We start from the raw sequence: 111,164 nt of genomic DNA, 5'->3' as shown, positions 1-111,164 counted from the left end.
GGAGTTTCTGCGCATGTGGAAACAATCGAACGGCAATGTCCTGTGCGTCATCGATCCCGCGGCGCTGGGCGCCGATCCGATGCTGTTCGGGCTCGCGATCGTCGATGCCGTGCGCCATGGCGCAAAGGCCTATGCCCAAGCGGTCAATGTCGACGAAGACCATGCTTTCGAGCGGATCATGGAGGGCGTAAACGCCGAACTGGCCAACCCGACCGACCTTCCCCGCCCGCTCGGTCCACAAGGAACGCATTGATGAAAGCGCAACTGATCTCGATCACCGCGCTGCTGCTTACCGGCTGCACAACCACCTCCGCTCCGGTAGCGAGCGCGCCGACGGCGCCCGCTGCAATATCAGCCGAGGCCACGAAGCCGCCAGTCGCGTTGCAGTATCTCTATGGCTCGGCCGAAGCTGCGATGGCTGTGCGCGCAACCAATGCGCGGATCGCAGATTATGCTGCAGCACGGATCAAACAGCGCCCGATCGACAGCGTGGTCCTTGCCCCGGGTGCAACGATGAACGCGCCGCGCTTTGTCCCATGCGGGACCAAACCCTTTGCGGCAGTGTTCGACGCCGACGAAACGCTGGTCTGGAACGTGGGGTCGATGCGCTATTTTGCCGAACAGGGCATCGCCTTCGACCCCAAAATATGGGACCAATGGGAACAGACCGGCGCGGGCAAGGCGGTCGCGATGCCCGGCACAGTGGAGATGCTGGCCGAGCTGCGCGCGGCGGGCATCACCGTCATCGCCAACACCAACCGCACCGCCGCCAATGCCAAGGGCAGCGAAGATACTCTGCGCGCCGCCGGACTTGGCGAATTCAAGCACGGCGACACTTTGTTCCTGATGGGCGACGACGCCGACGGATCGAGCAAGGACGCGCGCCGCGCCACGATCGCATCGCGTTATTGCGTGATCCTGATGGCGGGCGACCAGCTTGGCGATTTCAGCCAGCAGTTCAACGTCAAAGACCTGCCCGCCGCACAGCGTACCGCGCTTGCCGCCAGCCCCGCCGCCACGGCGCTGTGGGACAAAGGCTGGTTCCTGTTCCCCAACGCGGCCTATGGGCCGTGGGAGAAGCTGGGCTGGGACGACACCTTCCCCTCCGACACCAAATGGGAGCCGAAATAAGATGCCATGGACCCGCGACGATATGGCGGCGCGCGCCGCGCAGGAACTGCAGGACGGCTATTACGTCAACCTTGGCATCGGCATTCCGACCTTGGTCGCGAACCATATTCCCGCCGGAATGACGGTGACGCTCCAGTCCGAAAACGGCATGCTCGGCATCGGCCCCTTCCCCTTTGAAGGTGACGAAGACGCCGACCTGATCAACGCCGGCAAGCAGACGATCAGCGAGCTGCCGCAATCGGCCTATTTCAGCTCATCGGACAGCTTTGCGATGATCCGCGGCGGACATATCGACCTCACCGTCCTCGGCGCGATGGAGATTGCCGAAAATGGCGACATCGCGAACTGGATGATCCCCGGCAAGATGATCAAGGGCATGGGCGGCGCGATGGATCTGGTCGCCGGGGTCAAAAAGATCATCGTCGTGATGGAGCATAACGCCAAGGACGGCAGCCCGAAGTTCATTCCGGCCTGCACCCTGCCGCTGACCGGCAAGAATGTCGTCGACATGATCATCACCGACCTCGCGGTATTCCGGCGCGACGATCATGACAGCCCGTTCAAGCTGATCGAGCTGGCGCCGGGGGTAACGGCGGAAGAGGTTGCTGCGAAAACGACGGCAAGCTACTTATCCTGAATGGACGACAAGCCACCGCCGCGTTCCCTGCTCCGTCTGGACAATTTTTCACGCGCCTTGGCGGGCTTGAAAGAGGCGGTTGATCTGCGCCAAAAACGTCCGCTGACCGAACTGGAAAAGGCTGGCATGGTCCAGCGTTTCGAGATTGCGTGGGAATTGGGCTGGAAACTGCTGGCCGATCGGCTGGCGGAAGAACTGGCACCGCCAGAAGCGCTGACCCCGGCATCGACCATTCGCGCCGCGCACGCCGCCGGCATGATCGCTGCGGCTGACGAATGGCTGGCGATGGGCAAGCTACGCAACCAGTTGTCGCATACCTACAGTGAGCCAATCCGCGATCAGGGCTTAAAACTGATCGCCGACCAATTTCTTGCGATACTGACTGCGCTGGAACGGGACGTTGATGCGCGCCGAGCATGACGCCATCGGTCTGTCGGTCGATGATATGCGCATCGTCGCCGGGATTCTCTCGCATTACGCCGATCAGATCGACGAGGTAAGCCTCTATGGCTCGCGCGCAGCGCGCACGTCGCGGCCCGGCTCCGACCTCGACCTGCTGCTAAGCGGGACGATCGATTTCCACGCCATGCTGAATCTCGGCGTCGCGTTTGAGGAAAGCGATCTGTCCGTCGCGGTGGACCTGAAGCATGAGCGCGACCTGACCGACCCGCAGGTTCGCGACGAGATTTTGAAGCGAAGCCAGCTGCTTTTTACCCGCGACGACCTGTCGAACGTCGAACAATGAACGGACAGCGGACCTAGGTGGGCGGGCTTGCCTGACGTCGCCGCCAACCCGGGCACGCCGTGGCTGCTGATCGGCGGTGCCTTGTCGATCGTGGCGGCGTTGCTGCATCTTGCCTGCATCGTCGGCGGTCCGGACTGGTACCGCTTTTTCGGCGCGGGCGAAAAGATGGCGCGCGCCGCCGGGCGCGGTGACTGGTATCCTGCGCTTATCACCGTCGGCATCGCCGCCACCTTGGCGATCTGGGCCGCCTATGCCTTTTCGGGCGCCGGCTGTTTGCCGCGCCTGCCGTTGCTGCGCGCCGCGCTGACCCTGATCACCGCCATCTACTTGCTTCGCGCGCTGGCGTTTGTGCCGGTCAACCTTGCGACGCGGCACTATTCCGACGGCTTCGCGATCTGGTCGTCGCTGATCGTGCTGGTTTTCGGCGCTGTCTACGCGACCGGGACATGGAAAGCCTGGCGCTATCTTGCACCCTGACGCGCGCGGGGGTGACGGCGGCGTCCTGCCCCGCTAAGACGGCGGACAGATATTGAGGTCGCAGTCCAGTACGGGTCGATGAAGCGCATTGTAATTTTCCTGATCGCGGTCGTGACACTGGGTTTTTCGGGCTGGTTCGGCATTCACGCCTTTGGCGGCAAACAGCCGCTCGCCAGCGTGCCGATCCCGATCAAGACCGCCGAACATCTGCCCGACAGCCCCGACCGGTGGCAGGGGCGGATCGACTATCTTTCGCTGGACCGGAACCTGGCGGCGCTGGCCGCCCGCCCTGAAATGGCAGGGCTGGCGGTGGCGGTGGTCGAGGATGGCAAACTGCGCTTCGTCCGCACCTATGGCGTCGCCGACCGGGCAACCGGGACGCCGGTCACGCCGCAAACCTTGTTCCGTTGGGCCTCGGTGTCGAAAACCACCGCGGGGGCCATGGCGGCGGCGATGGCGCACGACGGCACAATCGATCTCGACCGTCCGATCGCCCAGTCGCAAACGACGCTGCGCCTGCCGCGCGGGGCCGAGGCGCAGCTCAGCTTCGGCGACCTGCTCGCCCAGCGCACCGGCATCACCAAAAACGCCTATGACGAAAAGCTGGAAGAGGGACAGAATCCCGAACTCCTGCGCGCCAATCTCGCTGCGGCGCCGTTGCAGTGCGAACCCGGCACCTGCCACACCTATCAGAATATCGCCTTCGACGCCGCGAGCGAGATATTGGCGGCGGCTGGTGGCAAATCTTTTGCCGACGCGGTGGAGGATCGCTTTTTTCTACCGCTCGGGATGGTCAGCGCCGGTTTCGGCATGGACCGGCTGACCGGCGCAAAGGATTGGGCGCGGCCGCACCGCGACGAGCGCGTCTTGCCGGTCAAACCCGCCTATTGGCGCGTCCCCGCTGCTGCGGGTGTCGAAAGCGATATCGTCGATTTCGCCAAATGGATGCAGGCAATGATGGGCGCACGTCCCGATGTGCTTCCCGCTCCGGTACTCCGCGAAGCGCACCGGCCGCGCGTCGGCACGCCGCGGCTGTATGGCGGCGCGCTGCGACAAGCGACGGGCGATGCCGCCTACGGCCTAGGCTGGCGCAGCTTCACCTATGCCGGTCACCGGCTGGAGGGCCATTCGGGCGCGGTTTCGGGCTATCGCGCGACGATGATCTTCGAACCGTCGACGCGGACGGGCGTCGTCGCCATGTGGAACAGCGACTGGGGCTTTCCCTTTCGCATCCCGTTCGCCGCCATCGACAGCTATCACGGGCGCAGCGACACAAACTGGCTCGACCTGAGTGAACTGCCACCGGTCACGCGCAGTACGGTCGCCGCCGCGCCTGCCGCTGCCAAAGCGGGATCATGATGGCGCGGCGCACCTATCAAGAAGATCAATCATGCGGATATTGTTGACCGGATCGTCGGGCTGGTTGGGGCGCCATCTCGCACCATTGCTTGGCCGACACGGTCATGACGTTGCCGGGCTCGACGTCGTGCCCGGCCAACATACGCAGGTTATCGGCACCGTCGCCGACCGCGCACTGGTCGACCGCATGATGGCCGAGCATGGCATCGAGGCGGTCATCCACGGCGGCGCGCTGCACAAGCCCGACATCGTCCGTTATCCGCGGCAAGCCTTTGTCGATGTCAATGTCAGCGGCACGCTGAACCTGATCGAGGCGGCGGTTGCCGTCGGGAACGACCGCTTCCTGTTCACCTCGACCACCTCGCTGATGGTGCGCGCCGATGTCCGAGCCGGCGCTGGCGATACGGGCGCCTGGTGGATGGACGAGGATTTCGGTCCGCTGGAGCCGCGCAACATCTATGGCATCACCAAGCTCGCGGCCGAGCAGGCGTGCCGCCTCGTCCACCGCGAGCATGGCATCAACGTGGCGATCCTGCGCACCGGACGTTTCTTTCCCGAGGATGACGACACCCATGCGGTGCCGAGCGGCCCGAACCTGAAGGCGAACGAGATGCTACACCGCCGCCTGACCGTCGAGGATGCAGCGGCCGCCCATCTCGCCGCGCTGGAGGCGGCGCCGACGATCGGCTGTGACACCTTCATCCTCTCCGCCCCGCCGCCGTTCGCGCGCGACGACGCCGAGGAGCTTGCCCGCGACGCCCGCGCGGTCATCGCGCGCGCGCACCCAGAGGCCGCCGAGCTCTATGCCGCAGCAGGCTGGGTGCTCCCCGACCGCATCGACCGCGTTTACGACCCGTCGCGCGCCGAGCGCCGCTTCGGCTGGCGCGCCCGCAGCGACTTCGCCAGCGTGCTGGCGGCGCTGCGCCAGGGCAGCGCGCTACCTTTCGCGCACGACCCTGCCTACACCTCCCCCATCGTCGCTCAGGAGCGCGAAACATGTACGAGCTGATCACCGCCAACCGCAATTATTCGAGCTGGTCGCTGCGTCCGTGGGTGCTGATGACCGCGCTCGGCATCGCGTTCAGGGATCGTATCAAACCTTTCACCAAGCCGGCGAACTACGACGATTTCCGCAGCTTCTCGCCGACCGGCCAGGTTCCCGCGCTGCTCCACGACGGGCGCACGATCTATGACTCGCTCGGCATCACCCTCTATCTCGCCGACCGGCACGAGGGCGTGTGGCCGACCGACCCCGATGCGCGTGCCTGGGCGCAGTGCGCCGTTTGCGAGATGCACAGCGGCTTCGCGGCGCTCCGCAACGATTGTACGATGAACGTCGGGGTGCGCGTCACGCCCAAGCCGATGTCGGACGCGCTCCAGGCCAACGTCGCGCGCATCCGCGAACTGTTCGAAGAGGGGCTGGCGCGCTTTGCCGGGCCGTGGCTTGCGGGGCGTGATTTTACCGCGGTCGACGCCTTCTTCGCGCCGGTCGCCTTCCGTATCCGCACCTATGGTCTCGACGTCGGCGCGGGGCAGGCGTGGGTCGACCACATCCTGGCGCATCCCGCTATGCTCGAGTGGGGACGCCAGGCGCTGGCCGAAAGTTGGCGCGAAGTGGGACATGAGGAGGAGTTGGCAGCCGCGGGGGTGATCACTGCAGATTACCGGACGGGGTGAATCGCCTTCGCGGCGGCGACGATCAGTCGACCAAAGCCTCGCGCACCACTGCAATCCCCGCTTCGCGCTGTGCCTTGAGTTCGGCCTTCAGCCTCGCCGGATCGCGCGCAAAGACGAATCCGAAGCTGACCCCACCCTCTTTGCCGATCGTTGCATGGTGCAGCTTGTGCGCCTGCACCAGCCGCTTGGCGTAGCCATGCCGCGGCACCCAGCGGAAATAGCGTTGATGCACCAGTCCGTCGTGCACGACGGTGTAGATGATGCCGTAAAACAGCACGCCCAGCCCGATCCACGTCCCCGGCTCCCACGCGCTCGCGCCCATGATCATCGGGCTGCCGACTGCGAACATCGAAATGCTGAGCGCCGCGCCGAACAGGCCGAACAGGTCGTTTTTCTCGAACAGCTTGTCGTGTGGCTCATGATGGTCGCGGTGCCACGCCCAGCCAAAGCCGTGCATGATATATTTGTGGCTCGCCCAAGCGACGAACTCCATCGCGACGACCGTGGCGACGACAAGCGCGAGGATGGCGGGAAGCGTCATGCGTCGAATATAGGCGCGTACCGCCGGTCGCGCCACTCCCTTCGCCGGGATGGCCGTACAGAGATGAGACCGGCGTCGCGCGACCGAAAATTGCGTTTCTTATCGCCACCGGCTTGCAAAGTTGTGCCGCTGATCTAAGGCAACGCCATGACTCGCCCCCGCACCCTGTACGAAAAAATCTGGGACGCGCATGTCGTCGAACGGCGCCCCGACGGCACCTGCCTGATCTTCATCGACCGCCACCTTGTCCACGAAGTCACCAGTCCGCAGGCGTTCGCGGGGCTGCGCGCGACCGGGCGGACGGTGCGCCGTCCTGACCTGACGCTGGCGGTGCCCGACCATAATGTGCCGACGACACCGCGGCGCGACGCGGCCGGAAACCGTTTGCCGGTTGCCGACCCCGACAGCGCTGCCCAGCTCGCGGCGCTGGAGAAAAACGCCCCCGACTTCGGCATCCGGTACATCGACGCAGTCGCCCCCGAACAGGGCATTGTCCATGTCGTCGGACCCGAGCAGGGGTTTTCGCTCCCCGGCGCGACGATCGTCTGCGGCGACAGCCACACCGCCTGCCACGGCGGCATCGGCGCGCTGGCGTTCGGCATTGGCACCAGCGAGGTCGAGCATGTGCTGGCGACGCAGACCCTGCTGCTCCAGCCTGCCAGGACGATGGAAGTGCGCGTCGAGGGCGCAATCGGCGTCGGCGTCACCGCGAAGGACATCATTCTGCACATCACCGGGGTGATCGGCGCCGCGGGCGGCACGGGCCATGTCGTCGAATATACCGGCAGCGCGATCCGCGCCCTGTCGGTCGAGGGTCGGCTGACGGTCAGCAACATGGCGATCGAGGGCGGCGCCCGCGCCGGGCTGATCGCGCCCGACGAAGTGACGTTCGCATATCTGAAGGGCCGCCCCTATGCGCCGAAGGGCGCCGACTGGGACGCCGCGGTCGCATACTGGACCAGCCTAGCAACCGATCCGGGCGCGACCTATGACAAGACCGTCGTCATCGACGCTGCCGACATCGCACCCAGTGTCACGTGGGGTACCAGCCCCGAAGATGTCGTGCCGATCACCGGCACAGTGCCCGATCCAGCGAGCTTTGCCGATCCGTCGAAGCAGGCCGCCGCCGCCAAGTCGCTCGCTTACATGGGGCTCGAACCCGGCACGCGGATGCAGGATGTGGCGGTCGAGAATATCTTCATCGGCAGCTGCACGAACAGCCGGATCGAGGATATGCGTGCCGCCGCGGCGGTGCTCAAAGGCCGCAAAAAGGCACCGGGCGTCAAATGGGCAATCGTCGTGCCCGGATCAGGGCTGGTGAAAGCGCAGGCCGAGGCCGAGGGACTCGACCGTATCTTTATCGACGCGGGACTCGAATGGCGCGAGCCCGGCTGTTCGGCCTGCCTCGCGATGAACCCCGACAAGGTGCCCGCGGGCGAGCGCTGCGCCAGCACCAGCAACCGCAATTTTGTCGGCCGCCAGGGGCCGGGCAGCCGCACCCATCTGCTCAGCCCCGCGATGGCCGCTGCAGCGGCGGTGACCGGGCGGCTCACCGATGTGCGGGAACTGATCGATTGAACGGAGAGAGAAGGAGCGGAATGGCATGATCTGGAAAGCTATCGCATCGGCCGCAGCGGCGTTGGCCCTTGCTACCCCCGCCCTCGCCCAGGACAAGCCCGCCGCGGCGGCCAAGGTCAGCCTGACCCGGCTCGACTGCGGCACGGTGCGCGTCAACCGGCTCAATGCCTTTTCGGATACGGAGGCTTATCCGGGGCAGAGCCGCGACCTGACCGTCGGTTGTTACCTGATCCGCCACGGCGACCAGTTGATGCTGTGGGATCTGGGCCTGCCCACCGCGCTGAAAGGCGCGGCGTTCACGACGACGGGGGACATGTCGGCCACCGTGCGCCGCAGCCTGGTCGAACAGCTGGCCGATCTGGGTATCAAGCCCGACGACATTGATGTGGTCGGGGTCAGCCATTTCCATTTCGACCACATCGCCCAGCTGCCCGATTTTCCGGCTGCTAAGCTCTACATCGGCAAAAGCGATTGGGATGTGCTCACCCAGAACCCGCCGCCCGCATTCGTCGATCCGACGCCTTTCGCGCATTGGATCAGCGGCGGCGGCCAGGTCGAGCCGGTAGCGCGCGACAAGGATATTTTCGGCGACGGCCGCGTCGTCATGCTCGACATGCCCGGCCACACCCCCGGACATCACACATTGCTTGTGCGGCTGGCGGGCATGGGGCCGGTGCTGCTGAGCGGCGATCAGGCGCATTTTCAGGAAAATTACGACAGCGAAGGCGTGCCGACCTTCAACACCAACCGTGCCGACACGCTGGCGTCGTTTGGCCGGTTCAAGGGGCTCGCCAAAAACTTGGGGGCTACGGTGATTCTCCAGCACGAACCGCGCGATATCGGCAAACTGCCCCCGTTCCCGAAGGCTGCCGAATAATATGGCACCGATCGACAAGGTGGAGGGGCGCGCGATCCCGCTGGGGCTGAAAAATGTCGATACCGACGTCATCATCCCTGCACATTGGCTGAAAACCACCAGCCGCGAAGGGATGGGCCGCGGCGCGTTCGAAAGCCTGCGCGCCGACACCGACAATCTGTTCGATCGCCCCGAATACAGCGGGGCGCCGATCCTGATCGCGGGCGACAATTTCGGTTGCGGGTCGAGCCGCGAACATGCCGCCTGGGCGCTTGGCGACCTTGGTATCCGCGTCGTCATTGCCCCCAGCTATTCGGACATTTTTTCGGGCAATGCGGTCAAGAACGGCATCTTGCCGGTGGTGCTTCCCCAATCGGCCATCGACCGGCTGTTGGAGGTCGCGGCGACCGAACCGATCCATGTCGATCTCGATACCCAGACGGTGACGACGCCGTTTCAGGACCGCTTCACCTTCGAGATCGACCCGTTCCGCAAGATGTGCCTGCTCGAAGGACTCGACGAGATTTCGCTGACCGAAAAGAGCGGCGCCGCCATCACCGCCTATGAACAACAACTCGACGCCGCGCGCCCGTGGATGCGTCCCGCGGTATAATGACCGGATAAAGGAGAAGATGATGAAGGCCCTCTTGTCGACCGCCACCGGCGGCCCCGAAACGCTGACCCTGGGCGAATTGCCGCGGCCGACCGCGGGCGTCGGCCAGATCGTCATCGATGTGAGGGCCTGTGCGGTCAATTTCCCCGACACGCTGATCATCGAGGATAAATATCAGTTCAAACCCGCGCGCCCCTTTGCTCCCGGCGGCGAAGTCGCGGGTCTCGTCGCTGAAGTCGGCGAAGGCGTGACCGGGTTCAAGGTCGGCGACCGCGTCATTGCGGGCTGCGGCAATGGCGGCATGGCCGAAGCCGTCGCGGTCGGCGTCCATAACGTCTACCACCTGCCCGAAGGCCATGACTTTGCCGAAGGTGCCTCGTTGCTGATGACCTATGGGACCAGCATCCACGCGCTGGTTGATCGCGGGCACATCCAGGAAGGCGACACTTTGCTCGTCCTCGGCGCGTCGGGTGGCGTCGGCATCGCCGCGGTCGAACTGGGCAAGGCTTTCGGCGCGCGCGTCGTGGCAGGCGTGTCGAGCGAGGAAAAGGCCGGTATTGCGCGGCAGGCGGGAGCCGATGAGGTCGTGATCTATGGCCGTCAACCGTTCGACAAGGACCAGTCGAAGGAACTCGCGAACAAGTTCAAGGAAGCCGTCGGTCCCGGCGGCGCCAATGTCATCTATGACGCCGTCGGCGGCGATTATGCCGAGCCCGCGCTGCGCTCGATCGCATGGGAAGGCCGCTATCTCGTCGTCGGCTTCCCCGCGGGCATTCCGCGCCTGCCGCTCAACCTGACCCTGCTCAAAAGCTGCGACGTTGCGGGGGTGTTCTGGGGCGCCTTTGTCGCGCGCGAGCCCGAACGCAACCGCGCGCATGTCGCGCGCCTGTTCCAGCTGTGGGAACAGGGCAAGATCAAGCCGCGCGTCACCGGCACCTACGCGCTTTCCGACGGCGGCCAGGCGATCGCCAAGCTCGGCGACCGCAGCGCGGTCGGCAAGCTGGTGGTGACGATCTGACACGGCTCGTCGCAACCCCGGACGGCGGTTAACGCTTTGGCAGGGGCTCTGCCCTATGACCGATGGCAGGACTATCTAGTCAGGGTACAACCATGGCGACTCGCCGCGCAAAGGCTGACGAAAGTAACGCGAGTATCGCGAATATTTCGCGCACCCGCCGCGCGCAGCTGGTGGCCGAGTTCGAAGGCGAACTGGGCATCGATTACAAGGCCCGCGCCAAGGCCGCCGAAGCCGAACGCCTCTGGCAGATCCGCAAAACCTTCATCGTATGGACCGTCGCGCTGATTTTTTTCGCCGTCGCGTGTCAGAAACTATGGGTCATGGGCCAAGACGTCGACCAACCCTTCTCGGACATCAATCCGATCGAAAGCTGGTTCTAAGTAACGCGCGCTGCGCCCCGATCAATAAACCCGCGCCTTCGGCTTGATATATTCGACGTCGTCTGACAGCGTATATTCGTGGACCGGGCGATAATCGAGGCGGACGCCGCCGCCTTTGCCGCCCCAGCCGTCGAACCAAGCCACGGTGTGCTTCATCCAGTTCGCGTCGTCGCGGTTCGGGAAGTCCTCGTGCGCGTGGGCGCCGCGGCTTTCCTTGCGGTTGTGCGCCGAGTGCATCGTGACCGTCGCCTGGCTGATCAGATTGTCGAGCTCGAGCGTTTCGACAAGGTCGGTGTTCCAGATCAGGCTGCGGTCGGTGACCCCAACATCGTTCATCCGCTGATAGGTCTTGGTCAGCTTTTCCTTGCCCTCGGCCATCAGTTCGTCGGTGCGGAACACCGCGGCGTGCGCCGACATGGCGCGCTGCATTTCGGTGCGGATTTCCGCGGTCGGCGACCCGCCCTTGGCATGGCGGAAATGGTCGAGGCGGCCGAGCGCCAGATCGGCGCTGTCCTTCGGCAGCGGCTGCTGCGCCGCACCCGGCTTGATGATGTCGCGCAGCCGATGCCCGGTCGCGCGGCCAAAGACGACGAGGTCGATCAGGCTGTTCGAGCCGAGACGGTTGGCGCCATGCACCGACACGCAGGCGGCTTCGCCGACCGCGAACAGGCCGGGGACGACGGTGTCAGGACCATCCTTGCCCAGCGTGACGACTTCGCCATGATAGTTACACGGAATGCCGCCCATATTGTAATGGACGGTCGGCACGACCGGCAGCGGCTGGCGGGTCAGATCGACGCCCGCAAACACCTTGCCGCTCTCGGTGATCCCGGGCAGCCGCTCGGCGAGCACCGCCGGGTCGATATGGTCGAGATGCAGGAAGATATGGTCCTTGTGCGGGCCGACGCCGCGGCCTTCGCGGATTTCGAGCGCCATCGAGCGCGACACGACGTCGCGCGACGCCAGATCCTTCGCCGACGGGGCATAGCGTTCCATGAACCGCTCGCCTTCGGAGTTGGTCAGATAGCCGCCCTCGCCGCGCGCACCCTCAGTAATCAGCACCCCGGCGCCGTAGATGCCGGTCGGGTGGAACTGGACAAACTCCATGTCCTGCAATGGCAGACCGGCGCGCAGCACCATGCCGCCGCCATCGCCGGTACAGGTGTGCGCCGAGGTTGCGGTGAAATAGCTGCGGCCATAGCCGCCGGTCGCGAGCACGACGGCCTGCGAACGGAAACGGTGAATGCTGCCGTCGTCCATGCACAAGGCGATAACGCCGCGGCAAACCTTGCCGTCGGGGCCGTCTTCCATGATCAGGTCGAGCGCGAAATATTCGACGAAGAAATCGGCGTCATATTTCAGCGACTGCTGGTACAGCGCGTGAAGCATCGCATGGCCGGTGCGGTCGGCAGCGGCGGCGGTGCGCTGCACCGGCGGGCCTTCGCCCATATTCTGCATATGGCCGCCGAACGGACGCTGGTAGATGGTGCCGTCGGCGTTGCGCGAAAACGGCACCCCGGCATGTTCCAACTCATACACCGCCGCGGGCGCTTCGCGGACCATATATTCGATCGCGTCCTGGTCGCCGAGCCAGTCGGAGCCCTTGACGGTGTCGTACATATGCCACGTCCAGTGGTCGGGCGAGTTGTTGCCGAGCGACGCGGCGATGCCGCCCTGCGCCGCCACCGTGTGGCTGCGCGTCGGGAACACCTTGGTGATGCACGCGGTCTTCAGCCCCGCTTCGGCGCTGCCCATCGTCGCGCGCAGGCCGGAGCCGCCGGCCCCGACGACGACGGTGTCATAGATATGGTCGATGATCTTGTAAGCGTCGGTCATGTCACATGCCCCCCGGGCCGGCCGTCACGGGCGCGAGCGCGATCCGGGCGATCGCAAAGATCCCGTATGCGGCGCCGCCGACGACATAGAAATTGAGCAGGACGAGCGCGAGCAGCCGCATCGGCCCGTGTACATAATCCTCGATCAGCACCTGCAGGCCGAGCCGCAGGTGCCAGAACACACTGACCAGCAGCAGCACCAGCGCGACCGCGACAAGCGGGTTCGCGGCCCAGCGCAGCACCGCGCCATGGTCACCCAGCGGCAGGCGGATCAGCGAAACGAACAGGAAACCGACGAGCAGGATGTTGCCGAGCGCGGTCAGCCGTTGTTGGAGCCAGTGGTGCGACCCGTGTTTCGCCGAGCCGAGGCCGCGAACCTTGCCGAGCTGTGTGCCGTCACCCATCAGAGTGCTCCCGCCATGATACAAAGCCAGGTCGCGGCGGTCGCGAGGACCCCAGCGGCGATCACCAGCGCCGACCACATCTTGTTGGTCTTGAGTTCATACCCTGCACCGGTGTCGAGGATCAGGTGGCGCAGCCCAGAAAACAGATGCTGGAAAAATGCCCAGGTCACCCCGACCAGCACGACCTTGCCCAATATGTTGGTGATCTGGCGAAACAGGGTGATTTCGGGGCTGGGATCGTGCCAGACGCACGCGACGAACGCGGCATAAGCGTCCGGCCCCGCCGCGATCGCGCCGAGCCACCACAGGAACATGAGAGCGCCGACGATCGCAAGGCCGTCACCGCTGGCGCGGTGCAGGATCGACACCGCCATCGCGGGTCCCCATTTATACACCTGCAAATGCGGCGCGCGCGGACGCGCATTGGGTTCATTGCCAGCCATATCAGCCCCGTTTCTGACTCTGTTCGGTCGATGCGCGCCGGTTTAGCGCCACGCGCGCGATATGCAATTGCTTAGGAGCATGGGGCTGCGATTGCGACGAGATGCCGTAGCGCGGAAACCACTTAAGACGCTGACCCTAGAGCGCGATGACATGATATTGACCCACCGTGACGGAGCCGATTTTGGCCGAGTGCGAGGCGCGAGGAGCGGCGCGATGCGGGACATCGTGCCCGACGAGCAACGTGGCAATCGGCCGAAATAGGCCCGCCCCGCAGGGGTTGCCCCCGGAAGCCCGCCGGACAGCGGCGCGTCTCTGGACCGGGCAACCAGCCCGTCTTACGAGACGCTTCTTGCCGGCGAACTTCCGGGGGCAATCACGGTGGGGCAATATCATGTCATCGCGCTCTAGATAGCCGAGAAACGCTCGATATCCTTGATCCGGCCCGACACGACCAATTCGTCACCGGGAAAGATCAGCGTGTCGGGAACGGCGTGAATAAACGCCTCGCCCGTCCGCTTCACCCCGACCACGGTGACATCATATTTCTTGCGGCACGCGCTCGTTACCAGGGGAAGCCCCACAATCGGTTCGGGTGCGCTGAGTCGGGCGATGGCGAAGGCATCATCGAAAGCGATAAAATCGAGCAGCCGTTCATTGAGCAGGTGCGCCACCCGCTCGCCCATGCGCTGCTCGGGAAACACCACATGGGTGGCGCCGATACGTTCGAGGATGCGGGCGTGCTTGTCATTATTGGCCTTGGCCCAGATATTGGACAGGCCAAGCTCGGCGAGCGCCAGCACGGTCAACACGCTGGCTTCGATATCGCTGCCGATGGCGACAACCGCCGCCTCGAAATCGACGACGCCGAGCTGCCGCAAGACGGCACCGTCGGTGCAGTCGGCCTCGACCACCTTCGTCAGGTCGCCCGCATATTCCTGCACCATTTGCGGATTGTTATCGATCCCCAATACTTCGCCACCATTGTTGCTCAGCGTGCGCGCCACGGCGCCGCCAAAACGGCCGAGGCCCACGACGAGGACGGGTTTTCGCTTGTCAGCCGACAATGAGGTTCTCCTTGGGATAACGATAAGGGCGCGGTCGCCTTCCGACGGCCAGCGCGGTGGCGACAGTAATCGTTCCCACCCGGCCGACGAACATCAGCAGCACGATAACGACTTGCGCGCCGGGCGGCAGATCGGCGGTAATCCCCGTCGACAAGCCGACCGTCGCAAAGGCGGAGATGCACTCGAAAAGAATGTCCTGCAACGACAGGGCGGTCACCGACGCGATATAGGTGGCTGCCGCGAAAACAAGGCTCGCGGCAAGGACTGTGACCGTCAGCGCCTGCCGTTCGACATCGCTGCCAAAGCGGCGGTTGAACAGCCCGGCGTCGCGGCGGCCCAGCACTTCGGACAGGACGATGGCGAACAGCACGATGAACGTCGTCACCTTGATCCCGCCCGCCGTTCCGGCGCTGCCGCCGCCGATGAACATCAACAGATAGTTGACCATCAGCGTCTGATCGTGAAATCCGCCGACATCCAGGCTATTGAAACCGGCGGTCCGCGGCATCACCGAATGAAACGCCGCATTGAGCAGCTTGCTGCCTACGCCCATTGGTCCGAGAGTCGCTGCATTGCTCCACTCCATCGCAAGGATGGCGGTGAAACCAATAGCGAGCAGAGCGGCGGTGCCGGCGACTGTGACCTTGGAATGGAGCGACCAGCGCCGCCAGCCGAAACGGTGCTCGCGCAGATCCTGCATCACCGGAAAGCCGAGTGCGGTCAGGATCACCGCCAGCATAATCGGAACCAGGATGACCGGATCGGACTGATACCCCATCACACTGTCGGAAAAGGTCGAAAAACCGGCGTTGTTAAAGGCGCTGACCGCGTGGAACAGCCCGTGCCAGGCGGCGGCAGCCCAGTTCATGTCATAATGGACCGCCATGCGGATCGCCAGGACGATGGCGATTGCCGCCTCGACCATGATCGTGATCGCGAAAACCAGCTTCAGAACCGAGAGCGCGTCGCGCGTTTCGAGCCGACCCCGCTCGACCTGCGTGGCTATGCGATCCTGCAAGCCGAAACCGCGCCCCGCGATCAGGCCGAACAAAGTGGCCGCCGTCATGATGCCGAGGCCGCCGATCTGGAACATCAGCAAAATGGCTATCTGACCGAAAGGCGACCAGTAACTTCCGGTATCGACCACCACCAGACCGGTCACGGCAACCGCGGACGTGGCCGTAAAAAGCGCCGTCAGGAATGGCGCGCCAGTGCCATCTGCCGTGGCAACGGGCAGGCTCAACAGCACGGTTCCAATGGCAATCGCAATCAGAAACAGCGTCGGGACCAGCCGGATCGGGTTCCGCAACAGCGTCATGCGATGGGTATGCCTTCTTGCGTCGGCAGGGGTGAGCCCATGGCCGCGGCGCCGACCCGACTACCGCGACCGATGGCGGTCGCAGCGCAGATAACGCACCGCCTTCCGGCCCGGTATTGCCGAACCCACGATCAGATCACTTGAGCTTGTCGCGGTTCGCGTAAAGCAGCGCCGCGATCACCGCCGCCGATCCGATGCCGATGCCCGCTGCGGCGGCCGTTTTCCAGCCGCGCTTGCCTTTCGCCGCCTCCTTGTCCGCGGCCTCGGCCGCGTCGGCGGCTTCCTGCTGCTGGCGCTGCTCGCGTGCGGCGCGCAGCACCTCATTCTCCTCGGGTTCGTTGGCGTGCGGCGGCGGGGGAGCTTGGTCGGTCATTCTTGCACCATGTCCTTGTTGTCAGGCGAGCGCCTGTTCCACAGGCGCATAGTCCGTCCCGATCGCTTCCGCGACGGCTTCGAACGTCACCTTGCCATTCCATACGTTCAAACCCTGCGCAAGATGCACGTCGCGCTTCAACGCTTCTTTCCAACCGAGGTCGGCAATGCGCAGCGCGTGCGGCAGGGTGACGTTATTGAGCGCATAGGTGCTGGTGCGCGCGACCGCGCCCGGCATGTTGGCGACGGCATAATGGACGATGTCGTCGACGATATAGGTCGGGTCGGCGTGGGTCGTCGCATGGCTGGTTTCGAAACAGCCGCCCTGGTCGATCGCGACGTCGACGAGCACCGAGCCGGGACGCATCGTGCCGAGCATGTCGCGGTTGACCAGCTTGGGTGCTTCGGCGCCGGGGATCAGCACCGCGCCGATCACAAGGTCGGCCTCGGCGACGCATTCGGCGAGGTTCGCGCGGTTCGAGAAGCGCGTTTTGGCGCGCGCCTCGAAAAAGGTGCCGACGCGTTCGAGCACTTCGGGATCGCGGTCGAGAATGGTGACGTCGGCGCCGAGGCCCGCCGCCATCTGCGCCGCGTTGAAGCCGACAACGCCGCCGCCGATCACGCACACCTTGCCCGGCGCCACGCCGGGGACGCCGCCCAAGAGCACGCCGCGGCCGCCATGCGCCTTTTCGAGCGCGGTCGCGCCCGCCTGGATCGACATGCGCCCCGCAACCTGGCTCATCGGTTTGAGCAGCGGCAGGCCGCCGTGCGGGCTCGTCACGGTTTCATAAGCAATGCACACCGCACCCGATTTCATCAGGTCGCGGGTCTGGTCGGGATCGGGCGCGAGGTGGAGATAGGTATAAAGAATCTGTCCTTCGCGCAGCATCGCGCGCTCGCCGGGCTGGGGTTCCTTGACCTTGACCACCATGTCGCAGGTCGCGAAAATCTCTTCGGCCGTCTGAACGATCTCGGCGCCCGCCTCGACATAGAAACGGTCGTGTGCGCCAATGCCTTCGCCCGCGCCCGTCTGCACCAGCACACGGTGGCCGTGGACGACGAGTTCGCGCGCGCTTTCGGGGGTCAGTCCGACGCGATATTCGTGGTTTTTGATTTCCTTGGGGGTGCCGATGATCATTGTCGCTCTCCGGTTGATCGCCGCCACTCGAAACGTCAGGGCGGTGTCGATTATCGTTGCGCGCTATAGCAGAAATACGGAGCGAGATGCTTGCATATCGTCCGCCGATCATCGATAATCACGCACAAATTTTGCGTTATACGGACATTTCACGCGCGATGATTGATCGAATCGACCGTAAGCTCCTCGACATGCTGCAACGCGGCGGTCCGCGCCCTGCCGCCGAACTTGGCGACGTCGTGGGCCTGTCGGCCTCCGCCTGCCACCGCCGCATCCGCGCCCTGGAGGCCGCCGGGATCATCACCGGCTATACCGCACGCCTTGCCCCCGACCGTATCGGCCTCGGGCTCGACGTGTTCGTCGATATCAGCCTGACCTCGCAGAGCGAGGAGGCGCTGACCGCGTTCGAAAGCGCGGTCAAAAGTTTCGACGAGATACTTGAATGCCAGCTGCTTTCGGGCGCTTCCGACTACCGCCTGCGCGTCGCGGCACGCAATGTTGCCGATTTCGACCGGCTGCACCGCCATTGCCTGTCTCGGCTGCCCGGGGTCGCGGCGATGCACAGCGCCTTTGCGCTGCGCACGATCAAGGCGTTCGAGGGCTATCCGGTACCGGTCGGCGACACGGCTTGAGCCAAAAAACCGCGCCGCTGGTTAACGCGCAATTTACCAAAATCGCGGCATAGCCCGGTCATATGTTTTGCCGACGACAGGCGGGCGTCAGACTCGCGCGGCGCGATCGATCAGGGAAGCAGGATCATGGTGAAGGATAATCCGATTCATAAGCAGCAAATCGACCCGATCTCGATGGCCGAACGCTTCCCCTATTACGACCTCGACGGTCAGCTTGCCGCCCAGGCGAGCGAAGTTTACGCGATCATCGCCGGGCGCGAGGAGGCAATCGCGCGCGCCTATTGGGATGCGTTCAACGCGCTGCCCAGCGTCGAGCGACCGGTCGAAGGCGAGCTGCTCGAATCCTATGTGCGCGGCAGCGCGCGCCACACCGAAACCAAATATGCCGACGCCGCGGGACAAGAGGTCGCAACGATCGCCTGCCAGAACGCGCATATGGCGCGGCGCGTCAAACTGCCGCTCGCGCTGGTCATGTCGTGCATCGCCGAAAGCCAGCGGCTGACCATCGAATATGTCGTCGCGGCGTGCATCGACGATGCGGCGCGCCTGACGCGGCTCACCAGCGCGATCAACCGGCTCGCGCTGCTCGAGTTCGATATTATGCAGCGTTACGCCGAAAAACTCGACCGCGCGGTGATTTCGAGCGAACGGCAGACGCTGGCCCATGATTTCGACCGCTCGATCGCCTCGCTGGTGCAGGACACCGACGGGGTGCGCGAACAGCTCGCCAAACAAGCCGCCTCGGCCGATCAGGCGGCCAAGGGCATGATCGCCAAAACGAGCGAAGTCGCCGCCGCGTCCGAGCAATCGGCGATGGCAATGCGCGAAGCCGCCTCGACCGCCGCCGGGCTGATCCGCGCGATCGAGGATGCGCGCAGCGAGGTCGAGGCATCGGCCAGCGTCGCCACCCGCGCCTCCGAACAGGCGGGCGAAGCGGTCGCGATGTCGGAGACGCTGTCGCACCACGCCGAATCGATCGAGTCCATTTTGGGCCTGATCCGCGAGATCGCGGGCCAGACCAACCTGCTCGCGCTGAACGCCACGATCGAAGCCGCGCGCGCCGGAGAATCGGGCCGCGGCTTTGCCGTCGTCGCGCAGGAAGTCAAAAGCCTCGCCAACGAAACCGCGCGCGCAACCGACGATATTGCGGGCAAGATCACCGCGATCCAGCAGGCGACGCGCGGATCGGTTTCGGCCAACCAGTCGATCCAGGCGACGATCGTCGAAGTCCAGCAATCGGCGCAGCGCATCCGCGATGCGATGGACGCACAGGCGCAGACGGTCACCTCGATCACCGCCGCAGTCGACGAAACCGCGCTCGCCGCCGATTCCATGTCGTCGACCATCGCCAGCATCCGCAACGATTCAGGCATGGTCGCGAGCGAGATCAGCGTGCTCAGCCAGGAATTTGCGATGATGGGCGGGCGGCTCCAGCAGCTGGAACAGGCCGCGAGCGAGTTCAGCCGCCGGGTGGCATAAACGGACCTTTGCCCCGTTCGTGTCGAGCGAAGTCGAGACACCCATCAGCAGCGCACGACTTCGGCGTGTCTCGACTTCGCTCGACACGAACGGAACGAGGAATGTCCTGACGCAATTGGGCGCGGTTTGGCGGTTGGACTGACGCCGTTGCCTCGCTAAAGCCGCCCCATGCAAACCCACATCCTGATCACCGGCGCCAGCCGCGGCATCGGCGCCGCGATCGCCGAAGCGCTAACCTGCGACGCCGTCAAAACGGTCGCGCTGGCCAGCGCCGACGGTGATCTGGCGAACCCGGCCACCCCCGCGCGCTTGTGGCAAAGCAGCCTCGACCAGCTCGACGGCCGCATCGACGTTCTGGTCAACAATGCCGGGGTTTTCGAAGCGAACCCGATCGGCAATGCTGACGCCGACTGGCTGGCGAACTGGAACCGCACGCTCCAGATCAATCTGACCGCCAGCACCGACCTCTGCCGGCGCGCTGTGCTGCACTGGCAAGAACGCCGGACCAACGGCCGCATCGTCAACATCGCCAGCCGCGCCGCGCATAGGGGGGACAGCCCCGCGCACTGGCATTATGCCGCATCAAAGGCGGGCATGGTCGCGATGACCAAAACCATCGCGCGCGCCTATGCCAAGGACGGCATTCTCGCCTTTGCGATCTGCCCCGGTTTCACCATGACCGGCATGGCCGACGAGTATCTGGCGAGCCGCGGCGGCGACAAATTGCTCGCCGACATTCCCTTGGGCCGTGTCGCCGAACCGCACGAGGTCGCCGAGATGGCGCGCTGGTGCGCGCTCGACGCGCCCGCCTCGATGACCGGCGCGGTGCTCGACGTGAACGGCGCGAGCTATGTGCGCTGACCGATGAGCTGGATCGTCTCGCTCCCCTGCGCCCGCGCCGAAGCCGAAGCGCTGTCGGGGGAGATTCCCGCACTCGACGCGCTGCCCGAGGCGCCCGTCGTGGTCACGCGCGAGATCGACGAGGATGCGGGGCAATGGCAACTCGACGCCTATATGGACGACAAGCCCGGTGCGGCGCTCGTCAAATTGCTGCAATCGCTGGTACCGAGCGCAAAGGGCACAAAACCCGTCGTCGCCGAGCTGCCCGAAGAGGATTGGGTCACGCTGTCGCAGCAGGGGCTGGAACCCGTGCAGGCGGGGCGCTTTTTCGTCCATACGAGCAGCCATGCCGACCGCATTCCGTCCGGCACCACCCCCTTTCTGATCGATGCCAGCCAGGCGTTCGGCACCGGCGGCCACGATACGACCGCGGGGTGCCTTGCCATGCTCGACCGTCTCGCGCGGCAGGGCGCCAGCCCGCGCAACATCGCCGACATCGGCACCGGCACCGGGCTGCTGGCCTTTGCCGCCATGGCGCTCTGGCCAAGCGCGCGCACGATTGCGTCGGACATCGACCCCGCCAGTATTTTCGTGACGCGCGACAATGCCGCGATCAACCGCGTGCCGCTGGGCCGCGGCGGCGGACGCCTCGCTCTCGCGGTGGCGCCGGGGACCGATCATCCGGCGATCCGCCACCGCGCGCCTTATGATCTGGTCATCGCCAATATCCTTGCCGGGCCGCTGATCACGCTTGCGCCCGATATCGGCGCTGCAACCGCGCCCCGCGGTCATGCGATCCTCGCCGGGCTGATCGCGCGCCAGATGGAGCCGGTGCTCGCCGCCTATCGCGCGCAAGGTTTCCGCCTCGCCGCGCGCGGTGGCAGCGCCGACTGGCCGTGCCTGCTCCTCGTCAAGCGCCGCCGCTATGGCTGGCGCCGCAAGGAGCGCGCCTTCCACCGCGCCGACCCGGCGGATGCGAGTTTCGGGAGCTGGTAGCAGACCGCGATATTTCCGTTCGTGTCGAGCGAAGTCGAGACCGCTGAAGTGGCGCGCTCCTCATGCGTGTCTCGACTTCGCTCGACACGAACGGGTTCAGGCGGTTTGCTTGCCCAGCGCATATTCCTGCGTGCCGCGCGTGATCACCTCGTCACCCGGAAGGATATCGGCAATCGCGATCGGCGGCAGCGCATCATTCGCGGCGTAAAGCGGCGCAAAATCGGTGTTCACCGTCGTATCGAGCAGCTGATCGAGGCTGTCGATGACAAAATAATTCTGCTGAAAATCATCGATCCGATAATCGGTCCGCATCACGCGCGCGAGATCAAAACCGATGCGGTTCGGGCTATCGCTGTCGAGCGCAAACACGCTTTCTGCATAGGACGACACAATCCCCGCGCCATAAATGCGCAGGCCGCCCGCCTCGCGGATCAGGCCGAATTCGACCGTATACCAGTAAAGCCGTGCGAGCTGTTTCAGCGCGTCGAATTGCAGGCTGCGGAGCCCGCCTTGGCCATAGGCGACCATATAGTCGGCGAACACCGGGTCGGCGAGCATCGGGACATGGCCGAACACGTCGTGAAACACGTCGGGTTCCTGCAGATAATCGAGCTGCTCGGGCGTGCGGATGAAATTGCCCGCAGGAAAGCGCCGGTTGGCAAGATGGTCGAAAAACACCTCGTCGGGAACCAGCCCCGGCACCGCCACGACCTGCCACCCCGTCGCCGCCATCAATCGCGCGTTGAGCTCGCGATAATCGGGGATCCCCGGCTTTTCGAGCCGCAGCACGTCGATGCCGCGCAGGAACGCCTCCGAGGCGCGGCCGGGCAGCATCGCCGACTGGCGCGCGAACAGTCTGTCCCACATCGCATGTTCGTCGGCGGTGAAGGCGTCCCAATTTTGCGAAATGGTCCAGTCCGCCGCGGCCCCCGGCGGCGGCGTTTCATGGACATGGGTAAAGCCGTCTTTCATACCATCCCGTCTAGCATGAACTGGTTTCAGATGAAACCTTCACGCGCGCGCCATTCCCAGCCATCGCGCCGCGCGCGGCAGGCGCGGGATGATGAGCCGATCGACGAGCCATAGCAAGATCAGGGAGGCACCGAGCAACGGCAGCAGCGCGGCGAGCAACAGCACAATCGCCGCCACCCCCTTCAGCTTCGCCGGATCGCGCGGCAGCGGCGGCGCGCCCAGGGCGTCCTCAGGCTTGCGCCGTCGCCACATCAGGAACCCCGACACCGCGAGGGTCATCAGCATCAAAGCCGTAAGCACCCCGATCAGCTGGCTGACGATCCCGAACAGCGCCCCCTCATGCCAGGCGATGCCGATCCCGACGATGCGGTCGATGATATGTTTGTCGGCAAAACCGCTGCGCGACACCTCGATCCCGGTGACGACGTCGTAGCTTACCTTGCGCACCAGCGGCCGGTTCTGCGTCTGCGTGGTCAGCGTCCAGCTGTCGCCATTGGGCGGCCCGAACATATTCGGCGCCCCCGGCGGCTGGATGATCACCGGCGCGGGCAGATTTTCATTTTGCGCGCGCAGCACAATGCGGTCGAGCGGAACACGCGGTTCGTCGCCGACCGCGACCGGCGCGGGCATCGCTTTCGCCATCGCACTATGATCATGCGCCGCATGATGGCTGGCATGGCCGCCGCTTTTCCAGTCCTGCGCGCCCTGCACCCACCCCATTTCGGCGCGCACGGCGCGAAAGCCCTGCGCCCAGACATCGGTCCACGGCAGCGCGGTCAGCAGCAACACCAGCGCCAGCCCCGACACCCAGAAACCGGTCACCGCGTGCAGGTCGCGCAGCACGGTTCGCCCGCCCAGCCCCAGCCGCGGCCACACGACTCCCGCCACCCCGCGCCCGCGCGGCCACCACAGATAGAGCCCGGTCAGGATCATCACGATCGCCCAGCTCGCCGCCAGTTCGACGATGATCCCGCCCGCACGCCCGATCAGCAAGCTGCCGTGGATCTTTGCCAGCCACGCCGAAATCCGGTCGTCGGGATTGGCCGACCCGATCACCTCGCCCTTGGGTGCCACCGCCACATCGCGCATCCCCCCGCTCGGCAAACCGACGTGAACGATCGCCGCATCGCCGGGCGTCTGCGGCACGCGATAATAATGAAAATTCGCACCGGGAAAGGCGGCCAGCGCCGCCGCCACCTGCGCGTCGGCATCGACCCGCTCGGCGACCGGCAGACCGCGCCATTCGCGCTCCTGCCACCGGTCGAGCTGCGGCTTGAACAGATAGGCCGCGCCCGTCACCGACAGCATCAGGATGAAGGGGATGACGAACAGCCCGGCATAGAAATGCCAGCGCCAGATCGTGCGATAGAGCGGAATCCGGTTGATGTCGGTCATCCCCTGTCCTTTCGCTTAGAAGCGCGCGCGAATACCGGCGGACACCGCGCGGCGCTCGACCGGGTAATAGATTGCCGATGTCGGGGTCACGGTGATCGCCGCGCTGATGTCGCCGATCGCCTTCTTGCCCGTGATGTTACGGACATCGACAAAAGCATCGACCCCCTCGGCAATCCGCGCCCCGCCCGTCACGCCGAGCAAAGCATAGCCCGGCGTCTGCACCAGATTGCGGTAATCGGCGAACGGCCCATCGGGTACCCACTCGACATTCGGCGCGATATGCAGCGCGTCGCTCCCGATCCGCGCCTCCGCCCGATAGACATGCTTGGGTACCACCGGCAGGCGGTTGTCGCCGTAGCTGGCGTCGCCGCGAAAGCGGAAATCGCTGTACGTATAAACCTGTCGCAGCCGCAGCCAGTCAGCAGGATTCAACTCCAGCGCCGCCTCGACCCCCTGATGCCGCGTCCGGCCCGCGTTAAAGGTCGATGCGGGGATATTCGGACCGACATTGAACTGGAGCAGCTCGCCCTTGATGTCGCTACGATACAGGGTCAGATCCCAGCTCACCGGTCCCGTCTTGCCGCGCGTCCCGATTTCGGCCGTCCATGCCCGCTGCGGATCGAGCGGGACAAAGCTGACGATCTGGGCAAGCTCGCTGAAGCCCGGGAATTCGACCGAACGATTGTAATTGGCATAGATCTGGACGCCGTCGGCCGGTTCGAACAACAGCCCGACCTTGGGAGAGAAAGCGTCGAAGTCGGCGCGGCCGATCGTGCCATTCTGCATCGGGGCGGTAGCATTGAAATTCATCACCTGCCGCCGCATCCCGTCGGCATAAATACCGCCCGCGATCAAGGACAATGCCTCAACTGGCTTGACCCGCACCTCGCCATAGAGCGTGGCGGTTCGTGCATCCTGATCGGCGTTGACCTGCACCGCCCCGCGCCGCCCGGCGACATTGGTAAAGCGCTTTGCGCGAATATCGCCCACGCGCAGTTCGCCTCCCAGCGTGATCTCGACGGCTTCGGCGCCATAATCGAAGCGGAAATATCCCCCGCGATCGAGCGACTCGCTATCGACCACCTGGAAAATCGGATGGTAAAGCGATTTGGCGTTCACAAAGGCACCGACATCCAGCCGCGCCGCGCCCCAGTCGAAACGCGTCCGATTCTGGATACGGATCGAATCGATGTCGCGGCCGTAATCACCCGCAACCACCCCCGGCCCTGCCTTGCGCGGTGTCGTCAGCACCTCGGCAAAGGTCAGCGCGCCGGGAATTTCCTGTTTGATGTGATTGACGCTGACATACAGCCGGTTCGAAACGACGTCAGTAAACTGCATCCCGACATTGCCATGGAAACGCAGGCTGCGGCGCTTCACATGATCGCGGTCGCCATCCGACGTATCGGCGCTGATCGCGCCCCACGCATCGACGCGGTCGCCTGCAACCCCCGCCGACACCAGCCCGCGATAGCTGTCGAAACTGCCGACATCACCGCGCAGATAAAAGCCCTCCGCCGTGCGCCCGGTCGGCGTCACGCCATTGACCGCGCCGCCCAACGTGCCCGACCCGAACCGCAGCGCATTGGCGCCGCGATAGACTTCGAGATGGTCGAAGAAGATGGGCTCGAGTTCCTGGAAGTCGCCATTGTCATCGGCCAGGTTGATCGGCACCCCGTCCTGCAGCAGCGTCAGACCGCGCATATGGAAACCGCGCGACAGCCCCGATCCGCGGATCGAGATGCGGACCTCCTGCCCGTAACGCGGCTGGAGATAGACGCCGGGCGAAAATGCCAGCGTGTCGCGCAGGGAAACAATCGACTTGTCGGCATAATCCTGATGGCTGACGACATCGGCGCCGCCTGCTGTCTTGGCGACGCGCGCTTCGGCGTCGTTGGTCAGTTCGGGGGCGGTGACGATGATCGTCGGATCGGCTTCGGCCTCGGCGGCCTGCGCCGCGGCAGGGACAAGCGAGAAGGCGAGCGCCAGCAAAGGCGCCGCCCGATAGGCGTTGGTTTTCATAAATCGATCTTTCGCGTGAAATCAGCAAAGCGCCGCGCCGCGCATCTGCGCGGGCGACCGTTTAATCTGGTTCAGGCGAAAGCAGGCGGTCCGGTACTCGGCGGCAGGGGCGACGCAATGCCGGGCGCGAAGCCCAGCGACCGCACCGCAACAGGCGTCGGCGCCGCAACCATCGGCGCCGCGATCAACAGGGGTTCACCCGGCACGATCGGCGCATTCGCCAGCGCGCCCCATGGGCAATGCTGCTGCGTCTCGCCCGCGTCGTGACTCCCCGCCTTTTCCAGCGGGATGGTGACCGTCTTGCCGGGATCGGTCGGGTCCGAACAGATACGCACGGTGATCGACCCGCCGGCATCGCTCTCGATCATCCACCCCGGCGCGACCAGCACCCGCGCGCCGAGCGCGAGCAGCAGCGGTAGCAGCAGCAAGATGCCGGGACGGCGAAAGGCGGCGAGCAGGCTCACGCCGCGGCCTTTATGGCGCACGTGTCAAGCTGGCAAGCGGACAAAGTGTCCACCTTTGTCGTCATTGCGAGCGCAGCGAAGCAATCTCCAGCTATCGGCAATGCTCTGCCGATAGCTGGAGATTGCCGCGTCGCCTTCGGCTCCTCGCAATGACGTTGTTTACTCCGCTGGCGTCTCGTCGATCTTCTTCCCCGTCCGCTTCCACGGATACAGGAACTGCCCCCAGTAATTTTTCGGCACATCCTCGGGAATGCCATAATTCTCGGGCCAGCGATCCTTCGGCAGGTGAAATGTCCCAAAAATCTTGTCGAGCCACGGAAAGTGGATCGCAAAATTGACGTCGAACGCCTCGCGTTCCAGCCCATGGTGCCAATGATGAAACCGCGGCGTCGCGATCCAGTGACCCAGCCGGTTGAAATTGCCCCCGACATTGGCGTGGAGCAGCGACGACCACACATAGACGAAGCCGATATAGGCCTGCATCACCGACGGGCTGAATCCCAAAGTGAACAGCGGCAGCGAGGTGATCGAACGCAGCAGGATGATCTCGACGAAGTGCATCCGCGACCCCGCCAACCAGTCCATCGACTTCGCGCTGTGATGGATCGCATGGAACCCCCACAGGAACGGCACCTTGTGGAACAGCCGGTGGTACCAATATTGCGCGAGGTCCGACGCGACGAGGACGATCGCGAACTGCACGAGCCAGGGCAGCGACGCGACCCCGGCGCGGAACGCCTGCCAATTGCTGGTATTTTCGTTGATGATCGTCGACGGCGCGAGCGCGAGGAAGCCCAGCACCTGCACAAACATCGTGCTGACCAGATAATAAAACAGATCCTCGCGCCATTCGGTGCGGAACAGGCGCTGCGCGCGGCGATGCGGGAACAGCCGCTCGAGCGGCGCGAACATGAAGCCGGTGATCAGCAGGTTGACGACGAAAAAGTCGAGCCCGAAAAATATACCCCAGCTGCGCGTTTCCTCGGGCTGGACATTCGCCCCGCCGATCAGCGTCGCGGCCAGCGCAATCATCAGCGCGGTCGCGCCCAGCACCTTGCGCGGACGCAGCAAGAGGCTGAGCAACGCAAGCCCATAGCTCGCGAGCAGCACGAGATGCACCACCCCGCGAAACCCGCCCCAATCCTTGATGATCGCGAGTTCGGGCGTCGCGAACCAATCAGGAAAGCGCAGCGCAATCACCATCCCGAACCCAACGATCGCAAACAGCAGCGCGAAAAACCCCGACAGCCACCCGCTGCCGAACCGCCGCACCTCGGTATGCGATTCCAGATCGCGCATCAGGTTGGTCAGATAATCGCGTTTTGCCATTTGTTCCCCCAACCCCTCAGCCCCACCGATCCTCCCCGCCTCGCGAGGAGGGGGACCATGCGAAGCATGGTGGAGAGGGCTATCGTCCTGAAAGCGAGGCTTGATGACGCAAACCCCCTCCGTCAAGCCTGCGGCTTGCCACCTCCCCACAAGTGGGGAGGATCGTCAGCCTGCCGCCGCCACAATCGCCGCCCATTCGGCCTCGTCGATCACCCTTATCCCCAGCGCCGCCGCCTGCTTCAGCTTCGACCCGGCGCCCGGCCCCGCAACCACCAGGTCGGTCTTCGCACTCACCGACCCCGCCGCCTTGGCGCCCAGCGCTTCGGCCTGCGCCTTTGCCTCGTCGCGGCTCATCGTCTCCAGCTTGCCGGTGAACACCACCGTCATCCCCGACACTTCGCTCGCGCGCGTTTCGACGACGAAGGGCGGCGGCGATACTTCGGACAGCAAATCGTCCCACAACTCGCGATTGTGCGGTTCGTGGAAAAAATCGCCCAGTGCCTCGGCCACCGCCGGGCCGATGCCGTCGGCGCGGACGTCGAGGATCGCCTTGATCGCCTCCATCTTGCGCGCCGCATATTTGCGGTCGGACTCGCCCTCGGCGCGCGGGTTCGCCGCGACATAAGCGTTGATCTCGGCGGCCTTGGCGGGCAGCAACGCGATGTCGCCGATACCCTTGAGCAGATCGCGCGCGGTCACCGCGCCGATATGGCGGATACCCAACCCGAACAGCAATCGCGCCGCGTCGGGCGAGCGCTTCGCCTCGATCGCGGCGAACAGATTGTCGACCGACTTTTCCTTCCACCCCTCGCGTGCCAGCAGCGCTTCGCGGTGCCGGTGCAGCCGGAAAATATCCGCCGGACCCTTGTCGAGCCAGCCCAGCTCCAGAAACTCCGCTATGCTCTTTTCGCCCAGCCCCTCGATATCGAGCGCGCCGCGGCTGACGAAATGGCGCAGCCGCTCGAATTTCTGCGCCGCGCAGATCAGCCCGCCGGTGCAGCGGACATCGACCTCGCCTTCCTCGGCGACCGCCTCGCTGCCGCACACCGGGCAATGATCGGGAAAGACATAGGGGTCGCGAGGCTCGTCGCGGGTCAGATTCTCGACCACCTGCGGAATCACATCGCCCGCGCGCTGCACGACCACCCGGTCGCCGGGCCGTACGCCCAGCCGCCCGATCTCGTCGCGGTTGTGCAGCGTGACGTTCGACACCACGACGCCGCCCACGGTGACGGGGGTCAGGCGCCCGACCGGGGTCAGCTTGCCGGTACGCCCGACCTGGATGTCGATCGCCTCCAGCGTCGTCTGCGCGCGTTCGGCAGGGAATTTATGCGCGATCGCCCAGCGCGGCGCCTTCGCCACGAACCCTAGCCGTGCCTGCCAGTCGAGCCGGTCAACCTTGTAGACGACGCCGTCGATGTCATAGGGCAGTTCGGCGCGCTCGGCTTCGATCATCCGGTAATGCGCGAGCACGTCGGCGACGCTGTCCAGCCGCTTGAGCAGCGGCGACACCGGTACGCCCCACGCCGCGATGCGCCGCATCATGGCGAACTGGGTCTTCTCGGGCAGGTCGCTCACCTCACCCCAGCCGTGCGCGAGGAAACGCAGCGGGCGCGACGCGGTGACGCTGGCGTCCTTCTGGCGCAGCGATCCCGCCGCGGCGTTGCGCGGATTGGCGAACTGGCGCGCCTTGTCGGGATCGTCGGCCTCCGCCAGCAGCCGCGCGTTGAGCGCGGCAAAGTCAGCCTTGGCCATAAAGACCTCGCCGCGGATCTCGAACACGTCGGGGGCGTCCCCGGCCAGTTTCTGCGGAATGTCGGCAATGGTGCGGACATTGGCGGTCACGTCCTCGCCGGCACTGCCGTCGCCGCGCGTCGCCGCCTGCACCAGTTGCCCCTGTTCGTAACGCAGCGAACAGGACAGCCCGTCGATCTTGTCCTCCGCCGTCAGCGCAACCTCGGCATCCTCGGGCAGGTTCAAAAACCGCCGCACCCGCGCAACGAACTCGGCGACATCATCATCGGCGAACGCATTGTCGAGGCTCATCATGCGCTGCGCATGGGTCACCTTCGCCAGCGGCGACGCCTCAACCGCGGCGCCGACCAGGCTGTTCGGACTGTCGGCGCGGATCAGGTGCGGGAATGCTTCCTCGATCGCATTGTTGCGGCGGACAAGCGCGTCATAATCGGCGTCCGAAATCTCCGGGCTGTCGTCGGCGTGGTAAAGTATGTTGTGGTACGCAATCGCCTTCGCCAGCCGCATCAGCTCGTTTGCGGCTTCGGCGTCGGTCAGCGCTTCGACGTCGTTCATGCACGCGCCCTTGCCGCCGGCTTGAATTCGGCGCGGGTGCCAAATCCGGCGATCAGCGGGCGGCCCTTCGCGATGGCCGCCTGGACCCCGGGCAGCGCCAGCGATGCCGCGTGGGCTGCCTTGTCGGCCCATAGTTCGACGATCCACAACGCATCGGCATTGGCGGCATCCTCGCCGACCAGATAAAGGAAATTTCCCGGCATATTGCCGGTCCCCTCGACCAATGCCGCCGCCAGAGCAGCGCGCTCGCCCGGCCTGGCGACGATCTGTCCGATCAGCCCATATTGCGGCTCGACTTCTTCCATCCCGACCTCCAACGCCCGCACCGCGCCGGCGGGCAAAAGCAACCCGGCCATTGCCAGCATGGCCTTCAAATGCGTCCGCCGTCCGATCGCCGCTTTTGCCATCGCGCGTTCAACCCCGTTCCATCGCCAGCGCCTCGGTCGGCGGAATCTGCATCCCCTCGAACGCCTGCGCCGCATAAGGACCGGTAGGATCGACCCAGTGCAGGAACAGATGCGCCGACCAGCGATTGGGGTTGGGCATCATCCGCCCGTGCAACCGGTGGACTCCCTGGTACAGCACCGCATCGCCCGCGCGCATCGGCACCGATCCATAGGCTTCGTCACCGAAATCGGGGTCGGCGCGTTCGCGCGGGGTTTCGATGTGCTGCGACCCGACTTCGAGCGGCCAGGGCTTGTCATCGCTCGCCGCCAGCAGAAGCGACAGGCTATGTTCGCAGGCATAGCGGTCCGAATGCACCCGGCAGATGTCGCCCGCGCGGTACATGCGGAAATAGCAATAGGTGGGGCGCACCTCGTGGCCCACCAGCGCGCTCACCGCCGGGGTCATGCCCCACAGGAACGTCGCCATCGGGGGATATTGCTGGCCATAGACCTCGACCGCCTCGGTCTTGAGCAGCGCCGACCCGCGCTTCAGCGCGTCGAACGACACACCGCCGCGAATCAGGTCCGATTTCAGCGTTGCCAGAAACGCGTGGGTGACGTCGGTCGGAACAAAGCCCGGCAACGCCAGATAGCCCTGGTCGCGATAGGTATCGGCCCCGTTGGTCATATCGTCTCCAGCAGCCTTTCCGCCTGCGCCCGCGCTTCGTCGGTCACCTCGGCGCCCGACAGCATCCGCGCGATCTCCTCGCGGCGGCCCGCTTCGTCAAGCGCGTGGACGCTCGTGCGGGTCACCACGCCTTCGCTCGATTTGGCGATGACAAAATGCGCTGCGCCCTTCGCGGCGACCTGCGGGCTGTGCGTTACCGCGAGCAGTTGCTTGCCGCGCCCGGCCAGCCGCGCGAGCCGCTCGCCGATCGCGCTCGCTACAGCGCCGCCGACGCCGCGGTCGATTTCGTCAAAGATGATTGTGTCGGCGCCGCCCTCTTCGGCCAGCGCGACCTTGAGCGCGAGGATGAAGCGCGACAATTCGCCGCCCGACGCGATCTTCGCCAGCGGCGCGAACGGCGCCCCGGGGTTGGTCGAAATCAGGAATTCGACGCGGTCGATGCCCTCCGGCCCCCAGCGCTCGGCAGGGATGCGCTCAACCAGCGTCTGGAAGCGCGCTGCGTCGAGCTTCAACGGCACCAGCTCGCCCGCGACCGCCGCATCGAGCCGTGCCGCCGCCTTGCTACGCAGGTCGGACAAGAAGCTCGCGGCGTGGGTATAGGCGGCGGCGGTGTCGGCAACCGCCGCCTCCAGCTTCGCCAGCCCTGCGCTGCCGCCCTCGATCGCGTCGAGACGCGCCGCCAGCGTTCCGGTGAGTTCAGTGAGTTCGTCGGGCTGGACGCCATGTTTGCGTGCCATCGCGCGCAGCTCGAACAACCGCGTTTCGGTCGCCTCCAGCCGCTCCGGGTCATATTCCATCGCGCGCGCCGCTTCGCGCAGCCGCGTTTCGGCCTCGTCGGCCTCGATGATTGCGCGGTCGAGCCCCGCGAGCGCCTCGGCGAGCAGCGGATGGTCGCCCGCCAGCCGGTCGAGCCGCCGCGCCGCGCCGCGCAGCAGCGCCGGGCCGCCGTCGCTGCCCTCGAAAGCCTCCAGAATCGCGCCGAGGTCGCCGGCGATCTTTTCGCCCTTCTGCATCGCCGCGCGCGCCTCGGACAGTTCGGCGTCCTCGCCCGGCTGCGGGTCGAGCGCCTGCAATTCGGCGACGCAATGTTCCAGCCATTCGCGGTCGCGCGCCGCGTCGTCGAGCGCGCTCTGCGCCGCCGCCAGCTTCGCCTCGGCAGCGCGCCATGCCGCGTGCGCCGCAGCCACCGCGCCGGTGTCGGCGCGCGCAAAGGCGTCGAGCAGCGCGCGATGCCCCGCCGGCGCGAGCAGGCCGCGATCGTCATGCTGGCCGTGGATTTCGACCAGATGCCCGCCGACCTCGCGCAGCAGCGCCGCCGAACACGGCTGGTCGTTCAGGAACGCGCGGCTGCCCCCGTCGGCTTTCAGCGTGCGGCGGACGAGCAGCGGCTCACCCGGTTCGATCGCGATCTCGTTATCCGCCAGCAACGTGGCAAGCGGGGTATCGACGGTCGGTGCAGCAAAACTGGCGGTCACCTGCGCCTTGTCGGTTCCCTGCCGCACCAGCGCGCTGTCGGCACGCGCGCCGAGCGCCAGCCCCAGCGCGTCGAGCAGGATGGATTTGCCCGCCCCCGTCTCGCCCGTCAGAACCCCCAGCCCGGCCGCGAAATCGAGCTCGAGCCGTTCGATCAGAACGATATTGGCAATGGACAGGGCGGTCAGCACAAGGCGCCCCTTACATTAGAACAAAGCGCGAATCCACGCCCGCGCGAAATCAGGCGCCGGGCGCGTGCCGCTGCATCAGCTTGTACGCGCGGTCATACCATTCGTTACCCGGATAGTTTGCCCCCAGCACCGCCGCGGACTTCTTCGCTTCCTCGGGGATGCCAAGCGCCAGATAGGATTCGGTCAGGCGGTACAGCGCCTCGGGCGCGTGGCTGGTGGTCTGGAACTTGTCGACGACTTCGCGGAAGCGGATCGACGCCGCGAGCCAGTTCGAGCTGCGCTGATAGAAACGGCCGATCTCCATTTCCTTGCCCGCGAGATGGTCCTGCACCAGGTCGATCTTCAACCGCGCGTCGGCGGCATAGCGGCTGTCGGGATAGCGGCGGATCACCTCGCCCAGCGCGTTCGCCGCCTGCTGGGTGATCTTCTGGTCGCGCGTCACGTCGCTGATCTGCTCATAATAGCTGAGGCCGATCAGATAATAGGCATAGGGCGCGTCCTTGTTGCCCGGATGGATTGCCAGGAATCGCTGCGCCGACTCGATCGCCGGGGTGTATTCGCGATCCATATAATAGCTGAACGAACTCATCAGCTGCGCGCGACGCGCCCAGGGCGAATAGGGGTGCTGGCGCTCGACCTCGTCGAACAGCGCCGCGGCGACGCGATACTGGCCGCGGTCGAGCCGCTCCTGCGCCGCACGGTACAGCGTGTTGACGTCGCGCGCGACATAGCGCGTGTCCTTTTTCACCGCCGCGCCGCCGCCACAGGCCGCAAGCAGGGGCGAAATCGCAAGAGTGGCGGCGAGCAGGCGCGTCGTGGCGCGCAGGGAGGAACGCTGAGTCATGCGCGCGGTATAGCCACAGCGCCGATGAACGCAAAATAAATGATACGCGGGCGGTCGCGCTTTTACTCGCCCTTCACCACGCATCCCTGCGGGGCGTCGGCCGGGGCGGCGACACGGCGTGCGGACTTGATCGTCACCGGCGGCTCCAGCATCTGCCCGACCATCACGCCCTGCCCGGCGGTCGGCGAAACCGGCGCGTTAAAGATCGCCTCCGCCACCCCCGCCCCCGCGACCAGTTCGCCAAACACCGCAAAGCCCGCCCCGTCGCCGCCGGGGGCATCGCTGTCGAACCCCTTGATGTCGGATAGCAGCAGGAAAAAGTCGCTCGTCGCGTCGCCGGGATTGAGGCGCGCCATCGACAGTGCGCCCTTGCAGTTGGTCAGTCCGGTCGTCTTTGTCGGCTCGTGCGCGACCGGCGGAAAATTGCGCCGCGCGTCGCCGCGGTTGCCCGCCTGGATCAACTGATTGGCCGGTCCCCAGCTTTTCGTCGAACGATAGAATTTGAACCCGTCCATCCGCTTTGCATCGACATAGCGCAGGAAATTGGCCGCGGTCGCGGCCGCGCGTTCATGCTCCAGCCGCACCACGATCGTGCCGAGGTCGGTGACCAGTTCGACATAGGGCCGCGTATCCGTCGCCTGCGCATCGACCGGCACCGGCAAGGGCGGGGGCGGGGGCGGCGGCGCAAAGGTCGGACGCGGGCGCGAAGACGGCGGCGGCGCGGGGGGCGTCGCGGCTGTCTGCGCGGCAAGGGCGAGCGGGAGCAGGATGCTGGTCAACATGCGACCGCTTATGGCGCCGACCACCCCGCCTTGAAAGACCGAATCGGGGGTCGCAAATTATTCAACCATCTGGTTGACAGTCTCAACATCTGCGCTATATTTAACCATATGGTTGAACATGATTCGCTCGCACTCGACACAATCTTTCACGCGCTCGGCGACGCGACGCGGCGTGCCATGCTGGCCGAGCTGGCGACCGGCGAGCGCAGCGTCGGCGATCTCGCCGCACCCTTCGCGATGTCGCTCGCGGCGGCATCGAAACATATCAAGGTGCTCGAAGCAGCAGGCCTGATCCGCCGCGACGTCCGCGGCCGCACCCATGTCTGTAGCCTCGATCCGGCGCCACTGATGTCCGCCGACCAGTGGCTCGGCATCTATCGCCGCTTCTGGACCGACCGCCTCGACACCCTCGAAGCGCTGCTGCGCACGAAGAGCGCCGGGACGCCTCCCGTCAAACCACCCATCCCCGGGAACAAAGGAGAAAAACGATGACGATGATGAAGACTGCCGACGACTATGCTGTGATCGCCGAGGATGCGACGCTGACGCTCGAACGCCTGGTCCCCGGACCGATCGACCGCGTCTGGTCCTATCTGGTCGACGGCGACCTCCGCCGCCAATGGCTTGCCGCGGGCGCGATGGAGGAAAAGGTCGGCGCCGCGGTCGAACTGGTGTGGCGCAACGACGAGCTGACCGACCCGCCCGGCGCCCGCCCCGACGGCATGAGCGAAGAGCATCGCATGACGTGCGAAGTGCTCGAATGCGACGCGCCGCACCGGCTGGCGATCAGCTGGGGCAGCACCGGCGGCGTCACCTTCACCCTGCGGGAACAGGGGACCGACGTGCTGCTGACGATCACACACCACCGCGTGACCGACCCCGCCGTCCTGCTCAACGTCAGCGCCGGCTGGCACGCCCATGTCGATGTGCTGGAGGCAAAGCTGCGCGGCACGACCGCCACCCCGCACTGGGACAATTTCGTGCGTCTGCGCGAGGAATATGCGGCGCGGTTGGCGGGCTGACCATATCATCGGGATGGACGGAAGGGGCCGCGCGAGTGGCCCCTTCCGGACGTCTGGAAACAACCTGTTGCTGCCGTCGATATCTTCCCCGCTTGCGAGGAGGGGACCGCCGCCGCAGGCGGTGGTGGAGGGGGGGGTAATCGGCCTGACGCGCCGCTGAAGGACGCCACCCCCCTCCGTCAGCGCTTCGCGCTGCCACCTCCCCGCAAGCGGGGAGGATTTAACGTCAGCTAACCACCCCAAAGGCGTCATTCACCCTCCTCCTTGCGAACCCCAGCGCACCCGATTACCCCTCCCCCATGACCGCGGACAAAATCTTCATCAGCGCCAACGACCTTCTCGCCGATTCGCTGCGGCTGGGGATGCAGGTGATCGACAGCGGGTTCAAACCGACGCATCTCGTCGGCATCTGGCGCGGCGGCGCGCCGGTCGGCATCGCGGTGCAGGAACTGCTCGACTATCACGGCCAGCATTGCGACCATATCGCGATCCGCACCTCATCCTACCACGGCATCGACCGCCAGGATCCCGAGGTGAAGGTGTTTGCATTGGGCTATTTGATCGACACCCTCGATCCCGAAGACCGGCTGCTGATCATCGACGATGTGTTCGACAGCGGGCGCAGCATCCGCGCCTTCATCGCCGAGCTGAAAGCGCGCTGCCGCCACAATATGCCGCGCGACATCCGTATCGCGACCGTCTGGTTCAAGCCCGGCCGCAACGTCACCGACTTGCGCCCCGACTTCTTCGTTCACGAAACCGACCAGTGGCTGATTTTCCCGCACGAAATCGACGGGCTGACGATCGACGAGATCCGCCAGCACAAGCCCGAGGCGGCGATCATCCTGCGCGAGGAAGGCAGCAACGATGCATGAAGGCTTTGCCTCGCCCGACGACCGCGCCGCATTCATCGCCGCGCTGCCCAAGGCCGAACTGCACCTCCATATCGAAGGCTCGCTCGAACCCGAACTGATGTTCGAACTCGCGCAGCGCAATAACGTCGCCATCCCCTTCGCCAGTGTCGATGAGGTTCGCGCGGCCTACGCCTTCTCGAACCTTCAGGATTTCCTCGACATCTATTATCAGGGGATGGGCGTGCTCATCACCGAGCAGGATTTCTTCCACCTCACCGCGGCCTATCTCGCCCGCGCCCATGCCGACGCGGTGCGCCACGTCGAAATCTTCTTCGATCCGCAGGGGCATACCGCGCGCGGCGTCGCGTTCGGTACCGTCGTCACCGGCATCACCCGCGCGCTCGACGATGCACAGGCGCGCTATGGCATGACGTCAAAACTGATCATGTGTTTCCTGCGCCACCTCAGCGAAGCCGACGCCGAGGCGACACTCGACGAGGCGTTGCCCTTTCTGGACCGGATCGACGGCGTCGGCCTCGACAGCTCCGAAGTCGGCCACCCCCCGGCAAAGTTCGAACGCGTCTTCGCCCGCGCCCGCAGTCTCGGCCTGAAAATCGTCGCGCACGCTGGCGAAGAAGGCCCGCCCGCCTATGTGTATGAAGCGCTCGACCTGCTGAACGTCGACCGCATCGACCATGGCAACCGCAGCCTCGAAGACCCCGCCCTCGTCGCGCGCCTCGCCGCCGAGGGGATCACACTCACCGTCTGCCCGCTCTCGAACCTCAAGCTCTGCGTCGTCAACGACATCGCCGCGCATCCGCTGAAGACGATGCTGGACGCCGGATTGCGCGCGACGGTAAACAGCGACGATCCCAGCTATTTCGGGGGGTATGTCAACGCCAACTATCGGGCAGTCGCCGACGCGCTCGATCTGTCGAAAGCCGATCTCGTCACTCTGGCGCGCAACAGCTTTACCGGCTCGTTTCTCGATAACGATGCGACCGCAAAACACCTAGCGGCGATCGACACCTACTTGTCGCGATAGCCTCCAGCGTGATCGCTACCGCGGCACCTGCCACCAGACTCTGTTGATATAGAAGCTTGCCACAGGCCGACCACTGCTATCCTTGGCGGGCGCAAATGCCGCGCGCGCATTCAGCAATTCGCACGTCCGTTTATCCAGGCTTGGAAATCCCGAACTGCCGACGATCCGGCACCCGGTCACACCGCCATCTATGCCAACGCTCAAAAGGAATGTCGTCAAACCCTCATTCTTACGAACGAAATCTTCGCGCGGGTAATCATTGTTGGTTACCCAGCGACCAGGATTATTCGACGGCTTTACCTGGGCCGAAAGAGAGCGCTGTTGGCGAGCATCAAATCCCCAGCCAGCGATCAAATCGTCGTCACAAGCTTCCAATGCCTTCAACGCGTCCGGCGCGTTGGGCAAACCAATTGCCACGTTTAGCTTTTTTGCTCCCGTCACCGTGATCTGCTGATCGCTGCGGAGCGCGTCGACAAGCCTGTTATCGGTATCACTCCAACCGACGCCTCGCGCAGTGCGCAGATCCAACAGGTAAGGGTTAGCTTGAAACCGGTGTGCGGCGAGCGAAGGGCTCAACGTAACCGTAACTGGCGTCGCGGATGTATAAACCGGGACATTTGCGCCTACCAAAATCCACGAATAACCGCCAAAACTCCAGTCGCGCGCAATTTCCAAACGGCCACCATCGCTGCCGCTACCGAAATGCCGGATCAAACGGCATTTCGTTTCGCCATAATCGACTTCCCATCGAGCCGTGCTTTCAGCCGACAATTGACTGGTTTCAGTCGCTGCGAAAATCCCGGCAGCCGATAGTGCGAGCGATACGGCGGCCGCCATTCCATTGATAACACTCATGCCGCAGATAATAGCTTGCGCAATTCAACGCGCAATGACCGATGCGAACTCCATTCAAGCCGCGATCAACACCCCATGATACGTCCGGTCCTCGAACGCCTGCCCCGCGCCCATCGCGACGCAGATCAGCGCATTCTCCGCCACCCGCACCGACAATCCGGTCGCCTCGGCGATCGCGACGTCCATCCGGCGCAGCAGCGCGCCGCCGCCGGTCAGCGTGATCCCTTCGTCGATGATGTCCGCCGACAATTCGGGCGGCGTCTGTTCCAGCGCGGCGCGGACCGATGCGACGATTTGCCCCACGGGTTCGGCCAAAGCCTCGGCGATCTCGGCCTCCGACACCTGCACCTCCGACGGGCGGCCGTTGACCAGGTCGCGGCCCTTGACCCCGATGATCATGCCGTCACCCTCGGGCGCCACCGCGCAGCCGATTGCCAGCTTGACGCGCTCGGCGGTCATTTCGCCGATCATCAGATTATGTTTGCGGCGGATATAGGAGGAGATCATCTCGTCCATCTTGTCGCCGCCGACGCGCACCGAATTGCTGTAGGCGATGCCGCCCAGCGACAGGATCGCGACTTCTGTCGTGCCGCCGCCGATGTCGACGACCATCGCCCCCATCGGTGCAGTCACCTGCAACCCGGCACCGATCGCGGCGGCGAGAGATTCCTCGATCAGTTGCACCGACACCGCGCCCGCGTTCGACGCCGCATCGCGGATCGCGCGGCGTTCGACCATCGTCGATCCGGACGGCACGCAGATCACGACATTGCTGCGCTGACGCAACCGACTCGGCCCGCCCAGCGCCTTGTCGATGAAATGCTTGATCATCTGCTCGGCGACGTCGATGTCGGCGATCACCCCGTCGCGCAGCGGCCGGATCGCCTGGATGTTGCTCGGCGTCTTGCCCATCATCAGCTTGGCCTCGTTGCCGACGACCTTGACGCGCCGCACGCCGCCCAGCGTTTCCAGCGCGACGACCGACGGTTCGTTCAGCACGATGCCCTTGTCGCGGACATAAACGACGGTGTTCACGGTCCCCAGGTCGATGGCCATGTCATGCGCGGCCGAGCCAAAGCGGGTAAGAAATTTCATATGCGCCGAACGCCCCTGGTCATGCGGGTGGAGAATCGGGGGCGCGTGCGATCGAGCCCGCGCGACCCCATGGCGTTCCGATTGTGCCCGCCACCAAATCGCGTCAACGCCGCTGGCGCAGACCGTTGGTTTCTCAGGGTCGGTCGAGCGTGGCGCGGCGCCCGCCGCCGAAAGCCCACGGCTCGTCGCGGGCCACCGTCGGCGCGCTGCCGTCAGCCCTGCTGCGGCACGATGAACTTCAGCCCCTGCAATTTGACGACCTGGCGGTCGATGCACACCGGCTCGGTGATCAACCGCATCCAGCGCGGCGCCGCATTTGCGGGGCGGATTTCGACGTCCAGCGTAAAGCCGCGGCGGTGCTTGATCGCATAGGCGCGCAATTTCTCCATCGCCGCGCGCGATCCTTCCCCGTAAAGCGCCACCGCATCCTCGCGCGTGACCGTGGCGCCCTGCGGCAGGCCAAAAATATCATGCACCTCACGCGACCAGTGCAGCCGGTTCCCCGCCGCCAGGTCGCATTCCCACCAGCCGGTGCGCGTCGGCCCAAAGCGATCGGCGACCGTCACCTCGCCGCTGCTCGCGACGGCATCCAGTGTGTCGGCGCCGTGCAACCGTCCCAGCTCGAAATAGCGTTCGCGCTCGTACAGCGGCCAGCTGTGATGGACGGGTAAAGGGTGGGTCGGCTTCATGGCACCGGTCTTTCGTGGTTTTCCATGGGGATAGCGACACCCCCGGTGCCGGGCTAGTACATAAGCGTTACCGAACCGGCAAGGCCACCCCGGTCAGCGACGCGCCAGCGCGATCCCCGCCAGATTCTGGTGTCGCCCGATATGGCGGACGCGCGACGGCGGACCCGCCCCGGCCAGTGCCCGATACGCCGCCAGATGCTCAGCAGCACTCCCTCGCGCGCGCGCCGCCCCGTTCGCCTGCGCCACCACCGTCGCGGCATCGCCGAGCAGGACAAAGTCGGCCAGCCCGCGCGCCCGTGCCAGCCGTAGCGCCGCGATCAGCGCCAGCCATTCGGCGTCCATGCTGCTGCCCGTTCCAATATCGCGCTCGACCTGCGCGACACCGCCCGCCACCACCGCAATTTCCATCGGGCCGGGGTTGGGGCGACAACCGCCATCGAAATAGATTTTGGTGCGGCGGGGCGTCACCGCGACGCTATGCCCGATCCGGTTCGCCGACGAAAGCCGGGGAACCGGATCGGGCGGCGATCAAAACGTCCCGCGCGCCGAAAAGGAGAAGATCGGCCCGATCAGCCGGTCGCGCGATTCGGTAAAGGCGACCGCGCTGTCGCCGCGCAAGCCGGAATATACGATCCGTTCGCGCCTTGAACGGGCGTTCGCGATATTGCGGACCTGCGCGCGCACCGTCAGCCCCATCACATTCTTGTGCTCGACAAAGACGTTGGCAAACACCGGCCCCTCCCACACTTTATCGACCTGGTTGCTGCGATAGCGCGGCTGGTAATGACCGTAATTCGCTCCGCCCCCCCATGCCCAGTCGCTGCCGGGGATATCGTGGCGGACGCTGCCTTCGATCACGGTATCGGTAAAACCGCTCCATTGCCGCTTTTCGCCGGTAAACGGATCGCGCAGCGACGATTTCTGCAACAGCACGCGCGTTTCGACCTTCATGCCTTTGATCCCCGCCGGGTCGAGGTTGACCGTCGCGGTCCAGTCGATCGCGCTGGCCTTTGCTTTGGCGATATTGCCCACTGCCTCGCCATTGCCGACCGGGACGATGTCGACGCGGTCCTCGACGTCGCGGTGGATCAGGATCAGCTTGGTCGAGCCCCACGCGCCGAATTTCCGGTTCGCCTCGAACTCGAAACTCCAGTCCTGCTGCGGGCGCAGGTCGAAATTATTCTCGTTCTGGTTGCCGTCATTCAAAAAGGCGCGGCCCAGAAAGTCGTAAAAGGACAGCTGCAACACCCGCCGCCGGATTTTCAGCGATGCGTCGAAATCGGCCGACGCCGCCCAGCTCAGCGTCAACGACCCCTTGGGCCGGAAAAAGCTGCGTTCGATTCCGGTCGGCCCCGCCTGCGCGATGGTCGAATGTTCGGCCCCCGCGACGATCTGGAACGACAGCTTGTCCGTCAACGGGCGCCCAAAACTCAGCAAGCCTTCGTACCGGTCCTCGCTCACCCCGCCGGTACCACCGGCAAACGGCTGGTCGACGAATCCGCTGCCGGGAACGAGCACCCCGATCGAAGCGACATTGTCCAGATTGTTGAACGCCGCCTCGCCCGACAATTGCCAGTCGCCGCCGAACATCTTCCACTGATATTCGCCCCGCGCGATCGTCTCGCCCAGTTTTCCGGTCTGCGCAAAGCGGTCGCCGGTCGACGGCGCGCCATCGGCGAAGCGGGTGATAACCTCTTGCGAATAGGGTTCGTGGCTAAAGCGCCGTAGCCCGATCAGCTTCAGCTTGCCCGGCCCCAGTCCGAACTGCCAGTCGCCGCCCAGCTCGTAATTCCAGGTGTTTTCGGTGTCGCGCACCGTGCGCAGGCGGTCGGCCTGTCCCGCCGCCGTGCGAACGCCATCTTCGTCATAGCGGTAATATTGGCGCTGATAATGACCGCCAAAATTGACGATGCTGCCGCCCGGCACGGCCCATTTGATCCGTCCCGACAGTTTCGGCGAGTCATAATGGGTGTTCCAGATGTCGTCACGGCGTTCGACGATATTGCCCGCACCATCGGCAATCAGCGTCACCCCGCCCGCGCCGCTGCGCGCCGAATCGTCGTTGCTCAGCGCCGCCTCATATTCCACCGCCCCTGCGGTGCCGCGGATCGACACGTCGGCGCGGGTCAGCAGCGGGTCGGTATAATGGGCGCGAAATTCGGGCTTCCACGAAAATTGTCCCGAAAAGCTTGCCGCGCGATAGACGACATTGGCGACCTGTCCCGAAAGACCGGGAATATCCAGCGTTGCTCCATCGACAATCTCGATCCGCTCGACATTGCCCGCGGGGATGCGCGATAATTGGGTGTACATATCGTCGCCCTTGTTCGACGGCCGCTCGCCGTTGAACAGCACATTGCCCGTCGCCTGCCCCAGTCCGCGCAGATTTTCATTGTCGCGGATCGAAAATCCGGGAACCTGATTGAGCATGTCATAGGCGTTGGTCGGCGCGTAGCGGGCAAAATCGGCGGGAGTAAAAACTTGCCGTCCGGCGCTGTTGCCGCTTGCCGCACCCTCATTCGCCGCTGGCGGCGGTGCGTTGCCGGTGGTCGGCGATTCCTGCGCCAGCGCCGGCACCGCGATTGCGGTGGAGAGAGCGCAAAGGCTGACCAGCCGCATCACTTGGCCCCCTGCGCCGCGCGGTTCATCGCCGTCGCATACGCGCCAGTGACCCCCAGCGCCTTCATGCCAATCACATCGTCGGCACTCAGCTTGCGATAGCCCGCCGCGGCCAGTCCGCGCATATAGGCGCCATCGACACCGAGCGCCTTGCACGCGATCGCATCGTCGACTTTCGTCAGCACCAATGCCTCGGATTTGAGGTCGCGGATATAGGCGGGCGTGACCTCCAGCGCTGCCGCGGCGATCAGGTCGTTGGCGTCCTTCGGTTTGACCCCGGCCTCGCTCAGCCCGTCGGCCAGCACAATCGTCGCATCGACCATCAGCATCGCCAGCGTGTCGCTGCGCCGGTCGGGTTTCAGCCCGCGTGCATCCAGCGCCGCCTCGAACGCAGGGTCGGCATTAAAGCGACAGCTGCCGCCACCCTCAAACGCGCGGGTCAGCACTCCGGTACAGGCGAGCGTCCCTGCGTCGTGCGTCACGGTGAACGCCACCGGACCGGCACCGCCCCCGATCGCGGCGCGCGCAGGCGCCAGTTCACGGCGGCGGCCGTCGAGCGACAGGCTACTGCTCGACCGTTCGCGGCTCACCTGCAATTGCGGATGGGTCTTGCCGGGCCACGCCTTCCATTCGATGTCGCGCATGACGAGCGGGTCGGCGGCGCTGCTCGGCGCGGCGCAGGTCAAGATGGTCAGCAGCGCGGCGGTGGCAGCGAGTACGGGGGTTTTCATACAGCTTCTCCTGGGGCCGGCGCGGGACGAGCGTCATCGCTCGCCCCCGCAGCGGCGTTTCAAAACTATGGTTCGATCAACGATGGTCAGGCTTGGACGAATGTCCGGGCGTCGGTTTGTCGCGCGTCAGTCGCCGGGGGGCGCGGGGGGGCGCTCGCTGCAGGCGGTGCCGGAGATTCCATCCGCGCGACACGGCCATCGCCGCTGCGCGCTTCCATCGACCCGTTGGGACCGGTGCTGACCGATGCGCCCCGCTGCGACCGCGCGGCTGCCGGTTTCGGCTTTGATCGCGACCGGGTCATCCCCGTGGCGCGCAGTTCGATCGCATCACCGGCGCTGCGCATCGATACGCCTGCCTTCTGCATGTCGGTGACGAAATCGCAGTCGATCCCCATCGCGCGCAGCGCGATCACATCGTCGATGCCGATGTCGGGGAAATGCGATTTCATGTCGCGGGCAAAGGCTGGTTCGATATGCAGTGCTGACGCACCGATCAGATCGCCGACATCGACCTTCGGAAAGATCTGGCGCATGGCCCGGATATAGGCAGGATCGACCCCGCTCGCCTTGGCCGAAATAATCTCCCCGGCGCTCATCGGGCCGCTCTCTTCACGCATCTGCGCGACAAAGTCCGGGGTCGCCCCCACCGCGCGCAGACTTACCAGTTCCTCGGCGCTCAGCCGCCGGTCGGTCGCGGCGGCTTCGGCCACCACCGCTGCCTCGGCCTTGGTTGCTGTTGCCTGCTGCTTGGTCGCCAGAGCCGACTTTTGCGCGGCGAGTGCCGCGATCCGGGCGTCTTTCGCCGTAGCCCGCTCTTCGGACGCGGTGGCCGAAAAGGCGGCGAGCGGCGCGGTCAGCCCCGCCAGCACGACCAGGCTCATCAACACCCAGCTCGCGCTCGCCGGTCCACGCCGCAGGCTCGCATCGAGGACGCGGGTGATGCGGCGTTTCAGGCTGCCCTGCGACGGCGCGACGCCGTGCGCCGCCATCAACGCCGCCTTGTTGTCGTGCCGCGCCGCGCCGACCAGCAGGCTGGCATAATCGGGGCCGTCGATGTCGGCCATCAGCACCGCGTCGTCGGCGGCTTCCTCGCGAAGCTGGTGGCTCTCGCGCGCCAGCATCCATACCAGCGGATTGAACCAGAACACCGCACAGGCGGCGCGCGCAGCGAGAAGTTTCGCCCAGTCGAGCCGCGTGATATGCGCCAGTTCGTGCGCGATAATCGCCTCGGCCTCGCCGACCGCCTGCACCGCTTTCGGGCTCAGCACGATCGTCGAGCGCAGCAGCCCCCAGCTGATCGGCGAGCGCAATTCGTCGCTGACCAGCAACGCAGTGCCATGTTTGAATCCCATCCGCCGCTGCGCCTCGGCCAGCGCCGACAGCCAGGACCCGTCGACCAGCACCTCGGCGCGCCGACGCATCGCGAACAGCCGCAGCACCGCGACCAGCATCACTCCAAACAGCAGCGCGAACGGGACAAGATAGAGAAAGGGGGCAAGATCGCCCCACGCGGACAGGCTGATCGGCGGCGGGCCGGCGGTGTCGGCCACGGCAGGGACTGAAGCCGCGGCGACGGCCGGATCGACCGCCGATCCCCCTGTCTCGGTGAGGACGGAAGCCGTCGGGGCCGCCTCGGCAACCCAGCTTGCGGGCAGCGGCTGCCACAGCGGCAGGACCAGCGAAGCGACCGGCAGCATCAGCAGCGCAAGCAGGCCGATATGCGCGACCAGCGATCGCTCGCCCGACGATCGCGTCCGCGCCAACCGCAGCAGCGCCAGCGTCAGCCCGGCGATCACCACCGATTTCCAGGCAAGCCCGATCAGCATCGCGGTGGTGATCATCATTTCGCCCTCCCTTCGCGCGCCTGCCCGATCAGCTTTTCCAGCTCGTCGAGTTCGTCCGCGCTCATCTCGTCCTGCATGCCCAGCAGCGCCGCGGCGGCGCTGGTTGCCGATCCGTTGAAAAACACCCGCACGACCTGGCTCAGCGCCGATTTGCGCGCCGTCTTGTCCGACACGCTCGGTGCATAGACAAAGCCGCGCTCCGATTGTTGGCGCGCCACAAAGCCCTTCGCCTCCAGCCGCTTGAGCATCGCGCGGATCGCCGATCCCGACAGTTCGTCGGACAGCGCGTCGCCGATCTCCGTCACCGTCGACGCACCGCGTTCATAGAGAATATCGACAATCTCGCGTTCCCGCGGTGGCAAACTAGACAACATGCGACTCACCTCATGCGCTACATTTGTAGCGTGCTACATTTGTAGCGCGCACTTGGCAAGGGGTTTTATCCGGATGAAGCAATCGCCTGCCGTCGCCGCGTGCTGCCGCTTTCCCAACCCGTATCACCACGCTTATAGGAGCGCCAAACGGTCAGGAGTTTTTCGATGCCCATCATCGCCGCCCGCGTCTATCACGACGGCAGGCTTGTTCGTGACATCGGCGCCGACGAGGAACTGCCCGAAAGTTGCGAGGAAGGCGATTTTTTCTGGCTCGGTCTCTACGAACCGACCCCGGGCGAGCTGGAGAATATCGCCGGTCGCTTCGGCCTCCACCCGCTGGCGGTCGAGGATGCGCTCAAGGGCCGCCAACTGCCCAAGGTCGAGGTTTATGGCGACCAGCTTTTCGTTGTCGCGCGCACCGCCAATGTGGAACAGGGTCGGATACAGGCTGGCGAAACCGCAATCTTTCTTGGCCGCCGTTTTCTTATCAGCGTCCGTCACGGGTCGGCGCGCGCGCATACCGACGTGCGGGCGCGGCTCGAAGCGACCCCGGCGCTGCTCGGCCATGGCACCGACTATATTCTTTATGCGATCGTCGATTTCATCGTCGACGGCTATTTCCCGGTCATCGACGAGATCGAGGACCGGCTGCTGGGGGTCGAAGAAAGCGTCATGGACACACCGCTCGACGCGGCCGACATCCGCAATCTCTATGCCCAGCGGCACGAGATCATCCGCTTCCAGCGCCTTACCGGCTTGATGAAGGACGCCGTCGGCAAACTTACCACCGCCGACCTTCCGGTGATCGACAAGCCGGTCCGGCCGTTTTTCCGCGATGTGCTCGATCATCTGAACCGTGCCGATTACCGTTTGACCGGCCTTCGCGATATTGCCGCCTCGGTCATCGACACCAACGGGTTGCTCGAGGCGCAGCGGCAAGGGGTCATCACCCGCCAGCTCGCGGCCTGGGCAGCCATCCTCGCCGTCCCGACCGCGATCGCCGGAATCTACGGGATGAATTTCGAAGTCATGCCCGAACTGGGCTGGACCTTTGGCTACCCGCTTGTGCTGGCGCTCATTTTCGGCGCGTCGGGCGGCCTCTACTGGCGCTTCAAACGCATCGGCTGGCTATAGCGTGCCCTTTCGGTATCAGCCGCCCTGCACCCGCGCCATCATCCGGTCCTCCTTGGCGATCCACGGCGCCAGGCTGTCGCGCGCCAGTATCGCCGCGCTCCACGCTGCGATCCGCGGATAGGTTGCGATATCGACCGGTGACCCGCAGTGGCGCAAGTTCACCAGCGGCGATGCGACCGCCAGGTCGGCCAGCGTCAACCGGTCGCCGACCAGATAGCCCGACGCCGGGATCGCGCTTTCCAGATAGCCGAGCAGCTTCGGCAATTCCTCGCTCTCCGCCAGCGCCGCTGCCGCCAGATCGCCGTCGCGGCCCAGGAACTTCGGCGCGACGATACGGTTGAAAAACAGCTTGCCGCTGCACGCCGCCAGCACGGTGTCGCCAAACTCGTCCCACCATATCACCCGCCCGCGCTCTCGGGGCTCGGCGGGAATCAGCGCGGGCTCGGGATGCTTGGCTTCCAGATAATGGATGATCGCGCTCGAATCGGCCAGGGTGAAGCCGTCATCCTCCATCGCCGGCATCTTCCCCAACGGCGACGCGGCACGAAACCCCGGATCGGGATCCCCGATGCCAACGCCCTTCAGCTCGAACGCGATGTTCTTTTCACCCAGGAACCCCAGCAGCTTGCGCACGAACGGCGACACCAGCGACCCGTAAATGATCATCCCGCACTCCTCCCTTTGTCTGCCTGCCAGCATAGACAAAAGGTTGCGCATCGCAACGTATTTGCGTCAAATTTGCACCCGCGCGAAATATTCTTGCCAAGCGCCGCGCGGCATGGAAGACCGGATTCGCGAGGGGGGCGCTGCTGCGGCAGCCAATAAGGCAGGACAATATAATGCGCCCGAATTCCTGGGCTGATCGGCTGTTGGCGCTGCTGGTCCGCTTCGTCGGTCTGGTCATCCTGCTCGCAACACTCGCCGCAGCCACCGCCAGCTATTTCTACAATCAGGCCGAAGAGGCCGATCGTGCCGAACGGGTCGCAGCCCAGATCAACATGCGGCTGCGCGACCATGTCGCGGTGCTGGAAGGGGTGCGCGCGCTCTATCAGTCGGACATCAGCGCCAGCGGTCCGGGCATCCGCGCCTATCTGGCCGCGCTGCAACCGCAAATCCACGCCCCCGGGATGGAGGGCGTCGGCATCGCCGCCGCAATGCGCGCCGGCACCCCCGCGGCGATCGAGGCCAAGCTGCGCGAAAATTATGGCCGCGACATAAAGGTGTGGCCGGCGACCGACCAGCCGGTCGGCTTTGCGATCACGCTGGTCGAACCCTACACCCCGCGCCGCGACGCCGCGCTGGGCTTCGACATGTTCAGCGAACCGACGCGCCGCGCCGCGATGCGCCGCGCGTGGCAAACGGGCCAGCCTGCGGCGAGCGGCATCGTCCAGCTCGCGCAGGAAAAGACCGCGACCGCCAAACAGCCGGGCTTTCTGATCTATCTGCCCGTCTATGCCCGGACCGCAAACGGCGCGAGCCCCCAGACCATTGTTACCGGCGACGGTGTCCGCCCGGTCGAGGCATTTGTCTACGCTCCCTTCCGCACCGGCGACATGGTGCGCGCCGTCCTCGGGCCACAGCTCGACGCGATTGACGGGATCGAAATCTATGCCGGACAGGGGCCGTCGGCGCCGCTGGTGTTCCGCAAGGGCGACATGGGGTGGGATGCGCAGGAACAGGTGCTGCGCGTCGCCGATCGCCAGTGGACGATGCGCATTTCATCGGGGCGCTTCCTCGAGCGGCTGGGCCGTCCGCTCGCGATCCTGATCTTCGGCATCGCGGTCGCGCTGCTCGCGACCCAGCTCCACCGCGTCCAGCGACGCCGGATCGACGCGGCGCAGGCGCTCGCCGAGGAAAAGGCGCGCCATGCCGAGGACCGCGAGCTGATGATCGGCGAAATGGCGCACCGGATGAAGAACGCCTTTGCGCGCATCGGTGCGCTCGCGCGGATCACCTTACGCGAATCGTCGACGCTCGACGAATTCGAGACGAAATTCGACGGCCGCATGCGCGCGCTGTCGGACGCCAAACAAATGCTGGTCACCGGCGCGGTCGACAGCGTCGAACTGGGCCGGATCGTCCACCGCGAGCTCGAACTCGCCGGACGCTCGCCCGACCAGCTCGCCGCCGTCGCCGGCCCCGAGGTCCGGCTGGACGACGAAGGCGCGCAGGCGCTCTCGCTCGCCATCCACGAGTTCGTCACCAACAGCATCAAATATGGCGCGCTCGCCGGACAGGGCGACCTGACCGTCGGCTGGCAGCGCGAGGGCGACGATATCCTGTTCAACTGGAACGAAACCAATCTCGCCGCGACGCCGCAAATCGAAAGCGAAAGTTTCGGCACCCAATTCATCCGCACGCTGATCGAACGCCAGCTGAAGGGCAGCTGGGACCGCCGCGCCGCGGACCACGCCCTTGCCATCACGATCCGCTGGCCCGACCGGATCGCCCGCACCTGATCGCCGCGCCGCCCGCCGCCGATTGACAAGCCCGCCCCCCGCGGCGACAGACGCCCCCGGGTTTCCGGCCCAAAGCGAGGGGAGAGGCCGTCATGACCGCAAAGATGCTGCGCCCGACATCGTTCGACGTCGCCGAACGCGCCGGGGTGTCGCAATCGACCGTCTCGCGTGCGCTCCGGGGCTCGCCGGGCGTCAACGCCGAAACGCGCGCGCGCGTGTCTGCCGCGGCGCGCGAGCTGGGCTATGTCGTCGACCGCCACGCCTCCTCGCTGCGCCTCAAAAGCAGCGAGACGATCGCGCTCGTCACCATCTGCCGCCCGGGGGAAGACCGCAGCGCGATCAACCCCTTCTACTTCGCGCTGCTCGGCAGCATCGCCGCCGCGACCTCGGCGCGCGGTTTCAACCTGCTCGTCTCGTTCCAGGAAAGCGAAGCCAATTTCCGCGCCGATTTCGTCGCCTCGGGGCTCGCCGACGCGATGATCGTCATCGGCACCACCAGCAACCGCGCGGCGTGGGATTATTTTGCGCAGGCGCAGGCATCGGGCCTCGACTTCGTCTGCTGGGGCAGCCCCGGCAGCCCGTTCCACTGGATGCGCAGCGAAAATGACGAAGGCGGCCAGCTGGCGGCCGAACATCTGGTGCAGCGCGGCCGCCGCCGCATCGCCTTCGTCGGGCCGCAGCAATCGCCGCAGCGCCAGTTCGACGAGCGCCGCGACGGCTTCACCGCCGCACTCGCGGCGCATGGGCTCGCGCCGATCCTCGCCGAACCGCCCCCCGCCGCCGATCGCCATGCGCAGGGCGTTGCCGCGGCGCAGGCGCTGCTCGCCGCGCACCCCGACGTCGACGCGGTGTTCGCGGCGTCCGACATGCTCGCGCTCGGCGTGCTTCAGGGGCTCAAGGATGCCGGCCGCCGGGTGCCGCAGGATGTGGCGCTGGTCGGCTTCGACGGCATCCGCGCCGGCACGCTCGCCGATCCTGCGCTGACCACGCTCGAACCCGATCTCGATGCGGCGGGCGAGGCGCTGGTCGCGATGGCGCTCGAGGATGACGACCGGACCCGCAGCGGCACCCGCATCCCGGTCCGGCTCGTCGTGCGGGGAACCAGCTGACCGGTCGGCAGTTTTCGACGTAACCGTGACGTAACTATCCGGAAAGTAAGAATTCGTTATCCATCACCCCGCTACCTTCGGGGGCGGAGAGGCAGGCAGTTTGTCGGGTCAGATTTTCATCCAGTTGCTCAACCCCGGCATCGGGCTGCTCTTCGCGGTCGCCTTTTTCCTGCTCTGGCTGAACCGGCGCGACCGGTATGTCGCTTATGCCGCGGCGGCTTACGCGGCTTCGGCGGCGGCCTTCCTGATCCTCGACGTCGGCCCGGCGCTGCCTTACGATCTCCACCGCGTCCCCGCCAACATCGGCTTCCTTGCCACCGGCGGCTTTTTCGCCGCGGCGATCATCGGCCGTTACGGCCTGCCGATCCCCTGGCGGGCGATGGCCGTCACCGCGGCGCTGTCGATGGCGGTTTTTCTGTGGTTCCTGCTCGGTCGGCCCAGCATCGGCGGCCGCATCCTGTCGATCAGCATCGGCGCCGCCATCATCGCGATGATGATCGTTACGGCGCTCTGGCCGATCAAGAAGCGCTACCTGATCGACCGCGTGCTGTTCTGGGTCGCCGCCTTGTCGGTGATCAACCTGACCGCGCGGCCGATCGTGCTGCTCGCCCTCGGCGGCGGGTTCGACAGCTATGACGGCTTTCAGCAATCGCTGTATTGGACGACGGTCCAGTTCAGCCAGGCGATGGTCGCAATCGTCGCCGCGATCAGCCTGATGGTCGCCGTCGCGATCGACCAGATTGCCGAGCTGCGCCGCCAGGTCGACGACGACAATCTGTCGGGCCTGCTCAACCGCCGCGGCTTTGAAACCCGCGCCGGTCCGACGCTCCGCCGCTGTCTCGACGACGACCGCCCGGTCGCGTTGATGATCGCCGACCTCGACCGGTTCAAACAGATCAACGACAATTTTGGCCACGCCGTCGGTGACGCGATCATCGCCGCCTTCGGCGCGCATGTCCGCGCTATCGCGCCGCCCGAAACGATCGCGGGCCGCATCGGCGGCGAGGAATTTGCGCTGCTCGTCCCCGGCGCCGCGATCGACACCGCGCGCCAGTTCGCGGAAGCGGTGCGCACCGGCCTCGCCGCTGCCGCCGCCGACCATATACCCGCGGCGCTCGTCCCGACGACCAGCATCGGCCTCACCATCGGCACGCCCGGCAGCAATCTTTCCGCGCTGATGCACGAGGCCGATCAGGCGCTTTACGAAGCCAAGCGCACCGGCCGCGACCGCGTCCGCACCTTCACCCCCGCCTCGCTGCGCCTTGCCGCAGGCGGCGGCTGATGCGCCACGATGATCCGGGTCATCATGGCCATCGCGGCGACCATCCTGCTGCGACATAACCACCGCGAACCGACCGTAAAGGAACGACCATGAAAGCCCCGCTCGCCGCCGCCGCGCTTGTTCTCCTTGCCGCCTGCGGCCAGTCCGACCCTGCGCCGCGCGAAACCCCCGCCGAACCGGTCGCCAGCGAACCCAAAATCACCCCCTCGGTCCCGCTCAGCGTCAAGGAAGCGCGCCGCGGCCCGGTCGATCTGACGCCGTACATCGGCAAATATCCGTTCGATATCGTGAACGGTCACCGCTTCCTCGACCATCCCGCGGTCCAGACCGCCGTCACCACTGCGGTTCCCGATGCACAGGCGCGCGCGCGGGTCGTCTTTGCCGACAACGGCCTCGGCCTGCCGATCGTCCGCGTCGCGGGCGGCCGCATCCTCGCCTGGGGCGGCGCGCGGCGCGCCGAGGACCGCTATAATTGGGCCGTCGTTATCGGACCCGACGGCACGAAGGGTGAGGTGTGCATTTTCGAAGCGGTCGGCGACGACCCCGAACTCTGGTCCGCGGCCTGGTACGTCGCCGGCCGCCCCGCGGTCATGAAACAGGGCGGCTGCCCCTCGTCGGCCGAGGATTACCCGCCCGCTGACATCGTCGCCGGATAGGACCTCGCGCCCGCCGCGGATCACCACCGTCTCGCGCCCCTCGACCGCGCGCTGGTACGCCACCGCCGCCAGCCCGCGCAGCGCCTTGGCCAGCGCCGCGCGGCACGCCGCGTCGAACGGCGCGAACAGGCTGCGCGACCGGTTGACCGACGTCCGGCTGACCCCCGCCACCCGCGCCGCATCGCTGACGCACCCGGTCTTCGCCAGCACCGCCAGAAACACCCGCGTCCGCGCCGCCGTAAACCCGTCCTCGCGCACCCGCAGCCCCGGCATCAAGGGATTCACTTTCTTGCCCCCCTCCCTTCTAGGGAGGGGTTGGGGGTGGGTAGCGCCCTTGCGCAACGGCCTGCTCCCCTCCCGCTTGCGGGAGGGGTTGGGGGAGGGCCTGTTCCGGTCTTCACCGCCGCCCGACACCTCAACCACCGCCCCCCACGAACCCCGCTCCACCAAACGCCCCACACCAATCTCCCATATCATTTCTGGATAGAACAACGCTCCGTATGAACCATTTTGGTTAATCTGTCAAGCCAAAACGCACCGCACCCATCGCTGCCGCGCCGTTAACCGCACCTGCAAACACCCTGTTCGCCCGCAAGCCCTAGCCACGGCGACGGGGACCAACGCGCCAGACACCAGCGGGAACAACCATGACCAGACCCAATTTGCGCACCGACCAGCGCGGCGCCACCGCGATCGAATATGGCCTGATCGCGGCGCTGATCGCACTCGCCAGCCTCATCGCCTTCCAGATGCTCGGCCTCAGCCTCGTGAATATCTTCACGACGATCAACGACGCGCTGAATTAGGGGGGCAGTGTCAGCCCCGCCACGCCATCCCCATCCACCCTTGCAACAACCGCTCCCCGGCGAAAGCCGGGGCCCAGAGCGCCAAAGCGCCAGCGTCTTTCGAGCACGCCCTGGACCCCGGCTTTCACCGGGGAACGACCGATTGTTTCAAAGGGAGAGCGTGGGTGACGATACGGCGGAAAGCCCCCACCCACCCCCTATTTCTTCACCACCCGCGCCACGACCTTGATCTCGACCACCGCGGTCGGCTCGTACAATCGCGACACCCCGATCGCGGTCCACGCCGGAAAGGGCGCCTTCACATGGCGGTTCTTGACCGCGGCAAAGCCGTCGATGTGCGCGGCCAGGTCGGTGTGAAAGGTGGTGATGTCGACCACATCGTCCCAGCTCGCCCCCGCGCGCGCCAGCGTCGCGGCGATGTGGGCAAAAGCGCGCTCATATCCGGGCGCCAGATCGCTCTCCCCCTTCGCCGGCCCCGCGACCACCCCCGACAGGTAAATCGTATCGCCCGCGATCACCGCGGTCGCATAGCCGACGGCTTCCTGAAACGCCCGCGCCTCGGGATTTTCGGGCATCAGGACCTTGGCGGGGTCGCGCGCCGTGGCGGCCCCGGGGAGAAGCCCCGCTGCCAATATGGTGATGACGCCCGCTGCTTGGTTGATCCGCATGATACCCTCCGCTTCCCGATGACAGGGGCGGAAGGTGACAGCTGGCCGAGAGACTCGCAAGCGTCGGCGCCGTCGTCCCGGCACTCCCGATCAGGAACCAGTACCAGCGCGCCAATTGACCACCGCCCGATCCCCATGATATGACAATGTCATAGGAGAATGCCCATGGCCTCGCGCGCCGAAAAGCCCGTCACCGTCACCCTCGGCCCCCTGACCAGCGCCGCGCAGGATCGCGTCAAATCGGGCCGCTACGCCTCGGTCAGCGAAGTCGTCCGCGCGGGCCTGCGCGCACTCGACCGCGAGGAAGCGCTGCTCGACGAACTGCTCAAGGCTCGCGTCGCCGAAGCGCTCGCCGACACCCGCCCCGTCCAGCCGACCGAAGCCGTCCGCACCGGCCTCGCCGCCCGTCACGCCAAGCGGACGGACAAAGCCGCTTGAGCAAGACGTTCCGCGTCGTCTGGCGCCAGACCGCGACCGACGACCTTTACCGCCTCTACGACTGGATCGCCGACCGCGCCGATCCCGACACGGCGTTCGCCTACACCAGCGCGATCGAAGCCCACGCCGCCGACCTCGCCACCTTTACCGAACGCGGCACCCCACGTGACGACATCGCACCGGGCGTGCGAACGCTGAATTTTCGGGGGCGGACGGTTATTGCCTATTGGTTTGGCGAGATAGTCGAGGTGCTGAGGATATTTCACGCGGGGCAGGAGTTGGGATTGGCGGAGTGACCAACCCCATTTGAGTTTGGGGGTCGTTGCAACTGTCACCGTTATCCGAAAAAGCTTGGCGCTTTAGATTATCGCATTTTGCTCGGCGAAGGCTTTTTTCGCGCATCAATCACCACAATTTCTGAGGCCGGTTCACCTCGCGCTATAATTTTATCTCTAAATTCCTTTATTTCGCGAATAGCCTTTGCACCTGTTCCATAGTCAATTACGACAAATACCGCGTAATCGGTTCGCGCGGCCTTTTTGTATCGCTCTAGCTGCTTCTTGTAGCCGCTGACGACAGTCCCGCCAGACCGCTTCCCCCAAACCAAATCATCTACCCTAACCCCCAGCGCCTCCGCCAGCTTTCGCACCGTCTCCACCGACCCCTTGCTGCGCCCGGCCTCGATGTCGGCAATCTGCACCCGATTGGCCCCCGACACCGCCCCAGCTTCACCTGGCTTAGCCCGCGCAGTTCACGCCACACGCGCAGCGGGCTTTCACCGGCGATCAGCCGCTTGGCATAGTCGGCTGGCACCAGCTCATCCTCGCCCGCCGCCAGCGCCGCCTTGGCGCCGTCATAGGCGCTGAGGTCGGCCAGATCCTCGGCCGCCCCCATCACACCAGCGCCACCTCCACCCGCCGCCCCACCAGCGCCGCGGCGCGTTGCAGCGTTTCGATGGTGACATTGCCGTCATTGGGGTCGAGCACGCGGTTCACCTGGCTGCGGCTGGTGTGCAGCAATTGCGCGAGACGCGTCTTGCTCATCTTGCGCTCGCGCATCGCCTCGGCCAATTGCCATGCGATCACTTCCTTGATCGCCTGCGCCTGAAACTCGCCCAGCACGCCTTCGCTCTCCAGAAAGCTGTCGAGCGTCGATCCGCGATGCTTGTTATCCGCCATTATCTACCTCTTTCTGGCGCATCCGCGCCAATTTCAATTCGGCTTCCGGCGTCTTTTGCGCCTTTTTGATAAAAGCGTGCAGAGCGTATAACTCGCCCTCGTGGAAACAGAACAGCACCCGCGCCGCGGTGCCATCGGCCAAGGGCGTCCGCACTTCAAACAGTCCCTTGCCCATCGGACGGACCAGCGGCATTCCGACCGGCCAGCGATATTGGACCCGCTGCAAATCCATCCCGATCGCGCGCCGATGCGGTTCGGGCAGGTCCACCAGCCAGTCCCGCACCGGCTCGTTTCCCGCGGCACTGCGGTAGAACAGCAATTCGATTCTGGCTGCACCGGAAACCTTACCAGCCATTATGTCCCCATGTATCATTTATGGTACATATGTCAAGTTGACGGTGCGCATCCGCCCGCCATGCGGGCAGCTTAACGGGGTCCGGACGAGATAGGACACGACCCTCTCCGCTATGGACTATTCCGGGCATCCCTGGTCATCCCGGACTTGATCCGGGATGACGAAGGGGGCAAATGCTTCGGTTTTCCTTCGCGCCTTTGCGTGAGATAATCCTTGCGCCGCCGACGGCACAAGCCAGCCCGCGCACCAACGAACCCACCCCCACCCCCTTGCATTTCCCCACCCCCCGCGTAAGGCGTCCCCAACAAAAACCGCGCGCGCGACTCCTGCTGGCCCGCTCTCCCGCCACGCCAGCGGACGGTCTTCCCCCGCCGCGCCAACAGGGGACTGCTGCAAGATGACGACCACCGGACATGACACGCTGGGCACCCGTTCGACGCTGAGCGTCGGCGGCAAGGAATATGCCTATTATTCGCTCGACAAGGCCGCGGCCAAGCTGGGCGACGTGTCGCGCCTGCCCTTCTCGATGAAGGTGCTGCTCGAAAACCTGCTGCGCTTCGAGGATGGCGGCTTCACCGTATCGACCGACGATGTGCAGGCGCTCGTCGACTGGCAGAAGGACCCGCATTCGAACCGTGAGATCCAGTATCGCCCGGCGCGCGTGCTGCTGCAGGATTTCACCGGCGTCCCCTGCGTCGTCGACCTCGCGGCGATGCGCGATGCGATCGCGACGCTCGGCGGTGACACGACCAAGATCAACCCGCTCGTCCCCGTCCACCTCGTCATCGACCACAGCGTCATGGTCGACGAATTCGGCCACCCGAAGGCGTTCGAGCAGAATGTCGAGATCGAATATTATCGCAACGGCGAGCGTTATGACTTCCTGAAATGGGGGTCGAAAAGCCTCGACAATTTCAAGGCGGTCCCCCCGGGCACCGGCATCTGCCACCAGGTGAACCTGGAGCATATCGCGCAGGCGGTGTGGTCGAGCGAGGATGCGGACGGCACCACTGTCGCCTATCCCGACACCTGCGTCGGCACCGACAGCCACACGACGATGATCAACGGGCTCGGCGTGCTCGGCTGGGGCGTCGGGGGGATCGAGGCCGAGGCCGCGATGCTGGGCCAGCCGGTGTCGATGCTGATCCCCGAAGTCGTCGGGTTCAAGCTGACCGGCGCGCTGAAGGAAGGCGTCACCGCGACCGACCTGGTGCTCACCGCGACGCAGATGCTGCGCGCCAAGGGCGTCGTCGGACGCTTCGTCGAATATTTCGGCCCCGGCCTGTCCTCGCTGTCGCTCGCCGACCGCGCAACGCTCGCCAATATGGCGCCCGAATATGGCGCGACCTGCGGCTTCTTCGGCATCGACGACAAGACGCTCGACTATATGCGCCTGACCGGGCGCAGCGCCGAGAATGTCGCGCTGGTCGAGGCTTATGCCAAGGCGCAGGGTCTGTGGCTGTCGGCCGACATGGCCGATCCGGTGTTCACCGACACGCTCGAACTCGACATGGGCACGGTCGTCCCGTCGCTGGCGGGGCCGAAGCGCCCGCAGGACAAGGTCATCCTCACCGAAGTCGACGATGTGTTCAATTCGGACCTGGCGTCGGTGTACAAGCATGACGGCATCAAGCGCGTGCCGGTCGCGGGCAAGGATCATGACATCGGCGACGGCGACGTCGTCATCGCCGCGATCACCAGCTGCACCAACACGTCGAACCCCGGCGTCATGGTCGCCGCGGGTCTGGTGGCGCGCAAGGCGAACGCCTTGGGCCTCAAGCCCAAGCCGTGGGTCAAGACCTCGCTCGCGCCGGGATCGCAGGTTGTGACCGATTATTTCGACCGCGCGGGCCTGACCGCCGATCTCGACGCGATCGGCTTCAACCTCGTCGGTTATGGCTGCACCACCTGCATCGGCAATTCGGGGCCGCTGGCGGGGCCGATTTCGGAGGCGATCAACGGCAACGACATCGTCGCCGCGTCGGTGATTTCGGGCAACCGCAACTTCGAAGGCCGCGTGTCGCCCGACGTGCGCGCCAACTTCCTGGCTTCCCCGCCGCTGGTCGTCGCCTATGCGCTCAAGGGCACGGTGACCGAAGATTTCACCACCACCCCGATCGGGCAGGACCAGTCGGGCAAGGACGTGTTCCTCGCCGACATCTGGCCGACCAATCAGGAGGTCGCCGACACCATCGCGTCGTGCATCGACCGCGACATGTTCGAGGCGCGCTACGAGCATGTCTATCGCGGCGACGAACATTGGCAGAAGATCGAGGTCGAAGGCAGTGACACCTATCAGTGGCGCGCCGGGTCGACCTATGTCGCCAACCCGCCGTATTTCGAGGGGATGACGATGACGCCGGCGCCGGTGTCGGACATCATCGACGCGAAACCGCTCGCGATCCTCGGCGACAGCATCACCACCGACCACATCTCTCCGGCAGGCAGCATCAAGGCGGACTCGCCGGCCGGAAAATGGCTGATGGAACATCAGGTTAGCAAGGCCGACTTCAACAGCTACGGCGCCCGCCGCGGCCACCACGACGTCATGATGCGCGGTACCTTCGCCAACATCCGCATCAAGAATGAAATGGTCCCCGGCATCGAAGGCGGCATGTCGCGCTACGGCGACGAAGTCATGCCGATCTACGACGCCGCGATGCGCCACAAGGCCGACGGCACCCCGCTGGTGGTCATCGCGGGCAAGGAATATGGCACCGGCTCGTCGCGCGACTGGGCCGCGAAGGGCACCAATTTGCTCGGCGTCCGCGCCGTGATCGTCGAGAGCTTCGAGCGCATCCACCGCTCGAACCTCGTCGGCATGGGCGTGCTGCCGCTCCAGTTCCAGGACGGCGACACGCGCGAAACGCTCGGGCTGACCGGTGACGACCAGTTCACCATCACCGGCGTCGCCGACCTCAAGCCGCGCCAGACGGTGACCGTCAACGTCACCCGCCCCGACGGCTCCACCTTCAGCTTCGACACGCTCTGCCGCATCGATACCGCGAACGAGGTCGAATATTATATGAACGGCGGCATCCTGCACTACGTCCTGCGCAAGCTGGCGGCGTAAGCGGGGCAACCCGGCATGGGCAAGCTGCTGATCCTTGTCGTCGGTCTGGTGCTCGGCCTGCTCCTCGCCCGCTATCTGCGCGGGCAAAGGGCAGGCCGCGACCTCACCGCACCGCCGCCGCGCCCGATGGTGCGCGTCGGCGACGAGCGGATCGACAATGACGAAATCCGCGCCCTGATCCGCGCGGACCGCAAGATCGAGGCGATCAAGCTGGTCCGCGAACGCACTGGACTCGGCTTGGCCGAAGCGAAGGACGCGGTCGAGGCGCTCGAACAGACGATGCGCTGAATTCCCTGTCCCCAACCGGGGTGCAGGCCACCCGAAGGGACGGCATATGAGCGTTTTCGAGATCGCGATCGAAGTCATCGGCTGGCTCGCCGCCGCGCTGATCCTCGCCAGCTACGTCCTGCTCTCGCTCGGCAAGATCGAGGCGCGCGGCTATCTCTACCAATGGATGAACGTGATCGGGGCGAGCGGGTTTGTGTTGAATTCGGGGTATAATGGCGCGCTGCCGTCCGCCGGACTGAACATCGTCTGGGCGGGAATGGGCGTCTTCACGCTGTGGAGCGTGTGGCGCGCGCGACAGACCGCGACCGCCCCCTGACCGCAGTCTCAACGGGTTGAGGGGAAAATGGTGGGCGCTGACGGGCTCGAACCGCCGACCCTCTCGGTGTAAACGAGATGCTCTACCAACTGAGCTAAGCGCCCCCGAAATTCGGGAAGCGCGCCACTGCCACAACGCGCCGTCGCTGGCAAGCCGTCGCTACTCGTCGAGCGCTTCGAAATATCGCGCCATCGCGTCATGCGCGCCTTCGGCAAGCGCGATGAAGATGCGGCGGCCGTCGTGCGGGTCGGCGTCGCGCACGAACAGCCCGGCATCGGTCATCGTCTTGATCCAGCGCAGCGCCGTCGTTGCCGGGACCGCGGCGGCGATGCACAGGCTGGACACCGACACCGGCTGGCGCTCCAGCCGTGCGGCGTAAAGGTCGAGCAGCATGTCCCACGCCGGGTCGGCGAACAGGTCGGCGGGAAAATATTGCTCGCGCATCCGCCGCTGGCGCAGCATCCGCCGGACCGCCTTCGCGCGTTGCCGGTCGAGCATCCGTTCTTCGGGCACAAAACTGCGCGGCATCGCCGCAAAATCGCGCGCGGGCGACCGCAAGCGGTCGGCGGCTTCTCCGGCATCGCCGGGTGCGACGGGCGCAGCCGGCGTTCCCGCCAGCCCGCCGCGCTGACCCGCAAGATCGGCGAGCATTCGCCCGATCCGCGCCACTTCGTCCTGCAACCGGTCGATCCGCTCCATCGCATCGTCGCGCGCGACATCATGGACGATGTGGTGGCGCGTCCGCCGCGCCGCCGCCAGTGCTATCAACTTGTCGGTCGGGTCGGCATCGACCAGAAATTGAACTTCGATCGATGCCGGAATCGCCGCCGCCATCCGGTCGAGCGCTGGCAGCGAGGTTTCGCAGATCAACTGACAGCGGTGCATTATCACCGCCTGGCAAATCGCCTCGAGGCAGGCCGGTTCGACAGTGTCGGCCGCCGCCAACCACACAATATCCAGAAACGGGCTGTGCCGGATATAGCGTTCGGCGCGCGCGGGCGGCAGCATGTTCGCCAGCCGAACCTCGGCCAGCGATGCGGTGTCGGGAAGCGCTTCGGCAGACCCCACGAACAGCCAGGGCGATGCCACGCCGTCGCGCCGCTGGCCGCCAGCCGGGGTGGTCGACCATGCGTTCGCCGGATCCATGCCACGCCACACAGTGTCCGCATGGCCGGTTCGTGCCGATAGCTGCTGGTCGATCATCGCGCCTGTCCCCTTTTCATCGCTCCACCTTGGCGTGACTATGTCGTCATTCCGGCGTCATTCACCTTTTGTTCGTTCCCATTTGCCGCCGATACGGACCCAACGAGAATGAACGTGCGAGTCGAGTACCATTGTCGGACGGGAACAGGTCCATTTTGGACATGGTTTGTTCTCATCGTCAACCGATAATTCATTCTTGCCAAGCGGCGACCACGGGGTCAGGCGCATCCGATGCTCCGTCCCCGCTCCCCACTTGCCCGGCTGCGCTGGCGGCGACGCCTGCGCTCGCTGCTGGCACTTCTGCTGATCGCGGCACTGGCGACGATCGCATGGGTCTGGCAGCCCGCGCCGGTGCATGTCGTTCAGCCGGTTCATGTGATCGACGGCGACAGCCTGACCGTGCGGCAGGACGGCGGCCCGGTGACGATCCGCCTGACCGGGATCGACGCGCCCGAATATCGGCAGGATTGCGCGCGCCGCGACGCCAGCCGCTGGCCGTGCGGGCGCGACGCGCGCGACGCGCTCGAAAATGTGGCGGGCGGTGGCCCGCTGCATTGCGGGGTCGCGGCAAAGGACCGCTACGACCGCGCCCTCGCCATGTGCCGCACCCGCCCCTTTCCCGACGGTATCGACCTCGGGGCCGAGATGGTGCGACTGGGCTGGGCCGTGGCGACCAGCGATACCTATCTCTTGGAGGAAGCTGAAGCAAAAGCGCAGCGGCGCGGCATCTGGCAGGGCGACTTTGTGCGCCCCGCCGACTGGCGCGCCGCGCACGAACGCCCGGCGACCGCGCTGGCAGCTCCAGACGGCTAGCGGCAACGCACCCGCTATGCCTCGCCGCCATTTCGGGCTAGGGCGAGTGACATGAACAGCCTGTTTCCCGTCATTATCGGCGGCGCGATCGGCGCCGGTGCCCGCCATCTGGTGGGGCAGGCGATGCTCGCGCGGCTTGGCCCCGGCTTTCCCTGGTGGACACTGACGATCAATATCGCCGGCAGCCTCCTCATGGGCCTGCTGATCGGTGCGCTCGCGCGCGGCGATGGTGCCAGCGACACGGCACGGCTGTTCGTCGGCGTCGGGATTCTCGGCGGCTTCACCACCTTTTCCTCTTTCAGCATGGAATTCTGGATGCTTTTCGAACGCGGCCAAAACGCACAGGCGGCCGCCTATGTCCTCGCATCGGTGATCGGCGCGATCGCCGCCTGCGGGCTCGGCCTGTTCCTCATGCGGCAGATACCGGCATGAGCGACGCCAAGCCACAGCTCGACAGTGCGACGATCGCCGAGGAAGACGACGGCATCCGCCTCGACCGCTGGTTCAAGCGTCATCGCGAAGGCACGCCGCATGCGCTGCTCGCGCGCTGGGCGCGTTCGGGACAGCTGACGCTCGACGGCAAAAAGGCCGATGTGTCGGACCGCATCGCCGCGGGGCAAAAGCTGGTGATGCCGACCCCGCCGGTCGAGACCGCTGCGCGTCCCGCGCGAAAAGGTCGCCCGCTGACCGACGCCGATGTCGAGCTGGCGACCGGCATGATAATCCACCGTGACGCCAGCGCGATCGTCCTCAACAAACTGCCCGGCCTCGCGACGCAGGGCGGCACCAAGACCGAACAACATGTCGACGGCCTGCTCGACGCGCTGAAGTTCGACGGGCCGACGCGGCCCAAGCTTGTCCACCGCCTCGACAAGGACACATCGGGCGCGTTGCTGATCGCGCGCACCCCGCGCGCCGCCGCCTATTTCGCCAAAAGCTTTTCGAACCGCAGCGCGCGCAAGACCTATTGGGCGCTGATCGTCGGCGTCCCCGACATCCAGCAGGGCGAGATCGACCTGCCGCTGGCCAAGCAGCCGGGATCGGGCGGCGAAAAGATGCACGTCCATGACGACGGCCTGCCGTCCAAGACGCGTTATCGCGTGATCGAGCGTGCCGGGAACAGCGCGGCGTGGGTCGAGTTGCAACCGCTCACCGGGCGCACCCACCAGCTCCGCGTCCATATGGCGGCGATCGGCCATCCCATCGTCGGCGACGGCAAATATGGTGGCAAAGGGGCGTTCCTGACCGGATCGATCAGCCGCAAGATGCACCTGCACAGCCGGCGGCTGCGCATCGACCATCCCGACGGCGGCGCGATCGATGTTAGCGCCAAGGTGCCCGACCATTTCACCGCGAGCCTCAACGCGCTCGGATTCGACTTGCTGCTCGGCGAGGTCGGGATCGACCCGACCGAGAAAGGCCCGCCGCCCAAATCGGCACTGAAGGCGCAGGCGAAGGCACACAGCAAACAAATCCGCAAGGCGCGGCGCGGCGAACGGCGCGGGCGCACCGCCGACAGCAAACCGACCGATTTCGTCGGCAAGCCGAAGCCCAAGGCGAAAGCCAAACCGGGCAAGCCCGGCAAGCCGGCGACGGGGAAACCCACAGGCAAAAAGCCAAGCGCGAAGAAGCATCCGGCGCGCCCACCCAAGGCGGGCTGATGCATCCGAACAGCGCCTTTCGTCCCAAAGAGGACGACCTTGCCGAATTGCTGGTCCGCGAGATCGGCTTTGCCGCGATCTTTGCGGGCACCCCCGACGGGCCGCGCGTTGCGCACGCTCCGGTTCTGCTGAGCGACGACGGCACGACGCTGCAATTCCATCTTGCGCGCGGCAATGCGCTGACGCGGCATCTTGCTGGCGCGACCGCGCTCGCCGTCGTGCAGGGGCCCGACGCCTATGTCAGCGCGAGCTGGTATGCCGACGCCGATCAGGTGCCGACATGGAATTATGTCGCGATCGAGATGGAGGGGGTGGCGACGAAGCTGGACGATGCGGCGCTGGTCGCGCAGCTCGACACGCTGTCGACACTCCATGAAGCGCGCGTCGGCGCAAACCCGCCCTGGACGCGCGCGAAGATGAACCCGGCGCTGTTCAGCAAGCTGATCGGCGCGATTGTCGGCTTTGAAATGCGGATCAGCGCGTGGCGACCGACGGTCAAACTGTCGCAAAACAAATCCGCCGACGAACGCGAACGCGTCGCCGCGGGCGTCGAAGCGACCGGCCATGGCGCGCTTGCCCGGTTGATGCGCCACCTCGGCGGCGATAGGGACGGTGCATGACCCGGCCCGACGATGCTCTCGCCAAAAAGCGCTTCTTTGCGATGACGATCATGCGCCTGATGGGCGTCGCCTTTATCGCGATCGGCTTTATCCTGATCAGCGGTGGCTTCACGCTCGCGGGGCAACCGACCGACCGGTGGATCGGCGCCGCGATCGTGCTGGTCGGCGCGTTCGACTTCGCGGTGATGCCGCTGCTGCTCGCGCGCCGCTGGCGCTCGCCTAAAGATCTGTGAAGCGTTTCTGGAAAGAGGTGACCGTCATCGACGAGGATGGCGGCTGGGGCATCGCGCTCGACGGGCGCCCGGTGCGCACGCCGCAGCGGGCGCCGCTGGCGGCGCCAAGCGCCGCGCTCGCCGACGCGATCGCCGCCGAATGGCGCGCGGTCGGCGAAACGATCGACCCCCGCGCGATGCCGATGACCGGGCTGGCCAATGCGGCGATCGACCTGGCGGCGCCCGACCCGGGCGCCTTTGCCCAGCCGATCGCCGCTTATGCTGCGACCGACCTGCTATGTTACCGCGACGACCGCGATGCGGCGTTGCAGGCCGAGCAGGTGACGGCGTGGAACCCGATCCTGGCATGGGCAGAGGCGCAATTCGGGGTCGAATTCGTCATCACGCAGGGGATTTTGCCGGTCGATCAGCCGCCCGCGACTGTTGCCGCGTTGCGCACCGCCACGCTGGGACATGACCCGTGGCGGATGACGGCGCTGTCCCCGCTGGTGACGATCGGCGGATCACTGGTCGCCGGGTTGGCTTGCATGGCGCAGGTGTTCCACCCTGAGCATTTGTGGGAAGCGGTCAGCCTCGACCAATTATATCAGGAACGCCGCTGGGGCGCCGATGCCGAGGCGCAGGCGCAACGCGCCGCGCACAAGCGCGACTGGGACAATGCGGTGCGGTTTTTGGGGCTGCTGTGAGGAACCCGTTCCTCAATCCGTTCGTGTCGAGCGAAGTCGAGACACGCTAGCGCGGCGTTAGACGCATCTCGACTTCGCTCGATGCGAACGGGGAAGAAAAGGGCGGCCTTGCGGCTCGCTCAATCCGCGAAATTCGGCTTCCGCTTCTGCATCCCCGCCATCACCGCCTCGATCTGGTTCGGGGTGCGGATGACCTTGACCTGCTCGTCGCTCTCCGCCTGCAATATCTCTGCATCGCTCGCATCGCCCAGCATGTTGCAAAGCCGTTTGGCACCGCGGATCGCGTGGGGATTCTTGTCGGCAATGACGGCGGCCAGCTCCATCGCCTTCGCCAGCGGATCGTCCGATACATGCGTTGCAAAGCCGAGCAGCTTCGCCTCCGACCCGGTGAATTCGCGGTTGGTGTAGATCATCTCGCGCAGCACATCGTCGGCAACCTGCGTCCGCCACAGCGCCATGCCCGCGACGTCGGGGACCAGCCCCCAGCGCATTTCCATGATCGCAATCCGTGTGTCGGGGTGGACGATGCGGATGTCGGCGGCGGCCATGATCTGGCTGCCCGCGCCGAACGCCACGCCATGCACCGCGGCGATCACCGGCACCGGCAGTTCGCGCCAGCCCCACGCGGCATATTGGGCGTTGTTGACGATGCCCCGCGTTCGCTCGGCGAGTCCCCCGCCCGCGCTGCTCGCACCGGGGTCGCGCTCGCCGCCCAGGCTCGACAGGTCCAGCCCGGCGCAAAAGGCGCGCCCTTCGCCCGACAGCACGACGACGCGCAGGCCCGGCGTCACTTTCAGCTGATCGACCGCTTCGACGAGCGCCTCCCACATCGCGGTGTCGAGCGCGTTCATCTTGTCGGCGCGGATCAGCCGGACGTCGGCGATCCCGCCCTCGAGCATGGTGATCGAAATCCGGTCTTTCATGGGAGAATCCTCTACGCTGTACGTTTTAGGGCGGCTTCGACGAGCGGAAGCTGGTCGTTGCCGAAATACATGTCGTCCTGATCGACAAAGATCGTCGGCGAGCCATAGCCGCCGCGCGCGATGACGTCGTCGGTGTTGGCGCGCAGCCGCGCCTTGACCGCATCGCTGCCCGCCGCTGCCGCCAGCGCGGCGCCGTCGAGCCCCTCAGCATCGGCGACCGCCGTCAGCACCGCCGGGTCGTCGAGATTCTCCTGCCGGTCGAAATAGCTCGCGAAGGCACCGCGCGCGAACCGGACGAGCGCCGCCTGATCCTCCTCGAGCGCGCAGCAGAAACGCATCGCGGCGATGCTTTTCGCCGGATGCCACCGCGACGGGAAATTCATCGGCACCCCGGCCAGCCGCGCCCAGTCCTGCAGCACTTTCCAGCTATGCTGAAGCCGCCGGTTGTCTGCCTGCTCGCGCGCCGCATAGACGGCGGGATTGACCGCGTTGAACACCCCGCCGACGAGGATCGGGCGGTAGGTGGCGGTCGCGCCGGTGCGTTCGAGCACCGCCGGCAGATTATGGAAGGCGAGGCAGGTCCAGGGCGAGGAGAGGTCGAAGAAAAATTCGACGCGCGCGGCGGTCATTGGATCAGGCCTCCGCCTTGGCCTTTTCCCAATATTGGTCGCGAAGCAGGCGCTTGTAGAGCTTACCGGTATCGTGGCGCGGCAGTTCCTCCATGAAATCGATACGGCGCGGGATTTTCACCCCCGACAATCTCTCGCGTGCATAGGCGATCAGCTCGTCGCGCAGCGCGTCATCCGCCTCGGCCATGTCGGCGGGCTGGACGACCGCGATCACCTCCTCGCCCATCTCCTCATGCGGACCGCCGACCACCGCGACATCGGCGACTTTGGGATGGGTGACGAGATGGTTTTCGATTTCCTGCGGATAGATGTTCACCCCGCCCGAAATGATCATAAAGCTCTTGCGGTCGGTGAGGTAGAGAAACCCCTCGTCGTCGAGCTTGCCCACATCGCCGAGCGTCGACCAGCCCTTCGAATTGCGGCTCGACGCGGTTTTCTCATCATCGCCATGATATTCGAAGACATTCTCGCTCTCGAAGAAAACCGTGCCTTCCTCGTTCGGCCCAAGCTCGGTCTCATTGTCCTCGCCCATGATATGCACCGTGCCGAGGATTGGGCGGCCGACACTGCCCTTGTGGGTGAGCCAGTCGGCGCTGGAGATGAAGGTCATGCCATTGCCTTCGGACCCGGCATAATATTCGAACAATACCGGCCCCCACCAGTCGATCATCGCCTGCTTGACCGGCACCGGGCACGGCGCCGCGGCATGGATCGCGACCTTCAATGACGACGTGTCATAGCGGGCGCGAACCTCCTCAGGCAGTTTCAGCATCCGCACAAAATGCGTCGGCACCCACTGGCTCGAGTTCACCCGGTACCGCTCGATATGCGCCAGCGCCGCCTCGGGATCGAATTTCTTCATCAGCACGACGGTGCCGCCGAGACGATGGATCGTCATCGACCAGCGCAGCGGCGCGGCATGATAGAGCGGCGCGGGCGACAGGTAGATGCTGTCGGCGTTGATCTGGAACACCGCCGAGGCGAGCATCACCAGGCTGTTCATCGCATCGATCGCCGGTTCCTCGGGCAGCGGCACGCGCACTCCCTTGGGCCGCCCCGTCGTGCCCGACGAATAGAGCATGTCGACCCCGGCGCGCTCGTCGGCAACGGGGGTCGCGGGCATCGCAGCGACCGCCTCCTCCCAGCTTTCATAGCCCGCAATTTCGCCGCCCATCGCGAAACGCTTGATACCGGTCGTCAGCCGCTGCGCGGCGTCCGCGAGACTGGCCGAGACGACAAGGATCTGCGCACCCGAATTTTCGAGGATATAGTCGGTTTCGTCCTGCGTCAGCCGCGACGAAATGCAGACATAACGCAGCCCCGAACGCTGCGCGCCCCAGGTCAGGCCGTAATAATGCGGCGTGTTGTCGAGCATGAAAGCGACGACATCCTCATGCCCCAGCCCATGCGCGCGAAACAGTTGCGCGGCGCGATTCGACGCCGCGTCGAGTTCGCCATAGCTGATCGCCTCGCCCGTTTCGGCGACTATGATCGCGGCTTTGTCGGGGTTGCTGCGGGCGTGAACGGAAGGGTGCATCGGGCCATCATCTCCGGGAATCGTTGGTTTCTTATGTCCCAGATCAGTAGCAAGCTGAAACTTTTGGTCAAGCAAGGGCGGGTTGGCAGAAGCCGAAGGACGGTGGAATGCCAGCGGATACGCCAATTGATCGCTCCTCCCTGTCGCGCAGCGATGGGGAGGTGGCAGCGCGAAGCGCTGACGGAGGGGCCATGGCGCAACGTCACCGCCCCTCCACCATCGCCTGCGGCGACGGTCCCCCTCCCCATGGCTGCGCCACAGGGAGGATTAATCGGGCCGCGACCGCAGCGCATAACCCCGCCCCGTCACTGTCCACAGCATCGGCCAGGCGAAGCCGCGATCGACCTTGGCGCGCAGCCGGGACATATGCACTTCGACACGGTTGGTGCCGGGGTCGAAATCGAGCCGCCACACCGCGCGGAGCAGCGCATCGCGCGACATCGGCCGATCGGGAACGCGCGCCAGATTGGCGAGCAGGTCGAACTCGCGCAGCGGCAGGCGGATGAGCCGTCCCGCGCGCTCGACCCGCCGATCGATCAGATCGATGCGGAGCTCGCCCGCGCCGATTTGCCCCGCCGTCAAGCGCGCGCGGCGTAGCAGGCAGGCGACGCGCGCCAGCACTTCGGGCAGGTTCGCTGTCCATCCCGCCGCGTCGTCAGCGCCGCTGCGCAAGGCCAGCAGGCGGTCGGCCACACAGTCGCGATCGGACAGGATCAGCATCGGGCGACTGCCCGCGATGCTGCGCGCGAGGCGGATGAATTCGGCGGGTTCCTGCCAGCCGAGAAAAGGGTTGAGAACGAGCAGATCGAAACAGCCGTCAAGCCACGGCCGCAAACCAGCGGCGGGCGGTGCGAGCCGCTCGACGCGCCACCCCTCGCCCATGAATGCGGTCGCGAGCTGCGCGGCGCGCTCCGTGTCGGAATGGAAAAGCGCCACTAGCGGCGCGGCGTGAAGGGCGGCGTGCGGCGTTTCGGATGCAGTCCCTATGGTCGATCCCATCCACGCCCCCTCGCCCCGTCCGACCTACCCGCAGCACCGGGCATTGCGCGACACCGCGCCTGTGCTAACTCCGCAGCATGACCGCAGCCCAGATGCTCGAGAGCGACTTCGCCACCCTGCCCGACCTTGTCCGTGCCCATGCCGCGGAACGTCCCGATGCCGTAGCGGCTGCCGATGCCCAGCGGCGGCTGAGCTGGTCCGAACTGGACCAATTGATCGACCGAATCGCGGCGCGGTTGCAGCAGGACGGCTTTGCGAAGGGCGACCGCACCGCGATTGCGGGGCTGAACAGCGTCGAGCAGATGGCCGTCATCATCGGCACGCTGCGCGCGGGCGGCGTCGCGGGACTGGTGACCAACAGCGCGACAGGCGAACAGATGGCGGCGATGATCGCCGATACCGGCGCGCGGCACCTGTTCCTCGACAACGCGGCGAAGACGAGCCTGGAAGGAAAGGTCATCACTTCGAGCGAGCGGATCGCGATGGACGGCAGTGATGCGGGAACACCGCTCGATGCCTGGCTATCGCTCGCTGGCGCCAAGCCGACGCCCGTCGAGATCGGGTCCGAGGACGGCTTCAACATCATCTATTCGTCGGGGACGACGGGAACGCCCAAAGGGATCGTCCACAGCCATGCGATGCGCTGGCAGCATATCCAGCGCGGCGCGCCCGCTTACGGCCCCCACGCGGTGACGATTCTGTCGACCCCGCTCTATTCGAACACGACGATGGCCAGCTTCATGCCGACGGTCGGTTCGGGCGGGCAGGTCGTACTGATGAAGAAATTCGACGCGCGCGGTTTCCTCGAACTCGCCGAGCGCGAGCGCGCGACCAACACGATGCTTGTCCCGGTGCAGTATCGCCGCATCATGGCGCTGGAGGATTTCGACAGCTTCGACCTCTCCAGTTTTGTCGTCAAATATTGCACCTCGGCGCCCTTCCCCGCCGCGCTCAAGGCCGATGTGCTCGCGCGCTGGCCCGGCGGGCTGGTCGAAATTTACGGGATGACCGAGGGCGGCGCGGCGTTCATTCTGGAAGCGCATCAATTCCCCGACAAACTCCACACCGTCGGCCGCCCCGCGCCGGGGCATATCGCCAAGGTGATCGACGAGGAGGGCAACGAATTGCCGCAAGGATCGGTCGGCGAAGTCGTCGGCCGCTCGCCCGCAATGATGACCGGTTACAACAACCGTCCCGACGCGACCAAGGCGATGCACTGGTACGACGCGGAGGGAAATCTCTTCTATCGCCACGGCGACATCGGTCGGATCGACGAGGACGGCTTCCTGACCCTGATGGACCGCGCCAAGGACATGATCATTTCGGGCGGCTTCAACATCTTCCCGAGCGATCTGGAAGCGATCCTGCTCGCCGACGAGCGCGTCGTCGAAGCCGCTGTGGTTGGGATGCAGAGCGAAGAATGGGGCGAAACGCCGGTCGCGTTCGTGGTGCTGAAGGACGGCACCGATGCCGAGGCGGTTCGCGCCGATTGCAACGCCAAGGTCGGCAAGACGCAGCGGATCAGCGGCATCACCGTGGTCGACGAACTGCCGCGCAGCCCGATCGGCAAGGTGTTGAAGCGGGAATTGCGAGACGCTTACGCGCGGTAGAGTGCGAGTCGTCGCGTTTCGACCAATTGTGGATGTTGCATACTGGCAAGGCCGTCGCCAAAAGCAGCACATGGCTTCAAATCAATCCCAGCGGTCCTTCACAGTCGCGGCCTTCGTCATTGATGGCACGTCTGAGGGACAATCAAAGTGGAACTTATCCTCCCTTTCGCCAAAGTGGATTGACCTGTGCAGCGGTCTAATTCGGATAAGCGGTCCAATACTCGACCACACCTTAAAGGGGCCACTCAGTCATTTGTGCGTTCAATGCACATCTGCAAGCGGATCAGCCTTGATAACCATTTCGGTGCATGGTCGACCAGTGTCGTTGGCGGCGTTTGCCTCCGGGATGTCAAGCACGGCCGATTTGGACACTCTTACTATGTTCGCGACATCGATCGCTCAAGCTTCGGCAGGCTTTCACGCCTCGAATGACGATGCCTTTGCTGACCTCCCTGCGATACCGGATCGACCTCTGTTAGCAGTGGTTCCGTGGCCGGATGATCTTATCACCGATCAAGAGCACACGCTTGCACGCGAACTTATGTTGCACTTTGCCGCTGCATTCCTTTTGCACGCCTCAGGCTGACCCAATCTTCGTCTGGTTTTCGCTGGTCGAGGCTGCAAGCGGACTGTCGCAAAGCCACCCCAAAACCGCCTTCGACGCGTATTTGCAGAAAGGTCAGCTCAACCCCGCCGCCTCTATCGCCGCCAACGCGCTAGCCAACCGCGCATCGCCCTCGCCTTCGACCCACGCCCATTTGAGCTGTCGCCGCTCGAGCTCGCCGATCGCGAGGTCCATGAACTGCCGCCGCGCCAGGTCGCTGCCGAACAGGCGCGTACCGTCCTCCTGCCACTCCAGGTCCATCGCCGGGACGAGATAGAGGTCGGCGGTGTCGCTCCACTCGTCGATTTCGGGCAGGCGCCGGCCGAGCAGCATGATCGCCCACGCCTGCGTCATCAGCGCGTCGGTGTCGGAGATCAACCATTCAGGGTTTTGCGCCATCGCGTCCCGGGTCGCCGCGAGGTGGCCGTCAAAGATCGCCAGCAGGTCAATCGCGTCGAGATCGGTGCCGTTCGCCTCGGCATAGGTGCGGCCATATTCGGGAACGACCAGTCCGCCGAGCCGCAGCGCCAGCCGCGGCGCCAAGGTCGATTTGCCGGTGCTTTCGGCGCCGTGAAAACAGACATGGCGGATCATATCGCCACCCGGCCCGTTGCCGCGGCGCGGCGCCACTGGATCAGACCGTCGATCGACAGGCCGAGCAGCACGACATAGACCGCGCTGGTCGCATAGAGCCCGCGCGAGGCGAACAGCGGGATCGCGATCAGGTCGACGACGATCCACAGATACCAGCTTTCGACGCGTCGCCGCGCGAGCAGCCACTGCGCAGTGATGCTGAACATCGCGATCGCGCCGTCGATCCATGGAGCGACGGCATCGGTGTAGCGATCCATGGCGAAGCTCCACACGATCCACGCGACGATTGTCGCGGCCGCCCAGCCTTGGCGCGATGTCGCGTCCATCCAGCCGACCGGGATGCCGCTGTCTTGGCGGGCGCGCAACCAGCTCGCCCAACCATAAAGATTGAGCGCAAAGAAAAAGCCCTGCAAAACCATGTCGCTGTAGAGCCGAGCGTCGTAGAACACGACTGCGTACAGACTGACCGCCGCGAGCGCGAACGGATAGTTCCATACGCTGCGCAGCGCGACGAGCGCGACGTTGATCAGCACCAGCGCCGCGGCCAGCCATTCGATCTGGGTCATCCGCTGGGTCCGGTCCGCGGGCGCGTCCACAGGCCGTCGCGGCTGATCCGCCGCTGCGGCGGGCGGCGCAGCACCGACCAGCCGGCGCGCACGATCCAGCCGAGTTTGGCGAGGCGCGTCGTGCTCGCGCGGTGGTCCCACGCATGGTCGCCGCGGGCGCGGACTTCGCGCGCGATGTCCCCATAGATGCCCGCCGCGGCAAGCACTGCCCAGCGGCTGCGCGGCGGCAGTTTGCGTGCGCCCCAGCGTGCCGATGCTTCATATTCCGCCGCCATTTCGGCGAGCCATTTGGCCATCACCGACAGGCGCCCGCGAAAGGCGGGGTGCATATGCTGGCCCGGCGGAATGTCGAGTTCGACGATCCATTCGATCGGCAGGTAGCAGCGGTCGGCGGCGGCATCTTCGGCCACGTCGCGCGCGATATTGGCGAGCTGGAACGCGATGCCGAGGTCGGAGGCGCGGTCGAGCGTCGCTTCATCGGCGGGGTCGACCCCCATCACCAACGCCATCGCGACCCCGACCGCGCCCGCGACATGATAGCAATAACGCAGCAAATCGCCCTCGCTGCGCGGGCGCCAGTCGTCGGCGTCGAGCGCGAAGCCCGCGATGATGTCGTCGATCACCGCGCGCGGGATTGCGACGTCGGTGAGCAGATAGCCGAGCGCATCGAACGCTTTGTCGCCGGTGGGCTCTCCGGCGAAGGCGGCATCGGTGAGGGTGCGGATGCGCGCGAGCGCAGCTTGCGCATCATGATCCTGCGACATCGCGCCGCCATGATCCTGGCCGTCGGTCAGATCGTCGGCAGCGCGGCACCAGGCGTAGAGCAGCCAGACGCGTTCGCGGGTTTCGCGGTCGAACAACTGGCTGGCGAGCGCGAAACTTTTCGATCCGCGCGCGATGCTGTCGTGCGCGAAACCGTGGAGGGCGTGCGCGTCATAGACCCCCGCCGCGTCCATTACAGATCGTCGGCCTTCATCGCAAAGATCGGCGCATGGGGTTCATAGGCCTCCATCTTTTCCAGCAGATCGTCGAGCCCGGCGTCGACGATCATGATCCCGGCATGCGCCGGGCGGATAAAGCCGACCTCGATCATATTCCGGTTGAACGCGATCAGGTCGTTGTAGAAACCCGCGGCGTTGAGCAGCCCGACGGGTTTGCTGTGATAACCCAGTTGCGCCCAGCTGATCGCTTCCCACAATTCGTCCATCGTGCCGACGCCGCCGGGGATGGTGAGGAAACCGTCGGAGAGGTCGGTGAACATCTTCTTGCGTTCGTGCATGCCGCTGACGACGTGCAATTCGGTGCAGCCGCGGTGGGCGACTTCGGTACCGACGAGCGCGTCGGGGATCACCCCGATGACTTCGCCGCCAGCTTCGAGCGCGCTATCGGCGACGGCGCCCATCAGCCCGAGGCGGCCACCGCCATAGACGACGCCGATGCCGCGCTGGGCGAGCGTGCGGCCGACGTGGCGCGCGGTTTCGATGTAGATCGGATCGGCAGGGGTGGCGGAGCCACAATAGACGGCAAGACGTTTCATAACCTTCCCCTTACCCGTTCGTTTCGAGCGAAGTCGAGACACCCCGCGTCATTTCCAGCCTGATGGGCTTCTCGACTTCGCTCGAAGCGAACGGTCTCTGTTATTCCGAGCCTTCCAGCATCAGCTTCGCAGTCGCCTTGGCGCTACCGACGACCCCCGGAATTCCTGCCCCCGGATGCGTCCCCGCGCCGACGAAGTACAGGTTCGAAATCACGTCATCGCGGTTGTGCGCCCGAAACCAAGCGCTTTGCCACAGCACCGGTTCAAGGCTGAACGCGCTGCCAAGATGCGCCGACAGGTCGCGCCCGAAATCTGCGGGGGTGTAGTGGAAGCTGGTCGCCAGATTGGCCTTCAGCCCCGGCAGCACTCGCGCCTCGACCTCGTCGAGGATCGCGTCGGCGAATTGCTGGCCGAATGCACCGTCCCAATCGACCTTCGCCTTGCCCAGATGCGCAACCGGGGCGAGGACGTAGAAGGTCGAATAGCCATCGGGCGCCATCGCCTTGTCGGTCGCGGTCGGGTGGTGAAGGTAGAGCGAGAAATCGTCGGGAACGACGCCATTCTTGTAGATATCGTCGAGCAGCCCCTTGTAGCGCGGGCCGAACAGGATGCTGTGGTGCGCAATATCCGGATACTCGCCCTTCACCCCGAAATGGACGACAAACAGCGACGGCGACCAGCGTTTGCGCCCCAGCGCCTTAGCCGCCTTTTTGCCGCGTGGATGGTCCGACAGCAGCGCCGCATAATTGTGCATCATGTCGCCGTTCGACGCGATCATGCCGACCTCACCGCGCCAGCCGCTTGCGGTCTGCACCGCGGTCGCGCGGTCGCCCTGCGTCTCGATCTTGGTCACCGGATCGGCAAGGCGGAGCGTCCCGCCCAGCCGTTCGAACAGCGCCACCATGCCCGCGACCAGCTTGTTCGTGCCGCCGCGCGCGAACCACACCCCGCCCTCTTTCTCGATCGTGTGGATCAGCGCGTAGATCGAACTGGTGTTCATCGGATTGCCGCCGACCAGCAGCGTGTGGAAGGACAAGGCCTGCCGCAGCCGCTCGTCCTGCACATAGGAGGACACGATCGAATAAACGCTGCGCCACGCCTGATATTTCATCAGCGCCGGTGCCGCCTTGATCATCGAGGCGAAGTCGAGGAAGGCGGCCGAGCCCAGCTTGACATAGCCCTCCTCATACACGCCCTTCGAATAGGTCAGGAATTTCTCATATCCCGCGACATCGGCGGGATTGAGCTTGGCGATCTCGGCATTGAGCGCCGCCTCGTCGTTCGAATAGTCGAAGTTGGTGCCGTCGGGCCAGTTGAGCCGGTAGAACGGCATCACCGGATCGAGCGTCACATCGGCAGCCATATCCTGCCCGCTGAGCGCCCAGAGTTCCTGCAGGCATGGCGGATCGGTGATCACCGTTGGTCCGGCGTCGAAGGTAAATCCCTGCCGCTGCCAGTGGTAACCGCGCCCCCCCGCCTTGTCGCGCGCCTCGACGATTGTCGTCTCGACCCCCGCCGATTGCAGGCGGATGGCGAGGGCAAGGCCGCCGAAACCGGCGCCGATGACGATGGCAGTACGGGTCATTTCCAGTCCAGTTTCGACAGCGCCGCAAGCGCGCGGCGAACAGATACGGGCGGCTTGCCCGAGAGGATGCGCAATTTGTCGGCGGCGTTCGACCGGCCCTCGTAAAAGCGCGCGATCAGTCCGGGCGCGAGGCCATAGAAGCGCTGGAATATCCGGTAGCGTTCGTCAGGTTCGGCGGCGCGGAACAACATTGCGCCAAGCATCCGGTAATAACGCTGGCGGCGCCAGGCCGTCGCGGCGCGGGCGCGGAGGCGCGGTCCGAGATCGCCGCGGTCGACGAGCGCGGGCAGCGCCGCCGCCGTCCGCACGGCGTCGGGCAGCGAATAGCCGGTCATTGCGTGGAACACCCCGGCGCGCACCCCGATGCGCCCCACCCGGTCGATTGGAGGCCACAGCCGGTCGAAATCGCCCGCGACGACCACTGGCAGCACCCCGGTTTCTTCGCGCGTTACAGCGGTGACATTCCACTGCCGCCGCGCCGCATAGGCCGCGATCCGGTCGCGTATCGCGTCGAAATCGAGATCGGGCGCATTGCTGTAATAGGTGTCCTCGACGAACACCGTCTCGGCATCGAAGGGCAGCAGATAGACGAAGCGATAGCCGTCCATTTGCTCGACCGTCGCATCCATCACCAGCGGGCGCTCGATGCCATGCCCGCCCTCGACGGTCAGCGCCTGCCCGACGAACTTCTGCCAGCCGCAGTCGAGCATCGAGGTCTTGCCGGTGCCGCGCGCGTCGATGACATGCTTGGCCGACAGCCGCCCGCCGCGTGCCAGCAGCACATGGTCCGCCGCAACATGCTTCGCCCGGTCGGCGATGATCCGTCCGGGCGGCAGCGCCGCGGTCACCGCTTCGGCGAGCGCTTCGCCGGTGATACTCTTGTACCCCATCCGCACCCGGCGCTCGCGTTCGGGAAAGGCGACGTCGTAGCTGTCCCAATGGTATCGGACGAGCGGCGCGACGAGCCAGCGGTCGCGCTTGGCAATGTCGCTATCGAAAAAGGACCAGATGTGATTGCCGCCAATCGCATCGGGTTCGATCAGCCGCACGTCGAGTTTCGGCCGCTTTGCCGCGAGCGCCAGCGCCGCCAGCCCGCCCGCCAGCCCGCCGCCGACGATGGCAATGTCGCAATAATCGGGTTCGGGCGCGGTCATCGCCCCGCCCTAGCCCCCGCGCGCGCGGCCCGCTAGAGGAGTCGCATGGCGGCGATCATTTTCTCGGCACTGGCCATGACGGCGATCGTCGGCGTCCGCTATCTGCTCAGCAGCGGCGGTTTCGCGCTGGCGACGCGGCTTAAGCATCCCGGTCTCTACCGCGGGCTGGAACCGCAGATGCGGCGCGAGATCGGCTGGAGCCTCGCCAGTGCCGCGATTTACGGCGTCCCGGCGGGCGTGGTGGCGTGGGGGTGGCAGACGCACGGCTGGACGCGCATCTACACCGACCTCGATGCGTTTCCGCTCTGGTATCTGCCGGTCAGCCTGCTCGCCTACCTGCTCGCCCACGACACATGGTTTTACTGGACGCACCGCTGGATGCACCGGCCGCGGCTTTTCCGCATCGCGCATGCGGTGCATCACCAAAGCCGCCCTCCGACGGCGTGGGCGGCGATGAGCTTTCACCCGGTCGAGGCAATCACCGGCGCGGTCGTCATCCCCGCGCTCGTGTTCCTGATCCCGATCCATGTCGCGGTGCTGGGGCTGGTGTTGACGATCATGACGGTCATGGGGGTCGGCAATCATATGGGCTGGGAAATGTTTCCGCGCGCGCTTGTTCATGGACCAGTCGGGCGCTGGCTGATAACCGCAACACATCACGAGCAGCATCATGCCGCTTACCGGGGGAATTATGGCCTTTACTTTCGCTTCTGGGACAAGCTTTGCGGCACCGATATCGGGCTTGGCAGCTTTGCTGCTACTCACCGCCGCGAGCCCCCCGCCGCCGACGGTTGATGTCAGCATAACCGGGCTGCGCAATACCAAAGGACAGGTGCTGGTGTGCCTGACCGCCAATCCAAAGGCCTTTCCCGATTGCAGCAAGGACAAGGCATCGGTGCGCATGGCGGTGAAGGCCGCGAACGCCGGCGATTTCAAAGTCGTCGCGCCGGGGGATGGCACCTATGCCATTGCCGTCGTCCACGATGAAAACAGCAACAACAAGATGGATATGGCGCTGTTCCTGCCCAAGGAAGGCTTCGGCTTTTCGCGCAATCCCGCGATCGGGATGGGGGCGCCGAAATTCGGATCGGCAAGCTTTGCGGTGACCGGCGATACGCGGCAGGCAATCCAGATGAAATATATGCTCTAGTGAGGGCGCGGGCGGACAGCTAAAGCAGCGCGCGTGACCGCGCTATCTCCCCGTATCGCCGCTTTCGCCGACCGCTGGCCGAAGCTGATCGCCCTCGCATTGGGCGCCGTTTCGGCGACGGGCTTTGCACCGCTCCATCTCTGGCCACTGACCTTGCTCGCGCTCGCGGGCGGGATGGTGCTGGTTGCGCGCAGTCCCAAGGGCTGGCGGACGTTCGGGATCGGCTGGGCGTTCGGGGTCGGGCATTTCGTCGTCGGGCTGAACTGGATCGCGACGGCGTTCACCTATCAGGCGGCGATGCCCGCATGGCTGGGGTGGATCGCCGTTGTGCTGCTGGCACTGTATCTGGCGGTTTATCCGGCGCTGGCGGCGTGGGGGGCTTGGCAATTCATTCCTCCCCGGAACGGGGAGGTGGCAGCGCAGAGCCCTGACGGAGGGGGGGTGCGTCCTTCAACCACCGTCCTGCAAGGCCGCGAGCCCCCTCCACCGCCTACGGCGGTCCCCCTCCCCGTTCCGGGGAGGATTTCGCTGTCCTTCGTCCTCGCCTTCGCCGCGCTGTGGACGCTGACCGAATGGCTACGAAGCTGGGTGTTCACCGGCTTTGCTTGGAACCCGCTGAGCGCGATCCTTGCACCGATGACGCCGATGCTCTCACCCACACGGCTGGTCGGCACCTACGGAATGTCGGCGATCGTCATGCTAGCCGCCGGGTTCATTCTTGCCCAAGCGGTGCGATGGCTGCCGGCATGGCGGCGGGCACTCAGCCCATCATTGAGGGATGGCACATTTCCGACCATCATACTCGGCGGCATATTGGTCGCGGCGGCAGTGATCACTCTGGTTTTTGCCCAAGCGAGCGCCGTCGGTAATTTCGTGAATACCGCTGTCAACGCTGCGGCCACACCGCAACCGAAATCCATCCCCATCACCGTCGTTCAACCCAATGTCGGCCAGGCCGACAAATGGGTCGGTGCCAAGGCCGACACCAATTTCGCCAAGCTCGCGCGGTTGACCGCGCCGAAAGATGACACCCCGCGTCTGATCCTGTGGCCCGAAGCGGCGGTGCCCGACTATCTCGAATGGGGCTATCCGGCGGTCTATTATGACCGCTCGCCCGCCGCGGCGAGGGCGCGGTTGACGGCTTTGATGAACCCCGATGACGTGATGCTGCTCGGCGCGCTCAAGCTCGAACTCGACAAAAGCGGCGACGTCGTCGGTGCGCGCAATGCGGTGATGACCGTCCATGCCGACGGCACCCTCGGCGCGCGGTATGACAAGGCACATCTGGTCCCTTATGGGGAATATCTGCCGCTGCGCCCGGTGCTCTCGGCGATCGGCCTGTCGCGCCTCGCACCCGGCGATATCGATTTCTGGCCCGGCCCCGGGCCGCGCACCCTCGACCTCGGCGCCTTCGGCCGCGCCGGGCTGCAAATCTGTTACGAGATCATCTTTTCGGGGCAGGTGGTCGACCGCGAGCACCGGCCCGATTTTATCTTCAATCCGTCGAACGACGCGTGGTTCGGCAGCTGGGGGCCGCCACAGCATCTGGCGCAGGCGCGGCTGCGCGCGATCGAGGAAGGGCTGCCTGTCGTGCGCGCCACCCCGACGGGAATCAGCGCGGTAATCGATGCCGATGGCCGCATTCGCAAGTCGCTGCCGATGCACGCCGCTGGGCGGATAGACACCGTGCTGCCGCCCGCGCACGCGCCCACGCTGTTCGCGCGTTACGGCAATATCCTGCCGGTCGGATTCGCGCTGCTGTTGCTCGCGGCGGCCATTGCCTTTCGCCGCCGCGGACGCTAACAGCGCGATCACATAAAGCTTCCTTTATATCCGATTCACAGAAGGCTTCTCATGCGCAACAGCTTCCTCTTCACCTCCGAAAGCGTGTCCGAAGGGCATCCCGACAAGGTCGCCGACCAGATCAGCGATTCGATCGTCGACCTGTTTCTGTCGAAGGATCCCGAAGCGCGCGTCGCCTGTGAAACGCTGACCACGACGCAACTGGTGGTGCTCGCGGGCGAAATCCGCTGCAAGGGCGTGTTCGAAAACGACGCCTGGGCGCCGGGCGCGCTGGAGGAAATCGAAGCGACGGTGCGCAAGACGGTGCGCGAAATCGGTTACGAGCAATCGGGTTTTCACTGGGAAAGCTTCCGTTTCGAAAACAATCTGCACGGCCAGTCGGCGCATATCGCGCAGGGCGTCGATGCCGGCGAAAACAAGGACGAGGGCGCGGGCGATCAGGGGATCATGTTCGGCTATGCGTCGGACGAAACCCCCGACCTGATGCCCGCGACGCTCGACTACAGCCACAAGATCCTCGAGCGCATGGCCGCCGACCGCAAGGCGGGCATCGCGCCTTTCCTCGAACCCGATGCCAAGAGCCAGGTGACGCTGCGCTACGCCAACGAGCGCCCGGTCGAGGCGACCGCGATCGTCGTTTCGACGCAGCATGCGCCGGGCTATTTCTTTCACAATGGCGAAGGCGACGAAGCGCTTTACACCGAATTGCGCAAATATGTGCTGGGCGTGATCGCCGACGTGCTGCCCGCCGAGCTGCTCACCGCCAACACCGTCTATCATATCAACCCGACCGGCCGCTTCGAAATCGGCGGGCCCGACGGCGACGCGGGCCTCACCGGCCGCAAGATCATCGTCGACACCTATGGCGGCGCGTCCCCGCACGGCGGCGGCGCGTTCAGCGGCAAGGATCCAACGAAGGTCGACCGTTCGGCGGCCTATATCACCCGCTATCTGGCGAAGAATATCGTCGCCGCGGGCCTCGCGCGCCGCTGCACGATCCAATTGAGCTACGCGATCGGCGTCGCCGAGCCGCTGTCGATCTATGTCGACCTCCATGGCACCGGCAGGGTCGAGGAAAGCCGCATCGAGGCGGTTATCCCGCAGCTGGTGCGCCTGACGCCCAAGGGCATCCGCACCCACCTCGGCCTCAACAAGCCGATCTACAAGCAGACCGCGGCTTATGGGCATTTCGGCCGCACCGCCGAAGGCGATGCCTTCCCATGGGAACGCACCGACCTGACCGACAAGCTGAAAGCTGCGCTGGCCGCCTGACCGGCTTGCCATTGCCGCTCCGATCTGACAGCTTCGGCGATCAGGCTACGGGAGCGACGGGATGGCAAGTTATTGGATGAACGCGTGTTTTCTTGCGGCAGCGTTAACGCTGGTCGCGGGCTCTACGGCAGCGCAAGAACCGCTCAAGGTCAAGCCGGGTAAAGTTTGGAAACACCAGCATAGCGGCATATCGGTGCCCGCGACGCTGGCTGGCAATGCCCGGACAAGCGCGACGAGCTTTGCCGCGGACGATCTGGATGTCGGTCTGCAGTTCGATACCCCGGGTTCGGCGGAAGCCATGTCCGTCTATTTCTACCGCAAAACCAATGGCGCGGTCCCGGTGTGGTTCGCCCAGGCGCAATGGGCGATCGAGAATCGCGACACCTTCGGCAACCCGGCTATCGTTCTAGCGCCCGAAGCATTCATCCCGCCGGGGCAGAAGGTGGCATCGGGCCTGAGGGCAATCTACGAGCCGAAGCACGGCAATTATCGCAGCACCGGCGTAATGCTGCTCCCGATCGGCAATTGGTATGTGAAAATTCGGACTTCGTCGCAAACGCGGTCGCCCGCCGAACTCGCGAGATGGATGGACGCAGCGCTGGCGGAGATTGCATGGCCACGGAACATTGCACCTGCCGAGGCAGCTTCACCTGCTGTTCCCTGCGCCAAACCCCTCCAGTTCCAAGGAAAATCGGCAGATGCGAGCGGCAGCGACCTGACGGCCGAGGCCTTGGGTGTTGCGCTGATGTCGGCCGCTGCCGGTGACGATTCGATCAAGAAAGAACCAGCTACAACGCCTATCGGACAATGGTGCCGCGACAGGCAGCTGGAAGGTAATATCGCCGTCTATCGACCCGGCGGTTCGGAGACCAGCTATTTGCTCGCTTATGGCGACAACGGCAACGGGATATGGGTCGGCCCCTCGCCAATGAAGGTCGCGATGGACGAGATTGCGAGCAAGAACGGAACTAAAGCCTCTTTGCGCTATAATGTCACGCTCCATACGGCGACGCAGGACATCAATTTCTTGTTGCAGGACCGATTGCCTTCGCCTGAGCGTGTGATCGAAATACTAAACGCCAACAACCGCGCCAGTACGGTGGGCACGTGGGGAAAGAATCGCCAGGTCCAGATCAACAGTGGCGAAAAACTGAAATAGCGCACTTTAACCGGCGGCCCGGCCGCGCTAACGCGCGCCGCATGACTGCACATAAACCCGGCGATCCGACGACGATCAACCGCCTTTACGGGCGCTCCAAGGGCAAGCCCCTGCGCGCCGGGCAGCAAGAGCTGGTCGATACATTGTTGCCGCAGATTGCGGTGCCGACCGACGGCGAGGTGACCGCCGAAGACCTGTTCGGCTATGACCGCCCGCTCCATTTCGAGATCGGTTTCGGCGGCGGCGAGCATATGGCGGCGCGCGCCGACATGTTGCCCGATCACGGCTTTATCGGCGCCGAACCGTTCATCAACGGGGTCGCGCAGGCGCTGGTGCATGTCGCGGGCGATCATGGCGCAAAACTGCCGCTGGGCAATGTCCGCATCCACCATGGCGACGCACTGGAAGTGCTCCAGCGCATCCCCGACGGCGCGCTGAGCTTTGCCTATCTGCTCCACCCCGACCCCTGGCCCAAGGCGCGCCATGCCAAGCGGCGGATGATGAACGACGGGCCGCTCGACCTGATCGCGGCGAAGCTGAAACCCGGCGGCGAGTTCCGCTTTGGCACCGACCACCCGGTCTATCTGCAACATGCGCTGATGGTCATGCGCCGCCACCGCCACCAGTTCGAATGGCTGGCCAGAGACGCGCAGGATTTCCAGAACCGACCGGGCGGATGGCCCGAAACGCGCTACGAAGCCAAGGCGCGACGGCTGGGCCACGAGGTCTGGTACTTCCGCTACCGCCGCCGCTGACCCGGACGTTCACGGCGCGCAAACAAATGGGGCGGCCCCGTTGTGAGTGCCGCCCCAGTTTAGTGGATCCGTCAGGGAGAGGGAGAGGACGGATCGGAGATTGGTGTCAGTCTGTCTTAGCGCGAAGCCATGCGGCTGTCGGTTTCGACTTCGGCGACGCCGGCAATCTTCAGCGCGGCGCGGAACTGCTTGGCGGCGGCGCGTTCGTTGCCCGCTTCGCACAGCTTCTTGCCGGTCGAAACGAAGCGCTTGGCGCTCGCCTGCTTGCCGCCTTCGACGCCGGTTGCGGCGACATGAGCCTGTTCGGCCAGGCCGGCGCAGCGATAGTCACCGCCCGACTGGGCATAGGCGGGGTTGGCGGTAGCGATCAGGCCGGTGAACGCCAGCGCCGACGCGGCGACGATAGCGAAAGCGGCAGGAAAGCGGCGGAAAGAGGAGGTCTGATAGGCCATGGGAGAGAGTCCTTTCGTTTTGTTGTGCAACCCTTTTACGGGCAGTTGCGCAGATAGATAATCCTCTATAATCTGCAAGTGCTTTGAAGCAGGATTTAACAATCCCCCAAGGGGCGCTCGACGGGATCGAAGCTTTCCTGCGTGTGGCGCAAAGGCGCAGCTTTTCCGCCGCCGCGTCCGACCTGGGGGTGTCCCCCTCGGCGATCAGCCAGACGATCAAGGCGCTCGAGGCGCGCGTCGGCGCGCCTTTGTTCATGCGCACGACGCGCAGCGTCGGGCTGACCCAGGCGGGGGAAATGTTCCTCGAACGTGCCGCGCCCGCCTATTCGGGGCTGGCCGACGCCTATGAAGCCGCGCGCAATCTGGGCAACCGGCCGGCGGGACGGCTGCGCATCAACCTGATGCGGGGCGCGATCCAGCCGATGTTCGAGCCCATCCTGGCGGGCTTTTGCGACACTTATCCCGACATCGAGCTGGAGATTTTCGGCGACGACGGGCTCAGCGACCTCAGCGCCGGGGGCTTTGACGCCGGAGTCCGGATGGGCGAATCGCTCGACGCCGATGTCATCGCGGTGCGGCTGACCTCGCCGTTTCGCTTTGCCGCCTTTGGCGCGCCCGCCTATTTCGAGCGCCACGGCCGTCCGCAGGAGCCCGCCGATCTGCGCCATCACCGCTGCGTCCGGCTGCGGCTGGCCAGCGGCGGGCTGCAACCCTGGTATTTCCTCGACGGCAACCGCGAAGTCGAAATTCCGGTGACCGGTCCGGTGATCGTCAACGAACAATCGGCGGTCATCATGGCGGTGCGGACCGGTGTCGCGCTGGGGATGACCGCCGAACCGGTGCTGACCGAACATATCGAGCGCGGCGAGCTGGAGGTCGTGCTGATCGAGCGGGCGGTATCGACCGCGGGCCTGTTCCTTTATTACCCCAGCCGCAAACAGGTGATGCCGAAACTGCGCGCCTTCATCGATTATGCGCGCGAGTTTCTGCCCGAGGATCTGACGCGGATTTAGCAGGAACGGCGTCCGCGCGCGGCGCGAACCGGCGCAAAAACAAATCCCTTCATCGACAGCAGAAAATTTGCGCTGGCGTCGGGCGCGGATTCGGGGCAGCCAGTTCTCAACTGATAAAGTTGGGATGAAACTATGATCGATTTCGCGTCCATCGACCTTATGGCGCTGCTTCCCTTCATCCTGATCGGTTTTGCGGCCCAGCTGGTCGACGGGGCGCTGGGGATGGCATTCGGGGTGATCTGCAACACGCTGCTCGTCGCGGTGCTCGGCGTGCCGCCTGCCACCGCATCGGCGCGCATCCATGTCGTCGAGATTTTCACCACCGGCGCGTCGGGGCTCAGCCATTTGTTCCATCGCAATATCGACTGGCCGCTGTTCTGGCGGCTGCTTATCCCGGGCGTGATCGGCGGGTTCATCGGCGCCACCGCGCTCGCATCGCTCCACGCCGATGCCGTGAAGCCCTTTGTCCTCGGCTATCTGGTACTGATCGGGATTTGGTTGCTGGTGCGCGGACTGCTCTATCCGCCCAAAATCTCGAAACCCAAGGTCATTGCACCCTTGGCTGTCGTAGGTGGCTTCCTCGACGCCGCAGGCGGCGGCGGCTGGGGTCCGGTGGTGACTTCGAATTTGCTCGTCCAGGGCGGCGAGCCGCGCAAGGTCGTCGGCACCGTCAACAGCGTCGAATTTTTCCTGGCGGTAGCTGTCTCTGCAACCTTCATCTGGCATCTGGGGTTCGAGGAAATCCTTGGCCCGACGCTGGGGCTAATCATCGGCGGCGTCGCCGCAGCGCCGCTGGGCGCCTATATGGCCAAGCGCTTTTCGCCGAAGGTTATGCTGGTGATGGTCGGGGTCGTGCTGACCGCGACGAGCGCGTTCGGGCTGTACCGGGCGTTGGTATAAGGATTGGTACCTATATTGTTCGTCATTGCGAGCGCAGCGAAGCAATCCAGGGCGGTTTACGCCACTCTGGATTGCCGCGTCGCCTTCGGCTCCTCGCAATGACGGTACAAATCAATTCGCTGGCTTGGTCTCGTCGATCTTTTCGACCCATTCGGGATAGAAACTCGGCTCGCGCGCCGACCAGCCGGGGGCAGTCGCAGCGGCTTCGCTGATCGACTGGAGCAATGTCTTGCGCTTGTCGGGGTGCAGGTGCGGCAGCGATGCCGCGGCGCAAAAGGCGCCGGGCAGCCACGGCCGCGCGTGCGCGCCAAGCAGGCGTTCGTAGAGGAAGCGATAGGAGGCAAAGCCGGGCAAGCGATCCTGCCCCAGGTCGAAAGCCGATACCGCCACCAGCGGCGCCATGAAGCCTTCGAGCGCGTCGAGGCCGCTGTCATCGGGGATATGCTCGCGGATTTCGCCGATCCGCTGATACACCTTGGCCTGGACGCGGATCGCGGTTTCCTCGACCACGTCGCGCGACCAGCGGGCGATCGCGTCCTCGCGTTCCAGCCCGATGTCGAGCGAGCGGCGGATGTACCGCTGCGTCGCCGCGGGAAAGCCCGCGAATTCCTTGATTTCCGCAATCGACAGATTACCGGCTGCCGGTCCCGAACGCGTCGCCATGGTCGTGCTCCTGCACGGCGCCCGGGGAGCCGTCCCCCCGGAGGCCTGCAACTCTGCAATGTGCCACTAAAATGGTTAGCGGCGAGTTAACCATGATGTCGGCGATCGTTCAGCCAGTCGAGGGGCGTTGCGCGGCAGCGCGAGCGGGCCTAATCAGCGTGGCTTGAAACCATAAGACACGCAGGTCCACCATGTCGCACACACCGCAGCCGGTCCTATCCGCAACCGGCCTGTTCACCCCCGCCGAACGCATTGCCAACGAAGAACTTGTTGCGAGTTTTAACGCGTATGTTGCGTTGCACAACCGAAAAAATGCAGCGGCGATCGCGGCGGGCGAAATTGCCGAACTGACTGAATCGAGCGTCGAATTCATCGAAAAGGCGAGCGGCATCGGGTCGCGCTTCGTCGTCGACAAGGCGGGCATCCTCGACCCCGAACATATGGCGCCGCGGCTGCCCGAACGCAGCAATGACGAGCTGTCGATCCTCGCCGAAATCGGCGTCGCGGCGGCGAAGGATGCGCTGGCGCGCGCCGGGCGCGATGCGGCTGAAGTCGACGCGGTGCTGTGCGCGGCGTCGAACATGCAGCGTGCCTATCCGGCGATGGCGGTCGAGATTCAGGATGCGCTGGGCATCGACGGATTCGGGTTCGACATGAACGTCGCCTGCTCGTCCGCGACCTTTGGTATCCAGACCGCCGCCGATTATATCCGCGCGGGCCATGCCAAAAGCGTGTTGGTGGTGAATCCCGAGATTTGTTCGGGGCATTTGAACTGGCGCGACCGCGACAGCCATTTCATCTTTGGCGATGTCGCCACCGCGATTCTGGTCGAGCACAAGGCGATTGCGCCCGCGGGCCATTGGGACATCCTCGGGACCAAGCTCAAGACCGTCTTTTCCAACAATATCCGCAACAATTTCGGCTTCCTCAACCGCGCGCATGGCGGGATCGATCAGGACGGGCCGAAGACCGACAAGCTGTTCGTCCAGGAAGGCCGCAAGGTGTTCAAAGAGGTCGTGCCGATGGTCGCGAACATGATCGTCGAGCAGATGGAGGTGCTGGGCCTCCAAGGCGCGGACATGCGGCGGCTGTGGCTGCACCAGGCAAACACCAACATGAACCGGCTGATCGCGCAGCGCGTGCTGGGGCATGAAGCAAGCGACGACGAAAGCCCGACGGTGCTGGACACTTACGGCAACACGTCGAGCGCGGGGTCGATCATTGCCTTTCACCTGAACCATGACGATATGGCCCCCGGCGACACCGGGCTGATCTGTTCGTTCGGGGCGGGCTATTCGGCGGGGACGGTGTTCGTGCGGAAGACGTGAGGCCGTCGCTTTTCAGTCGTCATTGCGAGCGGCGAAGCCGCGCGGCAATCCAGAGCCCGCGTAAACCGCTCTGGACTGCTTCGCTTCGCTCGCAATGACGAGAGGTTGGCAAATTGCCTTACGGCACAAAGGTCGTGAACAGGTAGATCGCGAACAGCATCAGGTGGATCACCCCCTGCAGCACCGTCGTGCGCCCGTTCGCCAGCGTCTGCGACGCGACGATCAGCGACAGGAACAACAGCACGGTCGACTTGGCGTCGAGGCCCAGCCCGATCGGCAGGTCGATCGCCAGCGACAGGATCGCTACCGCCGGGATGGTCAGGCCGATCGTCGCCAGCGCCGAACCGAGCGCGAGGTTGAGGCTGGTCTGAAGCCGGTTCGCCTTGGCGGCGCGCACCGCCGCAAGGCCTTCGGGCGCCAGGATCACCGCCGCGATCATCACCCCGAGCACCGCGGGCGGCGCGCCCCATTCGGCGAGCAGCGCACCGAGAACGGGCGAGAGATATTTGGCGAGCAGGACGACGGCGACCAGGCTGGCAAGCAGCAGCACCGCCGACAGCGCGGTCCGCCGGTTGCCGGGCGGGACGGCGTGGATTTCGGGCTCGTCCTGATCGTCGCCGTCGGGCAGGAAATAGTCGCGGTGGCGTACCGTTTGCACCAGCGCAAAGGTCGCATAGAGGATCAGCGAAACGACCGCGACAAAGCCGAGCTGGGTCGCCGAATAATAGGGGCCGGGCGCGCTGGAGGTGAAGTTGGGCAGCACCAGCGCGACGACGCTGAGCACCGTCAGAGTCGCGAGCGCGGCGCCGATGCCGGTGCGCTGGAACCGCTGTTCATGGTGGCGGATCGCGCCGCTGAGGAGACAGAGACCCATCAGCAGGTTGAGGATGACCATCACCGCCGCGAACACCGTGTCGCGCGCCAGCGTCTGCGCCTTTTCGGGTTCCGCCTGCATCAGCGTCAGGATCAATCCGACCTCGATCACCGTCACCGACAGCGCGAGGATCAACGTGCCAAAGGGCTCGCCGACGCGGTGCGCAATGACTTCGGCATGGTGGACCGCCGCGACGATCGCGCCGATCAGGATCAGCGCAACGAACCACGCACCCAACGGCAGCGCAAAGCTGGCGATCGCGGCGACGAAGCCGAGCACGGGCAGCATGTCGTGGGTGCGGTTCGCGAGGCGGAGCTTGGCGGTCATGGATCTTATATTGCAGCGGGGCCGTCGCGTGACCAGCCCCCAAGCTTGCCTCCCTCACGTCATCCCGGCAAAGGCCGGGGTCTCACCATCGCGCCATGTCGCACCGGCGAGACCCCGGCCTTTGCCGGGATGACGATCAGATTAGCGAGTGCTGGAGTAAGCCCGCACCGGCAACCCCGCCGCTGCAAGCCGCGCATGCGCCTCGGCAATCGTTGCTTCGCCGAAGTGGAAGATGCTGGCGGCGAGGACCGCGCTCGCGCCACCTTCGACCACCCCGGCGACGAGATGGTCGAGGTTGCCGACCCCGCCGCTGGCGATCACCGGAACGCTGACCGCATCGGCGATCGCGCGGGTGAGCGCGAGGTCGTAGCCGTCCTTGGTGCCGTCGCGGTCCATGCTGGTGACGAGCAGCTCGCCCGCGCCCAGTTCGGCCAAGCGGATGGCATGGTCGAGCGCGTCGATCCCGGTAGGTTTACGCCCGCCGTGGGTGAAGATTTCCCACCGGCCTTCTGCCACCAGCCGCGCGTCGATGCTGCCGACCGCACACTGGCTGCCGAAGCGGTCGGCGATGTCGGCGACCAACTCAGGACGCGCGACCGCGGCGCTGTTCACCGCAACCTTGTCGGCGCCCGCGAGCAGCAGCGCGCGTGCGTCGTCGGCGCTGCGTACCCCGCCGCCGACAGTGAGCGGCATGAAGCAGACCTCGGCGGTACGGCTGACCATGTCGAGCAGGGTGCCGCGGCCCTGGTGGCTGGCACTGATGTCGAGGAAACACAGCTCGTCGGCGCCCGCGGCGTCATAGGCGCGCGCGGCCGCGACCGGATCGCCCGCATCGCGCAGGTCGACAAAATTGACGCCCTTGACGACGCGCCCGTCGGCAACGTCGAGGCAGGGGATGACGCGGACGCGGACGGTCACGAGCCCGGCCTCCCAACCCCGTTCGTGTCGAGCGAAGTCGAGACCCGCCGAAAGGTAGCGCCCAGCCAGGACGTGTCTCGACTACGCTCGACACGAACGGAGGTGGGGGTGTTCCTCATCCGCGGCCCACCGCAATCGCCTCGGCCAGGTCCAGCCGCCCATCGTACAACGCCCGTCCCGTAATCACGCCTTCGATGCCGTCGGCGACATGCGGGCGCAGCGCATGGATGTCAGTGATGTCCGCAACCCCGCCGCTCGCGATCACCGGAATGCTCACGGCTTTGGCGAGCGCCACCGTCGCCGCGACATTGCAACCCTTGAGCAGCCCGTCGCGGCCGACGTCGGTGAACAGCAGCGCCGCGACGCCCGCATCCTCGAACCGCCGTGCGAGATCCTCGACGCGGACGTCCGACACATCGGCCCAGCCCTCGGTCGCGACCATGCCGTCGCGGGCATCGACGCCGACGACGATGCGGCCGGGCAGGTCGCGCGCCGCGGACTTGACGAATTCGGGGTTTTTCAGCGCCGCGGTGCCGATGATCACGCGATCGACACCGAGCGCGAGCCAGCGATCGACGCCCGCGCGGTCGCGGATCCCGCCGCCGACCTGAACCTTGCCCGGAAAGGCAGCGCTGATGCTCTCGACCGCGGCGCCGTTGACGCTTGCTCCGGCAAAGGCGCCGTCGAGATCGACGACATGGAGGTGGCTCGCGCCCGCGTCGGCGAACAGCCGCGCCTGCGCCGCCGGGTCGTCGCCATACACCGTCGCGCGGTCCATATCGCCCTCGGCGAGGCGCACGACTTGCCCGCCTTTCAGGTCGATCGCGGGGAAGATGGTCAGGGTCATCTCAAATCCTCCCTGTGCGAAGCATGGGGAGGGGGACCGCCGCGAAGCGGTGGTGGAGGGGCGACGACAGTCGCGTCATCGCCCCTCCGTCAGCGCTCCGCGCTGCCGCCTCCCCATCGCTTCGCGACAGGGAGGATCTGATCGTTACGGACGCCATGCGAGAAATCTCTCTAATGTCACAAGACCATAGGCCTGGCTTTTTTCGGGGTGGAACTGGACACCAACGATATTGTCCTTTGCCACCGCGGCGGTGAAGGTCGCGCCGTGGCTGCTGGTGGCGGCAACGTCGGCGGCGTCGGCGAAATGATAGCCGTGGAGGAAATAGGCCTCGCCTTGGGCGATTACCGGATGCACGGCGGTCGGCACGACGTCGTTCCAGCCCATGTGCGGGATGCGCAGCCTTGGTGCGGGCGTGAAGGCGCGCACCGTTCCGCCGATCCAGCCGAGGCCTTTATGCGTCCCATGCTCCTCACCCGCATCGGCGAGCAATTGCATACCGACGCAGATGCCGAGGAAGGGTGCGCCGTGGGTGCGGACGCGGCGATCCATCGCTTCGACCAATCCGGGGATAGCGGTTAGCCCGTTCATGCAGGCAGCGAAGGCGCCGACGCCGGGCAGCACGATGCGGTCGGCCCTTGCCACGACATCGGGATCAGCAGTGACCGCGACATTATCCGCACCCGCCGCGACGAGCGCGTTACGCACCGAGCGAAGATTGCCCGCGCCGTAGTCGATCAGGGCAATGGTCACCTAAATCCCCTCCCGCTTGCGGGAGGGGCAACAAGGCTTGCTAGCTTGCTGGCTAGCCGCAGTGGGGTGGGCAGCGGTGGCGTCAATGCCCACCCCGCTGCGACTAGCGGACAGGTCCGCAAGTCTCGCTGCCCCTCCCGCTTGCGGGAGGGGAGAACTCACAGCACCCCCTTCGTGCTGGGAATCGCGTCGCCCTTGCGCGGGTCGATTTCGACCGCTTGGCGCAGCGCGCGGGCCAGCGCCTTGTACATGCTTTCGGCGATATGGTGGTTGTTCTCGCCGTAGAGCGTCTCGATGTGCAGCGTGATGCCCGCGGTCTGCGCAAAGCTGTGGAACCAGTGCGGGAACATCTCGGTGTCCATCTCGCCCAGCCGCGGCTGCGAGAAGCCGGATTTATAGACGCAGTGCGGGCGCCCCGAAATGTCGAGCACGCAGCGGGTCAGCGTTTCGTCCATCGGCGCATGCGCCTCGCCATAACGGGCGATGCCGCGCTTGTCGCCGAGCGCCTTCAACACCGCTTCGCCGAGCGCGAGTGCCGAATCCTCGACCGTGTGGTGCTGGTCGATGTGGAGGTCGCCCTTCACCTGCATCGCAATGTCGATAAGCGAGTGGCGCGATAATTGTTCGACCATATGGTCGAGGAAACCGATGCCGGTGGAAACCGAATAATCGCCGGTTCCGTCGAGATTGACGGTGATCGCGATATCCGTTTCCTTGGTCGTGCGCTGGACGGTGGCGGTTCGCATGGCCGCCGCCATAGACGCATTTTTTCGCGTTGCAAGGCGACTCTGTCCGCCTCGATCCCCCCTCGACCCCCCTTGACCAGCGCGCCCGGCCCGTTCATCCCCCTGCCCCATGAGTGAAGACGTCCGCGACAGCCTGATTCCCTATGACGAAATCGTGCAAGACGCGCTGCGTGCCGTGGTCGGCCGCGTGCTGCGCCAGATCGAAGGCTTTGACAGCCTGCCCGGCGAGCATCATTTCTATATCACCTTCAAGACGCAGGCGGTCGGGGTCGATATTCCGGCGCATCTGATCGCCAAATTTCCCGACGAAATGACGATCGTGCTGCAGAACCGGTTCTGGGATCTGAAGGTCGGCGACGATCATTTCAGCGTCGGCCTGTCGTTCAACCAGACACCGTCGACGCTGGTGATCCCCTATGCCGCGATCACCGCCTTCGTCGATCCCTCGGTCGATTTCGGCCTGCAATTCCAGGTCAGCGAGGACGAGACGACGCCGCCCGAACCGCATGACGAAGCCGACAATGATCGCCCCGCCGCGACCAGCGAGGACGGGTCGAACGTGGTGACGGTGGATTTCGGCAAGCGGAAATAGCGCCGTGGCGCCGCCATGGCCCCCCAGCCGGTTCTGGCAATTTTGGGCACTTGCCGGGATGCCGATCCTCGCCGCCGCCTTCTGGTGGGGGGTCGAGGGCCATGTCGCGTTCGAAAGCGCCGCCCGCCGCAGCCAGATTGCCGACGGCCTGCTGCATTTCAGCCTGTTGGTCCTGACCCCGGCGTTGGTGCTGGCATGGCTGGTCGCCGCCTGGCTCCGCCGCCGGGTGGGTGAAGGGGGGTACTGGAAAATGCTGGGGCTGGTCGCGATGATCTGGGCCGGGTCGGTGCTGGTCACGGTGCTGTTGGCGCGATGAGCGGAACGCGCACCGAAACCGACAGCATCGGCGCGATCGAGGTGTCCGCCGACGCCTATTGGGGGGCGCAGACCGAACGCAGCCGCCACAATTTCCCTTTTCCGGCGCACGAGCGCATGCCGCTTCCCATTGTCCATGCCCTGGCGCGGATCAAGGGCGCGGCGGCGCGGGTCAATCGGGCGCACGGGCTGGATGCGGGACTGGCGGAGGTGATCGCCGCCGCTGCCGATGCGGTCGCGGCGGGAAAACACGACGACCAGTTTCCGCTCGCCATCTGGCAGACGGGCAGCGGCACCCAGTCGAACATGAACGCCAATGAGGTGATCGCGGGGATCGCCAACGAGGCGCTGGCGGGGACGCGCGGCGGCAAGGCGCCCGTCCACCCCAACGACCATGTCAACATGGGCCAGTCGTCGAACGACAGTTTCCCGACCGCGATCCATGTTGCGGTGGCGGTCGAGACGACGGCGCGGTTGCTGCCCGCGCTGGACCGGCTGACCGACGCGCTGGCGGCGAAGGCGGCGGCGTGGGGCTACATCGTGAAGATCGGCCGCACCCATTTGCAGGACGCGACGCCGCTGACCTTGGGACAGGAATTTTCGGGCTATGTGCAGCAACTGACCGCGTGCCGCGCGCGGATCGAGGGCGCGCTGGCGCAGGACATCTGCAAGCTGGCGCAGGGCGGCACCGCGGTCGGCACCGGACTGAATGCCCCGGCGGGCTTCGACGTCGCGATCGCGGCAGAACTGAGCCGCGCGACCGGGATCGTGTTCGAGCCCGCGCCGAACAAGTTCGAGGCGCTGGCGTCGAACGACGGGCTGGTGTTCTTTTCGGGCGCGCTGGGCACGCTGGCGGTCGCGCTGACCAAGATCGCCAACGACATCCGCCTGCTCGGCTCAGGGCCGCGCGCGGGGCTGGGCGAGCTTGAGCTGCCCGCGAACGAGCCCGGCAGCTCGATCATGCCGGGCAAGGTCAATCCGACGCAGTGCGAGATGCTGACGATGGTGGCAGCCCAGGTGATCGGCAATCATCAGGCGGTCACCGTCGGCGGGATGCAGGGGCATCTCGAGCTCAACGTGTTCAAGCCGCTGATCGGCGCCAATGTGCTGCGGTCGATCGAGCTGCTGAGCATCGGCATGGCGACCTTTGCCGACAACTGCGTCGAAGGGCTTGAACCGAACCGCGGGCGCATTGCCGAACTGGTCGATCGCTCGCTGATGCTCGTCACGGCGCTTGCCCCCGAAATCGGCTATGACAAGGCGGCGAGGATCGCCAAGCAGGCGCACGAGACGGGATCGACGCTGAAGGAAGCGGCGCTGGCGCTGGGCACTGTCGACGCGGCGACGTTCGATCGGCTGGTCGATCCGCGCGCGATGCTGGCGCCGGAACCCAAAGCCCCCGCCGCGAATTGATGCAGCAGAAGGAGACGGGATCATGATCGGCAGGATCGTTGGCGGCGTGCTCGGAAGCGCGATCGGACGGAAAAAGGGCAATCACCCGATTGCGGGCGCGGTGATCGGCGCCGGCACCTTGTTCGCGGCGCGCCGACTGTTCCCGCAGCGCTATGCCGCGATGGCGGCGTGGGCAGCAGCGGGTTACCTCACCAAGAAATGGGCCGAACGCGCCGAGGCGCGCAAGGCGTCCGAAGCCGCGCATGCGGTCGACCCCGAACTGGCGCGCGCCGGTGTCGTCGACAGCTATGCCGGAACCGCCGAACCCGCACCCGACGGCCAGGCGATGGGCGATGCGCTGCCCCCGGCGATCCCGCTCGACAAGGACGGCAATCGCCCCGCGATTCATTGATCGGGAGAAGCCGCACTTCGCCCGGATCGCGCGACATATCGAACCGCCCAATTGTGGCATTTTGTGCCATATAGGTTATTATACTTGACATTGATGCGCCGATGTGGCACAAGCGCCGCCTCATCAGCAATGCGGACGGGCCGGACCCGATTCGGTGTCATAGCGGTGCCGGGCGTTAAACTGACCCGGTACCTTGCCATGCCCGGTGCCCGCTGTATTGCCGAATTAATACACGAGCGGGAGGGAATGGGGCATGGCGCGCGGCGGGATATGGCGGGCAATCGGGATGGCGGTCGCCGCGTTCGCCGGTCAGGTGGCGCTGGCGCAGACCGGCGATAGCGGGGCGACCCCCGCGCCGACTGCCGAAAACCGCGAGGCGCAGGACCGCGCTTTTGCCGCCGACTTCGACCGCTTCCTCGACACGGCGATGGCGCGTTTTCCGTCGGTCCCTGCCCTGTCGGTCGCGGTCGTTCGGGACGGCGCACCGGTGTTCGTGGGCGCCAAGGGGCGCGCCAATGTCGAGCGCGGGGTCGCGGCCACCGCCGACACCCCCTTTTACATCGCGTCGTCGACCAAGGCCTTTGTCGGCACCGCGCTGGCGCAGCTCGACGCGCGCGGGACGATCGACCTCGACTGGACGATGCGCGAACTGGCGCCCGACGTGAGTTTTGCCCCGGAGATCCGCGCCGACCAGATCAGCCTGCGCGACCTGCTGGCGCACCGTCACGGGCTGGCGGGCGATGCCATGGCGTTCCGGCTGGCGTATAGCGGCGATTATGACGCGGCGGTGCTGGAGCGCCTGCTTGCGGGGTTGAAGCCCGATGCCGAGACGCCCGCGGGCACGTTCCGCTATGGCAATATCGGCTATAATGTCGCGGCGCTGCTGATCGAACGGCGCACGGGGATGCGCTGGCAGGACATCCTCGAGGCCGAGCTGCTGACGCCGCTGGGCATGACCGGCACGCTGGCCGAAGGGCTGGAGGCGCGCGGATCGCGCTCGCCCGTGGCCACGCCCTATAGCGGCGGCGAACGCGTGTATCTGACCAAGGTCGACAAGACGATGCACGCGGCGGGAGGCATGGTCGCGAGCGCGAACGACATGGCGCGCTGGCTGGCGCTGCAACTGGCGGGCCGCGGCGCGATAGCCGCGGCGGCAGCAGCGGCGCGTGAACCGGTGGCGACGCTCGACAGCGCCTTCGGGCCGTTTAAGCGGACCGGATATGGGCTGGGCTGGTACTCCGGCCCGTTCGAGGGCGGCACCCTCTATCACGCGTTCGGCTCGTTCGCCGGGGCGCGGGCGCATGTATCGGTGCAGCCCGCAACCGGGCTGGGGGTCGCGGCGACCGCGAATGACGATGGCGTGGGGTTCCGCCTGGTCGATCTGGCGGCGCTCTATGCCTATGACTGGTACCGGCTTGGCGCGGCGGAGGCGGAGGTGCGGGCGACCGCGCAATTGGACACGCTGGCGGGCCAATGGGCGAAGCAGGTCGAAAAGCTTACGGCACAGCGCGCCGAACGCGCCGCGCGCCCGTCGCAGCTGAGCCTGTCGCCCGCTGCTTATGCCGGCGATTATTGCAATGTCGATTACGGCACGATCCGCGTCACGCCACAGGGGACGCAGCTCGCGCTGACGATGGGACGGCTGCGCGGCGTTACCGAAGCGGGGACCGAAGCCGACACGGTGCGCGCCGAGCTGATCCCCGGGCAAGGCGAAATCTATCGCTTTACCGTCGCGGGCGGCGTGGCCACCGCAATCGAGGCCTTCGGCAGCCGGTTCGATCGCTGCCCCGACGGCAGCGGCAGGGTCAGCCCGCCGCCTGCCACTCCTTGATCGCCTCGATGGGCGAGACGAGCATGAGGACGTTGAGCGTCAGATTGTCGCGGATCGTCCACAGGGTGAAGAGTTCAAAGACAATCGCGATGGCGAGCGTCACCCACCAGCGCATCCGGCTGGCGGCGAGGAAGCCCGCGATCATGAACAGCGCGTCGCTGACCGAGTTGAGGATCGAATCGCCGCTGTAGCCGAACGCCATCGTCACTTCGCGGTAGCGGTTGATGATGACGGGCGAGTTTTCGAGAATTTCCCACGCCGCCTCGATCCCGATCGCCAGCGCAAGCAGCACCCAGAGCGGCTGGCGCGGCAGCAGCCAGCGACCGAGGCCGAAGAAGATAAAGCCGTGGATGATGTGGCTGAAGCTGTACCAGTCCGAAATCTGCTGGCTGTTCTGATCGGATTGCACGACGCCGTGCCACAGGCTGATGGTACCGCAGGGGCAGATCGGCGGGCGCCCCATTGCGAACAGGATCGCGGTGAATATGGCCAATAGCGCGGCCGCAACGAGCCAGCCGGTGCGTGAAATCCCCATCATCCCTGCTGCCCTTCGCGCTTGACCGTTGCCGTCCGTCAGGCGAATAGCGCGCATGGCTGAAAGCGTCCATCTGAACCGCCGCGGCGTGTTGTTCGTCCTCTCCTCGCCGTCGGGCGCGGGCAAGACCACGATTTCGAAAAAGATGCTGGGGGTCGATCCCGACATCGCGCTGTCGATCTCGGCCACCACCCGCCCGCCGCGCCCCGGCGAGGTCGATGGCAAGGATTATCATTTCGTCGATACCGAGACGTTCAAGAAAATGGCCGCGGATGGCGAATTTCTGGAATGGGCGCATGTGTTCGGCCACCGTTATGGTACCCCGCGGGCGCGGGTCGACGAATTGCTCGACGCGGGCAAGGACGTGCTGTTCGACATCGACTGGCAGGGCGCGCAGCAGCTGTATCAGGAAGCCGGCCCCGATGTGGTGCGCGTGTTCGTGCTGCCGCCGACGATGGAGGAGCTGGAGCGGCGGCTGCGCAGCCGCAAGACCGACAGCGACGAGGTGATCGCGGCGCGGATGGCGCGCGCCGCGAACGAGATCAGCCACTGGGACGGCTATGACTATGTGCTGATCAACGACAATGTCGACGAATGTTACGGCGAAGTCATGGCGATCCTGCGCGCCGAGCGGCTGAAGCGGCGACGGCAGATCGGGCTGATCGGGTTCGCGCGCGATCTGATCCGGTCGGTGCCCGAGGGCGATACGGCGATTTAGCGACACTCGTCATTGCGAGCGCAGCGAAGCAATCCAGAGTGTGCGTAAACCGCTCTGGATTGCTTCGCTTCGCTCGCAATGACGAATTATTCTGCAGGCGTCGCCAGATTGGCGGTCAGTTCGGCGACCATCTCCGCGCGCAGTGGCTTGGCCTGATTGTCGGTGCGGCACACGACCACGGTGTCGCAGGTGGCGATGCAGCGGCCGTTCTGGAACATCGCCTGGACGATCCTCCAGCTCGAGGTGCCGAGGCGGCCGATGCCGGTTGCGATCTCGACCGGATCAGGGAAATTGCCCTCGGCCAGATAGTTGATCTCGACCGCCGCGACCATGGTGCGTTCGTTCGCCGGGCGCTCGCCGAGCGGGCGGACCTGGCGGTTGAGCAGCACCCGGCCGCTTTCGAACAGCGCGGCAAAGGCCACATTGTTGAGGTGGCCGTTGATGTCCATGTCCTGAAACCGCGTCTGGAAGCTTTCGCAAACGGGGTAGCTGGCGGGGTTCAGCCGCCAGCTCTCCGGTTTCGCCATATTAACGCGGGCCCATGCGGATACCGCCGTCGAGACGGACGTCTTCACCGTTGAAATAGCCGTTTTCGATCATGCACAGCGCGAGCGCGGCATATTCGGGCGGGTTGCCGAGGCGTTTCGGGTTGAGCACCGAGGCGCCAAGCGCGTCGCGGACATTCTGCGGCGCACCCGCGAGCAGCGGGGTGTCGAAGATGCCCGGCAGGATCGTGTTGACGCGGATATTTTCCGAAGCGAGGTCGCGCGCGATGGGGAGGGTCATGCCGACAACGCCGCCCTTCGACGCCGAGTAAGCCGCTTGCCCGATCTGGCCGTCCTCGGCCGCGACCGACGCGGTGTTGACGATCGCGCCGCGCTCGCCGTCTTCCATCGGGTCGAGCGTCATCATCCCCGCCGCCGATTTGGCGATGCAGCGGAAGGTGCCGACGAGGTTGATCTGGATGATCCAGTTGAAGGCGTCGAGCGGGAAATGCTTGATGCTGCCGTCTTCTTTCGAGCGGCTCGCAGTTTTGATCGCGTTACCGGTGCCGGCGCAGTTGACGAGGATGCGCTCCTGCCCGATCGCTTCGCGCGATTTGGCGAAAGCCGCGTCGACGCTGGCGTCGTCGGTGACATTGCATTCGCAGAATACCCCGCCAAGCTCGGCGGCGAGCGCTTTGCCCTTTTCTTCCTGCAGGTCGAAGATCGCGACCTTGACGCCCTTGGCAGCGAGCGCGCGGGCGGTCGCGGCGCCGAGGCCCGAGGCGCCGCCGGTGACGACGGCGGATACGGTGGAATCGAGTTTCATGTGGTTTCTCCTGCTTAAAGCCCCTCCCCTTTAGGGGAGGGGTTGGGGTGGGGTTTCGCGGCGTAGAGCAAGGTCGATGGACCCCGCCCGCTGCGACTAGGCAGCAAGCTGCCAAGTCTCGCTGCCCTCCCCTGAAGGGGAGGGCGTAAGTCGTTACAGCCGTTCGATGATCGTGACGTTGGCCTGGCCGCCGCCTTCGCACATCGTTTGCAGCCCATATTTGCCGCCGGTCGCGTCGAGCACGCCGAGCAGGGTCGCCATCAGCTTGGTGCCGCTGGCACCGAGCGGGTGGCCGAGCGCGATCGCGCCGCCATGCTGGTTGATCCGCGCATGGTCGGCGCCGAGATATTTGAGCCAGGCGAGCGGGACCGGGGCGAAGGCCTCGTTGACCTCGTAGGCGTCAATATCCGCGATCTTCATGCCCGCTTTCTTGAGCGCGCGTTCGGTCGCGAACAGCGGTTCCTCGAGCATGATCACCGGATCGCCCGCGGTGACCGAGATATGATGGATGCGCGCGCGCGGCGTCAGGCCATGATCCTTGAGCGCCTGTTCGGACACGACGAGCGCGGCGCTCGCGCCGTCGCAGATTTGCGAGCTGGTGGCCGCAGTGATCGAACCGCCTTCCTGCAGGATCTTGACCCCCGCGATGCCCTCCAGCGTCGCGTCGAAACGGATGCCTTCATCGACGAGGTGGGTTTCGCGGCCTTCGGGGGTGTCGATTTCGACCCCGACGATCTCGCGCTTGAAATGGCCCGCCTCGGTCGCCGCCTTGGCGCGGCGGTGGCTTTCGAGCGCATAGGCGTCGAGGTCGTCCTTGGTCAGCCCGTGCTTTTTGACGATCATTTCGGCGCCCATGAACTGGCTGAACATGATGCCGGGATATTTTTCCTCGAGCCGCTCCGATTTATAGTGGCCGAGCCCTTCCTTCATGAACAAGGTCGCGACGCTGCCCATCGGCACGCGCGTCATGCTTTCGATGCCGCTGGCGAGCACGATGTCCTGCGTCCCCGACATTACCGCCTGCGCCGCGAACTGGATCGCCTGCTGCGACGAACCGCACTGGCGGTCGATGGTGACGGCGGGGATCGAGTCGGGCAGCTTCGAGGCGAGCACCGCGTTGCGGCCGACGTCCATCGTCTGCTGGCCGCCCTGGCTGACGCAGCCGGTGATGACGTCGTCGATCGCCCTGGTGTCGAAGTCGTTGCGGTCGGCGATCGCGTCGAACACGGCGGCGCCGAGGTCGACGGGGTGGACGCCGGCGAGCTTGCCGCCGCGCTTGCCGCCCGCGGTGCGGACGGCGTCGACGATATAGGCATGGGCCATGGGATAGTCCTTTCACTTCCTGTTCCCCTCTCCCCTTGCGGGAGAGGGCTGCGAAGACTTGGCGGCTTGTCCGCCTAGTCGAAGCTGGGTGAGGGGCTGGGGCGTGGCTTGGGACGCCTGGGTCAGAACCCCTCACAAGACTTGCTAGGCGGCGAGCCGCCAAGCCAAGTCTTTCTCTCCCTTAAAGGGAGAGAAAAATCTTCAGAGCTTCCGCCCGATCAGTTCCTTCATAATCTCGTTCGTGCCGCCGAAAATCCGCGTCACGCGCGCGGCGCGCCAGGCGCGGGCGATCGGATATTCATTCATATAGCCGGCGCCGCCGAACAGCTGGAGGCATTTGTCCATCACCTCCCATTGCAGATCGGTGTGCCACAGCTTCGCCGCGGCGCCTTCCTCCGGCGTCAGTTCCTTTTTCAGGTGCCGCGCGAGCGCCCAGTCGAGGTGCGCCCAGCCGACCTGCAATTTCGCTTTCAAATCGGCGAGCACGAAGCGGCTGTTCTGGAAATCGAGGATCGGCTTGCCGAACGCCTTGCGCTCGCGGGTATATTCGACCGTGTCGTCAAAGGCGCGCTGCGCCGATGCCTGCGCCGACACCGCGATCGAAAGCCGTTCCTGGGGAAGCTCGCTCATCAGATAGATAAACCCCTGCCCTTCTTCGCCGAGGCAGTTGGTGATCGGCACGCGGACGTCGTTGAAGAACAGCTCCGACGTATCGGCCTCGTCCTGCCCGATCTTGTCGAGGTTGCGACCGCGCTGGAAACCCTCGCGGTCGGCTTCGACGAGGACGATCGACACGCCCTTCCACGCGGGCTCGGCATCGGGATCGGTCTTGACGCACACCAGGATCAGGTCGGCATTCTGGCCGTTGGTGATATAGGTTTTCGACCCGTTGATGACATAATGATTGCCATCCTTTTTCGCCGTCGTGCGCATCCCCTGAAGGTCGCTGCCGGTGCCCGGTTCGGTCATCGCGATCGCGGTGATGACCTCGCCCGACACCATCTTGGGCAGCCAGTGCGCCTTCTGCTCCTCGCTGCCGTAGCGGACGATATAATTGGTCACGATGTCCGACTGGAGCGAAAAGCCGGTGGTCACGCGGCCGTAATAGGCGCTTTCCTCGTCAACGATCGCATTATAGCCGAAGTCGAGGCCCAGCCCGCCATATTCCTCCGGCACCGTCGGGCAGAGGAGGCCCAGTTCGCCGGCCTTGGGCCACAGGCTCTTGGGCACGATGCCGTCCTCGGCCCATTGCGCCTGGTTGGGGGCGACTTCCTTTTCGAGGAACTGGCGCACCGTCGAACGGAACGCCTCATGATCTTCGGTATAGGCGGTGCGCGAGAGGCTATCGAGCGACATCTGGTTCCTTTCCCTTGGGCGCGGCCGAACGAAGCCGGGGAGTCGGCCGCCTGATTGACCGGCAAGAGACCTTACGTTTACGTCCACGTCAAGTAGAAATGCCGCTACGGCGCGTAAACTTTTTTGTCGCCTCGCGATGGGGGCGACCACTGGCCGCCTGAGCCGCCCTTTCTTTCGTCATCCCGGCGAAGGCCGGGATCTCGCCGGTGCGGTAAACCGAGAGGGTGAGATCCCGGCCTTCGCCGGGATGACGGTTTTCAAGACGGCTGCCGTCGCCACCAGGACAGGACATTGATCGGTCGCATCGCGCTGAATAGCTTTGCAGCCGCTGGGCACCCTCGCCCTCCCGCGCTAAGACCCGGCCATGGTCCAACTCCTCCTCGACGCCCGCGCGCTGCTCGGCGAATCGCCCGTCTGGCACGCTGCCGAAGCGCGCCTCTATTGGGTCGATATCGAAGGCCGCCAAATCCACCGCACCGATCCCGCGACGGGAGCCGACGAGGTGATGCAACTCGCCGAACAGGTCGGCTGCATCGCGCCGCGCACGAAGGGCGGCCTGGTCGCCGCGCTCGAAAATGGCTGCGCGATCATCGACCATTGGGGCGCCTCACCGCGGCCCTTCGGCGCAGCGGTGCTGACCGGCAAGCCGCACCAGCGTTTCAACGACGGCCGCGTCGATGCGGCCGGACGGCTGTGGGTCGGCAGCCTGACCAGCGACAAGCCGAAACGCGACGCGGCGCTCTATCGCCTCGATCCCGACGGCGCCCTCACCGAAATCTTCGGCGGATTGATGACCAGCAACGGCGCGGCCTTCAGCCCCGACGGACGCACCTTCTATCATGCCGACACGCCGACACACTGTGTCCAGGCTTATGACGTCGACCCGGCGACCGGCACGCTGGGCGGCAAGCGGCTGTTCCACCGCTTTGCCGAGGGCGAGGGCCGCCCCGACGGCGCCGCGGTCGATGCCGAGGGTTGCTATTGGTCGGCGCTGTGGGACGGCGGGCGCGTCGTCCGCCTGTCACCTGCGGGCGAATTGCTGCAAACCGTCGACCTGCCGGTGCAGCGCCCGACGATGATCGCCTTTGGCGGCGCGGACCTGAAAACCGCCTTCGTCACCAGCGCGGGAAAGAGCCTGACCGACGAAGAGCGCAGGGCCCAGCCGCACGCCGGCGGCGTGTTCACCTTTGCCGTCGATGTGCCGGGGCTGGCGCAGGACATGTTTGCCGGGTGAAATATCCTCCCTGTCGCGAAGCGATGGGGAGGTGGCAGCGCGAAGCGCTGACGGAGGGGCAATAACGCGAGGTTGCCGCCCCTCCACCACCGCCTGCGGCGGCGGTCCCCCTCCCCATGGCTTCGCCACAGGGAGGATAGTGCCGCACCCTTGCGCTCCCCTGTCATATCTGGTTAATCCACCCCCCGACATGGTTTCGTCCGAAACCTTTTCACCGGGAGATTCCGAATATGCCGCAGAGCGCGCCCCGCCTTGCCCGCAAGCTGTCGATCATGCTTGCATCCACCGCGATGATGATGGGTTATAGCCAGATGAGCACCGCCGTCGCCGCCGAGCCCGCCGCCAAAACCGTCCCCGCGGGTCAGAACCCGATGCTGGCGCCGTGGACCGGCCCCTATGAAGGGGTGCCGCCGTGGGACAAGCTGGACCCCGAACTGTTCCCCGACGCGTTCCAGAAGGCGATGGACGAGGTGAAGGCCGAAGTGCAGGCGGTGATCGACAATCCCGCCGCGCCGACCTTTGACAACACGCATGTGCCGATGCAGCTGGCGGGCGACACGATCCAGCGGATCTACGCGCTGTGGGGCGTCCAGACGTCGAACCGGTCGAACGACCGGGTCGAGGCGATCGACGCCGAATGGAGCCCGAAGCTCTCGAAATTCTTTACCGAACTCTATCTCGATCCCAAGCTGTTCGCGCGGTACAAGGCGGTGTACGACGCGCGCCACACCAGCGGCCTCGACGCGCAGCAGATGCGCATCGTCGAGCGCAGCTATGAAGAGATGGTCCGCGACGGCGCCAATCTGTCACCGGCCGACAAGGCGAAGCTGGTCGAGATCAATTCCAAGCTCGAAGGCCATTTTTCAAGCTTCTCCTCGAAGCTGCTCGGCGACGAGAAACTCTATACCTTTGTCACTGACAAGGCCGAACTCGACGGGCTGGAACCCGCCTTTGTCGCATCGCTTGCCGCCGCAGCGACGGAGCAGGGCAAGCCCGGCCAGTGGGCGATCAAGAACACCCGCTCGTCGGCGCAGCCGGTGCTGCAAGGCGCGACCAACCGGGGCTTGCGCGAGAAAGTCTGGCGCGCCTTTGTCGGGCGCGGCGACAATGGCGACGCGAATGATACCAAGGCGGTGATCGCCGACGTGCTGAAGCTGCGCCAGCAGCGCGCCGAACTGCTCGGTTTCGCGACCCACGCCCATTACCGCATGGCCGACACGATGGCGAAAACGCCCGAGAACGCCGACGCGCTGATGATGAAGGTGTGGCCCGCAGCGGTGGCGCGGGTGAAGGAAGAGGTCGCCGACATGCAGGCGATCGCCGATGCCGAGGCCAAGGCGGGCAAGGGACCGAAGATCACCATCGAACCGTGGGATTACCGCTTCTATGCGGAGAAGGTCCGCAAGGCGAAATATGACCTCGATGAAAGCGAGGTGAAGCCCTATTTCCAGCTCGACAAGCTGGTCGACGGGATGTTCTGGGCCGCGGGCGAGCTTTATGACATGGGGTTCAAGGAAAACACCGGTACGATCCCGGTGTTCGACCCCAAGGTGCGGACGTTCGAGGTGTTCAACCTCAAGACGAACAAGCCGATCGGCGTCTTTTACCTCGACAATTTCGCGCGCGACGGCAAGCGGTCGGGTGCGTGGATGACGACGTACCGCAGCCAGCAGAAGCTGGGCGGGGAGCGCAATGTGCTGGCGTCGAACAACAATAATTTCACCGAAGCCGCGAAGGGCGAACCGACGCTGATCAGCATCGACGACGCGCAGACGCTGTTCCACGAATTCGGGCACGGCATCCATTTCCTGCTCTATGACATCACCTATCCGGCGCTTGCCGGGGTGCCGCGCGACTTCGTCGAATATCCGAGCCAGGTGAACGAAAACTGGCTGATGACGCCCGAAGTGCTGTCGAAATTCGCGACGCATTACCAGACTGGCGAACCGATTCCGCAGGCGCTGGTCGACAAGATCCTGGCGTCGGACACGTTCAACCAGGGCTTTTCGACCGTCGAATATCTGGCGAGCGCGATCGTCGATATGAAGCTGCACAACCGCAAGGTGCCGCCGACCGACATCGCGAAGTTCGAGCGCGAGACACTGGCCGAAATCGGCATGCCGAAAGAAATCGTCATGCGCCACCGCCTGCCGCAGTTCGGCCATTTGTTCAGTTCGGACAGCTATTCGGCGGGCTATTACAGCTATTTGTGGTCGGAGACGATGGACGCCGACACCTGGGCTGCGTTCAACGAAGCGGGCGGGCCGTGGGACCGCACGATCGCCGACAAGTTCCGCACCCTGCTGCTCATGACCGGCAACGAAACCGACCGCGCCGAAGCGTATCGCGCCTTCCGCGGCCGCGATCCGGACGTCAAGGCGCTGCTGAAAAAGCGCGGTTTTCCGACCGAATAGGGCGAACAAGACCGGGGAGGCAAAGGGGGTCGTTACGGCCCCCTTTGTTTTGCGTTGACGTCAGTCGATATCGATATAAATATGATATCATCTTTATATCGAATCGGAGGGTAAGATGGTTGATGGAGGGGCACCCGCACTGAACCGCAGTCGCGAGACGCGCGCGCAGACGCAAAGCGGTTATCTGATGCTGCTGATCTGGTTCCTGCTCGCCGGACTGGCGCTGTGGGCGGGGATCAGCAACGGCACCGCGGACTATCAGGTGGCGTGGAAATGGGCGGTTGTGGCGGGGTCGGCGCTGGTCGGCTTTCTGATCCTGTGCGGATTTTACCTGATCAATCCCAACGAAGCCGCGGCGATCCAGCTGTTCGGCAGCTACAAGGGCACCGACCGCGAGACCGGGCTGCGCTGGGTGCTGCCGTGGCTGACCCGCAAGAAGATCGCGGTGCGCGCGAACAACATCATTTCGGAAAAGATCAAGGTCAACGACGCCCGCGGCAACCCGATCGAGATGGCGGCGCAGGTCGTGTGGCGCGTCACCGACACCGCGCAGGCGTTGTTCGACGTCGACGATTACAAGGAATTCGTGCTGGCGCAGATCGAGGCCGCGGTGCGCTCGATCGGGTCGCGTTACCCCTATGACGACCATGACCACCACGACATCACGCTGCGCGGCAACCATGAGGAAGTGGGGATCGAACTGCGCAAGGCGCTGATCGAGCGGCTCGACGTCGCCGGGATCACCGTCGACGAATGCGGGCTGACCCACCTTGCCTATGCGCCCGAAATCGCCGGGGCGATGCTGCGCCGCCAGCAGGCCGAGGCGGTGGTCGCGGCGCGCGCCAAGCTGGTCGAAGGCGCGGTGTCGATGGTCGAAATGGCGCTGACCCAATTGTCCGAAAAGCAGGTCGTCGAGCTCGACGACGAACGGCGCGCGGCGATGGTGTCGAACCTGATGGTCGTGCTGTGCGGCGAACGCGACACGCAGCCGATCGTCAACACCGGCTCGCTCTATTGAGCCGCGCCGGACGAGCGAACGATGCCCGCATCCGCCAAGAAAGCCTTTGCCCTTCGCCTCGATCCGGCGCTCTACGCCGCGGTCGAGCGGATGGCGGCGACCGAATTGCGGAGCGCCAATGCCGAGATCGAGGTGCTGCTGCGCGAGGCGCTGGCGCGGCGGGGCGTGACCGTAAAGCCGCCGGTCGCGGCAAAGCGCGGGCGACCGCCCAGGGAAGAGGGCCGAGATGCTGCACCTGATGTTGGATAATCGCCCGTGGTTTCGCGCCCGGACCGAGGGTGGCTGGCGCTGGCGGTGAGTTTGGTCGAGGGCGTGGGGGGGGGTAGCGGCAGTTTGCAAATCCTCCCCACTGTGGGGAGGTGGCAGCGCGAAGCGCTGACGGAGGGGGCTCGCGTTCGCACGCAGCGTAGCGTCAGGCTGCCAACCCCCTCCACCACCTTCGGTGGTCCCCCTCCCCGCAAGCGGGGAGGATCTTACGGCCGCAATCGTTCGCAGTTCGCCCCCAACCCGCTTTTCCACCGCTAGCGGCGCTGCCCCGCTTGCTCCCCAAGGGGTTGATGGTTAAGGCCGATGGCCATGACTAGTACCCCCGCCCCCGTCCGCATCGCCCCGTCGATCCTGAGCGCCGATTTTGCCGCGCTGGGCCAGGAAGTGCGCGCGATCGAAACGGCGGGCGCCGACTGGGTCCATATCGATGTGATGGACGGCCATTTTGTGCCAAACCTGACGATCGGCCCGGCGGTGGTAAAGGCGCTCCGCCCGCATTCGACCCTGCCGTTCGACGTCCATCTGATGATTTCACCGGTCGACCATTTCCTCGACGCCTTTGCCGCGGCGGGCGCCGACATCATCACCGTCCATCCCGAGGCGGGGCCGCATATCCACCGCAGCGTCCAGCACATCAAATCGCTGGGCAAGCAGGCTGGCGTGTCGCTCAACCCCGCGACCCCCGCCAAGATGCTCGACTATCTGATCGACGATATCGACCTGGTGCTGGTGATGAGCGTCAACCCCGGGTTCGGCGGCCAGAGCTTTATCACCAGCCAGCTGCGCAAGATCGAGGCGGTGCGCAAGATGATCGACAAGAGCGGTCGCGACATCCGGCTGGAGGTCGATGGCGGCATCGACGTGAACACCGCGCCGCTGGCAATCGCCGCGGGCGCCGACGTGCTGGTGGCGGGGACCGCGACCTTTAAAGGTGGACCCGATGCCTATGCAGGCAATATCCGGCAACTGCGCGGCGCCTGACCGATGGAGGGGAGACCGTTGACTTCGGCCCCTGCCGACCCGCCGCCCGACCTGGCTGACGATGCCGCGCCGATCGACGACACGATCGAACCCGGCAAGCGGCTGATCCGACTGCCCGCCGACAAGGGATTGTCGCTGGGCGACCGGCTGGCCAATGCGATCACGCGGCTGACCTGGCGCACCCCGCTCCATGCCTTTCGACTGAAAGGGCGATTTCCCCTGAAATTGCTTGGCGTTCCGGTCGATCCGGTGCCGGGCGACACGCGCGCGGGGACCGCGATCCGCGCCGGGCATTTTCTGCACCGCGGGCTCAAGCTGCCGCTGGGTGAGCTCGACTTTGCCAATCTGACCGTTGCGCCGACCTTTGCCGATTATCTGCACAGCTTTGCCTGGCTCCGCGATCTGGCCGCGACCGGCACGCGCGCCGACGGGGCGCCGATCGCCGAGGCGGTGGTGCGCCACTGGCTCGGCACCCACGGCGAGACAGTGAGCGAGCCGGCATGGAAGGCGGACAACACCGGATGGCGCATCCTGTTCTGGGCGTGCCACGCGCCACTGATCCTGTCGTCGAGCGACCTCGTCTATCGCTCGGCGGTGCTCAATCATCTCGCGCGCGCGGCGCGGCATCTTGACCGCGTTGCGGACAAGACGCGGCCGGGTACTGGGCAGATGGTTGCGTGGATCGGCATCGTCGCGGCCTCGCTGCTGATGCCCGGCGGCGAACCGCGGCAGATATTCGGCGAGGCCGGACTGCGCAAGGTACTGGAAACCAGCTTTTACGCCGACGGCGGCAATATCTCGCGCTCGCCGCAGGCGCAGCTCGACGCGGTGATGGCACTGTCAATGCTCGCCCGTGTCTATGACATGCGCCGGATGGAGGTGCCGCCGTTCGTGCAGGAGGTGCTGGCGCGCGCCGTCCCGGCACTGCTGGGATTGCTGCACAGCGACGGCGGCATGGGCAATTGGCAGGGCAGCGGCGCCACCGCCGCAGCGCAGGTCCAGGCGATCGTCACGGCAAGCGGGGTGCGGACCCGGCCGCTGAAACAGGCGCGCGACTGGGGATACCAGCGCCTCGTCGCGAACAAGGTCGTGCTGCTCGCCGACGCGGCGCCGCCGCCGATCGCGCGCGTGACCGAGGCCGGCTGCGCGTCGACGCTGGCGTTCGAACTCAGCGACGGCGACGAACGCATCGTCGTCAATTGCGGCGGCGCGGCGCTGACCGGCGCAACGATTCCCGCCGATCTGGCGCGCGGGCTGCGCACCACCGCAGCGCATTCGACGCTGGTGCTGGCCGACACCAATTCGACCGCGATCCTGGCGAGCGGATCGCTGGGCAAGGGCGTGACCGAGGTCGAGCTCGACCGCCGCGAAACGCCGCAGGGCAGCCGCGTCGAGATGAGCCACGACGGCTATGCACGGCGCCACGGGCTGATCCACCGCCGCCTGCTCATCCTGTCGCCGAACGGGCGCGAGCTGCGCGGCGAGGATATGCTGCTCCCCGCCCCGCGCAGCCGCCGCAAGGGCGACAAGCATTTCGCGATCCGCTTTCACCTCGGCCGCAATATCTCGGCCAGCCTGACCGCCGACAAGCTGGGCGCGCTGCTGCGGATTAGCGGCGGGCCGCTGTGGCAGTTCCGGACCAGCGACGGCGCGCTCGAAATCGAGGAAAGCCTGTGGGTCGACGGCGACGGCCGCCCGCACCCGACCGAACAGCTGGTCATCACCGGGGGTGCGCCCGCGGGCGGGATCAGCATCGGCTGGATTTTCAAACATATCGGCTGACGGGCACGCGCCCGATACTTGCCCCCACCGCCGTTCGCGCCTAGGGCGACCGCGTCATCCCATTGCCAGCCGAGGCCTTCGCTCCATGACCGATCTTGTCCCCGTCCGCCGCGCGCTGTTGTCCGTCAGCGACAAGGCGGGGCTTGCCGACCTGGCCGCCGCACTCGTGCGTCACGGGGTCGATCTGGTGTCGACCGGCGGCACAGCGAAGGCGCTGCGCGAGACGGGTCATGATGTCCTAGATGTCGCCGACCTGACCGGTTTTCCCGAGATGATGGACGGGCGCGTCAAGACGTTGCACCCGACCGTCCATGGCGGCATCCTGGCGGTGCGCGACGATGCGGCGCATGTCGCGTCGATGGACGCGCATGGCATCGGTCCGATCGACCTCGTCGTCGTCAATCTCTACCCCTTCCTCCAGACCGTGATGTCGGGTGCCGACCGCGATACGATCATCGAGAATATCGACATCGGCGGCCCGGCAATGGTGCGCTCGGCGGCGAAGAACCACGCCTTTGTGAACATCGTCACCGAGCCCGAGGATTATGCCGCGGTGATCGCCGAGATGGACGCAAACGGCGGCGCGACAACGCTGATGCTGCGTAAACGCCTCGCCGCTACGGCCTTTGCCCACACCGCGACTTATGACGGGATGATCGCGCGCTGGTTCGCCATCGCCGATCAGGGCAAGACATTTCCCGATACCCTGCCGCTGACCGCGAAGTTGGCCAGCGAACTGCGTTATGGCGAGAATCCGCATCAGAAGGCGGCGCTTTACATCCCCGCCGTGCCGGGACCGCGCGGGATCGCGGGCGCCGAGCAGGTGCAGGGCAAGGAGCTCAGCTACAATAATATCAACGACGCCGACGCCGCGCTCGAACTGGTTTCCGAATTTCGCGACGCCGATCCGACCTGCGTCATCGTCAAGCATGCCAACCCGTGCGGCGTCGCGACTGCCGCGACGATCGCCCAAGCCTATGACGCGGCGCTGAAATGCGACGATGTGTCGGCGTTCGGTGGGATCATCGCGGTCAACCGGCCGCTCGACGGCGCGACCGCCGAGGCGATCAGCGGTATCTTTACCGAAGTCGTCTGCGCCCCCGACGCCGACGCCGATGCGCGCGCCGTTTTTGCGAAGAAAAAGAATCTCCGCCTGCTGCTGACCGGCGAACTGCCCGATCCGGCGCGCGGCGGGCTGATGCTCAAGACGATCGCCGGCGGCTGGCTGGCGCAGAGCCGCGACAATGGCCGCATCACCCGCGCCGACCTGAAGGTCGTGACGAACCGCGCGCCGACCGACGCGGAACTGGCCGACGCGCTGTTCGCGTGGACGCTTGCCAAGCATGTGAAATCGAACGCGATCGTCTATGCCAAGGGCGGCGCCACCGCGGGCATCGGCGCGGGGCAGATGAACCGCCGCGACAGCGCGCGCATCGCCGCGGCAAAGGCGCGCGAAGCCGCCGAATCGCATGGCTGGGCAGAGCCGCGCACCGTCGGCAGCGCGGTTGCGAGCGACGCCTTTTTCCCCTTCGCCGACGGCCTGCTCGCGGCGGTCGAGGCGGGCGCGACCTGCGTTATCCAGCCGGGCGGATCGATCCGCGACGACGAGGTGATCGCAGCGGCGAACGAGGCCGGGCTGGCGATGCTATTCACCGGCATGCGCCATTTCCGGCACTGATCGCGCACCATGGCCATCCTGATCGACCCGACCGCTCGCCCCACGGCAAAAAGCCTGCTCGCGCGCCTTTATAACTGGACGATCGCCAAGGCATCGCACCGCCACGCCCAATGGTGGCTGTTCGCGATCGCTTTCATCGAATCGAGCTTTTTCCCGATCCCGCCGCATCCGGTGCTGGGGCTGATGTGCCTGGCCGACCCGAAGCGCGCGTTGCGCTTCGCCGCAATCTGCACCGCCGGATCGGTGCTGGGCGGGCTGTTCGGCTATGCCATCGGCCATTTCCTCTACGAAAGCATCGGACTGTGGCTGCTCGGTGCGCTGGGGCTGACGCAGAAATTCCCGGTCGCGGTCTGTTACCTCAACCAATATGACGCGGAGGCGATCATCATCGCCGGGGCGACACCGATCCCGTTCAAGCTGATGACGCTGACCGCGGGCTTTACCGGCATGAACCTGGCAACCTTCATCGGCGCCAGCATCGTCGGGCGCGGGATGATCTTCATGGCGGTCGGCGTGCTGTTCCGCCTGTTCGGCGCCCCGATCAAGGCGTTTATCGAGAAATATCTGGGCATGGTGACGACCGCCTTCGTCGCGCTGGTTATCGGCGGGTTTCTGGTGCTGGGCCTGCTCTCGGGCGACGGCAAAAAGACCGTCGATGCGTGCAGCGGCGCGACGATGGAGAGCGTCGGGATGGCGCGGAAGTAGCGGCGAACACCCAACCCCGTTCGTATCGAGCGAAGTCGAGATACGCACGGCTTGGCTTATGGGACGAAAGGCCGTCGAACGGGCTTGGAGACTTCGACAAAGGTGACGG

At 65.5% G+C, this 111,164-nt stretch carries 119 protein-coding genes and 1 tRNA gene (1 of these 120 running past the window's edge); 63 read left to right on the top strand and 57 right to left on the bottom strand.

From position 1 onward, the window contains the following. The 9 genes from IR187_RS08635 to IR187_RS08595 all read left to right on the top strand — a co-directional run. A protein-coding gene (locus IR187_RS08635) for a DUF5076 domain-containing protein (RefSeq protein ID WP_324187671.1) crosses the window boundary here: on the top strand, window positions 1-253 show its 3' portion. It extends 77 nt beyond the left edge of the window; only the last 253 of its 330 coding nucleotides appear in the window; the start codon falls outside the window, past its left edge; it ends in the stop codon at window positions 251-253. Next, a complete protein-coding gene (locus IR187_RS08630; RefSeq protein WP_194954203.1) occupies window positions 253-1,131 on the top strand; it encodes an HAD family acid phosphatase in 879 nt (292 codons plus the stop codon). The genes IR187_RS08635 and IR187_RS08630 overlap by 1 nt, the downstream gene beginning before the upstream one ends. A 1-nt stretch (window position 1,132) precedes the next feature. Beyond that, on the top strand, window positions 1,133-1,768 hold the full coding sequence (locus IR187_RS08625) for a CoA transferase subunit B (protein ID WP_194954202.1): 636 nt from the start codon (window positions 1,133-1,135) through the stop codon (window positions 1,766-1,768). Next, window positions 1,769-2,188 carry an HI0074 family nucleotidyltransferase substrate-binding subunit gene (locus IR187_RS08620; protein ID WP_194954201.1) on the top strand — a complete coding sequence of 140 codons (420 nt, stop codon included), beginning with the start codon at window positions 1,769-1,771 and terminating at the stop codon, window positions 2,186-2,188. Continuing rightward, on the top strand, window positions 2,172-2,513 hold the full coding sequence (locus IR187_RS08615; protein ID WP_194954200.1) for a nucleotidyltransferase domain-containing protein: 342 nt from the start codon (window positions 2,172-2,174) through the stop codon (window positions 2,511-2,513). Before IR187_RS08620 ends, IR187_RS08615 begins: the two co-directional genes overlap by 17 nt. A gap of 27 nt (window positions 2,514-2,540) precedes the next feature. Next, the gene (locus IR187_RS08610) at window positions 2,541-2,990 is read left to right on the top strand and encodes a hypothetical protein (protein ID WP_194954199.1); all 450 of its coding nucleotides are present in this window, start codon (window positions 2,541-2,543) and stop codon (window positions 2,988-2,990) included. Between the two features lie 78 nt (window positions 2,991-3,068). Beyond that, window positions 3,069-4,349, top strand: coding sequence for a serine hydrolase domain-containing protein (locus IR187_RS08605; RefSeq protein WP_194954198.1), 1,281 nt, complete (start codon window positions 3,069-3,071; stop codon window positions 4,347-4,349). 31 nt (window positions 4,350-4,380) lie between these two features. Next, window positions 4,381-5,358 carry an NAD-dependent epimerase/dehydratase family protein gene (locus IR187_RS08600; RefSeq protein WP_194954197.1) on the top strand — a complete coding sequence of 326 codons (978 nt, stop codon included), beginning with the start codon at window positions 4,381-4,383 and terminating at the stop codon, window positions 5,356-5,358. Next, window positions 5,346-6,026 (top strand): glutathione S-transferase family protein, encoded by a 681-nt coding sequence (locus tag IR187_RS08595; RefSeq protein WP_194954196.1) that lies wholly within the window; start codon window positions 5,346-5,348, stop codon window positions 6,024-6,026. Before IR187_RS08600 ends, IR187_RS08595 begins: the two co-directional genes overlap by 13 nt. Before the next feature lie 22 nt (window positions 6,027-6,048). Here the strand turns inward: IR187_RS08595 and IR187_RS08590 are convergent, their stop codons facing one another. Beyond that, window positions 6,049-6,567, bottom strand: coding sequence for a sterol desaturase family protein (locus IR187_RS08590; protein WP_194954195.1), 519 nt, complete (start codon window positions 6,565-6,567; stop codon window positions 6,049-6,051). Between the two features lie 147 nt (window positions 6,568-6,714). Here IR187_RS08590 and leuC point away from each other — a divergent pair, with 147 nt between their 5' ends. The 5 genes from leuC to IR187_RS08565 all read left to right on the top strand — a co-directional run bounded on the left by leuC (window position 6,715) and on the right by IR187_RS08565 (window position 11,012). After that, complete coding sequence (leuC, locus tag IR187_RS08585; protein WP_194954194.1) at window positions 6,715-8,145, top strand: 3-isopropylmalate dehydratase large subunit; 1,431 nt, start codon at window positions 6,715-6,717, stop codon at window positions 8,143-8,145. 25 nt (window positions 8,146-8,170) lie between these two features. Then, a complete protein-coding gene (locus IR187_RS08580; protein WP_194954193.1) occupies window positions 8,171-9,022 on the top strand; it encodes an N-acyl homoserine lactonase family protein in 852 nt (283 codons plus the stop codon). 1 nt (window position 9,023) lies between these two features. Next, window positions 9,024-9,614, top strand: coding sequence for a 3-isopropylmalate dehydratase small subunit (leuD, locus tag IR187_RS08575; protein WP_194954192.1), 591 nt, complete (start codon window positions 9,024-9,026; stop codon window positions 9,612-9,614). 22 nt (window positions 9,615-9,636) lie between these two features. Continuing rightward, window positions 9,637-10,632 (top strand): NADPH:quinone oxidoreductase family protein, encoded by a 996-nt coding sequence (locus IR187_RS08570; protein ID WP_194954191.1) that lies wholly within the window; start codon window positions 9,637-9,639, stop codon window positions 10,630-10,632. 92 nt (window positions 10,633-10,724) lie between these two features. Continuing rightward, entirely contained in the window at window positions 10,725-11,012 is a 288-nt protein-coding gene (locus tag IR187_RS08565; RefSeq protein ID WP_194954190.1) for a hypothetical protein, read from the top strand. 21 nt (window positions 11,013-11,033) lie between these two features. Here the strand turns inward: IR187_RS08565 and sdhA are convergent, their stop codons facing one another. The 8 genes from sdhA to ald form a co-directional block, all read right to left on the bottom strand. Next, the gene (gene sdhA / locus IR187_RS08560) at window positions 11,034-12,848 is read right to left on the bottom strand and encodes a succinate dehydrogenase flavoprotein subunit (RefSeq protein WP_194954189.1); all 1,815 of its coding nucleotides are present in this window, start codon (window positions 12,846-12,848) and stop codon (window positions 11,034-11,036) included. Window position 12,849: 1 nt separating this feature from the next. Then, window positions 12,850-13,251 carry a succinate dehydrogenase, hydrophobic membrane anchor protein gene (gene sdhD / locus IR187_RS08555; protein ID WP_162548388.1) on the bottom strand — a complete coding sequence of 134 codons (402 nt, stop codon included), beginning with the start codon at window positions 13,249-13,251 and terminating at the stop codon, window positions 12,850-12,852. Next, a complete protein-coding gene (sdhC, locus tag IR187_RS08550) occupies window positions 13,251-13,694 on the bottom strand; it encodes a succinate dehydrogenase, cytochrome b556 subunit (RefSeq protein ID WP_194954188.1) in 444 nt (147 codons plus the stop codon). The genes sdhD and sdhC overlap by 1 nt, the downstream gene beginning before the upstream one ends. 136 nt (window positions 13,695-13,830) lie before the next feature. After that, the gene (locus IR187_RS17095; protein ID WP_324187670.1) at window positions 13,831-14,088 is read right to left on the bottom strand and encodes a hypothetical protein; all 258 of its coding nucleotides are present in this window, start codon (window positions 14,086-14,088) and stop codon (window positions 13,831-13,833) included. Between the two features lie 11 nt (window positions 14,089-14,099). Further along, a complete protein-coding gene (locus IR187_RS08545; protein WP_194954187.1) occupies window positions 14,100-14,759 on the bottom strand; it encodes a potassium channel family protein in 660 nt (219 codons plus the stop codon). After that, the gene (locus tag IR187_RS08540; RefSeq protein ID WP_194954186.1) at window positions 14,749-16,077 is read right to left on the bottom strand and encodes a TrkH family potassium uptake protein; all 1,329 of its coding nucleotides are present in this window, start codon (window positions 16,075-16,077) and stop codon (window positions 14,749-14,751) included. Before IR187_RS08540 ends, IR187_RS08545 begins: the two co-directional genes overlap by 11 nt. Before the next feature lie 136 nt (window positions 16,078-16,213). Next, on the bottom strand, window positions 16,214-16,450 hold the full coding sequence (locus IR187_RS08535; protein ID WP_194954185.1) for a hypothetical protein: 237 nt from the start codon (window positions 16,448-16,450) through the stop codon (window positions 16,214-16,216). Between the two features lie 21 nt (window positions 16,451-16,471). Next, window positions 16,472-17,587 (bottom strand): alanine dehydrogenase, encoded by a 1,116-nt coding sequence (ald, locus tag IR187_RS08530; RefSeq protein ID WP_194954184.1) that lies wholly within the window; start codon window positions 17,585-17,587, stop codon window positions 16,472-16,474. Between the two features lie 158 nt (window positions 17,588-17,745). On the opposite strand from ald, the gene IR187_RS08525 reads away from it, so the two are divergent. From IR187_RS08525 to IR187_RS08510, 4 genes are all read left to right on the top strand, one after another. After that, window positions 17,746-18,219: an Lrp/AsnC family transcriptional regulator gene (locus tag IR187_RS08525; protein ID WP_194954183.1), complete on the top strand. Its 474-nt coding sequence runs from the start codon at window positions 17,746-17,748 to the stop codon at window positions 18,217-18,219. 126 nt (window positions 18,220-18,345) lie between these two features. Then, window positions 18,346-19,698, top strand: coding sequence for a methyl-accepting chemotaxis protein (locus IR187_RS08520; RefSeq protein ID WP_194954182.1), 1,353 nt, complete (start codon window positions 18,346-18,348; stop codon window positions 19,696-19,698). A 168-nt stretch (window positions 19,699-19,866) separates the two neighbouring features. Further along, on the top strand, window positions 19,867-20,559 hold the full coding sequence (locus IR187_RS08515; protein WP_194954181.1) for an SDR family NAD(P)-dependent oxidoreductase: 693 nt from the start codon (window positions 19,867-19,869) through the stop codon (window positions 20,557-20,559). A 3-nt stretch (window positions 20,560-20,562) separates the two neighbouring features. Continuing rightward, window positions 20,563-21,534 (top strand): 50S ribosomal protein L11 methyltransferase, encoded by a 972-nt coding sequence (locus IR187_RS08510; protein WP_194954180.1) that lies wholly within the window; start codon window positions 20,563-20,565, stop codon window positions 21,532-21,534. Window positions 21,535-21,630: 96 nt separating this feature from the next. Here the strand turns inward: IR187_RS08510 and phhA are convergent, their stop codons facing one another. From phhA to IR187_RS08455, 11 genes are all read right to left on the bottom strand, one after another. Next, window positions 21,631-22,506 (bottom strand): phenylalanine 4-monooxygenase, encoded by an 876-nt coding sequence (gene phhA / locus IR187_RS08505; RefSeq protein WP_194954179.1) that lies wholly within the window; start codon window positions 22,504-22,506, stop codon window positions 21,631-21,633. Between the two features lie 39 nt (window positions 22,507-22,545). Further along, window positions 22,546-23,901 carry a PepSY-associated TM helix domain-containing protein gene (locus IR187_RS08500; RefSeq protein ID WP_194954178.1) on the bottom strand — a complete coding sequence of 452 codons (1,356 nt, stop codon included), beginning with the start codon at window positions 23,899-23,901 and terminating at the stop codon, window positions 22,546-22,548. Window positions 23,902-23,916: 15 nt separating this feature from the next. After that, window positions 23,917-25,923, bottom strand: coding sequence for a TonB-dependent receptor family protein (locus tag IR187_RS08495; RefSeq protein ID WP_194954177.1), 2,007 nt, complete (start codon window positions 25,921-25,923; stop codon window positions 23,917-23,919). Between the two features lie 71 nt (window positions 25,924-25,994). Beyond that, window positions 25,995-26,387, bottom strand: coding sequence for a DUF2946 family protein (locus tag IR187_RS08490; protein ID WP_194954176.1), 393 nt, complete (start codon window positions 26,385-26,387; stop codon window positions 25,995-25,997). A gap of 159 nt (window positions 26,388-26,546) precedes the next feature. Beyond that, window positions 26,547-27,716 (bottom strand): sterol desaturase family protein, encoded by a 1,170-nt coding sequence (locus tag IR187_RS08485; protein WP_194954175.1) that lies wholly within the window; start codon window positions 27,714-27,716, stop codon window positions 26,547-26,549. Between the two features lie 165 nt (window positions 27,717-27,881). Then, the gene (ligA, locus tag IR187_RS08480) at window positions 27,882-30,026 is read right to left on the bottom strand and encodes an NAD-dependent DNA ligase LigA (protein ID WP_194954174.1); all 2,145 of its coding nucleotides are present in this window, start codon (window positions 30,024-30,026) and stop codon (window positions 27,882-27,884) included. Beyond that, the gene (locus IR187_RS08475; protein WP_228765656.1) at window positions 30,023-30,433 is read right to left on the bottom strand and encodes a putative quinol monooxygenase; all 411 of its coding nucleotides are present in this window, start codon (window positions 30,431-30,433) and stop codon (window positions 30,023-30,025) included. Before IR187_RS08475 ends, ligA begins: the two co-directional genes overlap by 4 nt. A gap of 7 nt (window positions 30,434-30,440) precedes the next feature. Further along, a complete protein-coding gene (locus tag IR187_RS08470; RefSeq protein WP_194954173.1) occupies window positions 30,441-31,100 on the bottom strand; it encodes a hypothetical protein in 660 nt (219 codons plus the stop codon). Then, entirely contained in the window at window positions 31,097-32,764 is a 1,668-nt protein-coding gene (gene recN, locus IR187_RS08465; protein ID WP_194954172.1) for a DNA repair protein RecN, read from the bottom strand. Before recN ends, IR187_RS08470 begins: the two co-directional genes overlap by 4 nt. A 49-nt stretch (window positions 32,765-32,813) precedes the next feature. Next, the gene (locus tag IR187_RS08460; RefSeq protein WP_194954171.1) at window positions 32,814-33,608 is read right to left on the bottom strand and encodes an outer membrane protein assembly factor BamD; all 795 of its coding nucleotides are present in this window, start codon (window positions 33,606-33,608) and stop codon (window positions 32,814-32,816) included. Between the two features lie 62 nt (window positions 33,609-33,670). Further along, window positions 33,671-34,390, bottom strand: a complete 720-nt coding sequence (locus IR187_RS08455; RefSeq protein WP_194954170.1) for a peptidylprolyl isomerase — start codon at window positions 34,388-34,390, stop codon at window positions 33,671-33,673. A gap of 108 nt (window positions 34,391-34,498) precedes the next feature. Here IR187_RS08455 and IR187_RS08450 point away from each other — a divergent pair, with 108 nt between their 5' ends. From IR187_RS08450 to IR187_RS08435, 4 genes are all read left to right on the top strand, one after another. Further along, on the top strand, window positions 34,499-34,882 hold the full coding sequence (locus IR187_RS08450) for an ArsR/SmtB family transcription factor (RefSeq protein WP_194954169.1): 384 nt from the start codon (window positions 34,499-34,501) through the stop codon (window positions 34,880-34,882). Then, complete coding sequence (locus IR187_RS08445) at window positions 34,879-35,412, top strand: SRPBCC family protein (protein ID WP_194954168.1); 534 nt, start codon at window positions 34,879-34,881, stop codon at window positions 35,410-35,412. The genes IR187_RS08450 and IR187_RS08445 overlap by 4 nt, the downstream gene beginning before the upstream one ends. A 299-nt stretch (window positions 35,413-35,711) precedes the next feature. Continuing rightward, entirely contained in the window at window positions 35,712-36,287 is a 576-nt protein-coding gene (locus tag IR187_RS08440) for a phosphoribosyltransferase (RefSeq protein ID WP_194954167.1), read from the top strand. Next, entirely contained in the window at window positions 36,280-37,311 is a 1,032-nt protein-coding gene (locus IR187_RS08435) for an adenosine deaminase (protein WP_194954166.1), read from the top strand. Before IR187_RS08440 ends, IR187_RS08435 begins: the two co-directional genes overlap by 8 nt. Window positions 37,312-37,326: 15 nt before the next feature. On the opposite strand, the gene IR187_RS08430 is transcribed toward IR187_RS08435, so the two are convergent. The 8 genes from IR187_RS08430 to IR187_RS08395 form a co-directional block, all read right to left on the bottom strand. Beyond that, window positions 37,327-38,166 carry an energy transducer TonB gene (locus tag IR187_RS08430; RefSeq protein ID WP_194954165.1) on the bottom strand — a complete coding sequence of 280 codons (840 nt, stop codon included), beginning with the start codon at window positions 38,164-38,166 and terminating at the stop codon, window positions 37,327-37,329. Between the two features lie 54 nt (window positions 38,167-38,220). Then, a complete protein-coding gene (locus IR187_RS08425; RefSeq protein ID WP_194954164.1) occupies window positions 38,221-39,261 on the bottom strand; it encodes a rod shape-determining protein in 1,041 nt (346 codons plus the stop codon). A gap of 212 nt (window positions 39,262-39,473) precedes the next feature. After that, on the bottom strand, window positions 39,474-39,950 hold the full coding sequence (locus IR187_RS08420; protein ID WP_194954163.1) for a hypothetical protein: 477 nt from the start codon (window positions 39,948-39,950) through the stop codon (window positions 39,474-39,476). 93 nt (window positions 39,951-40,043) lie between these two features. After that, window positions 40,044-40,418, bottom strand: a complete 375-nt coding sequence (locus IR187_RS08415) for a reverse transcriptase-like protein (protein ID WP_324187669.1) — start codon at window positions 40,416-40,418, stop codon at window positions 40,044-40,046. A 60-nt stretch (window positions 40,419-40,478) separates the two neighbouring features. Continuing rightward, window positions 40,479-42,569 carry a TonB-dependent receptor plug domain-containing protein gene (locus IR187_RS08410; protein WP_194954162.1) on the bottom strand — a complete coding sequence of 697 codons (2,091 nt, stop codon included), beginning with the start codon at window positions 42,567-42,569 and terminating at the stop codon, window positions 40,479-40,481. Next, a complete protein-coding gene (locus IR187_RS08405) occupies window positions 42,569-43,300 on the bottom strand; it encodes a hypothetical protein (protein ID WP_194954161.1) in 732 nt (243 codons plus the stop codon). Before IR187_RS08405 ends, IR187_RS08410 begins: the two co-directional genes overlap by 1 nt. 86 nt (window positions 43,301-43,386) lie before the next feature. Beyond that, the gene (locus tag IR187_RS08400; protein WP_194954160.1) at window positions 43,387-45,144 is read right to left on the bottom strand and encodes a M56 family metallopeptidase; all 1,758 of its coding nucleotides are present in this window, start codon (window positions 45,142-45,144) and stop codon (window positions 43,387-43,389) included. Beyond that, complete coding sequence (locus IR187_RS08395; RefSeq protein WP_194954159.1) at window positions 45,141-45,518, bottom strand: BlaI/MecI/CopY family transcriptional regulator; 378 nt, start codon at window positions 45,516-45,518, stop codon at window positions 45,141-45,143. Before IR187_RS08395 ends, IR187_RS08400 begins: the two co-directional genes overlap by 4 nt. Window positions 45,519-45,683: 165 nt before the next feature. Between IR187_RS08395 and IR187_RS08390 the strand changes: the two genes are divergently transcribed. Next, window positions 45,684-46,652 carry a magnesium and cobalt transport protein CorA gene (locus IR187_RS08390; protein WP_194954158.1) on the top strand — a complete coding sequence of 323 codons (969 nt, stop codon included), beginning with the start codon at window positions 45,684-45,686 and terminating at the stop codon, window positions 46,650-46,652. Window positions 46,653-46,667: 15 nt separating this feature from the next. Here the strand turns inward: IR187_RS08390 and IR187_RS08385 are convergent, their stop codons facing one another. Beyond that, window positions 46,668-47,318 carry a glutathione S-transferase family protein gene (locus tag IR187_RS08385; RefSeq protein ID WP_194954157.1) on the bottom strand — a complete coding sequence of 217 codons (651 nt, stop codon included), beginning with the start codon at window positions 47,316-47,318 and terminating at the stop codon, window positions 46,668-46,670. Between the two features lie 173 nt (window positions 47,319-47,491). Here IR187_RS08385 and IR187_RS08380 point away from each other — a divergent pair, with 173 nt between their 5' ends. The 5 genes from IR187_RS08380 (at window position 47,492) to IR187_RS08360 (ending at window position 52,964) form a co-directional block, all read left to right on the top strand. After that, on the top strand, window positions 47,492-49,111 hold the full coding sequence (locus IR187_RS08380; RefSeq protein ID WP_194954156.1) for a CHASE domain-containing protein: 1,620 nt from the start codon (window positions 47,492-47,494) through the stop codon (window positions 49,109-49,111). Window positions 49,112-49,203: 92 nt separating this feature from the next. Further along, entirely contained in the window at window positions 49,204-50,220 is a 1,017-nt protein-coding gene (locus IR187_RS08375; protein WP_194954155.1) for a LacI family DNA-binding transcriptional regulator, read from the top strand. A 100-nt stretch (window positions 50,221-50,320) separates the two neighbouring features. Further along, complete coding sequence (locus IR187_RS08370; protein ID WP_194954154.1) at window positions 50,321-51,502, top strand: GGDEF domain-containing protein; 1,182 nt, start codon at window positions 50,321-50,323, stop codon at window positions 51,500-51,502. 89 nt (window positions 51,503-51,591) lie between these two features. Continuing rightward, window positions 51,592-52,158 (top strand): hypothetical protein, encoded by a 567-nt coding sequence (locus IR187_RS08365; RefSeq protein ID WP_194954153.1) that lies wholly within the window; start codon window positions 51,592-51,594, stop codon window positions 52,156-52,158. A 647-nt stretch (window positions 52,159-52,805) separates the two neighbouring features. After that, window positions 52,806-52,964: a Flp family type IVb pilin gene (locus tag IR187_RS08360; protein ID WP_194954152.1), complete on the top strand. Its 159-nt coding sequence runs from the start codon at window positions 52,806-52,808 to the stop codon at window positions 52,962-52,964. 197 nt (window positions 52,965-53,161) lie between these two features. On the opposite strand, the gene IR187_RS08355 is transcribed toward IR187_RS08360, so the two are convergent. Next, complete coding sequence (locus IR187_RS08355; RefSeq protein ID WP_228765655.1) at window positions 53,162-53,632, bottom strand: RidA family protein; 471 nt, start codon at window positions 53,630-53,632, stop codon at window positions 53,162-53,164. 165 nt (window positions 53,633-53,797) lie between these two features. On the opposite strand from IR187_RS08355, the gene IR187_RS08350 reads away from it, so the two are divergent. Then, a complete protein-coding gene (locus IR187_RS08350) occupies window positions 53,798-54,070 on the top strand; it encodes a ribbon-helix-helix domain-containing protein (RefSeq protein ID WP_194954151.1) in 273 nt (90 codons plus the stop codon). Beyond that, a complete protein-coding gene (locus tag IR187_RS08345) occupies window positions 54,067-54,366 on the top strand; it encodes a type II toxin-antitoxin system RelE/ParE family toxin (protein ID WP_194954150.1) in 300 nt (99 codons plus the stop codon). Before IR187_RS08350 ends, IR187_RS08345 begins: the two co-directional genes overlap by 4 nt. Before the next feature lie 68 nt (window positions 54,367-54,434). Here IR187_RS08345 and IR187_RS16750 read toward each other — a convergent pair whose 3' ends face one another. From IR187_RS16750 to IR187_RS08330, 3 genes are all read right to left on the bottom strand, one after another. Next, window positions 54,435-54,770: a helix-turn-helix transcriptional regulator gene (locus IR187_RS16750; protein WP_324187668.1), complete on the bottom strand. Its 336-nt coding sequence runs from the start codon at window positions 54,768-54,770 to the stop codon at window positions 54,435-54,437. Window positions 54,771-54,963: 193 nt separating this feature from the next. Then, window positions 54,964-55,248, bottom strand: coding sequence for a helix-turn-helix domain-containing protein (locus tag IR187_RS08335; protein WP_194954149.1), 285 nt, complete (start codon window positions 55,246-55,248; stop codon window positions 54,964-54,966). Further along, window positions 55,238-55,603 carry a type II toxin-antitoxin system RelE/ParE family toxin gene (locus IR187_RS08330; protein ID WP_194954148.1) on the bottom strand — a complete coding sequence of 122 codons (366 nt, stop codon included), beginning with the start codon at window positions 55,601-55,603 and terminating at the stop codon, window positions 55,238-55,240. The genes IR187_RS08335 and IR187_RS08330 overlap by 11 nt, the downstream gene beginning before the upstream one ends. A gap of 397 nt (window positions 55,604-56,000) precedes the next feature. Between IR187_RS08330 and acnA the strand changes: the two genes are divergently transcribed. The 3 genes from acnA to IR187_RS08315 are packed head-to-tail and all read left to right on the top strand — an operon-like array spanning window position 56,001 to window position 59,280. Beyond that, entirely contained in the window at window positions 56,001-58,676 is a 2,676-nt protein-coding gene (gene acnA, locus IR187_RS08325; RefSeq protein ID WP_194954147.1) for an aconitate hydratase AcnA, read from the top strand. 15 nt (window positions 58,677-58,691) lie between these two features. Then, complete coding sequence (locus tag IR187_RS16745; RefSeq protein ID WP_228765654.1) at window positions 58,692-58,964, top strand: ribosomal protein L7/L12; 273 nt, start codon at window positions 58,692-58,694, stop codon at window positions 58,962-58,964. Between the two features lie 46 nt (window positions 58,965-59,010). Continuing rightward, a complete protein-coding gene (locus IR187_RS08315) occupies window positions 59,011-59,280 on the top strand; it encodes a CBU_0592 family membrane protein (RefSeq protein WP_194954146.1) in 270 nt (89 codons plus the stop codon). 28 nt (window positions 59,281-59,308) lie between these two features. Here IR187_RS08315 and IR187_RS08310 read toward each other — a convergent pair. Together IR187_RS08310 and IR187_RS08305 are read right to left on the bottom strand one after the other, a co-directional pair. Then, window positions 59,309-59,384: transfer RNA gene (locus tag IR187_RS08310), tRNA-Val, on the bottom strand. 55 nt (window positions 59,385-59,439) lie between these two features. Next, on the bottom strand, window positions 59,440-60,483 hold the full coding sequence (locus tag IR187_RS08305) for a winged helix DNA-binding protein (RefSeq protein WP_194954145.1): 1,044 nt from the start codon (window positions 60,481-60,483) through the stop codon (window positions 59,440-59,442). Between the two features lie 231 nt (window positions 60,484-60,714). Here IR187_RS08305 and IR187_RS08300 point away from each other — a divergent pair, with 231 nt between their 5' ends. The 6 genes from IR187_RS08300 to IR187_RS08275 are packed head-to-tail and all read left to right on the top strand — an operon-like array spanning window position 60,715 to window position 64,496. Then, window positions 60,715-61,296: a thermonuclease family protein gene (locus IR187_RS08300; protein WP_194954144.1), complete on the top strand. Its 582-nt coding sequence runs from the start codon at window positions 60,715-60,717 to the stop codon at window positions 61,294-61,296. Window positions 61,297-61,347: 51 nt separating this feature from the next. Beyond that, window positions 61,348-61,728 (top strand): fluoride efflux transporter CrcB, encoded by a 381-nt coding sequence (gene crcB, locus IR187_RS08295; RefSeq protein WP_194954143.1) that lies wholly within the window; start codon window positions 61,348-61,350, stop codon window positions 61,726-61,728. After that, window positions 61,725-62,957 (top strand): RluA family pseudouridine synthase, encoded by a 1,233-nt coding sequence (locus tag IR187_RS08290; RefSeq protein ID WP_194954142.1) that lies wholly within the window; start codon window positions 61,725-61,727, stop codon window positions 62,955-62,957. The genes crcB and IR187_RS08290 overlap by 4 nt, the downstream gene beginning before the upstream one ends. Next, window positions 62,957-63,577, top strand: a complete 621-nt coding sequence (locus IR187_RS08285; RefSeq protein WP_194954141.1) for an FMN-binding negative transcriptional regulator — start codon at window positions 62,957-62,959, stop codon at window positions 63,575-63,577. Before IR187_RS08290 ends, IR187_RS08285 begins: the two co-directional genes overlap by 1 nt. Then, entirely contained in the window at window positions 63,574-63,810 is a 237-nt protein-coding gene (locus IR187_RS08280; RefSeq protein WP_194954140.1) for a hypothetical protein, read from the top strand. Before IR187_RS08285 ends, IR187_RS08280 begins: the two co-directional genes overlap by 4 nt. After that, window positions 63,807-64,496, top strand: a complete 690-nt coding sequence (locus IR187_RS08275; protein ID WP_194954139.1) for an ATP12 family chaperone protein — start codon at window positions 63,807-63,809, stop codon at window positions 64,494-64,496. Before IR187_RS08280 ends, IR187_RS08275 begins: the two co-directional genes overlap by 4 nt. 119 nt (window positions 64,497-64,615) lie before the next feature. Here IR187_RS08275 and IR187_RS08270 read toward each other — a convergent pair whose 3' ends face one another. The 4 genes from IR187_RS08270 to IR187_RS16740 form a co-directional block, all read right to left on the bottom strand. Then, window positions 64,616-65,419, bottom strand: coding sequence for a crotonase/enoyl-CoA hydratase family protein (locus IR187_RS08270; protein WP_194954138.1), 804 nt, complete (start codon window positions 65,417-65,419; stop codon window positions 64,616-64,618). A gap of 11 nt (window positions 65,420-65,430) precedes the next feature. Then, window positions 65,431-66,048: a 2-hydroxychromene-2-carboxylate isomerase gene (locus tag IR187_RS08265; RefSeq protein ID WP_194954137.1), complete on the bottom strand. Its 618-nt coding sequence runs from the start codon at window positions 66,046-66,048 to the stop codon at window positions 65,431-65,433. 4 nt (window positions 66,049-66,052) lie between these two features. Beyond that, window positions 66,053-67,585: an acyl-CoA synthetase gene (locus IR187_RS08260; RefSeq protein WP_194954136.1), complete on the bottom strand. Its 1,533-nt coding sequence runs from the start codon at window positions 67,583-67,585 to the stop codon at window positions 66,053-66,055. Between the two features lie 267 nt (window positions 67,586-67,852). After that, a complete protein-coding gene (locus IR187_RS16740) occupies window positions 67,853-68,584 on the bottom strand; it encodes a response regulator transcription factor (protein WP_228765653.1) in 732 nt (243 codons plus the stop codon). Between the two features lie 77 nt (window positions 68,585-68,661). Here IR187_RS16740 and IR187_RS08250 point away from each other — a divergent pair, with 77 nt between their 5' ends. Then, on the top strand, window positions 68,662-70,194 hold the full coding sequence (locus tag IR187_RS08250) for a class I adenylate-forming enzyme family protein (protein WP_194954135.1): 1,533 nt from the start codon (window positions 68,662-68,664) through the stop codon (window positions 70,192-70,194). A gap of 679 nt (window positions 70,195-70,873) precedes the next feature. On the opposite strand, the gene IR187_RS08245 is transcribed toward IR187_RS08250, so the two are convergent. The 6 genes from IR187_RS08245 to crtY all read right to left on the bottom strand — a co-directional run bounded on the left by IR187_RS08245 (window position 70,874) and on the right by crtY (window position 76,234). Continuing rightward, a complete protein-coding gene (locus IR187_RS08245) occupies window positions 70,874-71,392 on the bottom strand; it encodes an AAA family ATPase (protein WP_194954134.1) in 519 nt (172 codons plus the stop codon). Next, a complete protein-coding gene (gene pnuC, locus IR187_RS08240; protein WP_194954133.1) occupies window positions 71,389-71,958 on the bottom strand; it encodes a nicotinamide riboside transporter PnuC in 570 nt (189 codons plus the stop codon). Before pnuC ends, IR187_RS08245 begins: the two co-directional genes overlap by 4 nt. Further along, entirely contained in the window at window positions 71,955-72,914 is a 960-nt protein-coding gene (locus IR187_RS08235; RefSeq protein WP_194954132.1) for a phytoene/squalene synthase family protein, read from the bottom strand. The genes pnuC and IR187_RS08235 overlap by 4 nt, the downstream gene beginning before the upstream one ends. Further along, window positions 72,914-73,495, bottom strand: a complete 582-nt coding sequence (locus tag IR187_RS08230) for an LOG family protein (RefSeq protein WP_194954131.1) — start codon at window positions 73,493-73,495, stop codon at window positions 72,914-72,916. The genes IR187_RS08235 and IR187_RS08230 overlap by 1 nt, the downstream gene beginning before the upstream one ends. Before the next feature lie 100 nt (window positions 73,496-73,595). Beyond that, window positions 73,596-75,080: a phytoene desaturase gene (locus IR187_RS08225; RefSeq protein WP_194954130.1), complete on the bottom strand. Its 1,485-nt coding sequence runs from the start codon at window positions 75,078-75,080 to the stop codon at window positions 73,596-73,598. Then, window positions 75,077-76,234, bottom strand: coding sequence for a lycopene beta-cyclase CrtY (crtY, locus tag IR187_RS08220; RefSeq protein WP_194954129.1), 1,158 nt, complete (start codon window positions 76,232-76,234; stop codon window positions 75,077-75,079). Before crtY ends, IR187_RS08225 begins: the two co-directional genes overlap by 4 nt. Before the next feature lie 45 nt (window positions 76,235-76,279). Here crtY and IR187_RS08215 point away from each other — a divergent pair, with 45 nt between their 5' ends. From IR187_RS08215 to trmB, 6 genes are all read left to right on the top strand, one after another. Further along, complete coding sequence (locus IR187_RS08215) at window positions 76,280-77,029, top strand: sterol desaturase family protein (RefSeq protein WP_194954128.1); 750 nt, start codon at window positions 76,280-76,282, stop codon at window positions 77,027-77,029. Beyond that, window positions 76,977-77,384, top strand: coding sequence for a DUF2141 domain-containing protein (locus IR187_RS08210; protein WP_228765652.1), 408 nt, complete (start codon window positions 76,977-76,979; stop codon window positions 77,382-77,384). Before IR187_RS08215 ends, IR187_RS08210 begins: the two co-directional genes overlap by 53 nt. Window positions 77,385-77,417: 33 nt before the next feature. Further along, window positions 77,418-79,187, top strand: coding sequence for an apolipoprotein N-acyltransferase (lnt, locus tag IR187_RS08205; protein ID WP_194954126.1), 1,770 nt, complete (start codon window positions 77,418-77,420; stop codon window positions 79,185-79,187). A 51-nt stretch (window positions 79,188-79,238) separates the two neighbouring features. Then, window positions 79,239-80,459 (top strand): methionine adenosyltransferase, encoded by a 1,221-nt coding sequence (metK, locus tag IR187_RS08200; protein WP_194954125.1) that lies wholly within the window; start codon window positions 79,239-79,241, stop codon window positions 80,457-80,459. 61 nt (window positions 80,460-80,520) lie between these two features. After that, window positions 80,521-81,618 carry a hypothetical protein gene (locus IR187_RS08195; protein ID WP_194954124.1) on the top strand — a complete coding sequence of 366 codons (1,098 nt, stop codon included), beginning with the start codon at window positions 80,521-80,523 and terminating at the stop codon, window positions 81,616-81,618. A 41-nt stretch (window positions 81,619-81,659) separates the two neighbouring features. Next, entirely contained in the window at window positions 81,660-82,373 is a 714-nt protein-coding gene (gene trmB / locus IR187_RS08190) for a tRNA (guanine(46)-N(7))-methyltransferase TrmB (protein ID WP_194954123.1), read from the top strand. 116 nt (window positions 82,374-82,489) lie between these two features. Here trmB and IR187_RS08185 read toward each other — a convergent pair whose 3' ends face one another. Next, window positions 82,490-82,825, bottom strand: a complete 336-nt coding sequence (locus IR187_RS08185) for a hypothetical protein (protein WP_194954122.1) — start codon at window positions 82,823-82,825, stop codon at window positions 82,490-82,492. An 83-nt stretch (window positions 82,826-82,908) separates the two neighbouring features. Here IR187_RS08185 and IR187_RS08180 point away from each other — a divergent pair, with 83 nt between their 5' ends. Both IR187_RS08180 and IR187_RS08175 read left to right on the top strand, forming a co-directional pair. Next, window positions 82,909-83,838: a LysR family transcriptional regulator gene (locus IR187_RS08180; RefSeq protein ID WP_194954121.1), complete on the top strand. Its 930-nt coding sequence runs from the start codon at window positions 82,909-82,911 to the stop codon at window positions 83,836-83,838. Between the two features lie 132 nt (window positions 83,839-83,970). Further along, a complete protein-coding gene (locus IR187_RS08175; RefSeq protein ID WP_194954120.1) occupies window positions 83,971-84,738 on the top strand; it encodes a sulfite exporter TauE/SafE family protein in 768 nt (255 codons plus the stop codon). A gap of 111 nt (window positions 84,739-84,849) precedes the next feature. Here IR187_RS08175 and IR187_RS08170 read toward each other — a convergent pair whose 3' ends face one another. Beyond that, window positions 84,850-85,401, bottom strand: a complete 552-nt coding sequence (locus tag IR187_RS08170) for a hypothetical protein (protein WP_194954119.1) — start codon at window positions 85,399-85,401, stop codon at window positions 84,850-84,852. Between the two features lie 191 nt (window positions 85,402-85,592). On the opposite strand from IR187_RS08170, the gene IR187_RS08165 reads away from it, so the two are divergent. Continuing rightward, window positions 85,593-86,729 carry a beta-ketoacyl-ACP synthase III gene (locus IR187_RS08165; RefSeq protein ID WP_194954118.1) on the top strand — a complete coding sequence of 379 codons (1,137 nt, stop codon included), beginning with the start codon at window positions 85,593-85,595 and terminating at the stop codon, window positions 86,727-86,729. 118 nt (window positions 86,730-86,847) lie between these two features. Here the strand turns inward: IR187_RS08165 and IR187_RS08160 are convergent, their stop codons facing one another. The 5 genes from IR187_RS08160 to hisB form a co-directional block, all read right to left on the bottom strand. Further along, the gene (locus IR187_RS08160) at window positions 86,848-87,930 is read right to left on the bottom strand and encodes a calcium:proton antiporter (RefSeq protein WP_194954117.1); all 1,083 of its coding nucleotides are present in this window, start codon (window positions 87,928-87,930) and stop codon (window positions 86,848-86,850) included. A gap of 141 nt (window positions 87,931-88,071) precedes the next feature. Next, on the bottom strand, window positions 88,072-88,848 hold the full coding sequence (hisF, locus tag IR187_RS08155) for an imidazole glycerol phosphate synthase subunit HisF (protein WP_194954116.1): 777 nt from the start codon (window positions 88,846-88,848) through the stop codon (window positions 88,072-88,074). A gap of 115 nt (window positions 88,849-88,963) precedes the next feature. After that, on the bottom strand, window positions 88,964-89,695 hold the full coding sequence (hisA, locus tag IR187_RS08150) for a 1-(5-phosphoribosyl)-5-[(5-phosphoribosylamino)methylideneamino]imidazole-4-carboxamide isomerase (RefSeq protein ID WP_194954115.1): 732 nt from the start codon (window positions 89,693-89,695) through the stop codon (window positions 88,964-88,966). A 144-nt stretch (window positions 89,696-89,839) separates the two neighbouring features. After that, window positions 89,840-90,445, bottom strand: a complete 606-nt coding sequence (hisH, locus tag IR187_RS08145) for an imidazole glycerol phosphate synthase subunit HisH (RefSeq protein ID WP_194954114.1) — start codon at window positions 90,443-90,445, stop codon at window positions 89,840-89,842. Between the two features lie 158 nt (window positions 90,446-90,603). Further along, complete coding sequence (gene hisB / locus IR187_RS08140; RefSeq protein ID WP_194954113.1) at window positions 90,604-91,191, bottom strand: imidazoleglycerol-phosphate dehydratase HisB; 588 nt, start codon at window positions 91,189-91,191, stop codon at window positions 90,604-90,606. A gap of 109 nt (window positions 91,192-91,300) precedes the next feature. Between hisB and IR187_RS08135 the strand changes: the two genes are divergently transcribed. From IR187_RS08135 to IR187_RS08115, 5 genes are all read left to right on the top strand, one after another. Beyond that, window positions 91,301-91,783 carry an SspB family protein gene (locus IR187_RS08135; protein ID WP_194954112.1) on the top strand — a complete coding sequence of 161 codons (483 nt, stop codon included), beginning with the start codon at window positions 91,301-91,303 and terminating at the stop codon, window positions 91,781-91,783. Between the two features lie 58 nt (window positions 91,784-91,841). Continuing rightward, window positions 91,842-92,099, top strand: a complete 258-nt coding sequence (locus tag IR187_RS08130) for a hypothetical protein (protein ID WP_228765651.1) — start codon at window positions 91,842-91,844, stop codon at window positions 92,097-92,099. Next, on the top strand, window positions 92,096-93,511 hold the full coding sequence (fumC, locus tag IR187_RS08125; protein WP_194954110.1) for a class II fumarate hydratase: 1,416 nt from the start codon (window positions 92,096-92,098) through the stop codon (window positions 93,509-93,511). Before IR187_RS08130 ends, fumC begins: the two co-directional genes overlap by 4 nt. A gap of 22 nt (window positions 93,512-93,533) precedes the next feature. After that, entirely contained in the window at window positions 93,534-93,902 is a 369-nt protein-coding gene (locus IR187_RS08120) for a hypothetical protein (RefSeq protein ID WP_194954109.1), read from the top strand. Window positions 93,903-94,155: 253 nt separating this feature from the next. Then, window positions 94,156-95,733, top strand: a complete 1,578-nt coding sequence (locus tag IR187_RS08115) for a serine hydrolase domain-containing protein (RefSeq protein WP_194954108.1) — start codon at window positions 94,156-94,158, stop codon at window positions 95,731-95,733. Here the strand turns inward: IR187_RS08115 and IR187_RS08110 are convergent. Beyond that, complete coding sequence (locus tag IR187_RS08110) at window positions 95,708-96,268, bottom strand: DUF2585 domain-containing protein (RefSeq protein WP_228765658.1); 561 nt, start codon at window positions 96,266-96,268, stop codon at window positions 95,708-95,710. The two genes, IR187_RS08115 and IR187_RS08110, sit on opposite strands and share 26 nt — an antisense overlap. Window positions 96,269-96,323: 55 nt before the next feature. Between IR187_RS08110 and gmk the strand changes: the two genes are divergently transcribed. Then, on the top strand, window positions 96,324-96,986 hold the full coding sequence (gene gmk / locus IR187_RS08105) for a guanylate kinase (protein ID WP_194954106.1): 663 nt from the start codon (window positions 96,324-96,326) through the stop codon (window positions 96,984-96,986). Between the two features lie 86 nt (window positions 96,987-97,072). Here the strand turns inward: gmk and IR187_RS08100 are convergent, their stop codons facing one another. The 4 genes from IR187_RS08100 to IR187_RS08085 all read right to left on the bottom strand — a co-directional run bounded on the left by IR187_RS08100 (window position 97,073) and on the right by IR187_RS08085 (window position 100,976). Then, window positions 97,073-97,513 (bottom strand): acyl-CoA thioesterase, encoded by a 441-nt coding sequence (locus IR187_RS08100; protein WP_194954105.1) that lies wholly within the window; start codon window positions 97,511-97,513, stop codon window positions 97,073-97,075. 1 nt (window position 97,514) lies between these two features. Further along, the gene (locus IR187_RS08095) at window positions 97,515-98,297 is read right to left on the bottom strand and encodes an SDR family NAD(P)-dependent oxidoreductase (protein ID WP_194954104.1); all 783 of its coding nucleotides are present in this window, start codon (window positions 98,295-98,297) and stop codon (window positions 97,515-97,517) included. Window positions 98,298-98,450: 153 nt separating this feature from the next. After that, window positions 98,451-99,620, bottom strand: a complete 1,170-nt coding sequence (locus tag IR187_RS08090; RefSeq protein WP_194954103.1) for an acetyl-CoA C-acetyltransferase — start codon at window positions 99,618-99,620, stop codon at window positions 98,451-98,453. A 201-nt stretch (window positions 99,621-99,821) separates the two neighbouring features. After that, window positions 99,822-100,976, bottom strand: a complete 1,155-nt coding sequence (locus IR187_RS08085) for an acyl-CoA dehydrogenase family protein (protein WP_194954102.1) — start codon at window positions 100,974-100,976, stop codon at window positions 99,822-99,824. Window positions 100,977-101,340: 364 nt separating this feature from the next. Here IR187_RS08085 and IR187_RS08080 point away from each other — a divergent pair, with 364 nt between their 5' ends. The 8 genes from IR187_RS08080 (at window position 101,341) to IR187_RS08045 (ending at window position 111,055) form a co-directional block, all read left to right on the top strand. After that, the gene (locus IR187_RS08080) at window positions 101,341-102,210 is read left to right on the top strand and encodes an SMP-30/gluconolactonase/LRE family protein (protein WP_194954101.1); all 870 of its coding nucleotides are present in this window, start codon (window positions 101,341-101,343) and stop codon (window positions 102,208-102,210) included. A gap of 311 nt (window positions 102,211-102,521) precedes the next feature. Continuing rightward, on the top strand, window positions 102,522-104,624 hold the full coding sequence (locus tag IR187_RS08075; protein ID WP_228765650.1) for a M3 family metallopeptidase: 2,103 nt from the start codon (window positions 102,522-102,524) through the stop codon (window positions 104,622-104,624). Between the two features lie 115 nt (window positions 104,625-104,739). Further along, the gene (locus IR187_RS08070) at window positions 104,740-105,642 is read left to right on the top strand and encodes an SPFH domain-containing protein (RefSeq protein ID WP_194954099.1); all 903 of its coding nucleotides are present in this window, start codon (window positions 104,740-104,742) and stop codon (window positions 105,640-105,642) included. A gap of 21 nt (window positions 105,643-105,663) precedes the next feature. Continuing rightward, complete coding sequence (locus IR187_RS08065) at window positions 105,664-105,891, top strand: toxin-antitoxin system HicB family antitoxin (protein WP_194954098.1); 228 nt, start codon at window positions 105,664-105,666, stop codon at window positions 105,889-105,891. A 327-nt stretch (window positions 105,892-106,218) separates the two neighbouring features. Beyond that, window positions 106,219-106,890, top strand: coding sequence for a ribulose-phosphate 3-epimerase (gene rpe / locus IR187_RS08060; protein WP_194954097.1), 672 nt, complete (start codon window positions 106,219-106,221; stop codon window positions 106,888-106,890). Window positions 106,891-106,893: 3 nt separating this feature from the next. Then, a complete protein-coding gene (locus IR187_RS08055; protein WP_194954096.1) occupies window positions 106,894-108,672 on the top strand; it encodes a heparinase II/III family protein in 1,779 nt (592 codons plus the stop codon). Window positions 108,673-108,757: 85 nt separating this feature from the next. Further along, window positions 108,758-110,350: a bifunctional phosphoribosylaminoimidazolecarboxamide formyltransferase/IMP cyclohydrolase gene (gene purH / locus IR187_RS08050; RefSeq protein ID WP_194954095.1), complete on the top strand. Its 1,593-nt coding sequence runs from the start codon at window positions 108,758-108,760 to the stop codon at window positions 110,348-110,350. Window positions 110,351-110,404: 54 nt separating this feature from the next. Next, window positions 110,405-111,055, top strand: a complete 651-nt coding sequence (locus tag IR187_RS08045) for a YqaA family protein (RefSeq protein WP_194954233.1) — start codon at window positions 110,405-110,407, stop codon at window positions 111,053-111,055. The last annotated feature ends 109 nt before the right edge of the window (window positions 111,056-111,164 follow it).

Origin of the sequence: Sphingopyxis solisilvae (assembly GCF_015475875.1) — a bacterium.
Taxonomy (GTDB): domain Bacteria; phylum Pseudomonadota; class Alphaproteobacteria; order Sphingomonadales; family Sphingomonadaceae; genus Sphingopyxis; species Sphingopyxis solisilvae.
This window is presented reverse-complemented; position numbering and strand designations above follow the sequence as displayed.

Coding starts and splice junctions, on each gene's coding strand:
- IR187_RS08135 (WP_194954112.1), top strand. CDS start 91,301: ATGAGTGAAGACGTCCGCGACAGCCTGATTCCCTATGACGAAATCGTG.
- fumC (WP_194954110.1), top strand. CDS start 92,096: ATGAGCGGAACGCGCACCGAAACCGACAGCATCGGCGCGATCGAGGTG.
- IR187_RS08620 (WP_194954201.1), top strand. CDS start 1,769: ATGGACGACAAGCCACCGCCGCGTTCCCTGCTCCGTCTGGACAATTTT.
- IR187_RS08580 (WP_194954193.1), top strand. CDS start 8,171: ATGATCTGGAAAGCTATCGCATCGGCCGCAGCGGCGTTGGCCCTTGCT.
- IR187_RS08095 (WP_194954104.1), bottom strand. CDS start 98,297: ATGAAACTCGATTCCACCGTATCCGCCGTCGTCACCGGCGGCGCCTCG.
- IR187_RS08425 (WP_194954164.1), bottom strand. CDS start 39,261: ATGAAATTTCTTACCCGCTTTGGCTCGGCCGCGCATGACATGGCCATC.
- IR187_RS16740 (WP_228765653.1), bottom strand. CDS start 68,584: ATGGGATCGACCATAGGGACTGCATCCGAAACGCCGCACGCCGCCCTT.
- IR187_RS08285 (WP_194954141.1), top strand. CDS start 62,957: ATGCATCCGAACAGCGCCTTTCGTCCCAAAGAGGACGACCTTGCCGAA.
- IR187_RS08235 (WP_194954132.1), bottom strand. CDS start 72,914: ATGGACGCGGCGGGGGTCTATGACGCGCACGCCCTCCACGGTTTCGCG.
- IR187_RS08265 (WP_194954137.1), bottom strand. CDS start 66,048: ATGACCGCCGCGCGCGTCGAATTTTTCTTCGACCTCTCCTCGCCCTGG.
- IR187_RS08475 (WP_228765656.1), bottom strand. CDS start 30,433: ATGGCAAAAGCGGCGATCGGACGGCGGACGCATTTGAAGGCCATGCTG.
- IR187_RS08090 (WP_194954103.1), bottom strand. CDS start 99,620: ATGGCCCATGCCTATATCGTCGACGCCGTCCGCACCGCGGGCGGCAAG.
- IR187_RS08330 (WP_194954148.1), bottom strand. CDS start 55,603: ATGGCTGGTAAGGTTTCCGGTGCAGCCAGAATCGAATTGCTGTTCTAC.
- IR187_RS08270 (WP_194954138.1), bottom strand. CDS start 65,419: ATGAAAGACCGGATTTCGATCACCATGCTCGAGGGCGGGATCGCCGAC.
- IR187_RS17095 (WP_324187670.1), bottom strand. CDS start 14,088: ATGATATTGCCCCACCGTGATTGCCCCCGGAAGTTCGCCGGCAAGAAG.
- IR187_RS08115 (WP_194954108.1), top strand. CDS start 94,156: ATGGCGCGCGGCGGGATATGGCGGGCAATCGGGATGGCGGTCGCCGCG.
- crtY (WP_194954129.1), bottom strand. CDS start 76,234: ATGACCGCGCCCGAACCCGATTATTGCGACATTGCCATCGTCGGCGGC.
- IR187_RS08420 (WP_194954163.1), bottom strand. CDS start 39,950: ATGAAGCCGACCCACCCTTTACCCGTCCATCACAGCTGGCCGCTGTAC.
- IR187_RS08215 (WP_194954128.1), top strand. CDS start 76,280: ATGGCGGCGATCATTTTCTCGGCACTGGCCATGACGGCGATCGTCGGC.
- IR187_RS08165 (WP_194954118.1), top strand. CDS start 85,593: ATGTCGCACACACCGCAGCCGGTCCTATCCGCAACCGGCCTGTTCACC.
- IR187_RS08450 (WP_194954169.1), top strand. CDS start 34,499: ATGGTTGAACATGATTCGCTCGCACTCGACACAATCTTTCACGCGCTC.
- IR187_RS08365 (WP_194954153.1), top strand. CDS start 51,592: ATGAAAGCCCCGCTCGCCGCCGCCGCGCTTGTTCTCCTTGCCGCCTGC.
- IR187_RS08225 (WP_194954130.1), bottom strand. CDS start 75,080: ATGACCCGTACTGCCATCGTCATCGGCGCCGGTTTCGGCGGCCTTGCC.
- IR187_RS08390 (WP_194954158.1), top strand. CDS start 45,684: ATGCCCATCATCGCCGCCCGCGTCTATCACGACGGCAGGCTTGTTCGT.
- purH (WP_194954095.1), top strand. CDS start 108,758: ATGACCGATCTTGTCCCCGTCCGCCGCGCGCTGTTGTCCGTCAGCGAC.
- rpe (WP_194954097.1), top strand. CDS start 106,219: ATGACTAGTACCCCCGCCCCCGTCCGCATCGCCCCGTCGATCCTGAGC.
- phhA (WP_194954179.1), bottom strand. CDS start 22,506: ATGAAAGACGGCTTTACCCATGTCCATGAAACGCCGCCGCCGGGGGCC.
- IR187_RS08055 (WP_194954096.1), top strand. CDS start 106,894: ATGGAGGGGAGACCGTTGACTTCGGCCCCTGCCGACCCGCCGCCCGAC.
- IR187_RS08175 (WP_194954120.1), top strand. CDS start 83,971: ATGATCGATTTCGCGTCCATCGACCTTATGGCGCTGCTTCCCTTCATC.
- IR187_RS08395 (WP_194954159.1), bottom strand. CDS start 45,518: ATGTTGTCTAGTTTGCCACCGCGGGAACGCGAGATTGTCGATATTCTC.
- ald (WP_194954184.1), bottom strand. CDS start 17,587: ATGATCATCGGCACCCCCAAGGAAATCAAAAACCACGAATATCGCGTC.
- IR187_RS08495 (WP_194954177.1), bottom strand. CDS start 25,923: ATGAAAACCAACGCCTATCGGGCGGCGCCTTTGCTGGCGCTCGCCTTC.
- IR187_RS08435 (WP_194954166.1), top strand. CDS start 36,280: ATGCATGAAGGCTTTGCCTCGCCCGACGACCGCGCCGCATTCATCGCC.
- IR187_RS08470 (WP_194954173.1), bottom strand. CDS start 31,100: ATGACCAACGGGGCCGATACCTATCGCGACCAGGGCTATCTGGCGTTG.
- hisB (WP_194954113.1), bottom strand. CDS start 91,191: ATGCGAACCGCCACCGTCCAGCGCACGACCAAGGAAACGGATATCGCG.
- IR187_RS08510 (WP_194954180.1), top strand. CDS start 20,563: ATGAGCTGGATCGTCTCGCTCCCCTGCGCCCGCGCCGAAGCCGAAGCG.
- IR187_RS08565 (WP_194954190.1), top strand. CDS start 10,725: ATGGCGACTCGCCGCGCAAAGGCTGACGAAAGTAACGCGAGTATCGCG.
- IR187_RS08335 (WP_194954149.1), bottom strand. CDS start 55,248: ATGGCGGATAACAAGCATCGCGGATCGACGCTCGACAGCTTTCTGGAG.
- IR187_RS08360 (WP_194954152.1), top strand. CDS start 52,806: ATGACCAGACCCAATTTGCGCACCGACCAGCGCGGCGCCACCGCGATC.
- IR187_RS08535 (WP_194954185.1), bottom strand. CDS start 16,450: ATGACCGACCAAGCTCCCCCGCCGCCGCACGCCAACGAACCCGAGGAG.
- IR187_RS08065 (WP_194954098.1), top strand. CDS start 105,664: ATGCCCGCATCCGCCAAGAAAGCCTTTGCCCTTCGCCTCGATCCGGCG.
- IR187_RS08460 (WP_194954171.1), bottom strand. CDS start 33,608: ATGACTCAGCGTTCCTCCCTGCGCGCCACGACGCGCCTGCTCGCCGCC.
- trmB (WP_194954123.1), top strand. CDS start 81,660: ATGACTGCACATAAACCCGGCGATCCGACGACGATCAACCGCCTTTAC.
- IR187_RS08525 (WP_194954183.1), top strand. CDS start 17,746: ATGATTGATCGAATCGACCGTAAGCTCCTCGACATGCTGCAACGCGGC.
- crcB (WP_194954143.1), top strand. CDS start 61,348: ATGAACAGCCTGTTTCCCGTCATTATCGGCGGCGCGATCGGCGCCGGT.
- IR187_RS08080 (WP_194954101.1), top strand. CDS start 101,341: ATGGTCCAACTCCTCCTCGACGCCCGCGCGCTGCTCGGCGAATCGCCC.
- IR187_RS08540 (WP_194954186.1), bottom strand. CDS start 16,077: ATGACGCTGTTGCGGAACCCGATCCGGCTGGTCCCGACGCTGTTTCTG.
- IR187_RS08520 (WP_194954182.1), top strand. CDS start 18,346: ATGGTGAAGGATAATCCGATTCATAAGCAGCAAATCGACCCGATCTCG.
- gmk (WP_194954106.1), top strand. CDS start 96,324: ATGGCTGAAAGCGTCCATCTGAACCGCCGCGGCGTGTTGTTCGTCCTC.
- IR187_RS08375 (WP_194954155.1), top strand. CDS start 49,204: ATGACCGCAAAGATGCTGCGCCCGACATCGTTCGACGTCGCCGAACGC.
- IR187_RS08385 (WP_194954157.1), bottom strand. CDS start 47,318: ATGATCATTTACGGGTCGCTGGTGTCGCCGTTCGTGCGCAAGCTGCTG.
- IR187_RS08170 (WP_194954119.1), bottom strand. CDS start 85,401: ATGGCGACGCGTTCGGGACCGGCAGCCGGTAATCTGTCGATTGCGGAA.
- IR187_RS08445 (WP_194954168.1), top strand. CDS start 34,879: ATGACGATGATGAAGACTGCCGACGACTATGCTGTGATCGCCGAGGAT.
- IR187_RS08440 (WP_194954167.1), top strand. CDS start 35,712: ATGACCGCGGACAAAATCTTCATCAGCGCCAACGACCTTCTCGCCGAT.
- IR187_RS08605 (WP_194954198.1), top strand. CDS start 3,069: ATGAAGCGCATTGTAATTTTCCTGATCGCGGTCGTGACACTGGGTTTT.
- IR187_RS08570 (WP_194954191.1), top strand. CDS start 9,637: ATGAAGGCCCTCTTGTCGACCGCCACCGGCGGCCCCGAAACGCTGACC.
- IR187_RS08100 (WP_194954105.1), bottom strand. CDS start 97,513: ATGGCGAAACCGGAGAGCTGGCGGCTGAACCCCGCCAGCTACCCCGTT.
- IR187_RS08500 (WP_194954178.1), bottom strand. CDS start 23,901: ATGACCGACATCAACCGGATTCCGCTCTATCGCACGATCTGGCGCTGG.
- IR187_RS08315 (WP_194954146.1), top strand. CDS start 59,011: ATGAGCGTTTTCGAGATCGCGATCGAAGTCATCGGCTGGCTCGCCGCC.
- IR187_RS08485 (WP_194954175.1), bottom strand. CDS start 27,716: ATGGCAAAACGCGATTATCTGACCAACCTGATGCGCGATCTGGAATCG.
- IR187_RS08075 (WP_228765650.1), top strand. CDS start 102,522: ATGAGCACCGCCGTCGCCGCCGAGCCCGCCGCCAAAACCGTCCCCGCG.
- IR187_RS08260 (WP_194954136.1), bottom strand. CDS start 67,585: ATGCACCCTTCCGTTCACGCCCGCAGCAACCCCGACAAAGCCGCGATC.
- IR187_RS08405 (WP_194954161.1), bottom strand. CDS start 43,300: ATGAAAACCCCCGTACTCGCTGCCACCGCCGCGCTGCTGACCATCTTG.
- IR187_RS08615 (WP_194954200.1), top strand. CDS start 2,172: ATGCGCGCCGAGCATGACGCCATCGGTCTGTCGGTCGATGATATGCGC.
- IR187_RS08600 (WP_194954197.1), top strand. CDS start 4,381: ATGCGGATATTGTTGACCGGATCGTCGGGCTGGTTGGGGCGCCATCTC.
- leuC (WP_194954194.1), top strand. CDS start 6,715: ATGACTCGCCCCCGCACCCTGTACGAAAAAATCTGGGACGCGCATGTC.
- acnA (WP_194954147.1), top strand. CDS start 56,001: ATGACGACCACCGGACATGACACGCTGGGCACCCGTTCGACGCTGAGC.
- IR187_RS08590 (WP_194954195.1), bottom strand. CDS start 6,567: ATGACGCTTCCCGCCATCCTCGCGCTTGTCGTCGCCACGGTCGTCGCG.
- IR187_RS08515 (WP_194954181.1), top strand. CDS start 19,867: ATGCAAACCCACATCCTGATCACCGGCGCCAGCCGCGGCATCGGCGCC.
- IR187_RS08380 (WP_194954156.1), top strand. CDS start 47,492: ATGCGCCCGAATTCCTGGGCTGATCGGCTGTTGGCGCTGCTGGTCCGC.
- IR187_RS08595 (WP_194954196.1), top strand. CDS start 5,346: ATGTACGAGCTGATCACCGCCAACCGCAATTATTCGAGCTGGTCGCTG.
- IR187_RS08160 (WP_194954117.1), bottom strand. CDS start 87,930: ATGACCGCCAAGCTCCGCCTCGCGAACCGCACCCACGACATGCTGCCC.
- IR187_RS16745 (WP_228765654.1), top strand. CDS start 58,692: ATGGGCAAGCTGCTGATCCTTGTCGTCGGTCTGGTGCTCGGCCTGCTC.
- IR187_RS08430 (WP_194954165.1), bottom strand. CDS start 38,166: ATGAGTGTTATCAATGGAATGGCGGCCGCCGTATCGCTCGCACTATCG.
- IR187_RS08305 (WP_194954145.1), bottom strand. CDS start 60,483: ATGATCGACCAGCAGCTATCGGCACGAACCGGCCATGCGGACACTGTG.
- IR187_RS08355 (WP_228765655.1), bottom strand. CDS start 53,632: ATGCGGATCAACCAAGCAGCGGGCGTCATCACCATATTGGCAGCGGGG.
- IR187_RS08290 (WP_194954142.1), top strand. CDS start 61,725: ATGAGCGACGCCAAGCCACAGCTCGACAGTGCGACGATCGCCGAGGAA.
- IR187_RS08400 (WP_194954160.1), bottom strand. CDS start 45,144: ATGATGATCACCACCGCGATGCTGATCGGGCTTGCCTGGAAATCGGTG.
- sdhA (WP_194954189.1), bottom strand. CDS start 12,848: ATGACCGACGCTTACAAGATCATCGACCATATCTATGACACCGTCGTC.
- IR187_RS08250 (WP_194954135.1), top strand. CDS start 68,662: ATGACCGCAGCCCAGATGCTCGAGAGCGACTTCGCCACCCTGCCCGAC.
- IR187_RS08070 (WP_194954099.1), top strand. CDS start 104,740: ATGGTTGATGGAGGGGCACCCGCACTGAACCGCAGTCGCGAGACGCGC.
- IR187_RS08350 (WP_194954151.1), top strand. CDS start 53,798: ATGGCCTCGCGCGCCGAAAAGCCCGTCACCGTCACCCTCGGCCCCCTG.
- IR187_RS08195 (WP_194954124.1), top strand. CDS start 80,521: ATGGCAAGTTATTGGATGAACGCGTGTTTTCTTGCGGCAGCGTTAACG.
- IR187_RS08300 (WP_194954144.1), top strand. CDS start 60,715: ATGCTCCGTCCCCGCTCCCCACTTGCCCGGCTGCGCTGGCGGCGACGC.
- IR187_RS08085 (WP_194954102.1), bottom strand. CDS start 100,976: ATGTCGCTCGATAGCCTCTCGCGCACCGCCTATACCGAAGATCATGAG.
- IR187_RS08455 (WP_194954170.1), bottom strand. CDS start 34,390: ATGTTGACCAGCATCCTGCTCCCGCTCGCCCTTGCCGCGCAGACAGCC.
- IR187_RS08110 (WP_228765658.1), bottom strand. CDS start 96,268: ATGGGGATTTCACGCACCGGCTGGCTCGTTGCGGCCGCGCTATTGGCC.
- IR187_RS08130 (WP_228765651.1), top strand. CDS start 91,842: ATGCCGATCCTCGCCGCCGCCTTCTGGTGGGGGGTCGAGGGCCATGTC.
- IR187_RS08630 (WP_194954203.1), top strand. CDS start 253: ATGAAAGCGCAACTGATCTCGATCACCGCGCTGCTGCTTACCGGCTGC.
- sdhD (WP_162548388.1), bottom strand. CDS start 13,251: ATGGGTGACGGCACACAGCTCGGCAAGGTTCGCGGCCTCGGCTCGGCG.
- IR187_RS08120 (WP_194954109.1), top strand. CDS start 93,534: ATGATCGGCAGGATCGTTGGCGGCGTGCTCGGAAGCGCGATCGGACGG.
- sdhC (WP_194954188.1), bottom strand. CDS start 13,694: ATGGCTGGCAATGAACCCAATGCGCGTCCGCGCGCGCCGCATTTGCAG.
- ligA (WP_194954174.1), bottom strand. CDS start 30,026: ATGAACGACGTCGAAGCGCTGACCGACGCCGAAGCCGCAAACGAGCTG.
- IR187_RS08625 (WP_194954202.1), top strand. CDS start 1,133: ATGCCATGGACCCGCGACGATATGGCGGCGCGCGCCGCGCAGGAACTG.
- IR187_RS08245 (WP_194954134.1), bottom strand. CDS start 71,392: ATGATCCGCCATGTCTGTTTTCACGGCGCCGAAAGCACCGGCAAATCG.
- metK (WP_194954125.1), top strand. CDS start 79,239: ATGCGCAACAGCTTCCTCTTCACCTCCGAAAGCGTGTCCGAAGGGCAT.
- leuD (WP_194954192.1), top strand. CDS start 9,024: ATGGCACCGATCGACAAGGTGGAGGGGCGCGCGATCCCGCTGGGGCTG.
- IR187_RS08230 (WP_194954131.1), bottom strand. CDS start 73,495: ATGAAACGTCTTGCCGTCTATTGTGGCTCCGCCACCCCTGCCGATCCG.
- hisA (WP_194954115.1), bottom strand. CDS start 89,695: ATGACCCTGACCATCTTCCCCGCGATCGACCTGAAAGGCGGGCAAGTC.
- IR187_RS08410 (WP_194954162.1), bottom strand. CDS start 42,569: ATGCGGCTGGTCAGCCTTTGCGCTCTCTCCACCGCAATCGCGGTGCCG.
- IR187_RS08280 (WP_194954140.1), top strand. CDS start 63,574: ATGACCCGGCCCGACGATGCTCTCGCCAAAAAGCGCTTCTTTGCGATG.
- pnuC (WP_194954133.1), bottom strand. CDS start 71,958: ATGACCCAGATCGAATGGCTGGCCGCGGCGCTGGTGCTGATCAACGTC.
- IR187_RS08185 (WP_194954122.1), bottom strand. CDS start 82,825: ATGGCCTATCAGACCTCCTCTTTCCGCCGCTTTCCTGCCGCTTTCGCT.